Raw genomic sequence first — 113,875 nt, forward strand, 5'->3', positions numbered from 1 at the left:
CTGCCAGTTCCTCCAGTCGCCCCAGCGATCCGGCGGGCTTGGTTAGCTCGCCTTGCCGCACGCGCGCGTCGGCGGCGGCATGCGGGTCGGGATTGCCAAGGTCGGCGAGCGCCGCGGCGAACGCCTCGACGGAAACAAAAGCGGTCATTCGGCGATATGTCCTGCTGGCGGCGAGCGGGTGATGAAATGGCCTTTGACGCCCTCGGGCCACAGCGCATAGGCGACGCGGCCATCGTCGCTCGCGGCATAATGCACCGCATAGTCGAGGATGGCGCGCGCCGCGTCGGCGTCGGCATTGAACCGGCCCAGCACATAGCTGATCTTGTCGGGCGCGCGCAGATGGACGGCGCAAAACTCCTGACACGCGAACAGACAGGGCATCTGCTGCACCGCGATCCCGGCGTAGCGCGGGTCGGCCGCCTTCGCGCCCTGCAACGCCTCGACCAGCCGCGCGCCGCCGCGCACGCCGCCGGCATCGACCGGCGCCGCGGCGCTGTGGCGGCAGCTGTTGCAGACCACCACCGCCGGTCCCGGATCGACGCGGGTCAGCATCAGACGATGCTTGCCGCGGGCTGCGGCGGCGCCGGAACGCCTGCCGCGACGAGCGCGCGATAGAGCGCATATAGTCCGATCAGGATCGCGCCGTTGCGGACAAATTGTTCGACGAGCAGGTCGGGCGCCATCGCGGTGTGCAACCCGCCGAGCACTAGCGCCCAGCCGACGATGATTCCCTTGAACGCGGTGAAACCCGCCGCATAAGCAAGGCTCAGCCGCGCCGCGACCGACCGGTAATTCAGCGCCCGAACCGCGGCATAACCCGCGAGCACCGATCCCACCGCCGCGGTGCCGAGCGCAAAGCCCCACGCCAGGGTGCTGCCGTCGCGCGGGTAGCCGAGCACGAAGAACCCTACGCACTGGCTCGCGAGCCACGCGAGCAGCATCAGCGCCACGCCCTCGCGGCGGCGCATATGCACCGCCGCGAGGGCCGCGAGCGCGGGAAAGGGCGTCGCGCAGGCGAGCGCCAGCGTCGTCGCGGTGCTCGCCGCGGTCAGCAGCGCCACCCACAGCGCCGATGCGCCGCGACTCGACAGCGCGGCCATCAGAAGCGCCCCCGGATGCCGGTATAAACGCTACGTCCCAGCGAACCGTAACGGAATGCGGTCATATATTGCTCGTCGAAGATATTTTCGGCGCGGGCGAACAGCTTGACCCTATCCGACAGCGCGAACTCGGCGCGCAAATCGACCAGCGTATAATCGTCGAGCCGCGTCGCATTGCTCGCATTGTCGAAACTCTTGCCCGACCAGCGCACGGCCGCTCCCAGGCTGAGCCCGAAGTCGAAGGCGTAATTTGCCGAGGCGTTTGCCGTGTCGCGCGGCCGCCGCGGCAGCCATTTGCCGAAATTGGCGGTGCCGGGCGAGCGATCCTCGGCGACGACCCAGCTGTAATTGCCGTCCACCGTCAGCCCGCCGAGAGTCAGCGCCGCCGATGCTTCGATGCCATGCGCTTCGGCGCGCGCAACATTGAGATAATAGCCGAAGCGCCGCGCCGCCGGATTGCCGGGAACGAAACACAGCGGATCGGTGGCGGTCGCCGAACAGCTGTTGAAGATGATCTGGTTCGTCGTCGTGCGGTCGAACCAGGTCGCCCCGATGACCAGCTGGCGACCGAGCAGATGTTGTTCGATGCCCGCTTCCCAGCCCTTGGCGGCTTCGGGATCGAGGCTGACGTTGCCGAATTCGCTGAACAGCTGGAACAGGCTCGGCGCCTTGAAACCCTCGCCATAGCTGGCGCGCAGCACGGTATCGGTCGGCAGCCGCCACACGCCGCCTGCTGCGAACAAAGTCTGTCCGCCATAACGGTCATGGTCGTCATAGCGCACCCCGCCATTGAGCGTCAGCCCATCGACCGGTTCGACGCTCAGCTGGCCATAGGCGCTCGTGATTTCGGCCTCGCCGCGCGCGAACGCAGGCAGCGGGGTCGACAACGATGCCGCGGGCGACCGGCTGCGAAAATCGGACCGCTCATTCTCGGCCCCGAAGATCGCCGAAATGCGGTCGCCGACCGCGAAACTGCCCTGATATTCCCAGCGTTTGTTGCGGCCGTCGGCCTCGAAACTTTGCGGCCGGGCGCGGGTCGGGTTGAAATTGTCGCGGTTGGTGTCGGTGTAGCCGTAAGCGATGCGGTTCTGGAACCGCCCATCGGCGAGGGCGAAATTGACCCCCGCATAGCCGACGAACTCCTTGTTCAGCCCATAGTCGGCGCTGTCGGCGTTGAAGCCGTCGAATTGCACCCGTCCGCTGGCATAAGTGCCGCGAACCTCGACGCTGACATTGTCGGCGAGCGCCAGTTCGGCGCGGCCCGACAGAGTGTGGTTGCGATAGCCGTCGCGTTCGACCCCGCCGAACGCTCTGGCGTGCGACGAAATGCCGTCGGTGGTGAAGCGCTGGCCGCCGATCCGCCAGCTGAGCGGGCCGGTCTGGCCACCGATCGCGGCGCGCGCGCTGACCGTGTTGCGCGATCCCGCTTCGATGTCGAAACTGCCTTCAAGCGCCTTCTCGGGCGATGCGGTGACGATATTGACCACCCCGCCGATCGCCTGGCTGCCCCACAGGATCGACTGCGGCCCGCGCAGCACCTCGATCCGCGCGATGTCGCCGACCAGCAAATTGGTGAAGTTGAAGCCGCCGCCGGTCGACGACGGATCGTTGAGCTTCACCCCGTCGATCACGACGACGCTATGGTCCGATTCGGCGCCGCGGATACGCAGCGATGTCGATGTCCCATAACCGCCGTTACGCGAGATGCTGATCGCCGGGGTGCGGAGCAGCAGTTCGGTGACGCCAATATCCTGCGCGCGGTCGATCGCGGCCTTGTCGAGCACCGCGATCGCGGCGGGAATTTCGTCAAGGGTCAGCGGCGCGCGGGTTGCGGTGACAATGATGGTCTCGCCGTCGGCGGCGACGGCGTGCGCTGCCTCGTTGGCAAGCACGGGGGAGGACGCCGCCAGGACGGCGAGCGAAACGGAAACACGAAAAATGCGATTCATCTTGGTAACCTTGTCGACAACACCGCGCGCACGCGGGATCGCTGTCTGGGCCACCGGGCGCACGACAACGTCCCCGCGCGAACGCGGTTCACTTTGTCGTCATGCGGGTTCACCCCCGTCCGCTCGGTGCACCCTGCCCGCGCGAAAGACGACGGCGACGGGCAGGTCTCCTGGCTTGCGGGTCAGCGCCGGATCGGCCGCCTTCTCGGGACAGACAGTCCCAATGGCAATTGGCCGATGGCTCGCCGCGTACAGTTGCAGGGGCAGCCGGGGTTTTCCCGTTCCCTCTTAGTCCCCGTCGCCGGGGAACCTGTCGCTTGGCGCCCGTTAGCTTGATTTCGGGGTGGCGGTCAATCGCTGCTCTCGAGGCTGCGTGGATTCAGCGTAATATCCCTCCCCCTTCATGGGGGAGGCAGTGAGACTTGGCAGCTTGCTGCCTCGTCGCAGCGGTGGGGGTGCGCCCTCGATCCGAGACGATGGCGCAAGGACGCACCGTCACCCCCATCCAACTTCGCCTAGCCACATTCGTGGCAAGGCTGCGTATCCTTCCCCCATCAAGGGGAAGGGGGGCATCACCCCGGCCCTAAAACAGCCCCGGCAGTTCGCGCTGCGCGGCGCTCGGCTCGTCGGTGACCAGCATTTCGGGCTCGGCCTGTACGCGGACATTGCTGCTCTGGGCTGCCGGACCGACGCTGGCCTCGGCGATCCGCGTCGTGCAGCTGCGGCCCGCCAGGAAATCGATCGCGGCGCGCACCGATGCTTCGCGCGGATCGCCCAGCGGCAGGGTCAAATCGTCGCCTGCGGCGCAGCTGTTGGCGATCTTCGGTGCCAGCCCGCCGTAATAGTCGCTCGCGCCGGTCGCATTGCCGGTGGCGAAGGCGACGACGCGCATCCGGTCGTCGCACTCGGCCTTGTCGAGCGCGATCTGGCCGACCGGCTTGCCAAAGGTGTTGCTGCCGACCAGCGTCATGTTGGTGCCCAGATAGGGCAGCATCGAATTGATCACCAGTTCGCTGGCCGATGCGGTGGATCCGGTGCCGATAAAGGCGATCCGGGTCGGCGCAATCGATTCGGGCTGCGGGTTAAAGAAATGGCGGTCGTTTTCGACCGACTTCGAGGCGCGAAAATTGGTCTGCGAATAAAGGTCGCTCGACGTGCGGTTGTTGCCGAGCAGGTCGCCCATCAGTTCGGCGGTCGAAACCAGCCCGCCGCCATTGTAACGGAAATCGATGATGACGTCGGTCACCCCCTGATTGCGGAAATTCAGGAAGGCGGCCCGCAATTGCGGGTTCGCCGACGAGATGAAGGTGCGGAGATTGAGGTAGCCGTAATTGCGGCCGCCCTCGGTGATGATTTTCGCCCCGTAGCGGTCCGAAATCGGATCGAGATCATAATCGGCCTTGGCGACGGTGACGTCGCGGGTGCCTGCCGCATCGTTGATCCGCAGCACGCGGGTGACGCCAGGGTCGTTCGGTCCCAGCGCATTGGTGATGCCCGCGGTGCCTTCGGCGGCGACAATGCTCGAAATGCTGCGGATATTGCCGCTGTTGCTGCCGATGCCGATAATCGCCGTGCCGCGATCGATCCCCGCAGCAAAGGCGGGCGCGGTTTCATAGGCCTCGGCGATCAGCACGCGCTGCCCCGCGGGGTCATAGGTCAGGCGGATACCGAACCCGGCGCTCGACCCGCTGGCGAAAAACGCGTTCTCCTCGGCGATCGAGGTGATGTAGGTGAAAAAGCGGTCTTTGCCGAGCGCGCGCGCCGGAGCGACCAGCGCATCGATATAGGATTGAACGTCGGTGTAGCTTGCCGGGCTGACCCCAGTGGCGACGTCGCCGGGGAACAAATACCATTCGTCGATCACCGCCTTGGCAAAGCCTTGGCGCGCCGCGAGGCCGCAGCTCGCCGCCGGGGTAGGCGAAGGGGTCGGGGTGACGGTCACCGGTCCGCCGCCACCACCGCCGCCGCTCGAACTGCCGCCGCCGCCGCACGACGCCAGCACAAACGCCGAGATGGTCAACAGGGCGATGGTTTTTTGCGACCGATGCTTCATCGATTGTCCTTGGAAATAAGCGCGATACGCTGCCGTGTCGGTGCAGATACGGCAGTCATCGCCTTATGTATGCGCGATTAAATTGCCCCGCAATGAACTTGGGCCGATGCCGGGGTCAGCGCGTGTTTTCGTCGCCGGTTTCGGCCGCATCGGCGGCGCTACGGCCCTTGAAACCCTGGGCGATCACATAGAGCTCGGGCGAACCCTTGCGGCTGGCGGGCGGCTTGGCGTGCTTGACCGTGGTGAAATGCCTTTTCAGCAAGGTCAGCAGGGTGTGATCGGCGCCGCCGGCAAACACCTTGGCGACGAACGCCCCGCCGGGCAGCAGCGTCTGCACCGCGAAATCGGCGGCGGTTTCCGCCAGCCCGATGGTGCGCAGATGGTCTGTCTGCTGATGACCGACCGTGTTCGCGGCCATGTCGGAAATCACCAGATCGGGGGCGCTGCCCAGCGCTTCGATCAGGGCATCGGGCGCCGCGTCGTCCATGAAATCCATCTCGAGGATTTCGACCCCCTCGATCGGCTCGCACGCCAGCAGATCGATTCCGGCGACGCGCGCGCGGGGGTTGGTCTTGCGCACGACCTGCGACCAGCCGCCCGGCGTGATCCCCAGATCGACGACCGCGCGGGCTTTCTTGATGAAACCGAATTTCTCGTCGAGCTCGATCAGCTTGTACGCGGCGCGCGAGCGATACCCCTCGGCCTGCGCCCGGCGGACATAAGGGTCGTTCAACTGGCGTTGCAGCCAGCGCGTCGACGACACGCTGCGCTTTTTCGCGGTCTTGACGCGGACATGCAGCCCGCCGCGGCCCCCGGTTCCTTTGGCGCCGCCGCCCTTGCTGCTCCCGCTGCCGCTGCTCATTTGCGATACTCGCGGCGGGTCACCGGTACGTCGCGCCCCTGCATCGCCAAGGTCCGCAAAATGCCCTCGCGGATGCCGCGATCGGCGACGCCGACCCGCGCCGCGGGCCACAGGTCGATGATACTTTCCAATATGGCGCAACCGGCGACGACCAGGTCGGCGCGTTCACGGCCGATGCAGGCGATCTCGGCGCGGTCGGCGATGCTGGCGTCGGCCAGACGGCGGCTGATGTCGCGCATGGCATTCGACGGCACGACCAGCCCATCGACCGCGCGGCGGTCGTAGCGCGGCAGGTTCAGGAACACGCTGGCCAGCGTCGTCACGGTGCCGCTGGTGCCGAGCAGGCGCAGCTCTTGCCCCGCAAACTGCTCGGCGCGCCCGGCAAAGGCGGCAAAGGCGGTGCGCGTCACTTCGCGCATATGGGCATAGGCGGCCTGGCGGCCCTCTAGGCTGTCGTCGGGCAACGGCGCATGTTCGGTCAACGACACGACGCCCCATGGCACGCTGATCCAATCGTGGATTTTTACGTCATGGTCCGACACATCGACATGCATCAGCTCGGTCGAGCCGCCGCCGATGTCAAAAATCAGCGCCGGGCCCTCGCCGGGTTCCATCAGGTTGTGGCACCCCAACACCGCGAGCCGCGCCTCTTCGGCGGCCGAAATAATGTCGAGCGCGATACCGGTTTCGCGTCGCACCCGATCGGCGAGTTCGGCACCGTTGGCGGCGCGGCGGCACGCCTCGGTTGCGACCGCGCGTGACAGCGACACATGGCGGCGGCGCAGCTTGTCGGCACAGATTGCCAGCGCGGCGACGGTGCGGTCCATCGCCGCATCGCTGATCCGGCCGCTGCCATGCAGGCCTTCGCCCAGCCGGACGATGCGGGAAAAGGCGTCGATGACGACCAGTTCGCCATCCTGCGGCCGCGCGATCAGCAGGCGGCAATTGTTGGTGCCCAGATCGATGGCGGCATAGCTGCGCGGCCGAACGAAATGCGCCGGGCGCGCGGCGACATCCGCCGGGTTTCGCCCTTTTGCCGCCGACCCCGTTCTGGAACCTGGCCGCGGCGGTCGCCCTGATGGCGCTGCCATTTGCCGCATGGCTAGTATGACCTGTCTCTCTCACGCATCCGCCAATTGCGGATGTGCACTTGGGCCAGAACCTACGCTTTCGCAGCGTTTTAGGCAACCCCGCGGCATCCGCCGCCGTGCAAGACAAAGAAAACCCCGCCCGGCTGGGCCGGGCGAGGTGAAGGGGGAAAGGAAATTATTGGAGGTCGGGACAGCCCTTAACGGCAGCCGTCATTCCCCTTGTCGATAGCGCGGCCGGCGATGGCGCCGACTGCGCCGCCGATGATCGTGCCGACGGCGCGGTCGCCGCGGCCGGCGATTTCATGGCCGGCGAGGCCACCGGCGATTGCGCCGATGATCGTGCCGCCGGTGCCCTTGTCGCACTGGCGATAATTGCGGTTGTTGTAACGCTGCTGGTTATAGCGACGGTCCTGGCGATAATCGCGGCGATCGGCGCGACGATCGTAACGACGGTCATAGCGACGGTCGTCGCGGTCATAGCCAACATTGTAGCTCGAGTAGCCGTCACGGTCGTAATAGCCGTTCTGTGCCGCAGCGGGAGCCGCCATGCCCAGCGTCGCGGTGGACATCAGGGCGGCGATCGAGAGGGTCACCATCTTTTTCATCGTCGTTCTCCTTCTTTCGTCGTTTGGCCCCTTGGGGCTGCCCGTCTGGGCGGTGTTCGATGAAGGGGTTATGAGCGATTCGCATTGAGCCGACCCTGAACGCGCTTGTTGGCTGGCGTTCAGCTTCGCACCCCGGAACGCTTCCCTTTCGCGCCGCGCCGCCCTAACCCGCGCCGATGCGCCGTCTTTTTTTTGCCGCCATGATCTTCCTTGTCATCGGACCGGTGCCGGGGACGGTGCAGCGTTTTCCCATCGACGACTTGACCCAGCGCGCTGCGGCGCGCCCCCTGATGTTCGCGGCGGAGGCAGGCGGGACGATGCGTTATGTGCGCGGCTGGCGTCTGGTCAGCCCCAACAGCCGCTTCGGCGGCTTTTCGGCGCTGGCGCGACCGGGGGCGGGGCAGTTCCAGCTGATCGGCGACAATGGCTATCACACACGGTTGACGGTGGACGCCCGCGGCGCGGTGGCAAAGGTCAGCATCCGCCCGCTGCCGACCCCCGACGGCCGCCGTGCAACCAAAGCCATGGCCGACACCGAAGCGCTGTTTATCGATCCGGTCAGCGGTCACGCCTGGATCGCGCTGGAAGGGACCAATCAGATATGGCGGCTTGATCGCGGTCTCGGCGCGATCGAATCGCGCCGCCGCCTGCCTCCACCGCGCTGGCCGGCGAATCGCGGCGCCGAAGCGATGGCGCGGCTCGCCGACGGACGCACGCTGGTGTTTTCCGAAGACGCCGACGACGACCCGCGCGGGACGGCGGCGCTGCTCTACACGGGTGACCCGGCCGCGCCCGGACCGGCGCCGATCCGCTTTTTCTATGATTCGCGCGGCAAGGGGCTGGTGAGCGACGCCGCGGCGCTTCCCGACGGGCGCGTCCTGCTCGTTCACCGGCGGCTTGGTTTCGACCCGGTGTTTACGACGATTGTCGCTGTCGTCGATCCCGCCAGCATCGCGCGTGATGCCGTTGTGCGGTCGCGAAAGATCGGCCGTGTTCCCCGGCCACTTGCCGAAAATTACGAAGGCGCCGCGGTGACGGTCGAGCGCGGGAGGACCTATTTGTGGCTGGTCGCCGACGATAATTTCAACCGCTGGCAGCGCAGCCTGTTGCTCCAGTTCGAGCTGACCAGTCTGCCGCGAAGGGAAATGCCGGACAGCAAAAAGGCCGCGCGGAAACCGGCGGCCTGATTGCTTTTGGCGATTTGAAAGCGCTTAGGCGGTCTTTTCGGCCAGCTTTTTCGCGACTTCCTTCTTCACCTTGCGCGCCGAAGCCGACAGCTGGTCGTCGCTGGCCTTGACCAGCCAGTTGTCGAGGCCGCCATTATGTTCGACCGTGCGCAGGCCGTGGGTCGACACGCGCATCTTGACGCCCTTGCCCAGCGCGTCCGACAGCAACGTCACATTCTGCAGGTTGGGCAGGAAAGTGCGCTTGGTCTTGTTGTTGGCGTGGCTGACATTGTTGCCTACCATGCGACCCTTGCCGGTCAGTTCGCAGATGCGCGACATGCTGTTTGTCCTCGTACAAAAATTTCGGTTCGGCGTCCGGGCGCTTCCCGTGAAATCGGGGAAGGCAGGACCGGAGTGAGCCGGGAAAGGCGCGCGCTTATCGGCTTGCCGCAGATTCGTCAAGCGACTAGCGGGAAAAGCGATGCCGCAATTTCCGCTCCCCGAACCGATGCGCGCGGCGCTGAACCTCGCGAAAGCCGCAGCCGATGCGGGCGAAGTGCCGGTCGGCGCGGTTGTCGTCAAGGACGGGACGATTATCGGCGAGGGTCATAATCGCCCCCGCGAATCGCACGATCCCACTGCGCACGCCGAAATCGTCGCGATTCGCGCCGCCGCGCGGGCGCTCGGCAACGAACGGCTCGACGGCTGCGATCTGTACGTCACCCTCGAACCCTGTGCGATGTGCGCGGGCGCGATCGCCCATGCCCGCATCGCCCGTCTTTATTATGGCGCTGACGATTCGAAAGGCGGCGCGGTCGTCCACGGCCCGCGCGTTTTTGCCCAGCCGACGGTGCATCACCGGCCTGAAGTGTATGACGGGATCGGGGCAGGGGAGGCGGCGGCGCTGCTGCGGGATTTCTTCGCCGCGCGGCGGTGAATACGAAGGTCTGCGTTTGGGTGGGAAGCGGACGTTTGCCATCTTCGTCATCCCGGACTTGATCCGGGATCCACGGCGGCGCTGAAGTCATGGACCCCGGATCAAGTCCGGGGTGACGACAGGGGGGCAGCGACCGCAACCCTCGTTACCTGTCGCAGCTAATTCCCCAAAACCTCCTCCACCCATTCCGGCACCAGCACTCCCGCTGGCCCATGCCGTGCCTCGGCGAACCAATGGCTGCCTTGGCTTGGCTCCATATTCAGTTCCAGCGTCCGCGCCCCCGCCTGCCGCGCCTCGCGCACAAACCCCGCCGCCGGATACACCGCGCCCGACGTCCCGATCGATACGAACAGGTCGGCACGATTCAGCGCGTAGTAGATCTCGTCCATCCGGTACGGCATTTCGCCGAACCACACGATGTCGGGGCGCAGCGTTCCCGCCGCGCCGCACGCCAGACAGGCGGGGCGATCGAGCAGCGTTCCGGTCCATGGGCTCCGCGCGTCGCACGCGGTGCACCATGCGTTCAGATGCTCGCCATGCATATGGATCAGCCGTCTTGCCCCGGCGCGCTCGTGCAGATCGTCGACATTTTGCGTCACGATCAGCAATTCGCCCGGCCATGCGGCATCGAGCCGCGCCAGCGCGTCATGCGCGGCGTTCGGCACCTTGGTCTGGATTGCCTCGCGCCGCATGTCATAGAATCGCAGCACCAGATCGGGGTCGCGCGCGAATGCCTCGGGGGTCGCGACATCTTCGACGCGGTGCTGTTCCCACAATCCGCCGCCGTCGCGAAACGTGTCGATGCCGCTTTCGGCGGATACGCCCGCGCCGGTCAGGATGACGATGTTCTTGATAGGGGGCACACTAACTCCGTTCGTCCTGAGCTTGTCGAAGGACTGTCCTTCCTCTTATGGCGGTTTGGAACAAGTACGGCCCTTCGACAAGCTCAGGGCAAACGGGGATCAGGGGTCATGACCAGCATCGGCATTATCGGCAGAGAAGGCCGGATGGGCGTCGCGCTCGCCGCGGCGATTGCGGAAGCGGGGCAGCAGCGCTGCGGAATCGACAAGGGCGGCGACGTCCTGGAACTGGCTAGTGAAGCCGACGTCCTCGTCGATTTCTCGTCGCCCGCGGCGCTCGAAGCGACGCTGGACGCCTGCATCGCGTCGAAGAAGCCGGTCGTCATCGGCACGACTGGACTGGAGGAACGCCATCATTATCTGATCGACGATGCCGCCGCCGACATCGCGGTGCTCCAGACCGGCAACACCTCGCTCGGCGTCACGTTGCTCGCACATCTGGTGCGCGAGGCGGCGGCGCGGCTCGATCCCGAATATGACATCGAAATCGTCGAAATGCATCACCGGATGAAGGTCGATGCGCCCAGCGGCACCGCGCTGCTGCTAGGGCAGGCGGCCGCCGACGGACGCGGGATCGACCTTGCCGCGGCTTCCGAGCGCGGCCGCGATGGGGTCACCGGCGCGCGCGGGCGCGGTAACATAGGCTTTGCCAGCCTGCGCGGCGGCACCGTCGCGGGGGATCATGACGTGATCTTTGCCGGGCCGGAGGAAATGATCACTTTGTCGCACCGCGCCGAAAACCGCATGATCTTTGCCCGCGGCGCGGTGCGCGCCGCGCTGTGGCTGACCGGGCAACAGCCGGGGCGCTACATAATGCCGCAGGTGCTGGGGCTGCCCGACCGGTGAAAAAGGCCGATATTTTCGAATTCTACCGCCGCCTTGCCGAACTGAACCCGGCGCCCGAAACCGAACTGGCCTATGGCAACACCTATCAATTGCTCGTGGCGGTGGTGCTGTCGGCGCAGGCGACCGACGTCGGGGTGAACAAGGCGACGCGGCGATTGTTCGCGGACGTGACGACGCCGCAGCAGATGATCGATCTGGGCGAAGATGGCCTGAAGGATCATATCAAGACGATCGGGCTGTTCAATGGCAAGGCGAAAAACGTCATCGCGCTCTCCGAAATCCTCGTCCGCGATTTTGGCGGCGAAATCCCCGCCGACCGCGACACGCTGGTCGAATTGCCGGGGGTCGGGCGCAAGACCGCCAATGTCGTGATGAACTGCGCCTTTGGGGCGGAAACCTTTGCCGTCGACACCCATATTTTTCGCGTCGGCAATCGCACCGGCCTAGCGCCCGGCAAGACCGTGCTGGCGGTCGAAAAGGCGCTGGAGAAAGGCACCCCCGGCCCGTTCCGCGTCGGCGCGCACCATTGGCTGATCCTTCACGGCCGCTACATCTGCAAGGCACGCACGCCGGAATGCTGGCGTTGCCCGGTGGTCGATCTGTGCCGGTTCAAACCAAAGACGGCGCCGCCGAAGGGGTGGCAGGCCGGTTGACCCGCTTCTTTTTCACAAATGTCGGCTTTGGGGTGGGGAGCGGACGTTCCCCACCCTCGTCACCCCGGACTTGATCCGGGGTCCATGACCCCTTGCGCCGCGGCAATCTTGAGAGGGCGCAGGGATCCCGGATCAAGCCCGGGATGACGAAAGTTTATGTCCGCTATCGGTCGAAAGCAGCCACGCCAACACCTAAATATAGTCTTGACTAACTTTTTGCCGCCGACCAGCGTCGTCGCGCGGGCGGCGGGAGAGAGGCATGAGCTGGAGCAACTGGTCGGGCAGCGTCACCGCGGCGGCGCAAATCGCCCGCCCGCATAGCGAGGACGAACTCGCCGCGCTCATCCGCAGTGCGCGCAAGCTGCGCGTTATCGGCGCCGGGCACAGTTTCATGCCGCTGTGCGAATCGGACGAGCTGATTGTCAGCCTCGACGATCTGGCGGGCGAGATGCACAGCGCCGCCGATCGCCGGACCGCGCACATTCCGGCGGGGTGGAGTATCCGCCGACTGACCGCGGCGCTGTGGGACGAAGGATTGGCGCTGGCCAATCAGGGCGACGTCAATCCGCAGTCGCTCGCCGGGGCGATGGCGACCGGGACGCACGGCACCGGCGCCGATCTCGGCTCGCTCGCGACCTTTGCGCGCGGCTTCCGGCTGATCGGCGCCGATGGCGAGGCGCATTGGTGCGACGCCGTCACCAACCCCGACCTCTATCAGGCGCAGCGGCTGTCGCTTGGGCTGTTCGGGGTCGCGACCGAGATCGAGGTCGCGGTCGTCCCGGCCTTTTACCTCTCCGAACGGATCGAAAAGCGCCGCTGGGCCGAAGTCCGCGAAAGCTATGACGACCTCGTCCGTCAGCACCGCCACGTCGAATTCTGGTTCTTTCCGCACAGCGACGATGTGATCCTGAAAACGCTCGACCCGTGCGATCCGTGCGACCCGCCGCCGACCACGACCGATATGGAGGAGGCGAGTTTTCGCCGCATTCTGAACATTTCGGCGCGCCTGCCCTTCCTCACCCCGACACTCCAGCGGCTGATGATGAGAAGCGGCATTTCAGGACGCCGCCGCGGTCCGGCGCATCTGGTCTTTCCGTCCGACCGCAATCTGCGATTCGAGGAAATGGAATATGAAATGCCGCGCGCGGTCGGGCTCGACACGCTTGCCGAGGTTGTCGGCTGGATCCGTCGGAAACGCCTGCCCGTGACTTTTCCGTTCGAGTTTCGCACCGTCGCTGCCGACGACATCTGGATGAGCCCGATGAACGCCGGACCCGTCGCGGCGATTTCGATGCACCAATATGCCAAAATGCCGTGGCGAAACCTGTTCGCCGCGGCCGAGACGATCTTCCGCGGCCATGGCGGGCGGCCGCATTGGGCGAAACGCCACACGCTGACCCGCGCCGATGTCGCGGCGCTCTATCCGATGGCGGGGCGCTACAATGCCGTCCGCCGCGCCGCCGACCCTGACGGCAAATTCCTCAACCCGCATCTCGAAAGCCTGTTCGCATGACCACCGACCGCGACCTCCACGCGCATCTGATCGGCCAGCAAGGGTCGCGCGCCGACCTCAATACTCCGGTGCTGGTGCTCGACGTCGAGGCGCTTGATCGCAATATCACAGCGATGGCTGCGTTGGCGGCCAGCCAAGGCGTGGCGCTGCGGCCACATGCCAAGACGCACAAGAGCGTCGACATCGCCAAGCGTCAGATCGGCGCGGGCGCCGTTGGGGTGTGCTGCGCCAAGATTGGCGAGGCCGAGGCGCTGAGCGAGGGGGGCGTGACGGGCATCCTCATTACCTCGCCGGTCGCGGCGCCGCGCGCGATCGAGCGGCTCGCCGCGCTGGCGGCCCGCGCCGACGGCCTGATGGCCGTCGTCGATCATCCCGACGTCGCGGGGCGCATCGATGCGGCTCTGGCGGCCGCCGACGCGCGGCTCGACGTGGTCATCGACATCGACCCCGGCATCGCGCGCACCGGCGTCGCCTCGTCGGAGGCGGCGGTGGCGCTGGCCACGACCATCGCCGCCGCGCCGAATCTCGAATATCGCGGGGTGCAATTCTACTGCGGATCGCAGCAGCATATTGAACACTATGCCGACCGCCGCGCTGCGATCGTCGAGCGTACCGCCTATCTGCAAAGCGTCATCGCGGCGCTGGCCGACGCTGGCTTTGCGCCGGGCATCGTTACCGGATCGGGCACCGGCACTCACCGCATCGACCTTGACCTGGGCGTCTTCACGGAATTGCAGGCGGGCAGCTATGTCTTCATGGACAAGCAATATCTCGACTGCGACCTGACGGGCGAGGACGGCGAACCGCCGTTCGAAGTGTCGCTGTCGGTCGATGCGCGCGTGGTCAGCGCCAACCACAGCGGCCTCGTCACCATCGATGCCGGGTATAAATCGCTCTCGACCGATGGCGGCATCGCGGTGGTCCAGCGCGGCGCGCCCGAGGCTGCGTTTTTCGCCTTCATGGGCGACGAACATGCGGCGCTGATCGCCCCCGGCATCGGCGCGCTGCTGGCCCCCGGCGCCCCGGTCAGCCTGACCGTGCCGCACTGCGACCCGACAGTGAACCTCTACGACAGCTATCACGTCGTCGCGGGCGAGACGCTGGTTGATATCTGGCCAGTCAGTGCGCGCGGGCGGGCGCGATGATCGCGGCGGACCGCGCACCTGCCATCAAGCGTCCGCCGCAACAGGATCGCGCGCATCTGACCCGCGAACGGTTGCTTGATGTCGCGGGCACGCTGCTGACCGAGGTCGGGATCGAGCGGATCTCGACCAATATGATCGCGGCGCGCGCCGGGCTGACGCCGCCCGCGCTCTACCGCTATTTCGGCGACAAATATGCGGTGCTGGAAGCGCTGGGGCGGCGGTTGATGGACCGGCAGAACGATGTGCTGGAGGGCTGGCTGGCGCGGCATGCCTCTGGCGGGATTGCGGCGATGGCCGACCATATCGGCGATCTCCTCGCGGAAAACGCCGCGGTGACGCGCGCCGAGCCCGGCGCAGTGTGGATCTTGCGCGCGCTCCACGCGTCGCCGCGGCTGGTCCATGTCCGGCTTGCATCGCATCGTCATGTGACCGATCGCTTGGCTGACGCTTGCGCGCAGCATCTTGCTGCACCCGACCGCCGGCCACTGTGGTCGCGGTTGCGGCTTGCGGTCGAACTCGGCTTTGCCGCCGACGAGATGCTGTACGAGGAAGATCGGGTTTCGGGGGCTGTTGTGCTGACCGATGTCGCAGCGATGTTGCGCGCGTCATTGCTCGAACTGACCAGTCCCCCTCCCGCGGGCGGGAGGGGTTAGGGGAGGGCGTGTCCACCGATCCTGTGGAAACAAGCCCTCCCCCGACCCCTCCCGCAAGTGGGAGGGGAGTAGAATGGCGCCTTGCCGCAAGCACGCTTCCCTTTCGGCGATCCACGCTTTAGAGGCGGGGGCATATGGCCGCCGACAGCCCGCCCGATTTCCGCCTGCGCCTGCGCCGCGACAGCAATGCCGTCATCGCCTGGCTGCGCGGCATGTGGACGCGGCGTTGGTTCCGCTGGCTCGGCTATCTCGCGCTCGCAGGCGTTCTGTTTCTCGCGCTGATCTGGGTTGTTTTCGCGCGCGATTTGCCGTCGGTCGACCAGCTACGCGATTACGAACCGCCACTGCCGACGATGGTCCGCGACGGCGAGGGCAAGCCGGTGCACAGCTATGCGCGCGAACGCCGCGTCCAGCTGGATTATAGCGAATATCCGCAGCTGCTGGTGCGCTCGTTCCTCGCGGCGGAGGACAAGACCTTTTTCAGCCACGGCGGCATCGATTATCCGGGCATCGCGTCGGCGATCGTCACCAATTTGACCAACAGCGGCCGCCCGATCGGTGCATCGACGATCACCCAGCAGGTCGCCAAGAACCTGCTGCTGACCAATGAGCTGAGCTATCGCCGCAAGGTGCGCGAGGCGATCCTGGCGATGCGGATCGAGGATGCGCTGACCAAGGAACAGATTCTCGAGCTGTATCTCAATGAAATCCCGCTCGGTCGCCGCGCCTTCGGGGTGCAGGCAGCGAGTCGCGCCTATTTCGACAAGGATGTCGATCAGCTCCAGCTCCACGAAATGGCGTTCCTCGCAATCCTGCCCAAGGCGCCCGAAAAATATGGCCGGACGCGCAACGAAGCCGAGGCGCTGGCGCGGCGCAATTTTGTGCTCGGGTCGATGGAGGACAATGGCTGGATCACCGCGGCGCAGCGCGACGCTGCGCGCGCCATGCCGCTCGGCCTTACGAACAGCGGCAATACCGCGATCGCGCAGGTCGGCGGCTATTATATGGAAGAGGTGCGGCGCCAGTTGATCGCACAGTTCGGCGAAACCGCCGACGATGGCCCGCTCAGTGTCTATGCGGGCGGGCTGTGGGTCCGCACGCCTTACGACGGCAAGATGCAGACCGGCGCGACGATGGCGCTGCGCAAGGGGCTCCAGCGCTATGACGCGGGTAAGGGCTGGTCGGGACCGATCGCGACGATCGAGGCTGACGACCAGTGGCAGAGCCGCCTGGCGTCAAGTTTCATCGGCATCGATTACGACAATTGGCGCGTGGCGGCCGTGCTATCGAAATCAGCGGGTGCGGTCCAAATCGGTTTTGCCAACGGCGATACCGGGACGCTGCCCGCCGGCGCCGCGACGCTCGGCTATCGCAAGACCGGCGGCAATGCGTTTTCGGCAATGCGCCCCGGCGACCTGATCGTGGTCAAATCGACCGGCGGTAACAGCTACGCCCTCCGCAACATTCCCGAAGTGTCGGGTGGCATGGTCGTCGAAAGTCCGCATTCGGGCCGTATCTATGCGATGCAGGGCGGCTTCGACGTCCGCTTGTCGCCGTTCAACCGCGCGACGCAGGCGCAGCGCCAGCCGGGATCGACGATCAAGCCGTTCGTTTATGCCGCCGCGCTCGACAATGGTATGACCCCGGCGACGATGATCGTCGACGGGCCGTTTTGCGTCTATCAGGGCGCGGCGCTCGGCAATAAATGCTTCCGCAACTTCGGCAATTCGGGGGGCAGCGGCGAACATACGATGCGCTGGGGGCTCGAACAGTCGCGCAACCTGATGACGGTCAAGACCGCCAGCCAGATCGGCATGGAGCCGATCGTCGAAACCATCCAGGCGATGGGCATCGGCAAGCATGAGCCTTATCTGTCGACCGCGCTCGGCGCCGGATCGACGACGGTCGAAAAGATCACCAACGCCTATGCGATGCTCGCCAACCATGGCCGCGCGCTGACCCCGCGCGTGATCGACTACGCTCAGGACCGCCGCGGCAAAGTGATTTTTCCGAAAAGCTGGAAGCCGTGCGACGGTTGCAACAAAAAGGATTGGGACGGGCGCCCGATGCCGCGCTTTGCCAAATCGGGCAAGCAGCTGATGGACCCGATGACCGCCTATCAGGTCGTCCATATGCTCGAGGGCGTCGTCCAGCGCGGCACCGCGGTGCGGCTGCGCGACCTGAATGTGCCACTGTTCGGCAAGACCGGCACGACCACGGGGCCGAACGACGTGTGGTTCGTCGGCGGCACCCCCGACGTGATCGCGGGCATGTATATCGGTTTCGATCAGCCGCGCAGCATGGGCGGCTATGCCCAGGGCGGCAGCTATGCCGCGCCGATCTTCAAGGATTTTGCGCTCGCGGCGCTCGCCGATCGCCAGCCGATTCCATTCGCGGCGCCCAAAGGCGTGCGGATGGTCCGCATCGACCGCCGGTCGGGCCGCCGCGTCTATGGCAGCTGGCCGGGGACCGATCCGAAAGCATCGATCATCTGGGAAGCGTTCAAGCCCGAAAGCGAACCGCGCCGGACGATCCGCGAAGAGGAAATCCAGCCGGTGAAGACCCCCCGGCGGCAGGACGCGCCGGTGCGGCAAGGCCCGGCGGGGCGCAGCGACAACGACTTCCTCGACGACCGCGGCGGCATCATCTGACCCGTAGGTCGAACTCATAGACCGTTCGTCCTGAGGAGGGGCTGAGCCTGTCGAAGCCTGTCCTGAGCGCCTGCAAGGCAGTCGAAGGGACCCGTCTCGAAGGATTGCAACGCCGCGATCCTTCGAGACGCCATTTCGACAAGCTCAATGGCTCCTCAGGGCAAACGGAGCAAGGGGATGCGGCCTTGTTAGAAATCACGCCGGTCTCTATGGCCGGTTTTCACTAGTTTCAGGAGCAAGGACATGCGCGCCGAAGCGCAGGATCATATCGACAAGATTGGCGCCGCGCTGGCGCTGCTGCGGCGTTTTCTCGACTGGGATCGCGCCGTGCGGCGGCTCGACGAGCTGAATGCCAAGGTCGAGGATCCGACTTTGTGGGACAGCCCCAAGGCGGCGCAGGAAGTCATGCGCGAGCGGCAGCGGCTCGACGCCGCGATCACCGCGACGCGCGCTATCGAAACCGAATGCGCCGACACCGCCGAACTGATCGAACTCGCCGAAATGGAAGGCGATGAGGCGATGGTCGATGAGGCTGTGGCCTCGCTGGCAACGCTTGCGGCGCGCGCCGAAGAGGACAAGATCCGGGCGCTTCTCGCGGGCGAGGCCGACGCCAACGACGCCTATATCGAAGTTCATGCGGGCGCGGGCGGCACCGAAAGCCAGGACTGGGCCGAAATGCTCCAGCGCATGTACGGCCGCTGGGCCGAAAAGCGCGGGTTCAAGGTCGAGCTGGTCGAATATCAGGCGGGCGAGCAGGCGGGCATCAAATCGGCAACGATGCTGGTCAAGGGCGAGAATGCCTATGGCTATTCGAAGACCGAAAGCGGGGTCCACCGCCTGGTCCGCATTTCGCCCTACGACAGCTCGGCGCGGCGCCACACCAGCTTCTCGTCGGTCTGGGTCTATCCGGTGATCGATGATAATATCGACATCGAGATCAACGAAGGCGACCTCAAGATCGACACCTACCGCGCCTCGGGCGCGGGCGGCCAGCACGTCAACACCACCGATTCGGCAGTGCGTATCACGCACATCCCGACCGGCATCGTCGTCGCCAGCCAGAACGACCGATCGCAGCACAAGAACCGCGCGACCGCGATGGGGATGCTCAAAGCGCGGATGTACGAAGCCGAACTGCAAAAACGCGAAGCCGCGGCGTCGGGCGAATATCAGGCAAAGACCGAGATCGGCTGGGGCCACCAGATCCGTTCCTATGTCCTCCAGCCCTATCAGCTGGTGAAGGACCTGCGCACCGGCGTGACCTCGACCGCACCCGGCGACGTGCTCGACGGCGCGCTGGACCCGTTCATGGCTGCGGCGCTGTCGCAGAAGGTGACGGGCGAAAAGGTCGAGGTCGAGGACATCGATTGATGACGCGATCCGCCGCCGCCCTGCTCGCGTTGATGCCGCTTCTCGGCGGCTGCGACGCGCCCTGGGATGACAGCGGCGACCGCGCGGCAACCGCGCGCGAATTTCCTCCCGCCGATCGCCCGGTGGCGCCGACCGTTTCGACCAAATGGTCGACCGAAGAAGCGCGCGACCGCGTCAACGAGGCCGAAGACGTCATGGACTCGGCGGATGTCCGCCCCGGCATGACAATCGCCGACATCGGCGCGGGCGACGGCTACTACACCGTGCGCCTGGCGCAGCGGGTGGGTGCTGGCGGGCGGGTGCTGGCGCAGGACATCATCCCCGAGGTGATCGAGCGGCTGGCCGACCGGGTGGCGCGCGAACGGCTCGACAATGTGTCGCTCAAACTCGGCGCCGTCGATGATCCGCGGCTGCCGGCCGCCAGTTTCGACCGCGTGTTCATGGTCCATATGTATCATGAGATCGGTGAGCCTTATGCCTTTCTGTGGCGGCTGCGCCCGGCGCTACGCGCGGGCGGGCAGGTGATCGTGGTCGATGGCGATCGCGCGATTGCCGACCATGGCACGCCGTTCCGCCTGCTCGTCTGCGAGTTTCAGGCGGTGGGATACAAGCTGGTGTCCTATGACGACAAACAGCATGCCGGGGGGTATCTCGCGCGGTTCGTGCCCGACGGGAAGCGGCCCGATCCGGACGCGATTACGGTGTGTGATAATCCGTGAAATAGTCGTCGCCCCCGCGAAGGCGGGGGCCGCTATCGTTTTACGCGGCTTGGACAGGAAAGACCGCTAGCGGCCCCCGCCTTCGCGGGGGCGACGCTTGTTAATACACCACCAACCGGTCGCTATCGCCGATCTCGGCCATAAAGCTCACCAGCCCGCCGGTGCGTACCTGCGGCACCAACTCGCTCGCCGTCATGCCGACCAGTGCCATGCCCGACTGACAGACGACTAACCGCACATCCATCGCCATCGCCTCGGCGATCAGCGACACCAATTCAGGCTGCCCCGCCGCGCGCCGGTTCTCATCGCCCGCAAAAGCGATGGGCGTGCGCAGCATTGCCACCGCTGGTCCTTGCAGGAATATCCGTGCCGACCGCCCGAGCGCCGCCGCTGCGGCCGCCGTCTCGAGCGCGGCGTAGAAACGTTCGCCATCGGCCGAAGCGACGATGATGTTCAACCCCGGCATATCGGACACTCCGGATCCTTGGCGATCGCGACCTCCCGCCAGCGCCGGTCGAGCATATCGATGATCGCCAGCCGCCCGGTCAGGGCTGGACCCCAGCCGGTCAGCGCGCGCACCGCTTCGAGCGCCGCCATCGTCCCGATCATCCCGGCAAGGGCACCCATGACGCCGGTTTCGGCGCAGTTTAGTCCCTCTTGGTCGGGATCGTCGCCGACGAGGCAGGCGTAGCATGGACTGCTTGGGCGCCAGCCCTCGTACAGCGCCACCTGCCCCTCGAACGCGCCGATGGCGGCGCTAAGCAGCGGGGTCTGCAAGGCGGCGGCAGCGCGGTTGACCGCGAGCCGGGTAACAAAATTGTCGCAGCCGTCGAGGATCAGGCTCGCGTCACCGAGCAGCGCTCTGGCATTGCCTCTGTCCAGTCGCTGGACGACCGCGACTGCCTCGACATGCGGGTTGATCCGCCGCGCCGCATCTGCCGCGACCGAGGCTTTCGACGCCCCGATGTCGGCATCGGTGAACAGCGGTTGCCTTTGCAGATTCGACAATTCGACGACGTCATGATCGATAATCGTCAGCCGGCCGACTCCCGCCGCCGCCAGATAAGTGATCGCCGGACACCCGATGCCCCCCGCGCCAACGAGGACAACATGCGCGGCCTTCAGCTTCGCCTGCCCGGCGCCACCGAACGCCGGCAGGATGATCTGGCGCGCGTAGCGGTCGAGTTCGGCGTCGGTCAGCAATTACTCGCTCAAACGTCGGGTCTTGATCCCCGACAGCGATGCCAGCCCTTCGGCGTCGGCGGTTTCATCAACAGGTTCGCTCTCGACCCCGGTCGATCCGAACCCGCCCGCGCCGCGTTCCGTTTCGTCGAGCGTCGTCACCTCGGCAAAACTGGCGCGCTGCACCGGTGCCGGGACCAACTGGGCGATGCGGTCACCGCGCTTGATGTCGAAATTATCCTCGCCCAGATTGGCCAGGATGACCTTCACTTCGCCGCGATAGTCGCTGTCGATCGTCCCCGGCGTGTTGAGGCAGGTGATGCCATGTTTGAGTGCGAGGCCCGATCGCGGTCGCACCTGCACCTCATAGCCGGACGGGATCGCCATCGCGAACCCCGTCGCGACCGCGTGGCGGGTGCCGGGCCGGATCGTCAGCGATTCGGCGGCAACGACGTCCATCCCCGCGGCGCCATCGCTGGCATAGGCGGGCAGGGGCAGGCCGCCGCCGTTGGGCAGCCGCTGAATACGGATTTCAATCGGGCTAGCGGGGGCTACGCGCATCGAGCTCATCGGCGATCTTTTCCATCAATTTGCGGGCGACGGCCGCCTTTGGCAGTCGGTCCCAGCTGTCTATCCCGGTTTTGCTAACGATATGCACCCGGTTGCTCTCGCCGCCCATCGGGTCGGCGGCGACGTCGTTGGCGACGATCCAGTCGCATCCCTTGCGTGTCAGCTTGGCCTGGGCGTGGGCGATGACATCGTTGGTTTCGGCGGCAAAGCCGACCAGCAGGGCAGGGCGCTGCGGGCTTTTGGCGACACTTGCCAGAATATCGGGATTTTCGGTCAGCGCGAGCGGTGGAACTTGGCCGCTGCCGTCTTTTTTGATCTTTTGCGGCGCGGTGTCGGCGGCGCGCCAGTCGGCGACCGCGGCGACCATGATTGCGGTATCGACGGGCAGGCCTTTCTCGACCTCGGCCGCCATCTCGACCGCGGTTTCGACATCGACACGGATCACCCCGGGCGGGGTCGGCAACTCAACGGGACCGGCGATCAGCAGCACCTCGGCCCCAGCCGCAGCAGCGGCCTCGGCGATCGCAAAACCCTGTTTGCCGCTCGACCGGTTGGCGATGTAGCGTACCGGATCGATCGGCTCGTGCGTCGGGCCTGCGGTGATCAGGATGCGGCGACCAAAGAGCGGGCGGTGATTTGCGGGCGCGAAGTCGGGTTGCGATGCAAGGCTGCCACCCAAAACCGTTTGTCCTGAGCTTGTCGAATGGCTGTTCTTTTCTTCGGCGGGCGTGAAGGACGGTGCTTCGACAAGCTCAGCACGAACGGTCTTAAGAGCGATTTCTATCGCCGCGAAAATCGCAGCGGGTTCAGGCAGCCGCCCCGGCCCAAACTCACCGCACGCCATCTCGCCCTCGTCGGGCGCCATCACGGTCACGCCGTCGCCGCGCAACGTCGCGACATTGCGCTGCGTCGCCGGGTGCAGCCACATGCGGACATTCATCGCGGGCGCGGCCAGCACCGGCTTGTCGGTCGCGAGCAGCAGGGTGGTCGCGAGATCGTCGGCAATGCCCGCCGCCATCTTCGCCAGCAGGTCGGCGGTCGCTGGGGCGACGACAACCAGATCAGCCTCGCGCGACAGCTGGATATGCCCCATCTCGACCTCGTCCTTCAGGTCGAAGAGATTGGTGTAAACCTTGTTCTCGCTCAGCGCCGCGAGCGTCAGCGGCGTCACAAACTGCTCACCGGCGCGGGTGATGACACAGCGCACGACATAGCCCGATTTGCGGAGCAGGCGGACAAGTTCGATGCTCTTGTACGCGGCGATGCCGCCGCCGATGATGAGCAGGATGCGGGGCTTGATCATCGTCAAACCCCCGTCAGCAGCACGTCGAGTGCGTTCAATATGTCGTAGCGCTGGTCGGCAAGCGAGCCGACCTTGCGGCCTAGCTCCTCAACGCCGACTGCCGATGCGAGTTGCGTCGCAAGAATATGCTGCTCGCCGTCGATCGAGAACATAGGGTGCAGCCGTGGAAGCGTTCTGGCGGTTTGCGCCGATAACAGGGGAACAACAAACCGCGTACCAAAATGGTCGAGCAGGTCGCTCTGGCAATCGAGCAGCAGTTCGTCGCCCAGCCGACTTTCATGCACGTCAAATTGCGCCATCAGAATTGCCGGTACTTGGCAAGCGGAAGGCCGTTCTTGCGGATATAGTCGTTCCAGCTTTCGATGGCGGCGCGATTTTCTTCTTTCCACGCTGCCTCGCGGGCCTTTTTGACTTCGGCGGCAAGCCCCGTCTGGCAGGCCTCGCTAACGTTGATGCCGAGCTGCTTGGCCTCATCGACAAGGTCGGCGCTCAGCGACACATTAGTCGCCTTCTTGGGGCCTTCGAATCGAGCGGGACGGTTCATCGCCATTCTCCTTGCGCATAAGATATGCGCATAGGTGGATCGATTCAACCCAGCCAGTTGAGCGCCGCTGCGCCAGCCGCCGCACCCACAACCGCCGTCAGCGCATAACGCCACCAGCGCCGTTTCTCGCCCTTGTCCCACATCAGAGGGATCTCGGGCAGCGGCGGGGCGGGTGGCGCGGCGCCCTTCTTTGGCAATTGCGCGTCAAGGCGGCGGATGATGTCGGGGATCAGCGCCAGCGTCTTGCCCTGTTCGCGGATCCCGTCGGCAAGCGCGGCTTCGGGGCCGAGTTCGTCGCGGATCCATTCCTTCACGAACGGTCCCGACACGTCCCACATGTTGATCTTCGGATTGAGCATCGTCGCGACGCCCTCGACCATCACCATCGTTTTTTGCAGCAGCAGCAGGTGCGGCTGTGTTTGCATGTCGAAATCGCGGGTGATTGCGAACAGGCCGTCGAGCATCTGGCCAACCGACAGCTCGCTCACCGGTTTGCCGCGCATCGGCTCGCCGACCGCGCGCAGCGCCGTCGCAAATTCTTCGACATTATGATAATCGGGGACGTATTGCGCCTCGAAATGAATCTCAGCGACGCGGCGGTAATTGCCGGTGGTCAGCCCATAGAGGATTTCGGCGAGCCAATAGCGCGCCTGCCGGTTGATCCGCCCCATGATGCCAAAGTCCACCGCGGCGATCGTGCCGTCGGCCTTCACGAACAAATTGCCCTGATGCATGTCGGCGTGGAAAAACCCCTCGGCGATCGCCTGACGCAGAAAAGCGTGGACGAGATTGCCCGCCAGCGCTTCCATGTCGTGTCCCGCGGCAATCAGGTCGTCGCGGCGCGAAATCTTGATACCATCGATCCAGTCGAGGGTCATCACCTTGCTGGTCGTACGGTCCCAGTCGATCGCCGGGACTTCATAGGTCGGCACGCCGACCATCGCATCGGCCAGCTCGGACGCCGACGCGGCTTCGCGGCGCAGGTCGAGCTCGCGCAGCGTCCAGCGACGGAAATTGGCGATGACCTGGCGCGGGCGCAGCCGCGTCGCTTCGCCGCCGAGCGCTTCGAGATGCGCCGCCGCCCATTCATAGGTGTCGATGTCGCGCGCGAACTGCTTATCGATGCCGGGGCGGCGGATCTTGACCGCGACGGGACGGCCCTCGGTCGTCACCGCGCGGTGAACCTGCGCGATCGAGGCCGATCCGACGGGTTCGGGATCGAACTGGCAGTAGAGGCTTTCCAGCGGCACCTCGAACGCCGCCTCGATTTCCTGCCGGATGCGCTCGAACGCGACCGGTGCCAACGCGTCCTGCAAGCTCAGCAGGTTGCGCGCAGCTTCTTCGCCAACCAGGTCGGGGCGGGTCGCAAGGGTCTGGCCCAGTTTGACGGCCGCGGGGCCGATCGCCTGGAAGGCCGCGGCATAGTCGGGGATTTTCGGCTGAACCGTTCCGAACCGCGCGATGCGGCACAGGCGCTTGACCCCCGGCGGGGTCTGCGGCGCTGTCTCGATGCCGCGCAGCGCCCCGTGGCGCGCCAGAATGCGGCCCCATTTCAGCAGGCGCAGGATATGGGTGACGGGACGGGTCAAGCCTTCCACCCGCTGTGGATAGCGACCAGCCCGCCCATTATCGGTTCGACCTTGACCGACGCGAAGCCCGCGGCGCCGATCATCCGCGCAAATTCGGGCATCGGCGGGAAACGGCGGATCGATTCGATCAGGTAACGATAGCTATCCTCATCCTGCGCGATCAGCTTGCCGAGCTTGGGCACCAGATGATGCGAATAGGCGTCATAGGCCTGCGCGAAACCGGGCCATTCGTTGGTCGAAAATTCCAGGCAGAAAAAGCGCCCGCCATAGCGCAGCACGCGGTGCGCTTCGGCCAGCGCGGCGGGAATGTCGGTGACGTTGCGGATGCCAAAGGCGATCGTATAGGCGTCGAAAAACTGGTCGGGGAACGACAAGGTCTCGGCATTTTGTTCGCTCCACACCAGCGAATCGATGCCGCGCTCCGCCGCCCGCTCCACGCCAACGCCCAGCATGTCGGGGTTGATGTCGGCGACGGTGATGCTCGCGCCCGACGGCTCCATGCGAAAGGCGATGTCGCCGGTGCCGCCCGCCATGTCGAGGATCGCTTCGCCCGCGCGCGGTTTGACCCGGCGCACGAAGCGGTCTTTCCACAAGCGGTGCATGCCCCCCGACATCGCATCGTTCATGATATCATATTTGCGCGCGACGCGGCTGAACACCTCGCCGACCTTGGCGGTCTTTTCGGTCGCGGGAACCTGTTCATAGCCAAAGCTGACGGTATCGGGGGTGGTCATCGATTGGGCGCCTTTGCGGGGAGAAGCGAAGTCTGACCGGCCTTTAGCCAAGGGTTGAAGCGCAAGCAAATGGCGCGTAGCCCGATCCGCGATATGCCCGAACTTCCCGAAGTCGAAACCACCGTCCGCGGCCTGATGCCGCACCTCACCGGCCAGCGGCTGGTGCGCGTATCGACGCTGCGCCCCGATCTGCGCCGTCCGTTTCCGGTCGATCTGGCGCAGCGGCTGACCGGCTCGGTTGTCACCGGCCTGTCGCGGCGCGCCAAATATGGCATCATCGCGACCGACCGCGGCGACCATATGATCTTTCACCTCGGCATGTCGGGCAGCTGGCGGATCGGCGCCGGCGAACCCGGCAAGCACGACCATCTGCTGATCGATACCGCGGCAGGCCAGCGGCTGATGCTCCACGACCCGCGGCGGTTCGGGTCGGTCGATCTGGTCGCGGGCGATCCACTGACCGGCTTTCCGGCTTTCGTAACGCTGGGGCCCGAACCCTTGTCCGATGCCTTCGACGCGGTCAATCTCGGCCGCGTGTTGGCGGGACGGCGAGCTCCGATCAAGGCGATGCTGCTCGACCAGACGATCGTCGCCGGACTCGGCAATATCTATGTCTGCGAGGCGCTCAACATGGCGCGCATCGCGCCGACCCGCGCCGCCGCCGATGTATCGCGGGCAAAGCTCACTGAGCTGGTGTCGGCGATCAAGGCGGTGCTCGAAGCGTCGATCGCCGCGGGCGGATCGACCCTGCGCGATTACAAGCAGCCCGACGGCGAACTCGGCTATTTCGCCAAGGACTGGCGCGTCTATGGCCGCGAGGGTGATAAGTGCGCATGCGGCGGCAGGATCGCGCGGATCGTCCAGAGCGGCCGATCGACCTTTTATTGCCCCAAATGCCAGCGGTAATGCGGCTAACCACCGATTGCCGATTTTTGTCTATCGTCATCCCGGACATGATCGGGAATCCCTCGACCCTCTCGCGGTAGGGCGATGCTGGCGGTGATGGACGCCGGATCAAGTCGGGGAGGGCGACGAAGAAAATTTTGGCTGCTCCGCCGCCCAAAACGGACGTCATCGCGAACCCTGTGATGGCGAATGATCAGCGCCTCAGCGCGCCGCGATCTGCCGCGCGAAATGAATTTGCACCGCGTCGCGCACCCCGCGCGCGACCTTTTTTTGCCCCGCCGTCGACGCCAGGAATTCGGCGTCGTCCTTGTTCGAAATAAAGCCGGTTTCGAACAGGATCGAAGGGGTGTCGGGCGCCTTCAGCACCACGAACGAAGCGAAGCGGTGCGCGTTGGTGCGGAACTTGACCGCCTCGCCCGCCTCGCGTTGAAGCAGGCGCGCAAAGTCGGAGGCGACGTTCATCGTCTCGCGCTGGGTCAGGTCAAGCAGGATCGACGACACATCGCCGCTGTGCGCGCCCAGATCGACGCCGTTGATGACATTCGCCTTGTTTTCGCGCGCCGCCAGCCGGGCCGCTTCGCGGTCGGAGGCGACTTCCGATAGCGTATAGATCGACGCGCCGTGGGCGGCCTGGTTTTCAGCCGCGTCGGCATGGACCGAGATGAACAGATCGGCTTTCAGTCGCCGCGCGATGCCAAAGCGTTCCTCGAGCACCAGATAGCGGTCGTCGCCGCGGGTCAGCGCGACGCGGACGCGGCCTGAGGCGAGCAGGTCGTCGCGGATCGCGCGCGCCAACGCCAGCGTGATGTCCTTTTCGCGCTTGCCGCTGTGCGGGCTGATCGCCCCCGGATCATGGCCGCCGTGCCCGGCGTCGATTACGACCAGCGGGAGGCGACCGTCGTTCGGCCCCTCAATCCGCGGCAGCGCGACGCTGGGCTTCGGCTTGCCGATCGGCACGCTGACGCTGTAGCGTTTTTCGGGGGGCTTGGCGCGAAACCCGGCGGGCGGCGCCAATTGGGTGCGCGGGCCGCGCGACACCCGCGCGAATTCGTCGGCGGACACCGGACGCAGCTGAAAGGTCAGGCTGCGGCCGTCGGCGGAAAAGCGTGCCCCGGTCACCACCGCGGGCTGCGCCAGGTCGAGCACGATGCGCGCGGTGTTCGAATCCTTTTGCCCCTGGCGCACGGCGCGCACCAGTCCCGCACCTTGTGCCGATCGTCCCGGTTGCGCGCCCGCAATATCGAGCGCGATCCGGTCGGGGCCGGCGAGCAGAAAGGTCGAAGCGCCGCCAACCAGATCATCGAAACGCAGCGTGATGTCCGAATCGCCGATTTCGACCGCGCCGATCGGCCCCGCCAGCGCCGCCGCCGGGTCCATCATCATCGCCATCAGGACGAGCAGCAGGTTCATGGCGCTTCTATGCCGCCGCCCGCGCGCGCTGGTCCAGTGCTTATTCGAAAACATAAGGCCCCCAGCCGTGGAATGTCGTGAACCCGCCATTAGCCATTGGCGGTCAAACCCCCGTCAACTGGCAGGGTTAACCGCCGATTCAGCATGATTTGAGCCAATGCGGGGTTGTCATCGCGCGGCGGCGCCTCATCTTTCTGCGGCGGTGCTGTTGCCGTCGGCCCGTGCCGATGCTAGCACGGCGCCACTGACGGTGTCGTTCCCGGTGCCGTCCGGCCTTTTGAGGGGAAGGCCTGCTCCGCGAATCCGCGGAACATGGCCGCCTTGGCGCCGGATATGCGGGGATCGGCAACCTGCCGTCAGTCCACCCGGTTGACCGGACAGTCGGGGCGAACGCCAGACGCCCGCCCCGCCCGCCCGCTCACCCATGTAACAGGTTGATGCCGCATGAGGCTTGCCATGCCCTCTTTTCATCCCGACGCGGGCGTTTTCGCCGCTGCCGTCGCCGGATGCGAAGACCGCATGCGCGTCCAGGACCGGACGCAGGCTCGCAGCGGCAATAACGTCTTTTTTCGTATCATCCGTATCCGCCGCGATTTTTTCGCAAGGAAGGTCGCGGGATTTTTTGATGGCGCGCCGCGGCGCGCTTGGAGTGTAACTAATGACCACGCGCATGTTGATCGACGCGCGGCACCGGGAAGAAACCCGGGTCGCCGTCACCCAGGGAAACCGCATCGAGGAGTTTGATTTCGAGTCCGCCGAGCACAAGCAGCTCAAGGGCAATATCTATCTGGCCAAAGTAACCCGTGTCGAACCGTCGCTGCAAGCGGCGTTCATCGAATATGGCGGCAATCGCCATGGGTTCCTGGCGTTCAGCGAAATCCACCCCGATTATTACCAGATTCCCAAGGAAGACCGGGAAGCGTTGCTGCGCGAAGAGGCGGAGCATGCCGCCGCCGCAGCGCAGCGCGCCGAGGAAGACCTCGACGCACTGGAAGGTGATGTTGCCGACGTCGAATATCATGACGAGGACGACAATGGCGACCACCGCGACGACGATCGCGATGACCGCGAAGGCGGTGACGAGGGCGAAGACCGCGACGATCGCGACGACAATGGCGACGCCGAAAATGGCGACGGCGAAGACGGCGGCGAGGAATCCGAAGAAGGCCGCGAAGGGCGTGGCGATCGCGGCGACCGCAAGGGTCGTGGTCGCGGCCGCGGCAACGGTCGCAAGGGCGGTGGTCGCGGCCGCAGCAGCCGCCGCGACGAAGACGATAGCGAAAACCGCATGTCGCTGCGCCGCCGCTACAAAATTCAGGACGTCATCCGCCGCCGCCAGGTGATGCTGGTCCAGGTCGTCAAGGAAGAACGCGGCAACAAGGGTGCGGCGCTGACCACCTATCTGTCGCTCGCCGGCCGCTATTGCGTGTTGATGCCCAACACGATGCACGGCGGCGGGATCAGCCGCAAGATTTCGAACGGCGCCGATCGCCGCAAACTGAAGGCGATGATCGACGAGCTGGCGCTGCCGCCGACGATGGGCTGCATCGTCCGCACCGCCGGGATGGCGCGCACCAAGGTCGAGATCAAACGCGACTTCGACTATCTCGCCCGCCTGTGGGACGAGATTCGCGAAAAGACGCTGGAATCGAGCGCCCCGGCGCTGGTCCATTCGGACAGCGACCTGGTCAAGCGCGCGATCCGCGATATTTATCACAAGGACATCGAGGAAGTGCTCGTCGAAGGCGACGAGGGCTATAAGGCCGCCAAGCAGTTCATGAAATTGCTGATGCCCAGCCACGCGCGGCGCGTGAAGCAATATGCCGATCCGGTGTCGCTCTATCAGCGTTATGGGGTCGAGGATCAGCTCGCGGGGATGCTCAATCCTGTCGTCCAGCTGAAATCGGGCGGTTATCTGGTGATCAACCCCACCGAAGCCTTGGTGTCGATCGACATCAACTCGGGCCGGTCGACCCGCGAGCATAATATCGAACAGACCGCGGTCAGCACCAATCTGGAAGCGGCGGCCGAAATCGCCCGCCAGCTGCGTCTGCGCGACATGGCCGGGCTGGTCGTGATCGATTTCATCGACATGGATCATGGCTCGAACGTCCGCAAGGTCGAACGCGCGATGAAGGACGCGCTGAAGAACGATCGCGCGCGCATCCAGGTTGGCCGCATTTCGGGCTTTGGCCTGATGGAAATGAGCCGCCAGCGCCTGCGTACCGGGGTGCTCGAAGCCTCGACCCGCCCCTGCCCGCATTGCGAAGGCACCGGGCTGGTCCGCACCGCGTCGTCGGCGGGCCTCAGCGCGTTGCGCCTGATCGAAGAAGAAGCGGCGCGCGGCAAGGGCAGCCGGATCACCCTGCGCGCCAGCCAGGAAGCGACCTTCTATCTGCTCAATGAAAAGCGCCGCGAACTGCGCGACATCGAGGAGCTTTACGGCGTCACCGTCGAAATCCTTCCCGACGGCGAGACCGAAGGCGCGCGCATGGCGGTCGAGGTCACCGGGCCGCCGCCGACCCAGCGCCGCAGCTTTGCCCCGATCGCGCCGATCGAGGACGATGACGACGACATCCCCGAGGACGAGGATGACGAGGATGCCGAAGAGGCTACCGAAGAGCGCCCCGCCCGTTCGCGCGACCGCGAGGATGGCGATGCGCGGGGCGATGGTGAGGGACGCAAGCGCCGCCGCCGCCGCCGCGGTCGCCGCGGTCGCCGCGACGAAGACGGCAACGAAATCGCAGAAGGCGGCAGCGATGCCGAAGCCGAGAGCGAAGCAACCGACGACAACGATGCCGCACCGGCCGAAACCGCGGGCGAGAGCGAGAGCGACGCCGAAACCGGCGAAGCTGGTGCCAAGCCGCGTCGTCGCCGTGGCGGTCGCGGCCGCAAGGCCAAGGTCGACGCGGTTGACGCCGTCGATGGTGACGCCGCCGAAGTCGATGCCGAAGCTGCTGAGCCGGTAGAAGCCGAAGCCATCGAAGCGGTTGCCGAAGCGGCGCCTGCTGCCGAGGAAAAGCCGAAGCGTAAACGCGCGCCGCGCAAGACCAAAGCGGCAGCCGCGGCGGAAGCGGAAGCGGAAGCGGAAGCGGAAGCCGAAGCCGCAGCGGTCGAAGTAGCGCCCGAAGCAGCTGCGGAAGCGCCCGTTGTTGAAGTCGAAGCAGAAGCCGAACCCGTCAAGCCCGCGCCGAAAAAGCGCGCCAGCCGGGCGAAAAAGGCGGTCGCCGCCGAAGCCGCCCCTGAAGCGGCAACGACGCGCGACGCCGAACCCGTTGCTGCGGATGGTGACGCGGACGGCGTCGGTCCCGACGGCGAACCGCGTCGCGGCTGGTGGCAGCGCACGTTCGGTTGAACGATATGTTTTTCTGCCGCGTCATTGCGAGCGAAGCGAAGCAATCCAGGGCTGGCGTGTGCCGCCCTGGATTGCCGCGTCGCCCCGGATCAAGCCCGGGCCTCCTCGCAATGACGACTTTCCTATAAGTCTCGCCTTGCCTCCACGCGCACTGGACCCCACAAAGCCCCTATGGCTTCACTCGAGGTTCAGGCGCGCGGCGCAACACAGGCGGCGATGATCGCTTCCCCATCGCAAATCGCCAGTCGGTCGAGCGCTTGGCGCGCGCTGTGTCGCATCCTGCTGACTTTGCTCGCGATATTCGCCGTCGCGATGCGCCCGGCGATGGCGCAATCGATCCTGCGCGATGCCGAAACCGAGGCGCTGTTTCAGGACATGATGGACCCGCTGCTCGTCGCCGCGGGGCTGCAACCCGGACAGGTGCGTGTCCATCTTCTCGGCGACCCCAGCATCAACGCGTTCGTCGCGGGCAGCCAGGACGTCTATGTCTTTGCCGGGCTGATCGAGGCAGCGGACACCGCCGAAGAGGTGCAAGGGGTGCTGGCGCACGAGCTGGGCCACGTCATCGGCGGCCATGCGATCCGCGTCAACGAAGGCGCCAAGACCGCGACCGGCATCTCGCTGCTCAGCCTGCTGCTCGGCGCCGCGGCGATCGCCGCGGGCGGCGGCGAAGCCGGCATGGGGATCATGATGGCGGGGCAGCAGGCGGCGCTGGGCAAATATCTGGCGTTCAGCCGCGTCCAGGAATCGACCGCCGACGCCGCGGGCGCGCAATATCTGTCGAAAGCCGGGATCAGCGGCCGCGGCAGCCTGGCCTTTTTCAAGAAGTTGCAGAATCTGGAATTCCGCTACGCGGTCAAGCAGGACGACGATCAGGCCTATGGCCGCACCCATCCGATGTCGGGCGATCGCATCCAGACGCTGCGCGAGGTCTATGTCATCGATCCGGCGTGGGCGAAGCCTTCCGACCCCGCCATCGAAAAACGCTTTCAGCGCATCAAGGCCAAGCTGTCGGGCTTCATGACCGACCCCGACCGGACGCTGCGCAAATTCCCCGAAACCAACACCAGCATTCCGGCGCGCTATGCCCGCGCCTATGCCTGGCACCGCAGCGCCTATCCGCAAAAAGCGCTGTCGGAAGTCGATGCGCTGCTCAAGACCGATCCGAACGACCCCTATTTCCTCGAGCTCGAAGGCCAGGTGCTGCTCGAATCGGGGCGCCCTAAAGAAGCGATCCCGGCGCTGCGCAGGGCGGTGACCATTTCACGTTCGCAGCCATTGATCAGCGCGACGCTGGGCCATGCCTTGATCGCAACCGAAGATCCGGCCAATTTCGCCGAGGCCGAAGAGGTGCTGAAAACCGCAGTCGCGCTCGACAATCAGAACCCGTTCGCCTGGTATCAGCTCGGCATCGTTTATGCGAACAAGGGCGATCAGGCGCGCGCCGCGCTCGCTTCGGCGGAACGTTACACGCTACAGGGTGGACAGGCGGCGCTGGCGCTGCGAAATGCCGAAATGGCGATGCAGGGGCTGTCGCAGGACACGCCCGACTGGATCCGTGCACAGGATATTGCACTGGTCGCGCGCGCCGAGGTGGAACGCGAGCGTAAACGGCGCTAGTTTCGCCAGCAATATGCGGGGACGCATCGCCAAGATCGATGCACAAGGGCAACACGTGACGGACAATAAAGACGATTATTACCAGCCATGGCTGCGCGATCCCGCGCCGACGCCCGACGCAGCGCCGCTGCCGCCCGCGTCGCCGAGCGAGGGATTGGCGAAGCCGCGTGACATCCCGCCGGTCGGCATCGACCTGTCACGCTACCCCGCCGAAGAAAAAGCCCCGCGCAAACCGGTCGTCACATCGGATCAGATGAAGGCGGGTGCCGCCGGGGTTTGGCATTCGGTGCGCGATGGCGCCGACGCCTTTGCCGACTGGACGATGCGGGTCGGCGACCGGGCCGACATTCCGGCGCGCGTCGAAGCGATGGAAATCCCGCGCCTCGCCCGCGAACTCACTGCCAAAACCGGCGCGCTGACCGCGCAAGCGGCGCGCGCGATCGGGCGCGGTTCGGCGCAGGCCGCGCGCGCGACCGCCAAGGCCAGCGGCGCAGCGTGGGACAAACTGGCGCTGGGCGACAAGGCGCGTAAACTGTCGAGCGACGCCGGGCGCGGGCTGGGCGAGGTTGCCGACCGGACCAAGGCAGGCGTGGGGCAGATTGCCAAGGCCGGAAGCGAAAGCCTGCGCGGCAGCATCGGCGAAGCCGCAACGAAATTGCGCCCCAGCCCGCGCGAAGAGCTTGCGCCGCCGCCCTCCGGCCTCGAACAATTGCTCGCGCGCGAGGAGGCTGCGGCGCGCGCCAAAGACCCGTCGGCGCCCGATCTGCCGCTATTTGCAAGCGATGCCGGACGGACGACAGCCCCGGCGGCGATCGCCACACCCATGGCGGAAGGCGACGACCGGTCGCCGTTGGTCGCGCCGCCCGCCAAAAAACCGGTGGCTGCCAAGCCGATGGCCGCGCCGCGCTTGCCGCAAATCGGGGGGATGGGAATGGACGGCGGATCGACACGGATCTGGGGCATGGCGCTGGGCGGGCTCTTGCTGCTCGCTGTCGCATTCTGGCTCGGCGGCCGCATGGGCGGCGGGATGAGCAAGAGCGAGGTCGAGACGATCGTCGCCGACTATATCAAGGCCAACCCGCAGATCATTCCCGCGGCGCTCGAAGCGCAGCGCAATGGCGAGATTGCGAAAGCGATCGATGCGATCCGCCCGGCGCTCGAAAAACCTTATGCCGGGGCATGGGCGGGCAATGCCGACGGCGATGTGACTTTGGTGGTGTTCACCGACTACGCCTGCGGTTTCTGCCGCGCCAGCGTCCCCGATGTCGATCGGCTGATCCGCGAGGACCGGCGTCTGAAAGTCGTGTTCCGCGAACTGCCGATCATTGCCCCGCAAAGCCGCGATGCGGCGCTGATGGCGCTCGCCGCGGCGCGGCAGGGCAAATATGACGCGTTCCACCACGCAATGTTCGCCGCCAGCTCGCTCGACAAGGCAGCGATCGCCGCCGCCGCCGCCAAGGTCGGCGTCGTCACCGACGGCACCGCCGACGCGACCGCGAACGAGGCGCTGTTCCAGCGCGAACTCGACAGCAATCTGGCGATCGCGACCCAGCTCCAGCTCAACGCCACCCCGACCTGGATCGTCGGCGACCAGCTGTTTCAGGGACAGATCGGCTATGATGCGTTGAAGCAGGCCGTCGCCAAGGCCCGTACGGCGAAAAGCTGACGGAGACCAGCATGGCGACCGTCACCCATGATGCTGCGCTCGCCAATGCTCGTCGTCTGCTGGCCGCCGAACCCGCCAGCGCGCTGGCGCAGGCGGAGGCGATCATCGAAGCGGTGCCGACGTCGGCCGCCGCGCACCGGCTCGCCGCGCACGCGCTGCGCGCATTGAACCGCGAGCAAGAAGCGCAAGGCGCGTCGCTGGCTGCCGTCGGCGCGACGATCCACGACGAAGCGATGGTCGATGCCGCGCTCGCGCTCGCCGAGAACCGCCTCCCCGATGCCGAGGCCGCGCTGCGCCAGCGGCTGCGCGAGGACGCCACCGATGTCGCCGCGATCCGGATGCTGGCCGAGGTCGCAGGGCGCATCGGCCGCTATGGCGACGCCGAAAAACTGCTCACCCGCGCGCTTGAACTCGCACCCGGTTTCGGCGCCGCGCGCGCCAACCTCGCCACCGTCTATTACAAGCAGAACCGCTATGCCGAGGCCGCCGAAACGCTCGACGCGGTGCTGGGCGACGACCCCGACAATCCGGCGCACGCCAATCTGAAGGCCGCGGCGCTTGGCCGCATCGGCGGTTATGACGAGGCGATCGGGCTCTACGAACAGCTGACCCGGCGCTTTCCCGATCACGCCAAGCTGTGGATGAGCTATGGCCATATGCTGAAAACCGTCGGGCGGCAGGACGAGAGCATCGCCGCCTATCGCCATGCGCTCGGGGTCGACCCCGGGCTCGGCGAACTCTGGTGGAGCCTCGCCAACCTCAAGACGATCCGCTTTGACGCGAGCGACCGGGCCGCGATGGAAGCCGCGCTGGTCGCCGCCGATCCTGCGGACGAAGCGCGAGCCGACGACCGGCTGCACCTGCATTTCGCACTCGGTAAGGCCTATGACGACGCCGGGGACGCTGAACCGGCTTTCCGCCACTATGCCGCGGGTAACGCCATCCGCGGCGCGCAGCTGGGCTATGACGCCGCCGACACCAGCGCGATCGTCGATGCGGCCATCGCCACCTGCACCACCGATTTTTTCGCCGAACGGGCGGGCGCGGGCGAACCGGCGCCCGATCCAATCTTCATCCTGGGCATGCCGCGCGCCGGATCGACCTTGGTCGAACAGATATTGGCCAGTCATTCGGCGATCGAGGGGACGATGGAGCTGCCCGACATTCCGGCGCTGGCGCTGGGTCTGGGCCGCGAAACGCAGGGCGAAGGCCGCCACTGGATCGCCGCGCTCGCCGAAGCGCCGCCCGAACGGCTGGCCGAGATGGGCGCGGCGTTCCTGCGGCGCACCGCGGTGCAGCGCAAGACCGACAAGCCGCTTTACATCGACAAGCTGCCGAATAACTGGCGTTACGTCCCGCTGATCCGCTTGATCCTGCCCAATGCCCGGATCATCGATGCGCGGCGCCACCCGCTCGATTGCTGCTGGTCCAACTTCCGTCAACATTATGCCAAAGGGCAGGCGTTCAGTTACGATCTGGCTGACATGGGCGCCTATTACCGTGATTATGTGCGGTTGATGGCGCATATCGACGCCGTACAGCCGGGGCGCGTCCACCGGGTGATACACGAAGCGGTGTTGGATAATCCCGAGGCCGAGGTGCGCGCGGTGCTGGCCTATCTCGGACTGCCTTTCGAGGACGCCTGCATGGCATTTCACGCCAATGTCCGCGCCGTACGCACCGCGTCGAGCGAACAGGTGCGCCGCCCGATCAACCGCGACGGGGTCGATCAGTGGCGGCCATATGACGCCTGGCTTGACCCGCTCAAAACCGCGCTCGGGTCCGTGCTCGACGCCTATCCCCAAGCCCCGCGACGCTTCGACTGAGCGCGCGAGCAAATTCGTTGCCTTTTGGCAACAGCAGACGACATTTTCGACTAACGACCCCGGCGCTCTGCGAACAAGGCTTGCGCTTGTGCTGCACTGCGTCATGCTCGCGTCATACAGCTGTCATTTGAGGGGGGTCTCATGGTCAAGTTTCCAGCCGGTCTGATGCGGAACAGCGCGCTGCTGCTCGGTGGGACCATCCTGTGCACATCGGGCGCGGCGCTGGCGCAAGAGGCCGCGATCGACGACGATCGCGACATCGTCGTCACCGCGTCGAAGCGCGAACAAAATTTGCAGGACGTGCCGCTGGCGATAACCGCGATCGGCACCGAGCGGCTCGACCAGCTGCAAGTCAACGAGTTTTCGGACGTCGTGAAGTTTCTGCCGTCGGTGACGATCCAGTCGGCCGCGCCCGGCTTTGCCCAGGTCTATTTCCGCGGCGTGTCATCGGGCGAAAATGCCAATCATTCGGCGTCATTGCCGACCGTGGGCACCTATCTGGACGAAATGCCCGTCACGACGATCCAAGGCGCGCTCGACATCCACACCTATGATCTGGCGCGTGTCGAAGCGCTCGCCGGACCGCAGGGCACACTTTATGGCGCCAGCTCGATGGCGGGCACATTGAAACTCGTCACCAACAAACCCGATACCAGCGGCACTTATGGCGAGGCTTCTTTCCAGCTGAACAGCGTAGCGCATGGCGGCATCGGCGGCATTGCGGAGGGTTTTGTCAACGCGCCGCTGGGCGATCGCGCGGCGCTGCGCCTCGTCGGCTGGTATCGCCGCGACGCGGGCTATATCGACAATATCGCGGGCAGCCGCACCTACGCCTCGTCGCAAATTACCCAGAGCAACGCTGATCTGGTCGAAAAGGATTATAACGGCGTCGACACCTATGGCGCCCGCCTGGCGCTGGGCATCGAACTGGACGACGACTGGACGATCCGCCCGCTGGTCACCGGGCAGGTGCAGAAATCGAATGGCAGCTTCGCCCAGGAACGCTCTACGTCGGTCAACGGCGATCTCCAGACGGTGCAATATAATCCCGAAGGCGCAAAGGATCGTTGGATCCAGGCGGCACTGACGATCGAGGGCAAGATCGGCAGCTGGGATTTGACCGCCACCGGGGGACATCTGCGCCGCAAAACGACGACGGAAAGCGATTATTCTGACTACGCCTATTTCTATGACGCGCTCTATGGCTATGGCGCCTATTTTACCGACAACAACGGCGACCCCGTCAATCCCAATCAATATATTCAGGGTATCGACCGCTATAAGCGCAGTTTTGGCGAAATCCGTGTTGCTTCGCCAGCCGATGCCCGCATCCGCTTCATCGGCGGGCTGTTCTGGCAGCGCCAGTCGCACAATATCGAACAAAATTACATCATCGACGGCATCGGCGACGCGATCACTGTCACCGGGACCGACAGCAACATCTGGCTGACCAAGCAGTTGCGCATTGACCGCGACTATGCCGCCTTTGGCGAAATCAACGTCGACGTCACCGACAAGCTGACGCTGACGGGCGGCGGGCGTCTGTACAAATATGACAATTCGCTGGTCGGTTTTTTCGGCTTTGCCGCGGGCTATTCGGGGGACAAGTTCGATCCCGTTCTGGGTGATTTTGCCGTCGACGGAACGGGGGAAGCCGGCTGCAACGGTGCGCCTGCCATCATCGCTGGTTCGCCATGTACAAATGTGGACAAGTCGACGTCCGACACCGGGTTTATCCACAAACTGAACGCCACCTATAAATTTACCGACGACGCGCTCATTTACGCAACATGGTCGCGTGGATTTCGCCCCGGGGGGATTAATCGTCGCGGCACCTTGCCGCCTTATGCCTCCGATGAGCTCGACAATTATGAGTTTGGCTGGAAGACCAGCTTTGGTCCATTTCGTTGGAACGGCGCCGTTTATCAGGAAGATTGGAACGGCATTCAGTTGTCCTTTTTGGGCGCAAACGGCCTGACCGAAATTCGCAATGCCGGCATCGCCCGCATTCGCGGCGTCGAAATGGACTTGGGCTATCGGGCGGGCGGTTTTTCTCTGAACGCGGGCTTTAGTTACAATGATGCAGAAATTCGCCGGGATTTTTGCCGTGTTGCGAGTGCCGAGTTCGACTGTTCGTTGCCACTGCCCGATAGCAAGCGCGACAATGACCTGTTGCCGGACGCCAACGAGCTTCTCGCTCCCGCCGGGACGACGCTGCCCGTAACGCCCAAATTCAAGGGCAATATCGTCGCGCGATATGAGTTTCCGTTGATGGGCAATGAAGGGCATTTCCAGCTTGCCGCCAATCACGTCGGAAAACGCAGGAGCGATTTGCGAACCGCGCAGAATGAAATCAAGGGCGATTTTTCTTCTTACTCGACGGTCGATGTCAGCTTTGGCATCACCGCCGATAGCTGGCGCGCCGAGGTGTTCGCGACCAATTTGTTCGACAGCAACGGTGTGGTCAATTCGGGTGTCCAGTGCGTGGAAACGGTCTGCGGCGATCCAGACGGAGTGAGCAGCACCGGCGGCGTGTTCTACGACACGGTCATCCGGCCGCGATTGATCGGGATCAAGGTCAGCAAGGACTTCTGATCGGGTGACCGGCACCATGACCAACCACGAAAGGCCGGGCCAAAAGCTCGGCCTTTCGATGTGCATCGCTCTGGTCATGGGCAACATGATCGGATCGGGCGTGTTCTTGCTGCCGGCCGATCTGGCGCCGCTCGGCTGGAACGCCGCCCTTGGCTGGATCGCGACGATCATCGGGACGATCTGCCTGGCACTTGTGTTCGCCCGCCTGTCCCGCTTTCTTCCCGGTGGCTGCGGCGCCTATACCTATGCCGCCGAAGCCTTTGGCCCAGCGACGGGTTTCATCGTCGCCTGGAGTTTTTGGATCAGCTGTTGGGTGACCAACGCGGTGCTCGCGGTAGCGGCGGTGCGGAATTTGGCCATCCTCTATCCGGCACTGAATGGAAAGGGCCCTGCGGCGGCGCTGCTCGCAATCGGCTTTCTCTGGGTCTTCACCTTCGTCAATCTGCTTGGTGTTCGCAAGGCGGGCGGGGTGCAGGTTGTCACTTTGGGCCTGAAACTGCTGTTGCTGTTCGGCGCCATCGCCATCGCGATTTGGTGGTTCGCCGTCGGCGATACGCCGCTGCCGTCGATGGCGGACAGCGCGCCGGTGAGCTTGGGCGGCATTGGCCAGGCGGCGACCTTCACGCTCTTCGCGCTTCTGGGTTTCGAAAGTGCGCTGGCCGCCGGCGACCGGATCGCCGATCCCGAACGGAACGTGCCGCGCGCGACGATCATCGGCATGGTCGCGACGGGCCTGCTCTATCTGATCGCCTGCACCGCGGTGACGATGTTGCTGCCCATCGCAACCGTGACCAATTCCATTGCGCCCTTCCCAACCTTTTTCAGCCACTTCATCGGCCCCGAAGCCGGCGCCGTCGCAGCCGTGCTCGCCGCGATTGCGGCGCTCGGCGCGCTCAATGGTTTCGTCCTGCTCGCCGGGGAGCTGCCGCGCGATCTGGCGCGCCGTGGACTGCTGGCGCCGCTGTTCGGAGCCGAGAATCGAAACGGCGCACCGACCTGGAGCCTGTTGCTGTCGGCGGTGCTGGCCACGCTGATCGTCTATGCGAATTACGACCGGGGGCTGGCCGGACTGTTCAATTTCATGATGCTGGTCACGACATCGACGACGATCATCTTCTACCTCGTCGGGGCGCTGGCGGCGATAAAGTTCGAACGCGGCGGCCGCCTTCCCCGATCGCCGGGCCTGCTCGTGTTGACTGTCACCGGCATCGTCTATGTCTGCTGGGCCTTTTACGGCGCCGGACTGGAGCCGACCCTGTACAGTCTGGCGATGACGGTGGCGGGCCTGCCGCTGTTCCTGCTCGCGCGCCGTTCAGCGCCAGCGCGGCGCGAAGACGCCCCGATCGCGTAGGATCACCTGCGCCGCATTATGCCCCGGCGCCCCCGTGACGCCCCCGCCGGGATGGGTCCCCGCCCCACACATATAGAGCCCCTTCAGTGGTCCACGATAGGCACCATTGCCCAGCACCGGGCGCGCTGACCACAGCTGGTCGAGGCTCATATTGCCGTGCATGATGTCGCCGCCGACGAGGCCGAATTTGCGTTCGAGCCCCTTGGGGCTGAGAATCTGGCGACCGACGATCGAGGCGCGGAAGCCGGGAGCGTGGGCTTCGATGACGTCGATGATGCAGTCAGCGGCGGCGCCTTCCTCGGCATCCCAGTCCCGGCCGTCGGGCAGCTCGGGGGCGAATTGCTGGCAGAACAGGCTCGCCACATGCTGGCCCGGCGGCGCCAGGCTGTCGTCGACCGTCGAGGGGATGAGCATTTCGACGATCGGCGCCTTTGACCAGCCATATTGCTTCGCGTCGAGGAACGCCCGGTCCATATAATCGAGCGTCGGCGCGAGGATGATGCCCGACTGATGATGTTCGCCGGGTTCGGGCAGGCAGGTAAAGCGCGGTAGCTCGCTGAGTGCGACGTTCATCCGGAACGTCCCGCTGCCCACCTTGAACGCCTTGATCCGGCGGCGGAACTCGGGTGCGATGTCGCCTTCGCCGAACATCCGTTCGTAAAGCAGCTTCGGCCCGACGTTGGCGATCACGCGCGCCGCGGCAATTTCTTCGCCGCCGACCAGCTTGACCCCGACCGCCTTGCCACCATCGACCAACACCCGCGACACGGGCGCTTCCAGGCTGATCTCGACCCCTAGCTGGGTGCAGACCTTTGCCATCATCTGGGTGATCGCGCCCATGCCGCCGACGCTGTGACCCCATGCGCCCTTTTTGCCATTCACTTCGCCAAAGACATGGTGGAGGAGGACATAGGCGCTGCCGGGGGTGTCGGGGCTGGCATAATTGCCGACCACGGCGTCGAAGCCGAACGCCGCCTTGACCGCCTCACTCTCGAACCAGCTGTCGAGGAAGGTGCGCGCCGATTTGGTGAAGAGTTCGAGCACGTCGCGCTGCTGCGACAGGCTGAGCTTCGCGAGCCCGCGCCCCTGCCGCGCCGCATCAATCAGCGTCTTGAAGCCATCGCCGACATTAGGCGGCGATTTCAGCGCCAGGTCGCGTAGCACATCAGCGACGCCCTCGAGCATGTCATAATATTCGGGCAGCCGCGCGGCGTCGTGGGCGGAGAAGCGCGCAAATTCCTTCTGGGTGCGTTCGAGGCCGCCGCCAAGTTTCAGATAACCGCCATCCTGCTGCGGCAGGAAATTGCTGATCGGCCGTTCGATGACGCGATAGCCGTGATCGGCGAGCTTCATGTCGGCGATCACCTTGGGCTGGAGCAGGCTGACCGTATAGCTGGCGACCGAATTGCGGAAGCCCGGTACGAACTCCTCGGTCACCGCGGCGCCGCCGACGACATCGCGCGCCTCGACAATCCGCACCTTCAGCCCCGCTCTTGCAAGGTAAAAGGCGCAGACAAGCCCGTTGTGGCCGGCGCCGATGATCAGGGCGTCATATTGCTTGGTCATGCTTTGCTCCATCCCGCACGCGGGGCTCGTTCGAGGCGGGATTCGGGGATCAGGTCGCGCATTCGCGCGCAGAAATGCTTGAGGCACACTTCCTTGTCGCTGAGCGGACCCATGGTGAAACTCTGCGACGCCATCCCCTGCTGGACGCGGGTGATGAGCAGCGTGTCCTCGGCGTTGACCTGGCGGTTGATGCGCCAGTTAAGGTATCGCGCGGCGCGCATCTCGCGGCGCCACTCTCCCGTATAGGCGTCGGGGAGGACATAGGAAATTTCACGGATCAGGCAGCTGGTCGGGCCGGTCGGCAGCCACTGCATGAAATCGACCTGATCGGGATAGATGTCGAAGGCGACGTTCGGCCACAGCTTGAAATAGAGCCAGTGGCGCTGGCGGGCTTCGGGCAGGTGCGGCACCGGCGGCAGCAGCCGCTGATACATGCGTTCAGACCAATTGACCGACGGGCGGTCGATCAGATCGCCCCACATGCGGTCGACGTGATCCGTCGCCTCGACCCCATAGCTTTTGCCGAACAGGCGGGTGAGGCCAGGGTGGGCGACGGGGATGTGAAGGCCGTCGGAATAATTGTCGCCGACATTTTTCCAGTTCACCTCACGCGGGCGGAGCGTGACGCGGCCGAGCGCGGCAAGGTCTTCGAACCGGTACGGCGCTACCTGTTCCTCATAGGGCGCCATCATTTCGGCCACCGCGGGGCCGCCGTCGTCGGTAAGGCGGACGAACCAGAAGCCGCGCCATTGCTCGAGATCGACCGGCACGAGCGACGCCCTGCCCTTGTCGAGCGTCGGGTAGCTCGCCGAATCGGGGACGCCGGTCAGGCGGCCGGCGAGGTCATAGGTCCACGCGTGATAGGGACAGACGAGCTTTTTGGCGCAGCCCGTAGCGCCATCGACCAGCCGCGAGCCGCGGTGGCGGCAAACGTTGGTGAAGGCGCGCACGATGCGGTCGCTGCCGCGCACGACGATGACGCTTTCGCCGCAATAATCTATGCTGTGCCAATCGCCCGCGCCCGGGATGTCGCTGTCGTGGCAGACGACCTGCCAGCTCGGCCGGAAAATCCGCGCCATTTCTGCCGCGTAAAAATCGGGGTCGCTGTACGTCCAAGCGGGTAATGACCAGCCGTCGAGCGGGTCGATATGCGATGTGCGGAGGGATGCCGTTGCCATGAGTCGATCCTTGTTATACAAACGTATAACAATATGCAGCCCGCTCGCCAAGCCTTTACGCGCGAAAGCGCCGATGCCCGCCGCGGCGATCTGGTCGAGGCGACCGCGGCGTGTCTGGCGGAAGTTGGCCTCGCGGGAACGAACGTTCGCGCGATCTGCGCCCGGGCGGGGGTGTCGCCGGGGCTGCTGCGCCATTATTTCGGCGGTATCGACGATCTGATCGCGGCCACATATCAGGCGACGAGCGACCGGATGGACGCGATTTTTGCGGCTGCCGTCGAAGGTGTCGGGCCCGATCCGCGCACGCGGTTGACCGCCTATCTCACCGCCAGTTTTCGCCCGCCGGTGACCGCTCCCGAACTGCTGGGGGCGTGGACGGCGTTCTGGGCGCTGGCGCGCAGCGACGCGCGGATGGCGAAAATTCACGCCCAAAGTTACGCCGGATACCGCGCGCGGCTGGGCGAGCTACTCACCGCGTGCGGCGCCCGCGATGCCGAACGGCTGGCAATCATGCTGACCGCGATGGTCGACGGGCTGTGGCTCGAACTGTCGCTCGACGCGGGCAGCTTTGGCGCCGAGGCGGCGGTTCAGATGGTCGAGCGCGCGGTGGCCGCGCTGGCATAAACGTCGCCCCCGCGCAGGCGGGGGCCGCTGGCCACGTTAAACCAAACCGTCGTGAGAACCCGATAGCTGCCCCCGCCTGCGCGGGGGCGACGACCTAATTAGCGCGCTTACTTCGACAAATCCCTGAGCAAGCTGTCCCAATGCGCCAGCGCGGGCGCAATCGCGTCGACCGGCACCCGTTCGTTAAGGCCGTGGGCAAAGCTGTCGCTCGCCTTGCTGAATAGTCCCGCGACACCATAGCTCGGCACGCCCTGGATGCGGAAATGATAGCTGTCGGTCGCCCCGGCGCTCATCGACGGGATGATCGGCAAGCCAGGCGCGCGCGCGTGTACGGCTTTGGTCACCGCCGCCATCACGTCGGGACGCAGCGGCGAGGCGTCGCTGGCGCTGGCGTCGGGGTCGGTGTTCACCTTGATCCCCGGGTCGGCGATCACGCGTTCCAGTTCGGCGCGCACGCTTTCGACCGGCACGCCGGGAAAGATGCGGCAATTGATGTTCGCGGTCGCGCGCTGCGGTAGCGCGTTTTCGGCATGGCCGCCCTTGACCAGCGTCGGGACGCAGGTGGTGCCGATCTGGCCGACATATTCGGCGTCGGCGCGAATCTTGGTGATCGCGTCGGCATCTTCGGGATCGGCGGCAAAGGCTTTCAGCGCCGCGCCCATATTGCCGCCGACCTGGTCGGCGACGATCGGCATACCGATCTTGGTCAGCTCGTTCTGCTGCGCGGCGAATTTATAGGCGCCGATTTTTTCGAGCGCCGCAGCGAGCTGGACGATTGCGTTGACCGGCGACGGGCGCGAGCTGTGGCCGCCGGGATTGGTGACCTCCAGTGTGAAGTCGGCGTAGGTTTTTTCGCCCGCCTGCAGCCCGTAATATTGCGGCTTGCCATCCTCGCCGATCGTCCCGCCGCCGCCATCGCCGTTGAGCGCAAATTCAGCGCCCTTATACTTTGCGGCAAGGGCGCGCGTCGTCAGCATCTGGGTTTCCTCGTCCCCCGACAGCAGCAGGATGATCGAGCGTTTCGGCTTGAAGCCCTCTTTCTTGAGCTGCGCCATCGCGGCGACCATCATCGATACGTCGAACTTGTTGTCCTCCGACCCGCGGCCGAAAATATAGCCATTCTCCTCAACCGGCACGAAGGGGTCGCGTGTCCAGTCCTTCGCATCGGCCTCGACCACATCCATATGGCCCAGCAGCACGATCGGCTTTTGTTTGCTCGTCCCGGTCAGCGTCGCGGCGAAGGTCGCGGTGTCGCCCATCGGGGTGATTTCGATGTCGCTGTCGGCATAGCCCGCGGCCTTCAGCACCCCGCCATAATAGGCCGCGAGATCAGGCACCTTGCCGCGCCCCTCGACGGTCGGGATCGCGATGCTGTCCTTCAGGATCTGCTTAGCGGCTTCGGCGTCGGCGGGTTTGGCATGGACGGGCGCTGCAGCGAGCATGGCAGCGGCGAGGGCGAGCGGGGCGGTAAGGTTGCGCATGGCAACGGACTATGGCGGGTCAGGGGCAGACGGCAAGCGTCAATCGTCGTCGCTGCAACCGGAAAGGACACGATAGGGCGAACGACAGCTCGCGACCGGTTGCGGATCTTTAATTTCGTCATCCCGGACTTGATCCGGGATCCATGCGCCCTCTCAGCAGCGGGCGGCGCATGCCCTCATGGACCGCGGATCAAATCCGGGGTGACGAGTCCATGAGGGCAGCTTCCCGCCCCAAAGCCGACATTCCCCGCCTATTGCGGATCGAAAGCCATTGACCAAAAGGGCCAGGCTGGCTATGCGCGCACCCTTCGAGCAGGGTCCGGCATTCCGGAACCGGCCATATCGGGACATTGATTCGCACGTTTCGCGCGACTCGGCTGCTCCGGTCATGCTGTGCTCCGACCAACTTAGACCGTTTGAAACACTGAGGAATTTATGGCCAACACGCCCCAGGCAAAAAAGCGCATCCGCCGCAACACCGCGCGCACCGCCGTGAACAAGAATCGCGTCTCGCGCATCCGCACGCTGGTGAAGAAGGTCGAGAACGCGATCGTCGCTGGCGACAAGGACGCTGCGGCGACCGCGCTGAAGGCGGCGCAGCCCGAAATGGCGCGCGGCGTGGCCAAGGGCGTGCTGCACAAGAACACCGTGGCGCGCAAATTCTCGCGCCTGACAAAGAGCGTCAACGCGATCGGCTGATAGCCCTGGCGCTCTGTCCCGAAAGGGAACAAAATCGACCCGTCGGCGCGTTGCCTGCGGGTCTTTTTTTGTGCCGGTGATTGTGACCGGCTGATGGCAAATGTGTTGCAGCGCGGTAAGTGACGGATTTACGGCGATTCGTTGAAATGGTGCTGGTCAGCATCTCTTAATACACTGAAAAATTTAGTAAAAATATGATGCTGACGCGATTCCGGCACCCCGGTCGAGTCAAGATTTTTATTTCAGTATTTTTACATCGGCGCCCCTTGCTCGACTCGGTTTGGCCTGACTAGACAGGATTGTCGTCGGCCTTCGCCGGTGGCCGCCACATCGACATGATTCGCACTTCTTCGGGCTTTCGGTCCTGAGCAGGATGTTTGCGCCTCGGCGCAGGCGACGATTCGGCGTGTAGGGCGGCGCCGAGAAGGTTTTGATGGCAGGGGGATCAGCGGGGGCGGAGCGGGCGTGACGGACAGCGGGAATTGGGATGGCTATGACGCAAAGGACAGGGCGGTGAGCGGCGATGCTGCGGCGCTCTGGCCGCGCGTTGCCGAAGGCTTGCGCCGCGATCTGGGCGTGCGCACCTTCGACCATTGGCTGAAACCCGTGCGCTTTGGCGATTATTGCGCGCTGTCGGGGGTGGTGACGCTCGAAACCGTCAGTCGCTTCTCGGCCAACTGGATCAACGAACGCTTTGGCGACCGGCTCGAACTGGCGTGGCGTCAGCACCTGCCCACCGTGCGCGGCGTGACCGTCCGCGGTGGCGCCGGGGCGACCGAGCGCGCCGCGATTTTGGCGAGCCCGCCGCTGCCGACCTTCGACACTCCGGTCCCGGCAACGATCACCGTGCCGTCGCCCTTTGATCCGCGGCTGTCGTTCGACCGCTTCGTTGTTGCGCGCAGCAACATCCTCGCCGCCAATGCCGCGCGCCGTATGGCGATGGTCGAGGCGCCGCAATTCAACCCGCTCTATCTCTGCTCGGGCACCGGCCAAGGCAAGACCCACCTGCTTCAGGCGATCGCGCAGGATTATGCCGCGGCGCATCCGACCGCGACGATCATCCTGATGTCGGCCGAAAAATTCATGCTCGAATTCGTCGGCGCGATGCGCGGCGGCGACATGATGGCGTTCAAGGCGCGGCTGCGCGCCGCCGACCTGCTGCTGCTCGACGATCTGCAATTCGTCATCGGCAAAAATTCGACGCAGGAAGAACTGCTTCACACGATCGACGACCTGATGACCGCGGGCAAGCGGCTGGTGGTTACCGCCGACCGCCCGCCGGCGATGCTCGACGGGGTCGAGGCGCGGCTGCTGTCGCGGCTGTCGGGCGGGCTGGTCGCCGACATCGAGGCACCCGAGGACGATCTGCGCGAACGGATCATTCGCCAGCGGCTGGCGCTGATGCCGATGGTCGAGGTGCCCGACGATGTCGTCGCCTATCTGGTCAAACATTTCACCCGCAACATCCGCGAGCTCGAAGGCGCGCTGAACAAGCTGCTCGCTTATGCTGCGCTGACCGGGACGACGGTCGACCTCCGGCTTGCCGAAGACCGGCTTGCCGAAAACGTCCGCACGGCGCGGCCGCGAATCACGATTGACGAGATTCAGCGCGCGGTGTGCGCGCACTACCGGCTCGACAAGAGCGAGATGGCGTCGAAGCGCCGCGTCCGCGCCATCGCCCGCCCGCGTCAGGTCGCGATGTATCTGGCGAAGGAACTGACCCCGCGCTCCTATCCCGAAATCGGGCGCCGTTTCGGCGGGCGCGACCATAGTACGGTGATCCACGCGGTGCGCACAGTCGAGGCGCTGCGCATCGCCGACAGTGAACTCGACGCCGAAATCGCTGCGATCCGGCGCAGTTTGAACAGCTGATCCACGGGGTTATGCCGGGGTTATCCCCGGAATTGTCCACAGGGCGTTAGAGTGTCGGCATTGGGGTGGGGAGCGAACATACCCCACCCTCGTCACCCCGGACTTGATCCGGGGTCCATGACCCTTGCGCCGCCGTAATCTTAAGAGGGCAGATGGATCCCGGATCAAGTCCGGGATGACGATATTAAAGGCCCGCTTCCGGTCGAAAGCCGACATCGCGGTGGTGACACAAAAAGGCCCGCCGTCCGGATTGGAAAGCGGGCCTTTTTTCTTACCTGAGAGGCGGACTAGCCCTTTTCGGGCGGTGCCACCGTAATCCGCACCCGTTCGCCCGAATTGCCGGGGAAGCCGGTGAACATCGCCTCGACCAGATTGGGGACGATCGTTTGCAGATTATTGTCGCGCGACTGCGCTTCGGCCTGGCCTTCGAACAGCCGCGATCCGTCGGCGGCGCGGTTGATCTGCAGGTTCAGCCCGCTGGTATAGACGGTGTAGCTGCTGACGTCGGTGCCGCCCCAGCCGGGGCCGAAACCGCCCCACAGGAACGGGTCGCGATAGCCATAGACATAACGGCGCCCACCGCGTCCGGTGACGATTACCGGGCGATAGAAGCCGCGGCCATAACCGCCATAGCCGCCGTACCAGGGATCGCCAAAGCTGGGGCTCGACACGACACGCTCGCGCCCCTTGTCGACGCCATAATCCAGCCGCACGATCAGATCGGCGCGTTCGCCATTTGCCGCCGGGCGATAGCCGTAGCGACTGAGCTCGCCCGCCACCAGATTGGCATATTGGCCGAATTCGATGCCGCCCGCGAGCGCCGGGTTGCCGGCCTCGACGACGAAGCTCTGGCCCTGCGGCGCGGGCAGCTGGGTCTGGAAACGCGCGACATCGGCCTTGAACGGGGTCGCGCAGCCGGCGAGCGCCAGCGCGGCGCCGGTCATTACGGCGAGTCCCAAACGGCGAAGGCCGCGGTGCCGAAGGTTCATCTTGCTCATCGTCTTGGCTCCGTGATTCGGGGGCGCACATCCTTGGCGCTTTATACCATGACTGCGCCGACGCGACTTAACCTTGGTTGAACCCGGCTCGTCGCACCTTGGTTCCATGCAGCATATCGGATGCCGCCGCCAATAAACAAGCCCGGTCAGGCGATTAGCGGCAAAGCCCCAGCGCAGCATAGGCCGAGTCGATCGTTGGCCGCGCCAGCGCTGCGGCGCGCGCCGCGCCATTCTCCAACGCCGCGTCTATCGCCGCGGGGTCGGCCTTGAGCTGGTTCAGCCGGGTGGCGATCGGGCGCAGCGTTTCGACCAGCAGCTCGCCGAGCGCGGGTTTGAACGCCCCAAACCCCTGTCCGGCGAAGCGCGCAAGCACCTGGTCGACGCTCTCATCGGCCATTGCGGCATAGATCGACACCAGATTTTTCGCTTCGGCACGGCCCTCCAGCCCGGCAATCTCGGACGGCAGCGGTTCGGCGTCGGTCTTTGCCTTACGGATTTTCGCCATGATCGTGTCGGCATCGTCGACCAGATTGATGCGGCTGGCATCGCTCGGGTCCGATTTCGACATTTTGGCGCTGCCATCGCGCAGGCTCATGATCCGCGCCGCGGTGGGAGGGATCGTCGGTTCGGGCAGGGTGAAGGTGTCGGTGCCGGTATCGAGGTTGAATTTGGTCGCAATGTCGCGCGCCAGTTCCAGATGCTGTTTCTGATCGTCGCCGACCGGTACATGCGTCGTCTGGTACAGCAGCACGTCGGCCGCCTGCAGCACCGGATAGGCATAAAGCCCGACGCTCGCGCCCTCGCGGTTCTTGCCCGACTTTTCCTTGAATTGCGTCATCCGGTTCAGCCAGCCGATCCGCGCGGTGCAAAACAAGAGCCAGCCGAGTTCGGCATGGGCGGGCACGCGCGCTTGATTGAACAGGATCGCTTTTGCGGGATCGATTCCCGCGGCCATCAGCGCCGCCGCCATCTCGCGCGTGTTCGCGGTAAGCTCGGCGGGGTCGTTGTGAACAGTGATCGCGTGCAGGTCGGCGAGGAAATAGAGCTTCTCGCCCGGCATCTCGTCCTGCATCCGCACCCAGTTGCGGATCGCACCCAGATAATTGCCCAGATGCAAGTTTCCGGTGGGCTGGATGCCCGATAGCGTCCGCATGTCGATCGTCCCGTCTGAAATTTAGAGTTTGCGTCGGCGCAGCTGGCCGATGGTGTCGCGATTGACCACGCCGAACAGGAAGGCGCAACCAAAGAATATGAGCGCGCCCAGCCCGACGATCGCGCCCAGCGCAGCGATCCGTTCGAACACCCCGCCGACAAAGGCGTCGCCGGCCAGCGGGATCGCGAAACGCAGCGCCGCCGCCATTGCCGCTGCGGCCAGGATGATGCGCGCGATCCGGCCCGCGACCGGGCCGGTCAGGCGGAACAGGCCGCTGCGATGCAGGATGGCGTAAAGCATCGCGACATTGCACCATGCTGCGATCGATCCCGCCAGCGCCAGCCCGACGATCCCCAGCGACGGGATCAGCGCGAAATTGAGGCCGATGTTGATCACCAGCGAGATCGCCGCGGTCCACACGGGGGTGCGGGTATCCTTGCGGGCAAAGAAATTGGGCACCAGCACCTTGACCAGGACATAGGCCGGCAGGCCGACGACCAGCCCGCCGACCACGGCGCCGGTCGCCAGGCCGTCGGCCAGGCTATATTGGCCGCCGACATAGAAAGCGCTGGTGATCGCGGGGCCGGCGATGAACAGCGCGACGGCCGCCGGGACGGTCAGCAGCATCGCCAGTTCGACCGCGTTGCTTTGCAGGCGAAAGGCGCCGTCGCGGTCGTCCTGCGCCACGAATCGGGACAGCGCGGGCAGGATCGCGGTGCCGAGCGCGATACCGATAATACCCAGCGGCAGCTGGTTGAGGCGGTCGGCCATCGCCAGATAGGTGATGCTCTTGTCGGGCAGCATCGCGATGAAGAACAGATCGACGAAGCGGCTGATCTGATAGACCCCGGCGCCGAACACCGCGGGCAGGATCAGCACCCCCATTTCGCGCACCCCGGGGGTCAGCCGCGGGCGGTGCAGCGCGGGCTGAAAGCCCGAGCGCCGGACCCAAAAATAGAGCCAGACGAGCTGGAACAATCCGGCGATCGAGACCGAGATGGCAAGATACAGCCCGGTCCGTTCCTTTGCGTCCTCGCCGCCGTCGCCGGTTACCATGCCGATTAGCAGCGCGGCGACCAGGCAGATGTTGAGCAGGATTGGCGCCGCCGCCGCGGCGGCAAAGCGCGACAGGCTGTTGAGAATCGCCGCGAACAGCGTCGCGATGCTCATGAAGGCCAGATAGGGAAAGGCGATCCGCGCCATCGCGACCGCAAGGTCGAATTTCGTGCCATCCGCCCGCAACGCCTCGCTGGCGAACAGATGCATGATCCACGGCATGACGACCAGCAACAGGCCCGAAAAGATGATCAGGATCGGGATCAGCACCGCGAGTACCGCGTCGGCAAAGGTGCGCGCTTCGCTATGGTCGCCGTCCTTCGTCATCCGCTGGTTGAACAGCGGGACGAACGCGGCGGCAAAGGCGCCCTCGGCGAACAGGCGGCGAAAGATATTGGGGAGCTGGAACGCAAGCTGCCATGCATCGGCGATGCCGCCCGCGCCGAGGATACGGCTGAGCAGCATGTCGCGCGCGAATCCGAAAATGCGGCTGACCATCGTCAACCCGCCGATCGTCCCGACGCTCTTGACCAGGCTGCTCACCTCGTCAGCCCGCCCCGTCGATGGCGATTATGCCTGACCAACCGGCGCGACGTCGCCCGCCTGCTCGGCCTCGACTTGCTGGACCTGCTGCATGAACAGGCCGTGGAAATCGATCGGCTCCAGCAACAGCGGCGCGAAACCGCCATCGCGCACGGCATCGGCGACGACGCGGCGGGCAAAGGGGAACAGGATGCGCGGCGCTTCGGCCAGAAAAAACGGCTGCAACTGGTCCTCTGGGACGTTGCGAACGCCGAACAGGCCGGCATATTTCAGGTCGATCACGAACATGGTGCCCGCGTCAGCCTTTGACGTGACGTCGATCTTCAGCGTCACTTCGAACAGGCCGTCACCGACGCCGTCGGCGGCAATGTTGAACTGGACGTCGATCTGCGGCGCTTCCTGCCACTGATACACGGCGGGCGCGTTCGGGTTTTCGAACGACAGGTCTTTGACATACTGCGAAATCAGGCCGATCGCCGGGCTGGTGTCTTCACCATTGGGCTGCAGGGCGGGGTTGTTGATGTCGGCGCTGGTCTCGTCAGCCATGATGATATGCTTTCGCTCGATAGGATGAAACTGGGTCCCCGCCGCGGGCCGTGTCGGGATCGCGGCAGACGGTTGCGGCGGCGCTTAGCAGCGCCTGTCACCCAGCACAATGGGCGCGCGGCAGCGGTTCGGGCGGGGTGAATCGTTGACCTGCTGCGTTGCCGGGGCCATGGTGGTTTGAAACTTGGCCGTGCATCGCTTATGTATGGGCCGATATGTTTCCATTGCCCGCATTGGACTTTTGCCCGTGACTGCTTTTTCGATCGTCTTGCTCGCCATGATTGCCGCCTTCCTCGGCATGCGGCTCTATTCGGTGCTCGGCAAGCGCACCGGGCACGAGCAGGAACCCGTGCTGCCGCGCCGTGATGATCGGGCGGCGCCCGCGCCGGTGCGCCTGGACGATGGCGAAGCGCCCGCGCCGAGTGTCGGCGGCGCCGACACGTCGGGCCTCGTCTACGAACCTGCCGCCGAAATCGGATTGCGCCAGCTGCTCGCGAGCGACCGCAGTTTTGATGCCGGTCGCTTCATGGAGGGCGCCGAGGCCGCGTATCGAATGATTTCGGAGGCCTATTGGAGCGGCGATCGCGAGACGCTGCGCGACCTGTGTGACGACGATAGCTATGAAGCGTTCGTCGAAGCGATCGAAGCGCGCGACGCGCGCGGTGAAAAGCTCGACAACCGGCTGGTCGGCATCGATTCGGCGAAGATCACCGCGGTCGAAATGGATCGCAACGAAGCGCGCATCACCGTGCGCTATCAGGCGGACATCAGCGCCGTCACCCGCGACGCCGATGGCAAGATGATCGCCGGATCGATGAGCGATGCGTCGCGGACCGACGATCTGTGGACCTTCCGCCGCGGCATCGGCAGCAGCGATCCCAACTGGCTGCTCGACGAAATCGAAGCAGCCTGACTGCGGTGCTGACGATATTGTCGTCCGGGGCGCGCCGGACGCGCGCTTTCGGATTCATCTTGATCGCCGCGCTGCCGCTTTTGGCGGGGTGCGCGTCGGTGATCCCCGACACGGGCAGCCGCCCGGCGCCCGCCACGTCGGCGCCGGCACCAACTCCGACCCGTCCCGGCGCGACGCCGCGCCCCTATCAGCCGCGTCCGTCCGAAACCGGCGGGGTGGCCGCCCGCCCGATCCCGGCGACGCCGCGCGCTGCGTTGCCCACCGCCGCCGTCCCGGCGGACGCAACGACCGCGGCGACCAGCGGCGTCATCGCCGGTCCCGACTTCGCCAGCCTTGGCGTCACCGCCCAACAGGCGGTGACGGCCCTCGCGGCATTCCGCATCAGTTGCCCATCGGTCCAACGCCGCGCCGACGTTAGCGGGCTGACGCAGGGCGCCGACTGGACAGAAAGCTGCAACGCGGCGAAAAACTGGTCCGACGGTGACGCATCGGCTTTCTTCGCGCGCTATTTCGGCACGGTTCAGGTCGGCGCCGGAACCGCATTCGTCACCGGCTATTATGAACCCGAAATCGCCGGATCGCGCACCAAACGAGCGGGTTACGATGTCCCCATCTATCGTCGGCCCGCCGACTTGGTCGATGTCGATCTTGGTCAATTCTCCGACGAGCTGAAGGGCAAGACGATCCGCGGCCGCGTCGAGGGCAGCAAGCTGGGGCAATATTACGACCGCGCCGCGATCGAGAGCGGCGCGCTGGAAGGACGCGGGCTTGAAATCGCTTATGCCGCCGACGCCGCCGAATTCTTTTTCCTGCAAGTTCAGGGGTCTGGCCGCCTGCGCCTGCCCGACGGCGGCATCATGCGCATCGGTTATGACACGCAGAACGGCCGCGGCTATGTCGGGATCGGCAAGCTGCTGCTCGACCGCGGCGAATTGCAGCGCGGGCAGGCGTCGATGCAGGGCATCCTCGATTATCTGCGCGCCGATCCGGTGCGCGGCGCCGCGGTGATGAACGAAAATCCTAGCTGGGTGTTTTTCCGCGAGCTGACCGGTCCCGGCCCGCTTGGCGCGATGGGGCTGCCGGTGACGGGTCGCGCGAGTGTCGCCGCAGATCCCAAATATGTGCCGCTCGGCGCCCCCGTTTTCCTCTCGCTCGACCGCGCCGAACCCAATGGGTTGTGGATCGCGCAGGACACCGGCGGCGCGATCAAGGGCGCCAACCGCTTCGACAGTTTCTGGGGCGCAGGCGAGGATGCGCGCGCGATTGCCGGCGGTATGGCGGCGCGCGGTTCGGCGCTGTTGCTGCTGCCGCGCGCCAGCATCGCGCGGCTGATCCCGGCGCGCTGACGCCGCGATGGCGCGGCGGCTCGATCCCGACGAAAACGCGCTGTGGAAAAAGGTCGCGGCAACGGTGAAGCCGCTGGCCAAGGCGAAAGCGCCGCTTGCTCCAGTGGCCCCGCCGACGATCCGCCCGCCGCAGTCCACCCTGCGTAACACCGCCATCCCCGCGGCGCCCGCCCGCCCCGCAGCCAAGCTCCCGCAGCCGCGCCGCACTCACAGCGCCGCGACGCTCGACGGTCATTGGGATCGGCGGCTGCGGAAAGGGCTGGTCCGCCCCGACCTTAGCATCGACCTCCACGGGCATACGCTCGTCTCGGCGCAGGCGCTGCTCGACGACGCCATCGCCCGCGCCGTGATCCGCAGCGCGCGCGTGCTGCTCGTGGTCGCGGGGCGCCTTCGCCCGGGCGCTGACCGATTACCGCAAATGCACGGCGATCCGCGGCCGCGCGGCGCGATCCGCGCCTCGCTCCCCGACTGGCTCGCCCATTCGCCCCACGCAGACCAGATCGTCGCGCTGCGCCCGGCGCATGTCAGCCATGGCGGGGCAGGCGCCGTCTATGTGATTTTGCGACGCGCAAGAGACGATTAAAGGAAAGCCCGCATCAACACGCCTCTGTAAATCGCCGTCAGCTTGTGCAGATCGTCCACCGCCACCGCTTCGTCCAGCTTGTGCATCGTCGCGTTGGTCAGCCCGAATTCGACCACCGGGCACAGCGCGTGGAGGAAGCGCGCGTCCGACGTGCCGCCCGTCGTCGACATCTCCGCCACCACATCGGTCTCGGCATGGATCGCCTCGGCGACCAGCCCCGACAGTTCGCCAGGCGGGGTCAGGAACGCTTCGCCCGAAATCTTGCCCAGCACTTTGGCGGCGGGTTCGACGTCGTGCGCGACGCGTTCGATCATCGCGACCAGATCGGCACCCTTGTGCTGGTCATTGAAACGGATCGACAGCCGCGCGCGTGCCGATGCCGGGATGACGTTGGTCGCGCCATTGCCGACCTCGATGTCGGTAAATTCGATGTTCGACGGCTGAAACCAGTCGTTGCCGTCGTCCAGCGCCACCGCATCGATCGCCGCCATGATCCGCACCAGCTTGGGGATCGGATTGTCGGCGAGGTGCGGATAGGCGACATGCCCCTGCGTCCCCGGCACGTCGATCCAGATATTGACCGACCCGCGCCGGCCGATCTTCACCATATCGCCCAGCTTGTTGACGGACGTCGGCTCGCCGACGACGATCATGTCGGGGACGATGCCGCGCCCCGCCATATGCTCCATCAGCGCGCGGGTGCCGAAAATCGCCGGGCCTTCCTCGTCGCCGGTGATGATCAGGCTGATCGTCCCGGCATCGACCGGGGTCGCGGCGGCGGCGGCGACAAAGGCCGCGATCGATCCCTTCATGTCGACCGCGCCGCGGCCATAGAGCAGGTCGCCGCGAACTTCGGGGGCAAAGGCGTCCCCCGTCCAGCCAACCCCCGGCGGCACGACGTCGAGATGCCCGGCAAAGCCGAAATGCACGGGGCCGCTCCCCTGCCGCACCGCGAGCAGATTTTCGACCGGCCCGTCGGGTTCGATCCCGTCGATGAACCGCTCGACGGTAAAGCCCAGCGGCACCAGCGCCGCTTCCAGCACATCGAACACCGCACCGGTGGCGGGCGTGACGGAGGGCGCGGCGATCAGCGCTTGGGCCAGTTCGACGGGGTCAATGCTGTGGGTCATCCCGTCCTCTTACCCGTTCGTGTCGAGCGAAGTCGAGACACGTTGGCGTCCACGCATCTCGACTTCGCTCGATGCGAACGGCAAGAAGGTGGCGGAGGACTGCCATGCCCAAACTCGACCTCGCCGCGATTCCGCAAACCAACACCACCGGTTATCCCGCACCTTACGACGCTCCGGTCCAGGGCCGCTGGTATCGCCGGCTGGCCCCCGCGACCGGGCTCAGTGATTTCGCCGCCAGCCATGTCGTGCTGAAACCCGGCGCCTGGTCGTCGCAGCGCCACTGGCACGACGGCGAGGACGAGATGCTGGTGATGATTTCGGGCGAGGCGGTGCTGATCGAGGATGACGGCCGACACGCCATGCGGCCCGGCGACATCGCGGTGTGGCCGAAGGGCAGCACCAACGGGCATCATCTGGTCAACGAATCGGACGCCGACTGCGTGTTCGTCGCGCTGGGCGGCGGCAAGAAATATGACACCGGGGGCGGTTATTCGGACATCGACATGTTGTTTGGTCCGGACGGGTATTTCCGCAAGGACGGTACGCCGTATCCGACGAAGCGGATTCCGTGAGCGCCCAAGTTCGGTTTTGGGGTGGTGAGCGGTCATTGGCTTAACCTCCCCTCCCGCAAGCGGGAGGGGCAGCGAGACTTACGAACTTGTTCGTTAGTCGCAGCGGGGTGGGCCTTTGCAACGTCGCTGCCCACCCCCGACCCCTCCCGTCTGCGGGAGGGGAGACCATGTCCACAATCGGTTGAAGGCCGCCCTTTAAGAATTTCGCGCAGAGGCCGCAGAGAACGCGGAGATGTTGACGTTTTCTCTCTGCGTTCTCTGCGGCCTCTGCCCGAATCTCCGAACAGACTGACAACCACAACCGATCGCTAACCGACGCGCCCTACCCCTGCTCCGGCCCCTCGAACTTCTCGATCACCCAATCTTCGGCCTGTGCGCCGCCGATCCATTCCTGCATGCACGGATGGCTGATCACCGCCTGCATATAGGCAAGGGCAAAGGGTGGCAGCGGGATTGAATAAGTGATGAAGCGCGAGACGACCGGGGCGAACATGATATCGGCGGCGGACCAGTCGCCGAACAGATAATCGCCTTCGCTGCCGAACCGCGCCCGCGCTTCGGCCCAGATTTGCAGGATGCGGACGACATCGGCCTGCACCTCGGGAAGCAGCGGCGCGGCGGGGTAGATGCGGCGGATGTTCATGCTGTGATTACGCCGCAGCGCCGCAAAGCCCGAATGCATTTCGGCCGCCATTGACCGCGCCATGGCGCGTGCCGCCATTTCGTCGGGCCAGTATCCGCGCTTCCCGCCGGTCTTTTCGTTGAGGTAATCGACGATCGCCAGGCTGTCCCAGACGACGATGTCGTCGCCGTCCCACAGGATCGGCACCTTGCCGCCCGAGGGCGCGAACTCGTCGCCTTCGCGGCGCTGGTTCCAGGCCTCGTCATACAGCGGAACGGTGATTTCCTCGAACGACAGGCCGCTATGCTTGGCGGCGAGCCAGCCGCGCAGGCTCCAGCTGGAATAGGCCTTGTTGCCGATGAACAGTTTCATGGGGTCTCCCTAACCCCTCTCCCCTTGGGGGAGAGGGTTGTGCAGGCTTGGCAGCTTGCTGCCTAGCCGAAGCTGGGTGAGGGGTGTCAACCTTTGCGGCCACAGCCCTCACCAAGTTTCGGTAACGGACAAGTCCGCAACCTCCACTATCCTCTCCCCCAAGGGGAGAGGATTATTAGATTTCCACCGCCTCCAGCACCGCGGTGCGCAGTTCGGCGATCCCCATGCCCTTTTCGCTGCTGGTCACGATCACCTCGGGGTGCGCGGCGGGGTGCTTGCGGGCTTCGGCCTGTGACGCGGCATGAACCGCGGCCAGCTCGCTCGCCTTGATCTTGTCGGCCTTGGTCAGCACCAGCCGATAGCTGACCGCGGCGGTGTCGAGCATTTCGATGAACTCGCGGTCGACGTCCTTGATCCCGTGGCGGCTGTCGATCAGCACGAGCGTGCGTTTCAGTACCGCGCGCCCGCGCAAATAATCGTTGATCAGGAAGCGCCATTTCCTGACGACATCCTTGGGCGCCTTGGCAAAGCCATAGCCGGGCATATCGACCAGCCGGAACACGAGCGGTTCGCCGACGTCGAAATAGTTGAGCTCCTGCGTCCGCCCCGGGGTCACCGACGTGCGCGCGAGGCCGTTGCGGTTGGTCAGCGCGTTGAGCAGCGACGATTTGCCGACGTTCGAGCGCCCCGCAAAGGCGATTTCGGGCATCGTCGGGTCGGGCAGATGCTGGAGCGCCGGCGCCGATTTCAGGAAGGTGATCGGTCCCGAAAACAGCTTGCGCGCGCGTTCCGCCCGTTCGGGGTCGGCGCCGGGTTCAAGGTCGCTATCGCTCACGTCGCCGCCTGCGCCTTCAACGCCGGGAACTTGCGGTACATCCACTGCTGCTGGCCGATCGACAGGATGTTGTTGGTGATCCAGTAGAGCAGCAGGCCCGCCGCGAACGGCGCCATGATGAACATGAACAGCCACGGCATGATCTTGAACACCTGTTGCTGGACCGGATCGGTCGCTTGCGGGTTCAGGCGGAACTGCGCCCACATGGTGATGCCCAGGATGACCGCGAGGACGCCGATCGCCAGGATCGACGGCGGGGTGAAGGGCAAGAGGCCGAACAGGTTCAGGATGTGCAGCGGATCGGGCGCCGACAGATCCTTGATCCACAGGATGAACGGCTGGTGACGCATTTCGATCGCCAGCATCAGCACCTTGTACAGCGCGTAAAAGATCGGGATCTGGATCAGGATCGGCAGACAGCCCGCCAGCGGATTGATCTTTTCGTCCTTATAGAGCTTCATCAGCTCCTGCTGCATCTTGGGCTTGTCGTCCTTGAAGCGTTCCTGCAGCGCCTTCATCTTCGGCTGCACGACGCGCATCTGCGCCATCGACGAAAATTGCCGGTTGGCGATTGGGAACATCAGCAAGCGGATGATCAGCGTCAGCGCCATGATCGCGACGCCGAAATTGCCGACCTGCAGGAACAGCCAGTGGAGCAGCTTGAAGATCGGCACCGCAAAAAATTCGAACCAGCCCCAATCGATCGCGTTCGACAGGCGGGTAATGCCCAGCTTGTCCTGATAATTCTCCAGGATCTCGACTTCCTTGGCACCGGCAAAGATGCGGCTGGTGGTCGTGATCTGCTGGCCGGGGGCGACCTGCGCGAAATCGCGCGCGAACAGCGTCTGGTAATTGTTGGCGCTCGGCGAACTGATCGCCGCGGTCACCCGCTCGCCCTTGGCGGGAACGACCGCCGCGAGCCAATATTTGTCGGTAAAGCCCAGCCAGCCTGCCGAATTATAACGCACGGTGCGGTTCGGCGCTTCCTCCAGATCCTCGTAATCCGTGTCGAACACCGACTTGCCGTCGAGATAGCCGGTTGGTCCGACATGGATCGTCCAGCTGTCGACCTCATGCGGGTCGGTCGGCTTGCCGAGGCGGTCGATCAGCGCAAAGCTGCTCGCGCTCACCGGCGTGGTGCCGGTGTTGGCGATCGTCTGTTTCGCGGTGATCAGATAATTGGCGTCGATGCTATATTCGATGCGGAACGTCTGGCCGGTGCCATTGGCCCAGCTCAGCGCCACCGGGGTCGTCGGGGTCAGCTTGGCGCCGGTCGCGGTCCACAGTGTCGTCGGCCCCGGCACCTGAACGCCCTGCGCCGCCCAGCCGATGCTGGCGAAATAGGCGGCCTTGGTGCCGCCCGGCGCGAACAGGCGAACCGGCGGCGAATCCTTGGCGATCGTCTGGCGATATTTGGTCAGCGTGATGTCGTCGATGCGTGCCCCGACCAGGTTGATCGAACCCGCCAGCGCGGGGGTTTCGATCGGCACCCGGTTGCCCTCGGCCAGCGCCGCCTCGACCGGGCGGATCGCCTGCGCTGCCGTGGTGGCGGGCGCGGTAGCAGTGGGCAACGCGCTCGGCTGGCCCTGCGCCGCGGGGGTCGTGGCGGGGGTGCCATTGGCGCCTGCGACAGTCGTCGTCACATCGGGCTTGGCGGGGGTCGGGAAAAACTGCGCCGAGACGAAGTTCCAGCCCAGCAGGATGGCCACCGACAATAAAATTGCCGCGATCAGGTTACGCTTGTCGTCCACGCTGCTTGGTCTCTCTTCGTCTCAAAAATGTCGGGGAATACCGTTCAGGGAACGGGGTCGTGGCCGTGGCCGCCCCAAGGATGGCAGCGCAATAGCCGCTTTGTCGCGAGCCAGCCACCCTTGATCGCACCATGGCGCGACAGCGCCGTGATCGCATAGGCGCTGCACGAGGGCGAGTAGCGGCAGGTGGGGGGGAGCAGGCGCGAGGGGCCGAGCTGCCACCCGCGCGCGATCAGGATGAGCAATTTGGCGATCATGCCGGAAGCCCGGAAAACTGCCGAAGTTTACTCGCGATTCTTCCCATTTCGTCACCCCGGACTTGATCCGGGGTCCATTGCCAACGGCGCCGCATGGACCCCGGATCAAGTCTGGGGTGACGAAGGAGGGGGTGCAGCGTCATCGCGCCAATTTCTTCGCCGCGCGCGTCAGCGCCGAATCGAGCTGCTCGCCTAGCTCCGCAAAGACGATGTCGTTGCCCCCGGGGCGCCCGATCAGCACATGGTCGGCGCCGGCAATCCCCGATTCGGGCAGCGCCGCGCGGCACAATTCGCGCAGCCGGCGCTTCATCCGGTTGCGGGTGACGGCGTTGCCGACTTTCTTGCTGACGGTATAGCCGATGCCGATCGCGTCATCGGCGTCGCCGCGCTGGCGGACGAGCAGGACAAAGCCGGGCATAGGAAAGCGAAGGCCGCGGTTGGCGGCTAGAAATTCGCTGCGTTTTGAAAGCGTTCGCACCAGCTTTACTGGCGCAGAAGCGTCAGCGGTCAGGCCGACAGCTTCTTGCGGCCCTGGGCACGGCGGTTGGCGAGAATCTTGCGACCGCCGACCGTCGCCTTGCGGGCGCGGAAACCGTGGCGACGGGCGCGCACGAGGTTGCTCGGTTGAAAGGTACGCTTCATCGCGGTTGTCCCTAAATCTCTTGCAAGGCTCTAACAGAAAAGGGCCGCCAAACGTGGGCGGCCACTGATGAAGGCGCGGATAAGCGAGAGTCGGGGCAAAGTCAATCGGCCCTGATCGCGTTCGGCGATCAAACGACATGGTCACGGTTTTCCAGCGCTTCCCGCTCGCGCCGCCGCGCTGCGCTGGTCCGCCGCATCACGCGGTCGGTCCAGGCGGCATAGCGCGGGTGGCGGCGCTTGAACCGCACATAGATGCGCTTCGCCCACGCGCTGTTCTGCAGGCACAGCATCAGCCCGACGGGGAACAGGATCAGAAAGCCCGGACCGGGCAGCACCCCGACGATCGGCGATAGCGCGATCAGCACGGCGCCCAGCCCGAACAGGGCCAGCCGCACCTGCGCGGTCGATCGCAATCGCTGGTAAAGGCTGCGCTTTGCCATAGGGGCGATGTGGGTAGGACAGCGCCGTACGGCAAGACTAAAACAGCTGGGCGAGGCAGCGACCCCCGCATTCGCCCCGGCCCAGCGGTCTTTTGCAACGCTTCGGCCAGCGTACCACCGACGCAAAGGAACGATCTATTCACACCACCGTTGCCGAAAATATCGAAATTGGAGGGCAGTTGGCCCTCGTGTCGGAGAGAGAGAATGAAAAAGCTTCTGACGATTTTTGCGATCAGCGGGTCGATGTTTTTCCTGTCTGCGTGCAATACCGTTGACGGCGCAGCAAAGGACGTTGAATCGGTCGGCGACTGTGCCGATGGTGTTCAGGGCAACTGCTAGGCGCTAGCAACGCCCGACCAATGATGATCAGTTGAGCGCGACGAACCGCGCCATATCGTCGCGGTTCAGATAGCGCACTTGGTCGAATGGCGTCGCGTTGGTGAGCGCGTAAAAGCTGCGCGCCTTTGCTTCGTCCATTCCCATTTCGCGGTAATAGCCGAGATATTCCGCGTGGACCGGGTCGCCGGCGGCATAATCATTGGCCTCGCGCCCGGTGTCGTCGGCCCAGCTATGGACCCCGAATTCGGCATCCGCAGCGGCACGGCGGGTGATTCCGGCGAGCCAAAGCTCGACCGCGCCCGACCGCACCGAACCGCCACTCGGGACGACGGTTTCCAGCCCCGCGCGGCGGATCGCGCGTGCGAGAATCAGATTGGCTTCCTCGTCGAGGCTGCCGGGGCAGTCGATCATTTCGAGGCGCTTGAGGCCGGGATGGGCTGCGAGCATCGCGGCGAACTGGCGCGGTGTTGCCGATGTCACGTCGCCCGCCATGCGGACGGTAGCGGCATCGATTACCGCAAAGGGACCGTAATGCGCCTTGGCCCGGCCCAGCGTCGCCAGTGTCGCGGCGGGCGCATAACGACGGGTTGCCGCCATGTCGGCGTCGTCGGCCAGCCCTTCGTCATCGAGCAGCGCGGCATCTTCGTCGATCGCCGTGTCATCGGCTTCGTCATCAAATGCGACGTCGCTGCCGCCGTCCCCCGCGTCGTCCCACGTCCAACTTACCGTCGTGGTGACGGTAAAGCCCTGCTGCGCGTGCGCCGGGGCGAACGCCAGCACCGCCGCGCAAAGCGCGATGAAAAAGCTGCGGACGAGAGCGGTTGGCGACATCATGCCCCGGCTCTCGCGCACGCGCGCCTATCAAGGCGTCAATCGGCGCGGTCAGCGCGCCATTAACCCCGTTATGGGACGACCGGCCCGGTTCTTGGTCCTGCGCGCTCAGTCCTGCTCGCATAACGCGGCGAGCTGGTCGGCGCATGCGCCCCACCCGTCCTCGAAACCCATTTCGGCGTGGCGCCGTGCCGCTTCCTCGTCCCAATGGCGCGCGGTGGCGGTATAGCGGGTGCCGCCGTCTTCGGCGGCGATTTCCCAGCATCCGACCATGAATGGCGCGGCAGGCATATATTGCCCGTCGGCGCCGATGGTGAAGGCGTCGGTCGATACAAAGCGCACGCCCGGCGTCACCTCCAGAAAAATGCCCTCGTGCGGATGCTGCTCGCCGTCGGGGCCGTGCATGACAACGCTGGTGCGGCCGCCGGCGCGCCATTCCTGGACCAAAAATTCGGCGCGCCATGGCACCGGGCACCACCATTCGGCTTGGCGCTCGGTCAACATATGCCACACTTTTTCAGGCGGCGCGGCGATATGCCGGGTGATCGTCAGCGCCCAGCCATTGTCAGTGGTTGCGGTCATCATAAACTCCTTTAACAATCAGTCGCGGCCCGACACGTCGAGCGGGAAAAAGCTGCGGTACGGGCGAGCTTCCTCAATGCATCGCGATACGCTCGGCCGTGCGAGCAGGCGGGCGCGATAGGCCCGCACCCGCGGATAGCGGGCGTCGATCGGATGGACCCAGTCGGCATAGAACAGCGCGGGCGCCGCCGAACAGTCGGCCAGCGAAAAGCCATGCGGGGTCGCCCAGCCATCGCCCGGCAGCTGCGTTTCGAGCCAGCCATAGGCTTTCTCAAGCAGGTCGCGGGCGCGCGCGATGCGGACCGGGTCGGGGGTTTCGGTGATAAAGGGCAGATGCTCGGCGACCACCGCCTGAAAACGCGCCTGGAAGTGGTTGTCGAATATCCGGTCGAGAAACCGGATGGTCAGCGCCGCCTGCGGGTCGGCGGGGATCAGGCGGGGTTCAGCGCGCAGCTGATCGAGATATTCGATGATGATGCTGGATTCGAACCGCGGGCGCCCGTCGTGGACGATCAGCGGGAATTGCCCGACCGGCCAATGGGCTTTCAATTCTTCGTAATGGGTAAAAGGCGCTTCGTTTTCGAGTGCGCGATAGTCGAATTCGATGTCCTTTTCATACAGCGCGATCAGTGCCTTCCACGCGTAGGACGAAAAGGGGTGGCCATAGAAAATCAGCATCGCTCAACCCTTCACCGCAGCTTCGATGGCGGCGACGTCGATCTTGGTCATCGTCATCATCGCCTCGAACGCGCGCTTGGCCACCGCCGGGTCGGGGTGCGCCATCGCATCGGTCAGCACCCGCGGGGTGATCTGCCAATTCAGGCCCCATTTGTCCTTACACCAGCCGCAGGCGCTGGTCGCGCCGCCGTTGTCGACGATCGCGTTCCAGTATCGGTCGGTTTCTTCTTGGGTGTCGGTATGAACCTGAAACGAGAAGGCTTCGCTGTGCGGAAATATCGGCCCGCCGTTGAGCCCGACGCACGGAACGCCCAACACGGTGAACTCGACGGTCAGCGCGTCGCCCGCTTTGCCGCCCGGAAAATCGCTCGGCGCATGATGGACCGCACCGACATGGCTGTCGGGGAAGGTCACGGCATAGAATTTGGCCGCGTCTTCGGCGTCCTTGTCGTACCACAGGCACAGGCTGACCGGGGTGCTGTTGCTGCTCATCGTCCGTTTCCTCTCATCCCGTTTCGCGTTGGCCCGCTCATTGTCGCGGCCCGACAAAGCCGACTGCGGCGCCCTGCGGATCGATGGCATTCATCGCAAATTCGCCGCCGGGGATTTCCATCGGTTCGCTGGTGACGTTGCCGCCATTCGCGGTCACTGCGGCGTGGGCGCGGTCGATGTCATCGACCCCGATATAGAAATTCCACACCGGTGCCGGATAGCCGGTCATCAGCGGCATCACCGCGCCCAGCCCGACGTCGCCGCGCTGGATGAAACGATAGGCGCCTAGTTCGCCCATCGGCATCTCGCCGTGCTGCTGCCAGCCGAAATGCTTCCGGTAAAAGGCGACCGCGGCGTCGGGGTCGGACGTCGCCAGCTCGTTCCAGCGCATATGCTGCGCTTCGGTGACCGAAAATACGTCGCTTGCCATGCCCTCCATGCCCGGCGGCGCGATCGGCGCCATGATATAGAAGGGCGCCCCCTGTGGATCGGTGACCATCGCGATGCGGCCCACGGGCAGGTCGGTCGCGGGCATCTGCACCGCGCCACCGTCGGCGGTGATTGCGGCCAGCGCCGCATCGACATCGGTCACCTCGAGATAGCCGAACCAGCCGGGCCGCGCCCCGCCTGCCAGCATATCGGCGTTCAGCGCCAGCACGCCCCCGGCGTTGCCGCCGTCGCTGCGCCCGATCATCCGATAATCCATGGCACCGGCCGCGGGGTCGGCGTGGCTCGCGATCGTCCAGCCGACCACCGCGCCGTAAAAGGATGCGGCACCGCCTGGATCGCTGGTCATCAGCTCGTACCAGATGAAGTTGGCGGGGTTGCTCATCGTCTCTCTCCTCTGCTTTTACGTCGTCACGCCTCGACGATCGGGGCAAAGCCGCCATAGATCATCCGCTTGCCGTCGAAGGGGACGTCGCTGCCGTCGGGCTGCATCCGGTCATCGGCCATGACCTTTTCCCAGCCCGCGACGCGGGTTTCCTTATCCGGCCATTCGACCCAGCTGAACACGACGGTTTCGCCGTCCTGCTTGTGCGCGGCGCGGGCAAAATCGGTCACTTTGCCATCGGGGACATCGTTGCCCCACGCCTCGACGACGCGTGTCGCGCCATGGTCGCGGAACACCTGCGACGCCTTTTCGGCGAGCGCGCGATAGGCGTCCTTGTTGCCGTCGGGGACGGGCAGGACATAGCCGTCGGCATAACCCATCGTGCCGCCCGCGGCGTCATCGACGATCGAATCGAATCCGCCAATGATCATCCGCTTACCGTCGAAGGGCATCTCGCCGCCCATCGCTGCCATGCGCGGGTCGCTCATCATCTTGTCATTCGCCGCGTCGCGGGTCGCCTTGTCGGGATATTCGAACCAGCTGAACACGACCGTCTCATCTTCATTCGCCTGCACCGCGCCCTTGAAATCATTGATCTTGCCGTCGGGCACATCGTCGCCCCACGCTTCGACCATCCGTGCCACGCCAAATTCCTTGAACAACGGCGCCGCATCGGCGGCATGTTTGCGATAGGCTTCCTTGTTGGCGGTCGGCACCGCGACCACAAATCCTTCTACATAGGTCATCTTGTCTCTCCTTAGGGGGGTGGGAGTCGGGGGTTTTCAGGCGGCGGGTGGTCCCGCTTCGTCGCTGAAAGCGGCCAGCTGCGCGTCCATCGCGCGCTGAAAGGCGGGGCGGGCAAGGCAGCGATCGAGATAGGCCTGCAACCGCGGTTGTTCGGCGATCAGGCCCGCCTCGACGGCTTCGCGCAGCACCGTCGCCATCGCGATGTCGGCGATGGTGAAGTCGCCGGCCAGATAGTCCTTGTCGCCGATCGCATCGTTCAGGCGGCCGAGCCGACCCTGGATGAACTCGATCAGGCTCGGTCGGCGCAGCTTGGCCCAATCCTCTTCGGCGGCAAAGATGTCGACATTGCCCAATTCGAACAGCATCGGCTCGACGCTGTTATAGGCGGCGAACAGCCACGCCAGTGTATTGGCGCGCGCCTGCGGATCGCGTGGCATCAGCCGGGCATCCTTTTCTGCCAGATGGAGCAGGATCGCGCCGCTTTCGAACAGGCGGACGCCGCCGTCGTTCAGCACCGGCACCTGGCCCCACGGCTGGAACAGGAAATGATCGGCAGGGCGATTGATCGCGCTGATCAGATGTTCGGCATAATCGAGCCCGATTTCCTCGCACGCCCAGCGCGGCCGGAGGTCGCGGACGTAACCGCGGGCGAAATCGGGCACCCAGTCGAAGGCGGTGACTTCGATGTTGGCATCGGGGTTGACGGGCATGGCTTAATTCCTCTTCCCTTTGATATAGGCGACAATCGCCATCGCGTGGCCGTGGCCCAGGTCGAAATCACCCTTCAGCCAGTCGATCACCGCGCCGGGTTTGACCCCGGGGGCGAGGTCGTCGGCGTCGGCCAGACCTTTGGCGATCGCCAGCGCCTTCATATCGTCCGCCGACTTGCCGGTCTTGGTTTCGACATTGTCGAGATAGGCTTGGAAACTCATCATCGGTCTCCCGTCGGGAAGGGAACGGCGGCCTTTGCAAGGGTGGCCGTCCGCTCCCCTCCGCGGTTCGGTCAGGCGGTGGCTTCGGCGGGCTCGCCAGCGGGGATCGCGTTAGGATCCATCCACATCACTTCCCAGATATGGCCGTCGGAATCTTCGAAGCTGCGGCCGTACATGAAGTCGCCATAGTCCTGGGTCGGGGTCGGGTCGGCCTTGCCACCCGCGGCGGTCGCCCTGGCGACTTGTGCGTCGACATCGGCGCGGCTGTCGGCGGATACGCAGAGCAGGACTTGTGCGGTGGTGTGCGCGTCGGGGATCGCTTTCGAGGTGAAGGTCGACCATTTTTCATGGGTCAGCAGCATGACGTGGATCGACCCTTCGGCCACGACCATGCAGGCGGCGGTGTCGTCGGTGAAAGCGGGATTGTTGGCCGCGCCGACCGCTTCATAAAAGGCCTTCGACTTTTCGAGGTCGGTGACCGGCAGGTTCACAAAAATCATCTGGGGCATCGTCTCTCTCCTTTGGTAGTTTTGACGGGTCAGCGCGGCGGCGCCGGCGGGGCAATTACCCGCGTCATGGTGCCCGCCGCTCGTCGAACAGCATCCGGACATAACGCTTCAGATGGGTGACGCTTTCCCGCGCAATCGCCGGGTCGTTCGTCGTTTTGGCCAGAATGAAGCTGCCTTGCAGCACCGCCTGGATATGTTGCGCCAGACCGAGTGCGGTAACGTCTTCGGGCGCGCCGTATCGTACCATAGTCGCCTCGATGTCGGGGGTCAGCGCGTCGCAATAGGCGTTGATGCTCGCCTCGCACGCGGCGCGGATCGCGTCGCTGGTGGCAAAGGCTTCCTGCACCATCGTGCCGACGAAGCAGGTGAATTCCTCGACCGGGCCGTCGAGCATTGCAAAGCGGAAATCGATATGGCCGATCAGTCGAGCGAGCGGGTCGTCCAGCTTGGTGTGCGGCGGCATTTCGAACATCGGCCGCGCGCGCTCGGTCCACGCTTCGGCCGCCGCGACCGCCAGCGCCTCCTTCGATGCGAAATGATGGAAAAAGGCGCCCTTGGTGACTCCGGCAGCGGTGCAGATCTGATCGACCGTCGTCGCGGCATAGCCTTGCTTGCGGACCGTGGTGTGCGCCGCGGCGATCAGCGCAGCGCGGGCGCTGCCGCGCGGGGCGCGGACCGCGGCGATGCCCGCGCCGACGCCGCCGATCGCGGCATCGGCGGGGCGAGCTTGAGAATCGGAGGTGGGCTGATTCGGGTTCATGCTCATTGTCATACCGACTGGTTGGTATGTTGTCAAATCGCGTCTAACCGGGGCTCCGCGCGACACCCCCGCCGTCGCGAGCGCAGGGTTTCCGCCAAGGTTCGAAAAAGACTCGACCTTTCCGATGATCGCAGCCACAAGCGTGAGAACAAACAGGGGACATTATGGTCGCAATCGTTTCCACCGTCGCCTATCTGGGGCTCGAAGCGCGCGGGGTCGAAGTGCAGTGCCAGATCACCCCCGGCGTGCCGCGTTTCGTCGTCGTCGGCCTGCCCGACAAGGCGGTCGGCGAAAGCCGCGAGCGCGTCCGCGCCGCAATCGCCGCAATCGGCCTCGCGCTGCCGCCCAAGGTCATCACGGTGAATCTGTCGCCCGCCGACCTGCCCAAGGAAGGCTCGCACTACGACCTGCCGATCGCGCTAGCGCTGCTCGGCGCGATGGGGGTCGTCGATCCCGAAACGCTCAGCGCTTATGTGGTGGTCGGCGAACTCGGCCTAGACGGCCGCGTCGCCGCCTCGCCCGGCGTGCTGCTCGCCGCGCTCCATGCGGGGAGCCGGGAGCGCGGGCTGATCTGCCCGGTCGCGCAAGGGCCAGAGGCGGCGTGGGCCGGCAATGTCGAGGTGCTCGCGGCGCCCGACCTGCTGTCGCTGCTCAATCATTTCAAGGGCAACGCGCTGCTGGCGCCGCCGCGCCCGGGCGAGGTCGAGCAACCGCAGCGGATGGCCGATCTGGCGCAGGTGAAGGGGCAGGAGGTCGCCAAGCGCGCGCTGGAGATCGCTGCGGCGGGCGGGCATAATCTGTTGATGGTCGGGCCGCCGGGGGCGGGCAAGTCGCTGATGGCGGCGTGCCTGCCCGGCATCCTCCCCGATCTCGATCCCGGCGAAGCGCTGGAGGTGTCGATGATCGCATCCGTCGCGGGCGGGCTGGAGGGCGGGCGGCTGATCCGCGCGCGGCCGTTCCGTTCGCCGCACCACAGCGCGTCGATGCCCGCGCTGGTCGGCGGCGGGCTGCGGGTGCGGCCGGGCGAAGTCAGCCTCGCGCATCTGGGCGTGCTGTTCCTCGACGAGTTGCCCGAATTTCAACGCACCGTGCTCGACAGCCTGCGCCAGCCGCTGGAGACCGGCGAGGTCAGCGTCGCGCGCGCCAACGCGCATGTGACCTTTCCGGCGCGGGTGCAGATGGTCGCGGCGATGAACCCGTGCCGCTGCGGCCATCTCGGCGATCCGGCGCTCGCGTGCAGCCGCGCGCCGCGCTGCGCCGCCGATTACCAGGCCAAGGTGTCGGGCCCGCTGCTCGACCGCATCGACCTGCATGTCGAGGTGCAGGCGGTCAGCGCCGCCGACCTCGTCCTGCCGCCCCCCGCCGAGGGCAGCGCCGAAGTCGCCGCCCGCGTCGCCGCGGCCCGCGCGCGCCAGACCGCGCGCTACGCCGATCACAAGGCGCGCACCAACGCCGAAATCGACGGCGAACTGATGGAGGCCGTCGCCACCCCCGACGACGCGGGGCGCCAATTGCTGGCGCAGGCGGCCGAGGCGATGCGGCTGTCGGCGCGCGGCTATACCCGGATCCTGCGCGTGGCGCGGACGATCGCCGACCTTGCGGGCGCCGAGGCGGTGGGGCGCATCCATATCGCTGAGGCGTTGAGCTATCGGCGGCAGGCGCCGAGGAGTTGAAGCTCGCGTTCGACGCCCCGATCATCGAATGGCGCGGCCCGCCGCCCTATTTGTTCGTTGCCGTTCCTGACCATCTGGTCGGTGAGGTGGCTTATGCGGCGCGCGAGGTCAGCTATGGCTGGGGCATGGTTCCGGCAACGGTACGGATCGGCCGAACCGATTTCACCACCGCGCTGTTCCGGCGCGGCGACACCTATATGCTGCCGATCAAGGTTGCGGTGCAGCGCGCCGAGGGAGTCGGGTTCGGCGACCGCGTCGCCGTCACGATGCAGGTCGACAGCGTCAGTCGGCGCTGAGTTCGCTGCCAAGTTTCAGTACCGCGCGCCCGTCGAGCATTGCGATCAGATAGGCGGGGTTGGCGGCCGATCCGTTGCGGACGATGCAAGTGCCCTTGATGATGCGCTCGACGCGGTGCTCGAAGCGTTCAGCGATCCGGCCATGGCCCTCCCCGCGGCCCCACGCCCAATGGACATGGGTGTCGATGGCGAACTGATGCGCGGTCATGCCGGTCCGACGCCCGCCGGGGTCAGATGCCGAGCGCCGACTTGTTCTCGACGACTTCCAGCGGCGGCGGCGCTTTTGCGGCCATCGCGCCGTGGCGGCGGTGCGACAATTTGCCGTCGACCTTGCCGCCGTTTTCGATCGTGATCGTCTCGTAGGTCACGTCGCCGGTGATCCGCGCGGTGGCGTGGACGATCAGCGTCTTGGCCTCGATCGATCCGTCGAGCAGCCCCGCGATCTTCGCCGTTTCGGCGGTGACGGCGCCCTTGATCTCGCTCGCCTCGCCCTGGACCAGGTTGGCGCATTTCAGGTCGCCGTCGATCTTCCCATCGACGTGCAGGTCGACGCTGGCGGCGACATTGCCGGTGACCACGACGTCCGATCCCAGGATCGAAAAGGTGGTGTGACGCGCACCGGTCGCCATCTTAGCGGGCACCCCGGGCAGTGATGGCACCGACTCGCTGTCGGGCATCGTCTTTGACTTCGAGAACATCGGCTTTGGCCTCCAGGAAGCGGCGCGGATTGACCGCGACGCCGTTCAGACGGACTTCGAAATGCAGGTGGCTGCCGGTCGAACGGCCGGTCGAGCCCATTTTGGCGATTTGCTGGCCGGCGGCAACTTGCGACCCGACCTTGGACGTAAAGCCCGACAAGTGGGCATAGCGGGTCATGATGCCCTGGCCATGGTCGACCTCGACAACATTGCCGTAACCCGACTTGGTGCCGACAAAGCTGACGCGGCCGGGAGCAGCGGCAAGGATCGGGGTGCCGATCGGGCCGCGAAAGTCGAGCCCGGCGTGCATCGCACCGGCGCCAGTGAACGGATCGCTGCGATAGCCGAAGCCCGACGACATCATCAGCACGTCGGCAGGGTTGCCCGAGGGCACGGCGACGAGGGTGCGTTCGAGCACTTCCATGCGGAACAGCGCGCCTTCGAGTGCGGCGAACGACGGACCGAGCGCCTTTGCCTTGCCCATGCGGCCCTTGTAAGGGATGAACGGACCACCGCGACCGCTGGCGGCGCCGCGCACGATCGCCGCGGGATTGAGCCCCAGCTTGGCGACGGCTTCTTCGGCATTGGCGGCGCGGATGTTCACCGCGGCGAGCAGGCGGCTGGCAAAGCGTTCCTGCCGCGCTTCGAGGCGGGCGAGCGCTTGCGCCTCGGGGGGCAGGTTCGCGTCGATCGCGCTGGTTTTCAGCGGTTCGGCTTTTGCCGGTGCATTGGCGGCCGGTTCGGCGGTCGTGGCGGCGGGCTGCGCCGCCATCGCTTCGGTATCGATGCCGAAATGGGTTTCGGCGACCCCTTCGAGCAGCGCCTGCCGCTCTTCGAGGTCAGCGGCGGTTTCGGCGACATTGTCGCGATATTTGGCGATGCGCGCTTCGGATGCGGCGGCGGCAGCTTGTTGCTGCGCGACCGCGGCGCGTTCGCCCGAACTCATGAGCTGGTTGACCAGCACCGCCAGCGTCGCTCCGGCCCAGGCAAGCAGGACGACCGCCGCGATCAGCGCGACGCGCTTTTGCCAGACGGCGCTGATTCGCAGGAAGCGGACGTGGCCGTGCGTGCGAACGAAGATTTCATGGTCCTGAAACAGCGCAGAGAAGCGCTGGCGCCAATGGCGCAGGCCCGTTGATTTCGATGACAAGTGGCGACCCCATCTTGTTGTTATAAGGAGCCCTCCGCCCCGATTGATGGGCGCCTTAACAGGCCGTTTGCCGTGCGGCGAATCATTGCGGGCGGACTCGCGCCGAGTCGAACTCAACCTGCGGTGAACGGTGTCAAACGGCGGGAACGCTGCCATTTTAGCCGGAAATTCGCCGCGAATCGGCAAAATATATTGACGGCTTGCTTACCAATTTTTGCTAGGGCGAAGCGCATGGATTCCATGGTCGAAACCGCCGCTCCGGGCACTCAAGATGCGTCGGGGGCGCCGTCCTCGGTCCGCACGACGCGCCCGCGGTCGGCGGTCAGCGCCGGGGTCGGCATCGTCGGCTTGGCGGGGCTGGTCGGATATTTGCTGCTCGCGCGTTACGCGCCCGACATCGCCGTCTTCCTTGGCATTGATTGGGGCACACGCGGGCCGATGAACGGTCCGAACTCGGCGATCGCCAGCGTGCTCGCGTGCGGCATTCCGATGGTGCTGTGGTCGGTTTTCGTCGACAAGGTGCACCGCAACCCATCGACCGGGATCGATTGGGCGCTGCGGCGGCCGTGGCGCGAGACGATCGACATCAGCCTGACCAAGCTCGCCGGATTATGGGCGACGTGGGGGCTGATCACGCTGATTTACGCGACGATGCGCTATTATTGGACGGGCAATTACGCCTTTTCGATGGATTTGCTCGAACGGGTGGCGCCTTGGCTGTTGCTGGTATCGGTGCCCTATATGCTGTGGCTCGATCGCCGGATGATCGAACCGCGCGACGGCTGTTATCAATTCGGTCGCTGGCTGATCGCGCCCGGGCAGCCGGTCGATGGCCGCGCGATCGGCCATCATCTGCGCGCCTGGGCGGTGAAGGGGTTTTTCACCGCCTTCATGCTGTCGATCGTGCCGGGCAATTTCTCGGCGCTGGTCACCGTGCCGATGACCGAGGTGCTCGCCAACCCTTATATGACGGGGCTGTGGGCGCTGAACTTTCTCTATCTGATCGACGTCCATATCGCGACGGTTGGCTATATCCTGACCTTGAAGCCGCTCGACGCGCATATCCGCACCGCCAACCCCTATGGCATGGCGTGGGTTGCGGCGCTGGTTTGCTACCCGCCCTTCATCCTGATGAGCGGCGGCCCCCTCGACTATCAGGTTCACGGCGCCGATTGGGGGCATTGGCTGGCCGGGAATGAGACGCTGCTGATCGTCTGGGCGGTCGTGCTGGCGCTGCTGACTGCGATTTACAGCTGGGCAACGATGGCGTTCGGCATCCGCTTTTCAAACCTGACCCACCGCGGCATCATCACCCACGGCCCTTACGCCTTCACCCGCCACCCGGCCTATGTGTCGAAGAATCTGAGCTGGTGGGTCGGTGCGCTGCCCTTCCTCGCGGTCAGCGGCGGCTGGGTCGAGGGCGCGCGCAACGTCGTGCTGCTCGCATTGGTGAGCGGGGTCTATTATTGGCGCGCCAAGACCGAGGAGAAGCATCTCCTCGCCGATCCCGCCTATGTCGCTTACTGGAACTGGGCGCAGGCGAATGCGCTGATGCCACGCCTGTTTGCGCGGGTGACGGGGCGTCAGCGCCCGCTCATCCGCCTTGAACCCGACGAACGCGTCGGCCCGGTCGCTTAGTCCGGCAGCGCGGCGGCGGCGCTCGCGTCCGCGGCGCGGCGCGCCTGCAACTCGGCGTATCCGTCGGCGATGATGCGCCATGCGCGGTCGCAACGGCGCTGGTCGGAGCGCAGGTCGCTGCTGCAAATTGCTTCGAGCCGCTGCAACACCCATTTGCGTTCGTCGGCGCGGGTGCGCGGATAAACGCTGGCGGCATTGCCAAAGGCGTTGGCGCCGATGCTGGCGGCCGAATTGACGTCCGTGGCCATGGCAGGGGTCGTCCCGGACAGCAGAGCCACGGCGATCAGGCTAAGGGTCAAACGCGACATCATCGACTCCTACATGGTTGCAGAGCAATGATATCATAGAAATATTTGGAAACAAGCACCGGTCCGCGCGGCGAGAAACGCCGCGCGGATTGGTCGTCGTTCAGAATTTATAGCCCGCCTCGATGCCCCAGATGCGGGGTTCGTTGACGAAGCCGGTCAGGTTGTTGAAATCGATCGCGCCGACCGCCGATACATCCTTGGTGATGTTGCGGACAAAGGCGGCGATGTCATAGCGATCGGTCTTGTACCCGACCCGCAGGCCGCCTTCGAGCATATGATCGTCGTTGAACTCGGCCGATTCATACAGGAAGAAATTGACTTTTGACCGGTACGCCCAGTCGGTGAAGACATAGACTTCGCCATCGCCCATCGGCACGCCGTAACCCGCGGTCCAGTTAAGCGACCATTTGGGCGCCTGCGGCAGCTGGTTGCCGTCGATCGAATAGATGCCCGGCGAGCCGGGGCGCACCGGATCGGTGACGGTGCAGCCGCCGCCGCAACCGGTGATGAAGGCGTTGGGATCGTCGATCTTGGCGTTGTTGTAGCTGATCCCCGCGGTCACCGTCATATTATCGACCGGGCGCGCGTCGAGCTCGGCCTCGAAGCCATAGCCGTGGACATTGTCGACGTTGATCAGGCGCGCCGCGTTACTGGCGCCGCCGACCGCGGTCAGCTGCGCGTTTTTGAGGTCATAGACGAAGCCCGACAGGTTGAAGCGGACGCGGCGGTTGAATTCGGTCTTGATGCCCGCCTCATACGACATGATCGTTTCGCTGTCGGCGGTGCTGATCGCATCCTGCACGGTCGTGAACACGAACAATGCGCGGCCCTGGATGCTCGGCGCGCGATAGCCCTTGGCGACGCGGGCGTAGAGGTTGATGTTGTCCGACGCTTCGTAGCGCGCCGACAGGTCCCAGGTCAGATTTTCGTCATCGACGCTGGCGCTGCCCGAGCCGATGGCGCCGAAAAAGCCAGTGCGGTTCACCACCATGTCGCGCTTGTCATTGTTGTAGCGCGCCCCGGCGGTCAGCTTGAACTGATCGGTGACCGGCACGGTGACCGACCCGAACACGCCCCATGCGCGCGATTCCTGACGCTGGAGCGCAACGACGCTGGGGGTGGTGTCGGTCGGATTGTCATAGTTGATCGACCCGATGTCGATGTCTTCGTTGAAATAGAAGACGCCGGCCTGATAATCGATCGCGCCGCCGTTCGACGCGATGCGGATTTCCTGGCTGAACTGGTCGAGGCTGGGCACCTGATCCTGCGACTGGGCCGGGAAGGGGATGATGCCTGGACCCGAATTCGGCAGGAACGCCGCGCCAAAGCCGCCGTCGATGTCGCCGCGGCTGTCGTAATTGCCGTTCCAGTAAGCGGTGACCGAGGTGAGGGTGACCGGACCAAGGTCGTAATCCATCGTCGCGGCGGCGTTATACAGTTCCAGCTTCTGGTAATTGATCCCGTCGGTGCGCACGACATTGCGGTCGAAATCGACCGGCGCGGCGGGGGTCTGACCGGGGTTCTGGACGCCGGGGTAGAAGATCAGGTCATTGCTGCCGGGGCGGAAAATGTTGGCGCGGAACACCCGCGCGGTGCCGTCGAAATTGCGGTATTGGCCGGTCAGGCGCAGCTTGAACGCGTCGCTGGGTTCGAACTGGATCTGGCCGCGGATCGCGACGTCTTCATAACCTTCCAGGTCGTTCTCGTCCGGGGTCGCGAGATTATCGACCCAGTCGCTGCGCCGCTGGTACATTGCCGACAGGCGCGCCGATACGGTGTCGGACAGATGGCCGCCCGCCGCACCTTCGATATTGATCGAATCGAAGCGGCCATAGCTGCCCTTGATATAGCCGCCATCGCGGTCGGGGCGGACGCTGTCGAACTTGACGATGCCGGCGGGGGTGTTGCGGCCGAACAGCGTGCCCTGCGGTCCGCGCAGCACTTCGACCCGGTCGATGTCGAAGATCGGAAAGCCCTTCAGGATCGGGTTTTCGAGCACGACATCGTCATAGACCAGGCTGACCGGCTGCGACGCGTTGAGGTCGAAATCGGTGTTGCCGAGGCCGCGGATGTAAAAGCGCGGAAAGGTGCGGCCGAACGAGCTTTCGATGTTGAGACTGGGGACGCGGCCGGCGAGCGCGCGAATGTCGCCGCCGCCCGAATTGATCGCGTCGAGCTTGGCGCCGCTGACGACATCGACCGAAACCGGGATGTCTTGCAGATTTTCCTCGCGGCGCTGCGCGGTGACGATGATTTCGCCGAGCGCGCCGTCATCTGCTGCGGGGGCGGCAGGGGCATCCTGCGCGGCGGCCGGGACGGCCCAGGTGGCCGACGCGAGAACAAGGGCGATAGCGGTGGTAGAAGGAAAATGGCGCATGGCGAGCTTCCTGAAACAGAGGGAATGATGGGAGAGGCGAAAAACCGCGCCCCCTTTGGCTTCGTGGACGTGTGCGATCAATCGCGGATGCGCGCCCCGCTGACGTTCGTGTCAGCAGTGTTGCGGATTTGCTGCACTTTGGGGTGGCGTGTGGTGGCGGCTAGCGACCGATTGCGGACGTTCCGCATTTCTTGACTTCGTCATCCCCGCGAAAGCGGGGACCCAGAGCGTGCGTCGGCGGGCCTGTCCCTGGGTTCCCGCTTTCGCGGGAATGACGAGGGTGGGGAATAGCAGCTCCCCACCCCAAAACTGACGTCGCGCTAAAAGCTCAGCTCGTCGTAGATTTTCGACAGGTCGCCGCCCCACGGGCCTTCGTAGCGGTCCATCAGGTCGTGCGCCGGGGATTTGCCGCTTTTGGCGATGCGGCGCAGCGGTTCGAGGAAACCGACTTCATTGTCGCCCATCGAATTGACTTCGCCGCGCGCCGCGAGGCCCGCCGCCGCGATGTCGAGCACCCGGTGCGCGAGGTCGCCGACGGTGCCGCCGCCCGGCGCCGGAGCGTCGAGCCCTTCGCTCGGCACCGCATCGCGCAGGATCTGCTGCTCCTCGATGCTCCAGCCCTTGACCAGATCCCACGCCGCATCGAGCGCGCCCTGGTCGTAGAGCAGGCCGACCCACAGCGCGGGCAGCGCGCAGATGCGGTTCCACGGGCCGCCGTCGGCGCCGCGCATTTCAAGAAAGCTCTTCAGCCGCACTTCGGGGAAGGCAGTCGACAGATGGTCGTTCCAGTCGCTGAGGCGCGGTTTTTCGCCGGGCAGAACCGACAGTTCGCCGTTCAGGAAATCGCGGAAGCTGAGGCCTGCGGCGTCGATATATTTGCCGTCGCGAAAGACGAAATACATCGGCACGTCGAGCATATAGTCGACATAGCGTTCGTAACCGAAGCCGTCCTCGAACACGAAGGGCAGCATGCCCGTCCGGGCCGGGTCGGTGTCGGTCCAGATATGGCTGCGGTACGACATGAAGCCGTTGGGCTTGCCCTCGGTGAAAGGTGACGAGGCAAACAGCGCGGTGGCGAGCGGTTGCAGCGCGAGGCTGACCCGGAATTTCTGGACCATGTCGGCCTCGGACGAATAGTCGAGGTTGGTCTGGATCGTGCAGGTGCGCAGCATCATGTCGAGCCCCATCGTGCCGACGCGCGGCATATGATCGAGCATGATCTTGTAACGGCCCTTGGGCATGATCGGCAGCTCGGCGCGGGTCTTGTCGGGCCACATGCCGACCCCCAGGAAACCGAGCCCGAGTTCGGCGCCGACCTCTTTCACCTGTTTGAGGTGACGGCCGGTCTCGGCACAGGTCTGGTGGAGATTTTCGAGCGGTGCGCCCGATAGTTCGAGCTGGCCGGCGGGTTCGAGGCTGACGGTGCCGTCGCTGCCAGCGAGCGCAATCACCTTGCCGCCCTCGATCACCGGTTCCCAGCCAAAGCGCGTCAGCGCCATCAACAGATCGTGGATGCCGCCGGGCTCGTCATAGCTCGGGGCGCGATGATCGGCGGTGCGATAGACAAATTTTTCATGCTCGGTCCCGATCCGCCAGCGGTCCTTGGGCTTCTCGCCCTGGATCATCGGGGTAGCCAGTTCGTCGCGATGTTCGACGATGGGATCGTTGCTGTCCGAAGCGGTGCGCGTGCTCATATCGCGCATTTAGACTGTTCAGTATAGAATGCAATCAGCTGTTGAATCAGGGCCGGAATCCGCCCCTATTCGACCAGTCCGCGCAGGTTGATCGTAAAGCTCGATCCTGCCGCCATCGGGCCTTTGGGCCGAATTCGGACATGGGTGACGGCGGCATCGACGCCATTGACATCGGCGGTCGGCACATAAGTCCAGCTGGCACCGCCATTGCTGGAAAATTCCAGATCATCGGTGGTGCTGGCGAGGCTGGCGAAGCTGTAGGTCAGACCGCTGGCGCCTGCGGCAAAGGCGATCGGCCCTGATCCGGGCGCGTAAGTGCCGACGAACAGGCTGAGGTTTGCGGGCAGCGCGTCGGTGACGACGACACTGTTGTTGGTCGGGCTGGTGCTGGCGGGGGCGGTGACGGTCAAGCTGTAATTGGCAAAGGCGCCGGGGATCAGCTTTGGATTGACCGTGCCGTTCACCGGGTCGCTGAAAGCGGCCGATGTCTTGGCGATCGCCAGCGGCACGACATAGCTGTTGGTGAAGGTGCAGACGATCGCGGTGTCGGCAGGATTGACCGTCAGCAAATTGCCGGCGAGCGCGGTGCCGTTGCCGGTGCAGGCGAGCGCCTGGCTGTAATTGGCGCCGTTGCCCACGGTGAACGTCTCACCGAGCGCCGCAGTTTCGGCGGCATAGACGGTCACTGCCGCGTTGGTGTCGGTTTCGTTCGCGCTGTTGGCGACCGACGCCAGGCTGGCGTTGTTGATCAGGCCGCTGGTCGCGACGGTCACCGCGTTGGTCGTCACCGCATTGACCCAGGTCTTGCGCACAACCAGCGTCGCCGACCGGCGGCTGTTGGTCCAGGTGCAGGTGAGCGACGTTCCCGATGGCATGACGACGGTGCGGCTGAGGCCGCTGCCGCCGGTGGCGACGACGACATTGTCGCTGTTACGGCGACATTCGATGCTGCTGTTATAGTTCGCCGCGGCGCCAGTCGTATAGGCTTCGGTCAGCGTCAGGGTGCTACCGGGGATCGCGACCGCGGTCGCGTTGGTCGCGCCGCCGCCGACGGTCGAAGTGCCCGCGCTGGCCCCGAAACCGCCGCTGATCGCCAAACTGACCGCGTCTCCGACGATGCCGGTGACCCAGTTTTTGGTCAGTACCACCGGCGAGTCATTGTCGGTGATCGTGTAAGTGCTGGCGGTGCGTGCCGCGCCGCCGCAGCTCGACGTGCTCGACACGGTGTAGCCGGTGCCGGGGTTCAGCGCGATCTGGATCGTCTCGCTGCCCTCGTTCGCGGTATCGTCGACAATCTGGATACCCAGCGGGACGGCGGCGTTCTGATACGTCCCGGCGGGGATGGTGACGGTGAAGGTCGCGCCGCCGCCGGGGGTCGTGTAGTCGGTGCCGCGCACCGCTGTACCGCCGGTGATGCTGACATTGACCGTCCGCGCGGTGAACAATGTCCCGTTGACGGTCAGCGTCGGCAGGTTCGCGGTCGCAAGCGATTCAACGCCCGATGCCGACGCCGTTGATAGCTCGATAAAGGGGTTGAGCGTAATCCGGATGTCGTCGAGGAAATTGCCCAGGCTGCCCGCGTCGCTAGTCACGAACTGGACCCGCTGGATGCCGGAGGCGCCGGTGTAGGTCGTCGACCCGCTATTGACGTTCCAGACATTGTTGATTGCCGACGATTGTGTCGCCAGGGCCTGGATCAAGGTGCCGCCGCTGCTGGCGATCTGGAATCGCGCGGTCTGGGTCGTTGGCCCCCCGGCGCGGGCGCGATGGGCAAAGGTCCAGCCGATCGATTCGCCGTTCACCATGCAGATGTTCTGATACAGCGCGCCCGGTACATTGGCGTTCATTTCGGCAAAGACCGCTCCGGCATAAGCGGGGACGCTCTGAAAATTCGTGTCCCACAACTCGATCTCGCCGGATGCCGAGTCCCAGCCGATGACCGAGCCGTTGGGATAAATCTGGTAGTTGGCGGCGCCCGGTCCCTGCGGGTCGTTCGATTCGAAACTGGGGTTGACGATGACGCGCTGCGCCATCGCTTGCGGTGTCGCAGCGAGCATCGCAATGGCGGCCAGCAGCGCGCACGGCCTGATCGAGAATCCATGCCGGATCAATTTACGATGACGTCGAAAACGACCGCCAAGGCGGTTCCGGGGGCGAGCGTCGGAGCGGTCGCGGCGACCGCGGTGCCGGTGATCGAGGCGCCGAACGGGTCGCTTTCGTCGGCGCCGCTGGCATTGTCGTCCTCGACCGTTGCCGCCCCCGCGCAGCTCGTGCCGCTGCGCAGCGATCCGGGGATGAAGGTTGTCGTCACGGGCAGCGCGTCGGCGACGTTGATTGCGGTCGCGGTGCCGCTGCCGTTATTGGTGACGAGGATGCAATAACGCATCGTCGCGCCGGGGATCGCCTTGGGATCGGTGCTGCCATTGGTCGGATCGCTGACGACGCTACTGGTTTTGGCGATCGTCAGGTTGGTCGTTGGGCGGCAAAAGGTCACGTCGTGGATCGCGATCGCCTGTTGCCCCGGATTGGTCGGCGCCAGGCTGTGGTTGCCATATTCGACGACGATCGTGTCGACGGGCGCGTTAAAAGTCACCACGACATTGCCGTTCGCGCTCGTGTCGGCGGAGGTGCCGTCGCCATAGGCGCTGTTGCCAATGACATAGTTGCTCACCCCGTTGGTCAACAGGGGCGTGACCGGAGCTCCGTTGAAGCTGCCAGTGACGGTCACGCGGTCGGCGAATTGCCCCGCGGCATAGTCGATATCGAACAGCCGGAACTGCGCCCCCGGCACCGCGGTCGGCAATGTAAAGGTGCTGGCGACGCTGCCCGCCTGGCTGGTCATGTCGACGATCTCGAAAATCGAAAATTGCGCTGGCGAGAACCCGCCGGTGACGACATTTTGCCGGGTCGGCGACTGGCCGCCATAGGTGGCGTTGTTCAGGAACGTCCCGCCGCTGATCCCGATATTGAAATTCATCGTGCCGATTGCGGCCAGCGGATAACTGCCGCTGGTCGTCCCCGCGGCCCAGGTGACGCCGTCCCAGTCGTGCACGGTCGAACCGACCGGGCAGACGAGCGTCGGCGGCGTGCCCGCGACGCGCGTGCCCGCGACGGTGAAACTGGCGGTGTCATAATCATCCTCGCCCGCGGCGCCATTGCCGGGGGTCGAATCGAAATCGAACGCCGACGAGGCGCTGACTTCGGCGATATTGGCGATCGTCGCGCCCGCACTCGCGGTGACGGTGCCGCTGATCGTCAGGGTGCGGGTGGTGCCGGGCGGGATGCTGCCGACGGTCCAGACCCCGGTCGTGCTGTTGTAACTGCCGAAACCCGACGCGCCGGTGAAGGCGAAGCCCGCGGGCAGTGTGTCCTGCACCGTCACGCCGGTCGCGGTCAGCGCCGATCCGCTGGCGTTGGTGACGCTGAGCACATAGTTGATGCTGGCGCCGGTCGCGGGCGCGGCATTGCTCACCGATTTGGTCAGCGACAGGTCGGCCGACGGCGCGGCGGGCACTGTCGTCAACGTCAGATCGGCGCGGGTGAAATTGCCCGTGTCGCCGTTCAGCGAGTCGCAGATCGTCAGTTGCCATGTCCCCGCCGAACCCTGGCCGTTCAACGCCGCGAGCGGTGTTTCGGGTGAGAAGGTGCGCTGATAGGGCGGCGCGGCGGCGGTGGTATCGTTGGCCGTATGGGTGGTGATGCTGGTCGCGGCGCTATCGTCGAACAGCACGTTCAGATTGTCGGCGCCGGTGCCGACGTTGGTGATCAGATTGACCACCGCGCCGCTCGGCGCCACCAGCGTGGCGCGAATATCACCGCGATAGCTGTGTGCGAACTGGACCCCAATATTGACGTCGGTAATCTGGGCATTGGCGGCGACGGTGAAATTGCGGACTAGCGGCGTCGCGCACGGCGTTGCGGTCTCGCTGATCGCGCCGGTGGTCGTGTTGCTGTAGGTGGTGGTCGTCTGCGCCGCGGCCGGATTGGCGGCGAGCGCCAGCGCCAGCCAGACGAGCATCCATAGAGCTCGTGCAGACTGCAAACGCTGGCCCCCACGCCAGCGGTCTCGGCTCTGGTCCTGCCGTTGCATCGCGCCGCTATGCCCGCGCATAGCTAATATGCGGTTAAAATCGGGGGCTTGGCGCAAAAACTGTCCGGGAACGGAACAGCTTTGCGCGTTCAGGCAGCCGTCGTCCAGTCGCCATGCTGTGCCATCCACAGGCTGGTCGCCGCGATCGCGGCGGTTTCGGCGCGCAGGATGCGCGGGCCGAGCGTGATCCGGCGCACGGCGGGGCTGGCGACCAAAATGTCGCGCTCGCGCGCGGTAAAGCCGCCCTCGGGGCCGACGAGGATCGCGGCCGGAGCGGGGGTATTGAGGGTGAACAGTGGCGCGCCGCCCGCTTCGTCGGCAAACAACAGGGTGCGATCGGCAGGCCATTCGGCGAGCAATTGCGCCAATTTGGCGGGCTCGGCCAGCGCCGGCAGCGCGGTGCGCCCGCATTGCTCGCACGCTTCGACGATTTGCGCCTCCAGCCGCTCGCGTTTGACGCGCTCGACGATCGTGCGTTCGGTAATGACCGGTTGCAGCCGCGCGACCCCGAGTTCGGTGGCTTTTTCGATGATCCAGTCGAGCCGGGCTTTTTTGACCGGCGCAAAGCACAGCCACAGATCGGGCACCCGCTCGATCGGGCGGGTCTGGCGCTCGACGTGCAGCGTCAGCGATCGTCGGCCCGCCTCGGCAACGCTGGCCAGCCATTCGCCGCTGCGATTGTCGAACAGCAGGATTGGCGCCCCGGCTTTCAACCGCATGACGTTGAGCAGATAATGGGCGGCGGCGCTATCGACCGCCACCGCCGCATCGCTGGCGAGCGGCGTATCGATGAACAGGCGTGGGGTGCTGGCGGGCGGCCAGGCAGGAGTCGCAGGCATGGTGCGCGCGATAGCAGACGCCGGGATTTTGCGCATCTGCCGCGTGCGACAGGCCGATCTGTCCCGATTCGGGTCAGAATCGGCGGTTGCCGCGGGGATCGCGGGGGGAGCGATTAGGGGTTTGGTAAGCAGTTCGGCCCTAGTGGAACGATGCCAGCCACGCATCTGTAGTGGGCCGCGTGTCTGGACCAAGAGGGGTTTGACCATGCGAGGGACCGTATTCACCCGGCTGCGGCAGGGCAGCAACAGGCTAGCGCGCGACAAGCGCGGCAACGCCATGTTCCTGACCGCGGCGGCGATCCTGCCGGTCATCGGGCTGCTGGGATCGGGCATCGACATCGGGCGCGCCTATATGGCGCAGTTGCGCCTGCAACAGGCGTGCGACGCCGGCGTGCTCGCCGGGCGCCGCGCCATGGCCGGCGGCACCTATACTGCGGCGGCGCAGACCGAAGCCACCAAGATGTTCAACTTCAACTTCGGCGCCACCACCTATGGCAGCAGCGCGGTGACCTTCGCCTCGCAGGCCGACGGCACGTCGAACGTGAAGGGAACCGCCACCGCCACGCTGCCCACCGCGCTGATGCAGATTTTCAACTATCAGAAATTCGATCTCGCGGTGAATTGCACCGCCAAGCTGGAAATTTCCAACGCCGACGTGATGATGGTGCTCGATGTCACCGGGTCGATGGCCCAGACCAACTCGGGCGACTCGGTCAATCGCATTACGGCGCTGAAATCGGCGACGATGGACTTTTTCGACACGCTGACCACCGCGGATGTCGGCGATGGCCGCCTGCGGTTCGGGGTCGTGCCATACAGCTCGACCGCCAATGTCGGCAGCATCCTGTACGCCAAGGATCCGTCGTGGCTGTCGGACAATGTGTTGCTGCCGTCGCGCACGCCGGTGTTCAAGGTGACCTGGGGCAATGCGACCAGCGAGCAGTCGGAGGAATATTCCGACGGCAACACGACCTATGGCAGTTATTCGAACGTCAGCACGGTCAACGGCCAGGACAGCGCCTCCTGCGGCGATCTGGAGCCGCCCGCCGATACGTCGCCGACTCCCAGCGGTTCGCCCAATTCGAACCAGACCGCGCAATATGTCGACGGCAATGGCAATCGCATCACGACATACGACACCAACCAGACCTATACCTATTATAACTATCGTTACCGCTGGTCGAATGACCGGTGCCGTTTGCAGCGCCGCGTTGCGACCTTCACGCGCACCTACACGACGACAGTGACCGAAACGCCGACGCAGACGTTCGACAATAAATATACCTATCAGGACCGGTTCTTCGACGTCAGCCAGGCCAAGGGGGGATCGGCGATCGAGACCGACACCGGCGATTCGGGTGCGACCGTGTCGAACACGTGGGGCGGCTGCGTCATGGAACGCGCAACCGAACCGTTCGCGGCCAACCAGACGGCCCCCGCGGACGCCTATGACATGGACGTCGACAGCGCCCCGACCGGCGACGACGATACCAAGTGGAAGGTGCTGATTCCGCAGATCGCCTTTCCGCGGGCGAGCAGCCCGGGCGGCACGCCATCGACGACGGGATCGGTCACGGTCAACAGCAGCAGCGTATCGAGCAATAGCAGCACCAACGGCAGTTGGCAGAATTATTCGCGTTACTGGTCGAACGGCTGGGGTGTGTGTCCGGTCGCGGCGATGAAGCTGACGACGCAGACGGCGGCCGATCGATCGACCTTCAACAGCTATGTCCAGTCGCTCCAGCCGGTCGGCGGTACCTATCATGACGCGGGCATGGTGTGGGGCGTGCGCCTGCTGTCGCCCGACGGCATGTTTGCCGACGAAAACGCGACGGCCCCGAACAACCGGCCGATCAGCCGTCACATCGTTTTCATGACCGACGGCGAAATGGCGCCCAATATGGGCAATCTGTCGTTCCAGGGCTATGAGTGGCTGATGAAGCGCGTCGGCGGCACCAGCGACAGTGCGTTGACGAGCCGTCACAACAACCGCTTCCTGCAGCTCTGCCAGAAGGCGAAGGCAAAGAACATCACCGTGTGGGTGGTGGGCTTTGGCGTGGCGCTGAACACCGAGCTCAACGCCTGCGCGAGCCCGGGCAAAGCCTATCAGGCGAACAATGCCGCCCAGCTCAACGAAAACTTCCAGGCAATCGCCCGGCAGATTTCCAAACTGCGGTTGTCGCAATGACGCGGCGGCCTTTCCTGCACCGGCTGCGCCGCAACGAACGAGGCAATTCGGTCGTCGAATTTGCGCTGACCGCGCCATTGTTCCTGATCATCCTGCTCGGCATTCTCGATTTTTCGTGGCAATATTATGCGAAACTCGAGTTGCAGGGGGTGGTCAACGCCGCGGCGCGCGCCGCGACGCTGGAGGGCAATGCGCTCAGCCAGACAGCGCTCGACAATGAAGTGCGTCGCAAGGTGCTGAACGTCTTTCCCCGCGGCGAAGTCACTTTTGTGCGCAAGGCGTATGACAGTTACAGCGAAGTGGGCGATCCCGAAGCGTTTACCGATGGCAATGCCAACGGACGCTATGACAGCGGCGAATGTTTCGAGGACGTCAACGGCAACAGCAGCTGGGATGCCGATCGCGGCCAGACCGGCAACGGCGGCGCCGAAGACATTGTCCGCTATACCGCTTCGCTGAAGATGACGCGGGTGATCCCGATCTGGAAATTTCTGGGGCAGTCGGAGGAGAGCACGCTCGTTGCCACCACCGTGCTGCGTAACCAGCCTTATAATGCTGCGACATCGACGAAACAGGTGATCTGCTCATGATCGATCTTTTGCAACGGACCCGGGCGCGGGTAGCCCGGCGGGCTCAGGCTGCCGCGCATCTGGCGCGCGATGTCAGCGCGGTGGTCATGATCGAAGTGGCCTTTTGCGTCCCCATCCTGGCGATGATCGGCTTTGGCGGGATCGAATATGCCAATCTGCTGCTGACCGGGACGCGCGTGAACCAGATCGGCCTGGGCGCGGCTGACAATGCCGCGCGTATCGCCTTTGGCAGCAATTTGGCGCAGCCGAGCGTCCGCGAGGTCGACATCAACGAGGTTTTTGCCGGGGTCGAAGAACAGGCGAAGGGGATGAACTTCAAGGCCAATGGCCGTGTCATCCTGTCAAGCGTCGAACGCAATCCCGACGGCGGGCAGTGGATTCACTGGCAGCGCTGTTATGGCGATTTGCCGGTCGCGTCCGCCTATGGCCCGCAAGGCACTGGTGCCACGGGAACCGGCTTTGCCGGGATCGGTGTCAATGCCTCCGCCGGTACCGCGATCATGCTGGTCGAAGTGACCTATGATTATAAATCGCTGGTCTGGGGCAAATGGTTTCAGACCAAGCGGATGCGGGAAACCGCTGCCTTCCTCATTCGCGAGGGACGTAATCTGCAGGGCGAAAATAACACCGGGATATTCAACCCGGCGCCGGCGGCGACACCGTCGCTCTGCACTTGATCACGCGGCGCCCCGTTCAATAACCGTTTATCACCGGCGCGGCGGCTGCTAAAGGCGCCGCTGCCGATGACCGCCACCCATCCTCCCGACAGCCAGCTGCGTGGTTTTGTGGGGCTTTTGCCCGCCGCGGTGCGGCCCTATGCGCTGCTCGCGCGGTTCGACCGCCCAATCGGCTGGTGGCTGTTGTTTTGGCCCTGCGCCTTTGGCCTTGCCCTGGGCGGCGGGGCGGTCAGCCATTGGCCATTGTTCCTGTGGCTGCTGCTCGGCGCGATCGCGATGCGCGGCGCGGGCTGTGTGTATAACGACATCGTCGATCGTGATCTGGACGCCAAGGTCGCGCGCACCGCGTCGCGGCCCGTCGCGAGCGGTGCGGTGTCGGTCCGCAACGCGGCGCTTTGGGCGATCCTGCTGGCGCTGGTCGGATTGCTCGTGCTGCTCCAATTGCCGTTGCCCGCGCAGATCGTTGCGCTCGCCAGCCTGATCCTGGTCGCGGGTTATCCGTTCATGAAACGCATCACCTGGTGGCCGCAGGCGTGGCTGGGACTGGTGTTCAGCTGGGGCGCGCTGGTCGCCTGGGTGGCGGTCGGCGGCGGCGAGGGGATGGCGCTGCCATTGCTTTATGCCGGGTGCATTGCGTGGGTGATCGCGTATGACACGATCTATGCGCTTCAGGATATCGAGGATGATATGCTGATCGGTGTGAAATCGAGCGCGCGCGCGATGGGCAGCCAAGTGCGCGGCGGGGTTGCGTTTTGCTATATGTTTGCGCTCGCTTGCTGGGGCGGTGCGCTGTGGGCGGTACGTCCCGATCCGGTGGTGCTGATCGCGCTGCTGCCCGCAGCGCTGCACTTTACCGGTCAGGTCGTGACGCTCGATCCCAAAAATGGCGACGATGCGCTCGCCAAGTTCCGCAGCAACCGCTTTGCCGGTTTGCTGGTCTTTGCGGCGATGCTGGTGGTCGGGACGGCGCCCTGAGCCGCTCAGTTGTCGGCGCGGCGGCTGACGATCTTGAGCGTTTTCGGGTCGAGTTTCAGATCATATTCGCGGCCATTGGCGGCGCGAGCATCGTCGACTTCCCAGCGGCCATCGTCGAATTCAATTTCTTCCCAGAAAACATATCCCGCAGACTTCAGAACCTTTTCGATCGCCGCGCGTTCCGACGGCGTCGGCGGACGATCGTTAGCAAGGGCGGGTGCCGTCAAGATCAGGCTGGCTGGTAAGGCCAGCGCGAAAAGCAGTTTTGTCATGGGTATCTCCGCTGGGGTTCGGAAAATTTACGCATGACCGGGCAGCGAGTTCCATGGTCGGCTATTCCGCCGCGAGCAGTTCCTCCGCCGCTCCCAGATCGACCGACACGAGACGGCTGACCCCCTTTTCGATCATGGTGACGCCAAACAGCCGATGCATGCGCGCCATCGTTACCGCATTGTGGGTGACGATCAGATAGCGGGTGTTGGTTTCGCGCGTCATGCGGTCGAGCAGGTCGCAGAAGCGTTCGATATTGGCGTCGTCGAGCGGTGCATCGACTTCGTCGAGAACGCAGATCGGCGCGGGGTTGGTCAAGAACAGGCCGAATATCAGCGCGACCGCAGTCAGCGCCTGCTCGCCGCCAGACAGCAGGGTCAGCGTGCCGAGCCGTTTGCCCGGCGGCTGCGCCATGATCTCCAGCCCCGCCTCCAGCGGATCGTCCGAATCGACGAGTTCGAGATGCGCCTGACCGCCGTCGAACAGGGTGGTAAACAGCCGCTGGAAATGGCCGTTCACCGTCTCGAACGCCGCGAGCAGGCGGACGCGGCCTTCCCGGTTCAAATTACCGATCGACCCGCGCAGCCGGTGGACAGCCTGCGTCAGTTCCTCGATCTCGGCGGCGCTTCTTTCGCGTTCGGTGTCGAGTTCGACCAGTTCGTCGGCGGCGACCAAGTTCACCGGCCCCAGCCGTTCGCGGTCGCCGATCAGCCGGTCGTGCTGCGCCGATTCGGCTCCGGCATCACGGACGCTCTCGCCGTCGAACCCGGCCTTTTGCGGCAGCAGCGGCGGTGGACATTCGAAGCGTTCGCCCGACAGGCGGCCCATTTCGATCCGCCTGAGCTCGGCATTTTCGGAGCGCGCGATCGCCCCGGCGCGGGTTTCGCGTGCCGCGGCGACGCGCTCGCGAATGGCATTCAGCGCGGTTTCGGCTTCGCGCAGCGCCGCCTCGGCGGCGCGCTCCTGTGCTTCGGCCGCGGTGACCTTGTCGCGTAGTGCCGCCTGCTGCGCTTCCGCCTCGCCGCGCTGTTCGGCGAGTTTGGCGGGGACGTCGGCGAGCTTGGCGGCCTCTGCGGCCAGCGTGTCGGCGCGCTTGTCCATCTCGGTGACGCGGCGTGCGGCCTCGCCCGCGCGGGCTTTCCAGCTTTTGATTTCGGCGCTCACGACCGCTTGCCGCTCGCTGAGCCCCGCGAGCGCGCGTTCGTGCGCGGTGAGGGCGTCGCGGGCGCTGTTGGCGTCGCTTCGCGCCCGCTCGGCCACCTGCTCCTCGGCGTCGAGCGCGGCGCGGGCGATGCTGTCGTCGGGAAGCGCGGTGAGCGCGGCTTCCTGCGTTGCCAGCGCCTCGGCCGCTTCCCTAGCCGCGTCGGCGATTTCGGCGAGGCGGCGGTCGAACAGCGACGCAGCGTCGCGGTGCCGATCGAGCGCGGCCTGCGCTTGATCGGCGGCGCGCAGCGCGGTGCGGCGCGTCTCGTCGGCCTGCGCCAGGGCTTTGCGCGCGGTGGCGGCGGCCTCGGTCAGGTCGGCGGCTCTGGCGGCAGCAACGTCGCGGCGGTCGCGCAGTTCCTGCACCCCCAGTTCGACCTGCGGGCGCTGCGCCGCCAGTGCGTCGACTCGGTTCTGGCGTTGCAGGCGCTCGGTCGCGGTGGCGCCATCGCCGCGTGCGACAAAGCCGTCCCAGCGGCGCATGATCCCATCGGTGGTGACCAGCCGCTGGCCGACCCGAAGTGGCTGTCCGCTATCGGTATCGGCGACGGCAACCTGGGCCAAACGGCGGGCAAGGGCAGCGGGTGCCGTGACAAATGCGGCGAGTGGCTGGGAGCTTTCGGGTAACGTGGGGTCGTCCGATAGCAGCTCAGCGCCGCCCCAGCTTCGCGCGGCATCCGCATCGGTCCCGGCGTCGAGATCGTCACCCAGCGCGGCAGCAAGCGCGGCTTCATAACCCGGCGCGACGCGCAGCCGATCGAGGATGCGGTCGTCGTCGCGGCGTCCCGCGGCCAGCGCGCGTTCGAGCGTCGCCGCCTCGCCATCCAGCGCCGCCAGCGCGGTACGCGCTTCGGCAAGCCCCGCTTCGGCCCCGGCGAGTTCGGCGGCGGTCGCTTCACGATCCGCCTCGGCATTTTGCAGCGCGGTTTCGGCGGCGGCGATGGCGGTTTCGGCGGCTTCGGTTGCCTGCAAGCTCTCGCTGTGGGTCGCCGCCAGCGCAGCGCTGTCGCCCAGTGCGGCGATGTCGGCATCGACGCGCGCTTTGTCGCTGGCGATGCGCCGCACGGCCGCCGCGGCGCTGTCGAGCGCCGACACTGCGATCCGCCGGTCCGCGGCTTCGCTGGCAGCTTTGGCCCGCGCCTGTGCCAGCGCAACTTCGGCGTCGCGCAGCCGGGCTTGCGCGGCGAGATTGGCTTCGGCGAGTGCCGCCTTGCCCGTGTCATGCCCGGCGATGTCGTGCGTCAGCGTCTTGCTCTCGGCGTCGAGTGCGGTCAGCGCGCCATGCGCCTCGCGCGCGAGTTCGCCTTCGTGCGCGCGGTCGTCGGCAATGCGCCGCTGCTGCGCCGCCAGATCTTCGAGGCGTTGACGCGCGGCGCGCTCCTCGCCCTGCAGGCGGACCTGCGTTGCAGTCGCCTCGGCCAGTGCGTCGCGCTGCGCCTGCGCGTCGTGCCGCGCAGTGGCGACCCGCGTCGCGACCTCGGTCTGGGCGGCGGAGACGGTTTCCAGCTCGTGCTGCGCCGTCTTGACCGCCGCCTCGGCGGCATCGCTGTCGCGGCGCGCCTGATCGGCGGCGGCAGCAGCATCGCGCCAGCGCGCATAGATCAGCCGTGCCTCGGCAATTCGGATGTCGTCGCTCAGCTTCTTGTATTTCTCGGCGGCGCGCGCCTGCCGCCGCAGCGCATTGGCGCGCACTTCCATGTCGGCGGTGATTTCGGACAGCCGGGTCAGGTTGGTTTCGGTCGCGCGCAATTTCTGTTCGGCGTCCTTGCGGCGGACATGCAGTCCGGCAATCCCGGCGGCTTCTTCCAGCATCGCACGGCGGTCGGTTGGCTTGGCTGCGATGACGTTGGCGATCTTGCCCTGGCTGACCAGCGCCGGGCTGTGCGCGCCGGTCGCGGCGTCGGCAAAGATCAGCGCGACGTCCTTGGCGCGGACATCGCGGCCGTTGGCGCGGTAAGCGCTGCCTGCGCCGCGTTCGATCCGCCGGATCACCTCCAGATCGTCGCCGTCCTCGCCGTCCGACAAGCCCGCGACGAGCGCGCCCTCGGTATCGCAATGCAGCGCGACCTCGGCAAAGTCGCGCGCCGGGCGCGACGCGGTCCCGGCAAAGATGACATCCTCCATGCCGCCGCCGCGCATCGATTTGGGGCTGGATTCGCCCATCACCCAACGGATCGCCTCAAGCAGGTTCGACTTGCCGCAGCCATTGGGTCCGACGACGCCGGTTAGTCCGGGCTCGATGCGCAGTTCGGTGGGTTCGACGAAGGATTTGAAACCGGTCAGGCGCAGGCGTTTTATCTGCACAGGGCCACCCCGTGCAGGTTATCGAATCGCGGATGTTGCAACGCTGCTGTCACATATCCCCCTGCCAGCCGTCATGCCGCGCGGGCGGGGGAGTCGCAAGGCCTCTCATTCCATCGCCCCCGCCTTCGCGGGGGCGACGGTCTTTCCCTCAACCGACGGTCAGCGGGCGCCCATCGTGCGCAGGCGGTCGCGCAGCGGGCCCCAGCCGTTAATGCCTTCGGCAACCTGACCGTTGATGACGAAGGATGGCGTGCTGTTGATTTGATGTTTCTCGACCGCGTTATTGGTGCCCTTTTCGATCGCCGAGACATTGTCGACCTTGCTCAGGCACGCCTGGATCGTCGCGGCGGGAACGCCGCGCTGCTGGTAGAATTGATCGATGCCCCAGCCTTTGGCGAGCGCGGTGAACCGTTGTTCGGGGGGCAGCTGCATCGCCGCCTCGATCCCCGGCTGCGGCTTTTGCGCCCCGGCGATGAACGCTTCATGTTCCAGGAAGGTCGCATCGGCGAGTGGGAAGAAGCGGTCGGGGCCGGTGCATTTGACGATCGCCCCGGCGATGGCATCGACCGGATGCAGCATGAACGGGGTCAGCTTGTAGGAAACGCGGCCGGTATCGACGAAATCGCGCTTCAGCTCTTCGTGCGAATCCTTGGTGAACTGGGCGCAGTGGCCGCAGGTGAAGGCACCGAATTCCTCGAGTTTGATCGGCGCATCGGGATTGCCCATCACGACGCCATCGCCGTCGATGCTGACGACCTGTGACCAGCTTTTGCCCGCGGGCGCGGCAACCTTGGCCACGGCGGCCTGTTCCTTGGCCGGGTCGTCGGCGCCGCCGCCGCAACCAGCGAGCGCGAGCGCGCCAAGCGAAGACAAAAGGGCGATACGAAGCGATGCGGTCATGGTGCGATATTCTCCGAAAAATCAAGTTTGGGGGGGCTTTTACGATCCCTTGATCGCTTGGTCGAGTTTCGATTTGAGAGGGAGCCACGCGGTGACCGCCGCGTTGCGGCCGTTGATGAAAAAGCTGGGGGTGCCCGCGACGCGGTCGGCACCCCGGGCGATGTTGGTCATGCCGGTCAGCTCGGCCTGCGCCACCTCGCTGTCGAGCGCGGCGTCGAGCTGTGCCTGGGTGTAGCCGCGCGCGCGCATCAGCGCGGCGAGCCCGGTATCGGCGGCGATCTTGCGCGCGCGCTCGCCCGTCGTGCCCTCGAACCAGCTGGTCTTTTGGGCGTCGCTGGCCTTCGTCACCTTGGCCATCCAGGTTGGGAACGCCAGGAAGATCGCTTGATGATTGCGCGCGAACGCAGTCGCGCCGCCGCAGCGCGCGAGCAGCGCCGCGGTCATGTCGACCGGGTCGCGCACCAGGTTGCGATACTCGAACAACACCAGCCCGCGGTCGATATATTGGGTCTTGAGCGGCGCTGCCCCCAGCTTCGCAAAATCGGCGCAGACGTGGCAGGTGTAGCTGAAATATTCGACCAGCCGGACCTTGGCTGCGGGGTTGCCGACGACATGGGCGCCGATCGGACTGGTGGTCACGGTCGCCGACCATGGTTTGGGTTTTGCAGGCGTTGCGGCGATCAGGGTCAGCGCGGCACTCGACAGCGCCAGCACCGCGGTGCGGCGATCAAGAATGGGGTCGTCAAAAGCGGACATGGTCGGCAGGGCTTTCTTCAACTGATCCGGGGCAGTTTGGGCGCGGCGGCCAGTCCCGACGCCATGCGTTCGAGCACGGTACGCAGTTCCGGGTCGCCGATATCGCGCAAACTGTCGCCCAGTTCCGCGGGTATGGGTTTCAGCATTGCCGCGGGCTGAACGGGCGCTGCGGGGGTAACATGGCCGTGGGTCATGCGGACCTGGGCCACGGCGGCATAGCCGAAGAAGCGGTTCACCGCGGCGATGATATCGGGGGTGACGTGTTGGAGCATCGGGGCGTGCGCGCCGCTGATCGTCAGGTGCAACGTGCCGCCCGCCTTGGCGCCGACCGGAAAGCGGATCATCGCGGGCTGGGTCACGTCGGCCAGCCGGTCGCCGACGATCTCGCGCCAGCGGCTGACCACCGAGCTTTGGATGAAGCCGAATTTGCGAAAGGCGGCGCGGCCGATTTCGGGGACAAGGTCGGAGATGGCGCGCGCTTCGCCGCCGCGCGGGCGTTCATAGGCGCGCACCGGCGCTTTGGCGGGCTGTTTGGCCGCACCCTTCGCCTTGGCCTTTTTGGCCCGGCCATCCTCGCCAGCGTCTTTCGTCATCCCGGGTGCCATGCCATAGGCGGGGGGTGAGCGTCCAGACTTCCGACAGCGTTGGCGACATCGCAAGCGACTTCGCCGCGCGTCTGCTGATATGGTACGACAGCGCCGCCCGAGTGCTGCCGTGGCGGATCGCGCCGGGCAGCGACGCGGTGCCGGATCCCTATCGAATCTGGCTGGCCGAGGTGATGTTGCAACAGACGACGGTTGCGGCGGTCGCAGGCTATTTTGCGCGGTTTACCCAGCGCTGGCCGACGGTTGCCGATCTGGCGGCGGCGGACGACGCCGATGTGATGGCCGCCTGGGCCGGGCTGGGCTATTATGCCCGCGCGCGCAACTTGCTCGCCTGCGCGCGGGCCGTGGTCGCGAATCTCGGCGGACGCTTTCCCGATAGCGAGGCGGCTTTGCGCGCGCTGCCCGGCATCGGCGACTATACTGCGGCGTCGGTGGCGGCGATCGCCTTTGGCCGCCCGGCGGCGGTCATCGACGCCAATGTCGAACGGGTGATCGCGCGCCACCGCCTGATCGAAACTCCGCTGCCACTCGCAAAGCGCGAAATTCGGAATGTTTTGACACCGCTGGTGCCGCAGGATCGACCAGGCGATTTTGCACAGGCGCTGATGGATCTCGGTGCGACGATCTGTACCCCGCGCGCCCCTACCTGCATGATCTGCCCGCTAGCCGCAGACTGCCGCGCGCGCGGTCGGCCCGACATCGCACGCCTGCCGGTCAAGCCGCCAAAGAAAGCCAAGCCGCATCGGCATGGGGTGGCGCACTGGATCGAACGCGATGCGCGGATCTGGCTGGTTCGACGTCCCGACAAGGGGATGCTGGGCGGGATGCGCGCACTGCCCGGCGGCGACTGGAGTGAGGCGCCTCCCACCGAGTCGGGCATCGCTCAGGTCGATCATGGTTTTACCCATTTCGACCTGACGCTGCATTTGGTGCGCCGCGAAGCACCTCCCGAAACCGACGATGCCGCAGCGGAAGGCAGATGGTGGCCGATCTCGGACCTTGACGCGGCGGGACTGCCGACGCTCTATCGCAAGCTGGTGGGTAAGATGCTGGAGAAAAACGCATGAACATGATGGTTTCGCGCCGGACGCTGCTCGGCGGACTGGCGCTGGGCGGCGGCGCTGCGCTGCTGCCACGCGCCGCCTTCGCGTTCAAGGAAAGCGGCGCACAACTTTATCCCGCGACCCATGCCTTCATCAAAGGTTTCGTCGACCGCCGCGAACTGGCCGGTGCGCTCGCCGCGATCGGCAAGGGACAGGACGCGGCCGAATTTTTCGGCGCCGGGGTGCAGTCGAACGATTCGCCGACGCCGGTCGGTCCCGACACGCTGTGGCGTCTCTATTCGATGACCAAGCCGGTCACCGGGATCGCCGCGATGCTGCTGATCGAAGACGGCAAGATGAAACTCGACCAGCCGATCGCCGATTTCCTGCCCGCTTTTGCCAAAATGCAGGTGCAGAATACGCCCGATGGGTCGATCACCGACCTGCGCCCGGCGAAAACGCCGATCACGGTGCGCCACCTGCTCACCCACACCGCCGGGCTTGGCTATAACATCATGCAAAAGGGTCCGATCAAAAAGGCCTATGACGACGCCGGCATCGTCGGCGGTCAGGCCAGCCGGTTGCCGATTCCGGGTTTCGCGGCGGTCACCGCCGCACCCAGCCTGGCGGTAATGGCCGACCGGCTGGCAGCACTGCCGCTGGTTTATGAGCCGGGGACCAAATGGAGCTATTCGATCAGCCTCGATTTGCTGGGCCGGGTGATCGAAGTCGTTTCGGGGCAGCCGTTCGATGCGTTCCTGAAAGCGCGGCTGTTCGATCCGCTGGGCATGACGAGCACCGGCTTCATGGTTGCGGCGAAGGATGTCGGGCGCTTTACCACCAACTATGCGCCCTATGGCGGAGCGCTGATCCCCTTCGATCCGGCGACCAGCTCGATCTATCTCGACCCGCCACCCTATCCGTTCGGCGGCGGCGGGCTGGTGTCGAGCGCGCGCGATTACGACCGCTTCCTTGCGATGCTGCTTGGCGAAGGCGCCACCGGCGGCAAACGGGTGATGAAGGTCGAGACGGCCCGGCTGGCGATGTCGAACCTGCTGACCGACAGCATCGACCGCAAGGGGACGTTCGTCGATGGCGAGGGTTTTGGTGCGGGCGGCCGCGTGTCGTTGCCGACGTCGCGGGGCGGCGAAGGTATTTTCGGTTGGGCGGGCGCCGCGGGCACGATCGGCTTCGTCCACCGCGGTCTCGGCTATCGCGCCGCGGGCTATGCGCAATATATGCCCTCGAACGCGCTGCCGTTTCAGGAAAAGTTCGGCGAGACCTTTTTCAAGGATGTCATCGCCTGATGCCCCTGCCGCTGGGCTTTACCGGAGCGTGGCTCGACCGTGCCGATCATCTGCGTAACGATGCCGCAGGCTTCGCCGCCGCGGTTGCCGACCCCCGCGCGCGGTGTCTGGCGCTCGACGGGATCGATTTTGTGCCCGGAGAGAGCGGCGGGTTGTTGTGGGAGATGCTCGATCCCGCCGACGACCGCGCGCTGCTGCTGCTCGGCCTCGACGAGGCCGGGCTCCCGCATTTCGTTCGCGAAGCGGCGGCCGGAGTGCGGATCGACGCGCGTTCGCGGACGGTGATGCGGTTGCTGCCGCTTCTCTCTGGAGAAGAGGCGGCGCTTTATGGCGGCGCGCGCAGCTTGGTCGACTGGCACGCGCGGCATCGTTTCTGTGCGGTGTGCGGGGCGCCGACCGGCGTGTTCCGCGCCGGTTGGGGGCGGCGCTGCGGCGGCTGCAACGCCGAACATTTCCCGCGGGTCGATCCCGTCGTCATCATGCTCGCCGAATGCGACGGACGAGTGCTGGTCGGGCGGCAGGGCGGCTTTCCGCCGGGCTTTTTCTCGGCGCTGGCGGGGTTCGTCGAACCCGGCGAATCGCTGGAGGAAGCGGTAGCGCGCGAATTGTTCGAGGAAGCGGGCATCCGCGTGGCGGACGTGAGCTATGTGGCGAGCCAGCCATGGCCATTTCCGTCATCGCTGATGATCGGGTGCCGCGCGGTCACGACTGATCCGGCGTTGACCCTCGATACCACCGAGATCGAGGCGGCGATGTGGGTCGACAAGGCCGAAGTGCGCGCCGCGCTGGCGGGCGACATGGGCGCGCCGTTCATGGCGCCGCCGCCACTGGCGATCGCGCGCTATTTGCTGGAGGATTGGGCGGGCTGAGATTCGGGCGGCTCGACAAATAAGGCCGTTCGCCCTGAGGAGCCATTGAGCTTGTCGAAATGGCGTCTCGAAGGGTCCCAAGGCCGTGCCAAAGTCCTTCGAGACGGGCCTTCGCTCGGCTCAGTCCCTCCTCAGGACGAACGGTTGCAGTATCAGAATATCATTAAATCCGCCGCCCGGTAATCCGGCTGATTTCCTTGGCAACCATTGCTTCGACCAGCGGGGGCAGGTTGGCGTCGAGCCAGTCTTTCAACATCGGGCGGAGCGCGTCGAGCACGACGTCTTCCATGGTCCGACCGGCGACGGCGGGCGCCGCAACGGTTGCAGCGGCCACTGCGGGCGTGATCGCCGCGGTCAGCGCGTCGAGCGACTGGCGCGCCGCATCGGCACTGGCTTCGGAAACCAGTTCTTCGGTTTCGGCTGCGGGCTGCGGGCCATCATCATCTTCTTCGTCGTGCAGGTCGAGAATGTCTTCGGCAACCGCGGGCGTGATTTCGCGCGCTGCGCCGGGGGCTTCGTCGCGCGCGATCACGCGCCTGATCGACGACAAAATGTCTTCCATTGATGGTTCCCGCGACATGTCGCCCATAACCAACCCCCTAAACCATCGCGATTACCGGATGGTTAACCATCCCCTTACCGATTTGGGGCTGGCTTTGCCAAGCATTATTGTCGCGGCGGGGCGGGCGGACCAACGGGCACATTGGCGGTTGCCGCGGGGATCGCGCGCGTATCAGTCGCCTGCTGCTGCGGCGCTGGATCGTCGGCCCAGTCCCAGATCTGGCCGCGCACGCGCTTGTAATTGACCTCGGGATCATAGAGCGCGCCGCCCTCGATCCCCAGATCGCGGGCTTCGGCCTTGCCCATCGCGGCGAGCACCGAGAAGGCAGCGACGTAGCTGTTGCGCTGCGCCGATACCAGCTGGACCTGGGTGTTCAGATATTCCTGTTCGGCGTTCAAGATGTCGAGGATCGACCGGGTGCCGACGCTGTTTTCGGCGCGCACGCCCTCCAGCGACAGGCCGTTGGCGCTCACCGCCTGCTGCGTCGCCGCGATGATCTGTTCGTTCGCCTGCCACGCGGCATAGGCGCCGCGGGTCTGGGCAATGACACTGCGTTCGACCTCGACGTAATTTTCGATCGCCTGGCTGGTGCGCGACTGCGCTTGCCGGACCTGCGCCGACGGACGGCCGCCCTGAAAGATCGGGATCGTCAGCGACAGTCCGGCCGAGGCGCTTTTCGTGGTGTTTTCCGACGTCGGGTCGTTCACCGAATTCAGGTTGTTGTTATAGCCGCCGCTGGTTGTCGCCGACAATTTGGGCAGTCGCCCGGCGCGCGCGACGCCGATGTCGGCGCGACTGGCGTTGACCGACTGATTCGCGGCCTCGATGTCGGGGTTGCTGGTCAGCGCGATCGCGACCGCCTCGTCGGGCGAGGCGGGCAGGTTCGGCAACTGCGGTGGCTGTTCCAGATCGACCGGCGCGTCGCCGACCAGCCGCACATAGGATTCGCGGCTGGCGATCAAATTCGCCTCGGCGGTCCGCAGATCGCCCTCGGCCAGCGCGAGCCGCGCCTGCGACTGGGCGACGTCGGTACGGGTCAGATCGCCGATCTCGAACCGGTCGCTCGACGCCTGCAAATTGGTCCGCAGCACCGCGACATTCTTCTGGTTCAGCTGGACGATAGCCTGATCGCGGATGACATCCATATAGGCACCGACGGTCTGCGCAAAAATGCTCGCTTCGGTCGCGCGCAGATCGGCCTGTCCGGCTTCGACGCGAAATTTGGCGGCCTTCACCGCGTTGCGCACCGCGCCGCCCTGATAGATCGGCACCGACACCTGGCCGCCGACACTGACAAAGCGTTTGGGCGAGAAAAAGCTGTTGCCGGGCAGGACCAGATTTTCCTGATAGTCGACCCCGACCCCGATGCTCGGCAGCCCGCCCGATTTCTGGATCGGCACATTCTCGTCGTTGGCGCGCTGTCCGGCGCGCGCCGCGGTCAACGTCGGGTTGTTTTCATACGCCTTCGCCAATGCATCCTGCAGCGTTTCAGCGTGCGCCGCGGGCGATAACGTCAGCGCGCCGACCGCCAGGCCAGCGAGCCAGCGGGCGCGGGGGAGAGGCCGTTTCTTATCGGTGTCGAGCATCATCATGTCAGCCTGAAACAAGGAGGGGAGTGGCTTTTTAGAAGGTGAAGCCCGCCGGGGCGGTAAAGCCGGGCAGCGGCGCGGCGTCCATGTCGGCAAAGCTGCGCAGCGGCACCGCGCCGCCAGCCTTGACCCCGTGGACCAGCCGCGTCACCGCGCCTTCGCGGCGCGCCGCGACCAGGCGGCCGCCCTCGACCAGTTGCGCCGCGAGCGCGTCGGGCAGCACCTCGATCGCGCCTTCGATGACGATCCGGTCGAACGGCGCGGCGTCGGGTGCCCCGGCGTTCAGCGGTCCGGCGACCCAGCGGATGGCGGGGTCGGTGGTCGTTGCCTGCGCCATCGCCATCAGCTCGGCCTGTTCCTCGACCGCGTGGACTTCGGCGCCAAGCCGCGACAGCAGTGCGGCCATATAGCCGGTCGCGCTGCCGATCAGCAGCACGCGCTGGCCGGGGCGGATCGCCGCGGCAACCAGCATCCGGCCGGTGACCAGCGGCGCATTCAGCGCGCGGCCATGGCCTAGCGCGATCGCCCGGTCCATATAGGCCACGCTCGCCAGATGGGCGGGAACATACGCCTCGCGCGGCACCGCCGCCATCGCGCCAACCACCGCTGCGTCGATCACGTCGTTGGTGCGCAGCTGGCTGTCGATCATGGCAGAGCGCATGTCCGCCGCGGTGATTTCGCTAAACTTCGTCGCCATCAGCCTTTTCCGATTCCCTGGGACCACAACCTGTGCGGGGCAGCTCTAGCCCAACCTGCGCTGTATTGCAATGGTAATACAGCCTCTGCCCGCATAGACGCGCATAGCGGGCAACGCCGGTGCCGCCAACCCCGCATCAAGGCGCGGGACGGGGGTGCGGGCGAATCCTTGACAAGGCGGCGAAACCCCCTCACTAGCGGCGCCGTCCAACACCCGGCCCATCCTCTAAGGATGCGGCAATTTGGCATGAGGCCCGATGGCGGAGTGGTGACGCAGCGGATTGCAAATCCGTGCACGCCGGTTCGATTCCGGCTCGGGCCTCCAACAATACCATATTATCACGTAAAATTAACGGCTTAACGCCGTTCCATGTCTAACCGTGGGGTCAAGGTTAGACATCAGATGCCTTTCAGCTTCGGGCGATGGTCCTTTGCGCGGTCGCGCAGCATCTGTTTTTCCCACTTCGACAAGCGCGCGATGGCGGCGTCGGCCATGCGTTTCTGGTTCGCTGCGGCGGCCATGCCGGTCGCCTCTATCTCTTCTGGTCGATCCAGGCCAAGGTGTTCGCTCCCGGCATCGCCGCCCCGACCGGGCTTTACGGCGCCGTCGCCGATCCGATCGAAGGACCCTTGGATGCTGCTGAACGGACATCGCCTGGTCTTTGCCAATCCGGTCCGCGAACCGTTTCAGGCCTGTAGCTGGTGGGTGCTCCCCGACCTGTCGGTCGCCAGCTTCGTCGATTATTGGGGCACAAATGACGCTAACCGCCGTGACAAACCCGAAGGGCGGCACCATTTTGGTGGCACCTTCGCGCCGTTCCTGCACCTGCGGATCGATGGCGGCGCGGCTACCCTGACCGGATGCACAACATGACCGAATTATTGGCTGGAATCGAGATCGGCGGAACCAAAACGATCGTCGTTCGCGGCCGCCCCGGCGGCATCCGCGACCGGGACGAGTTTCCGACCCGATCACCGCACGAAACGATCAGCCGTGCGGCCGAGCTGGTCGCACGCTGGCACGCCGACGCACCGCTCGCCGCGATCGGTATCGCGTCGTTCGGGCCAGTTCGCGTCGATCCGGTGGCGCCGGATTATGGAGCCATTCTGACCACGCCCAAACCCGGCTGGAGCAACGCGCCGCTGCTGCAATTGATGCACCAGCATGTCGCGCTGCCCGTCGCGGTCGATACCGATGTCAACGGCGCCGCGCTGGCTGAACAGCATATGGGGGCCGCCAGAGGCTGCGACAATGTGGTGTATGTCACGATCGGCACCGGTGTCGGCGCGGGGGTGCTGGTCAATGGCCAGCCGATTCACGGCGCCATGCACCCGGAGACGGGGCATCTGAAGCTGCGCCGCGACCCTGCCGACCGGTTTGCCGGTTACTGCCCTTTTCACGGCGACTGCATCGAAGGATTGCTGAGCGGCCCGGCCCTTGCGGCGCGGTTTAATCGGCATCCGGGCGAGGTCGGTCCGGACGAGCCGGCATGGCGTCCGGTCATCGCCGACCTTGCCGAATTTTTCGCCACGCTCCTGCTCGCCTATTCGCCGCAACGCATTGTCGTGGGCGGGGGCGTCGCGCTGAAACAGGCCTGGCTGCTGGCGGCCGCGCGGTCCGAGGTCGCGCCGCGACTGGGCAATTACCTGTGTGACTTTGACGCCGCCAAGCTCAACGCGACGATCGTTCCCGCCCTGTTGGGTGACAATGCCGGCCCGAATGGGGCGCTGATCCTGGCGCAAAACGCCGCGGCAAAGCCGTAATCTTCGCGGGGACGCGGGTTCGGATTCTGTCCGTCCCGCGACATGACATTGTCGGCGGCAAACCCCGGACCCTAACGGAACGGCGGCTCGTTAAAGGCGCGCAATTTGCGGCTGTGGAGCTTGGCGCCTTCGTCGCGCATCGTCTCGCAGGCGCGAATGCCGATCTGGAGGTGGGCGGCGATCGCTTCCTCGTAGAAACGGTTTGCTTGGCCGGGCAGCTTGAGCTCGCCATGCAGCGGCTTGTCCGACACGCACAGCAAGGTGCCGTAGGGGACCCGGAAGCGGTAACCCTGCGCGGCGATCGTCGCCGATTCCATGTCGATGCCAATCGCGCGCGATTGCGAAAAGCGCAGCGCGCTGTCGGTGTAGCGCAGCTCCCAATTGCGGTCGTCGGTGGTGACGACGGTGCCGGTCCGCATCCGTTTCTTAAGATCGGCGCCGGTGGCGCCCGACACGGCTTCGGCGGCGCTGGCGAGCGCGACCTGAACCTCGGCGATCGGCGGGATCGGGATTTCGACCGGCAGCACCGCGTCGAGGATATGGTCGTCGCGGAGATATGCGTGGGCGAGGACGTAATCGCCGATGCGCTGGCTGGGACGCAGCCCACCGCAATGGCCGATCATCAGCCAGGCCTCGGGCCGTAAAACCGCGAGATGGTCGCAGATCGTCTTGGCGTTCGACGGGCCGACGCCGATGTTGACGAGCGTAATGCCGCCGCCGTCAGGCGCGATCAGGTGATAAGCCGGCATCTGGTGTCGCCGCCAGGCGCTGTCGGCGACCAGCGCGCTGGCGTTGACCCCGGGCTGGTCGACATACAGCCCCGCGGCGCCGGCGAGCGCGGTGTAGCGGCCCTGGCCGACTTGCGCCCCCGCCCAGGCAACGAATTCGTCGACGTAGCGGTGGTAGTTGGTGAACAGGATATAGCGTTGAAAATGCTCGGGCGCGGTGCCGGTATAGTGGCGCAGACGCGCGAGTGAGAAGTCGGTACGGAGCGCGTCGAACAGCGCGAGCGGCTGCGACGCGGTGGGATCGGCGCCGAACAGCCCGTCGGCCAGTTCATCGCCGATGTCGGCGAGCTCGGTGGTCGGGAAATGGCGCGCGAGTTCGAGCGGGGTGACCCCGCCCATGTCTGACCCGTCGCTGGCGTCGAGCACATAGGGGAAGGGGATCTGCTGGCCGGTGCGCGTGACTTCGAGCGTGATGTCATAATGGCGCGCCAGCAGCATGAGCTGTTCGCGCAGATAATCGGCGAACAGGTCGGGGCGCGTCACCGTGGTCACAAATTCACCAGCGCGCTCGAAACGGCCGAAGGCAAGATTATGCCCCTTTTGCCCCTCACGCTGCTCGCCGGTGGTGACGAGGCGGATCGCCGGATAATCGAACAGCCCCGTGGCGGCAGCGTCGGCGGGCGGCAGGGTGCGATCGCGGACATAGGCAGCGATAGCGGTTTTGAGATTGGTGACCGACGTGCGGAACTTGTCTTGCAGTTCGGCGATGATGCCGTCGACGAGAGCGGTGGGATCGGTGGTTTCGTGCGATGAGCTGGATGTCATCGCGACGCTGTTGCACGAATTTGTGACAAAAGGGAAGGGGTGGGCGTGATGCGAAATCAAGCCGTTCGTGCTGAGGAGGGACTGAGCACGGGCGAAGGCCCGTCTCGAAGCACCTGGGTCCTTCGAGACGCCGCTTCGACTGCGCTCAGCGGCTCCTCAGGACGAACGGACTTTTGTTACAGCTGCTCCAGCATGTGATCGGCGCTCGATACCTTGAATTCGCCGGGGGCTTCGACGTTCAGCTGTTCGACGACACCGTCGTTGACGACCATCGAGAAACGCTGGCCGCGCTTGCCCATGCCGAACGCCTTGCCGTCCATGGTCAGGCCGACCGCTTCGGCGAAATCGCCATTGCCGTCGGCGAGCATGGTGACGCTGTCGCCAGCATTGCCGCTCTTCCCCCACGCGCCCATCACGAACGCGTCGTTGACCGCGGTGCAGACTATTTCGTCGACGCCCTTGGCTTTCAGCTCATCGGCCTTGTCGACGAAGCCCGGCAGATGCTTGGCCGAACAGGTCGGAGTAAAAGCGCCGGGGACCGAGAACAGCGCGACGCGGCGGCCCTTGAAATAATCGGCGGTGCTGACCTGTTCGGGGCCGTTTTCGGTGACCTTTACAAAGGTGGCGTCGGGCAGCTTGTCGCCGGGCTGGATCGTCATGGTCGGCATCCTTTTCGTTGAGGGGATTTCTAGTCGGCGAGACATTGGGTCGGGCGCGGCGGGAGTCAAGGTCGGTGAGGAAGTGTGGGCGGGATTTTAGCGGAGTGGTGGCTGGGGCCGAGAGCAGGCGTAAAAGTGCGGGATGACGAAGGGCAGGGAATGACTGGTTTCCCACCCCAAAAACCACGTGCGACGTTGGCCTAAACCGCCGTGCTCTGCCGCTTGATCAGCCGTGCAGGCAGCATCATGCGTTCGACCGGGCGGTCCTCGATCCGCGCCAGCAGCGCATCGACGAGCAGCGTTCCCGCGCCCTTCATATCCTGCATCACCGTGGTCAGCGTCGGCGATGTCAGGCTGGCGGCGGGAATATCGTCGAAACCGATGATCGCGACATCCTGCGGCAGGCGCCGCCCCGCTTCGGCCAGCGCGCGCATCGCGCCGATCGCGATCAGGTCGCTGGCGGCAAAGATCGCGTCGAACGGCTTGCCGCTGGTGAGCAAGGACTTCGCGGCAGCATAGCCCGATTCTTCGGACGACACCGCACCTTGTTGCAGCGCCGGGTCGGGTTCGACATCTGCGTCCCGCATCGCGCGGCACAGCCCGGTGTAGCGGTCCTGAAATTCGGGGGCATGGTCCGACGCATCGCCCAGGAACGCGATGTGCCGCCGCCCGATCGAGATCAAATGCGCGCCCGCCTGTTCGCCCGCGCCGACATTGTCCGACCCGACGGTCAGCCCGATGCCATCGTCCGACACCGATCCCCAACGCACGAATTTCGTCCCCATCTCTACCAGATGCTCCAGCTTGGTGAGGTAGAGCTGGTAATCGCCATAGCCGAGCAGGATGATGCCGTCCGAACGGTGGCTGTCCTGATAGGCGACGTGCCAGTCATTGTGCATCTGCTGGAAACTGATCAGCAGGTCGTAGCCGCGCAGCGCGCATTCGCGGGTGATCGACCCCAGCATCGACAGGAAGAACGGGTTGATCATCGATTCGTCGGGGGTTGGGTCCTCGAAAAACAGCAATGCGAGCGTATGGGTGCGCTGCGAGCGCAGGCTGGAGGCGTTCTTGTCGACGGTGTAATTGAGCTCGCGCGCGATGCGTTCGATGTTGGCGCGGGTCGCGGCGCTGACCGATTTGCTACCGCGCAGCGCGCGCGACACCGTCGGCTGCGACACGCCCGCCAGATAGGCGATGTCGAAACTCGTCGGTTTGGCCGAGGGCTGGCGCCCCATCCATCTCTCCCTGGTGCGGCGGCCCTTGGCGCGGGTTGCTCTCGTGGGTCGCTGCTGGCGCGAACCTAGCGACTGGCCCGGTTGCTGCCAAGAATTTGATCGCCGGACATGCACCGGTACAACCCGCCAAAAGCGTGACATTTCGGCGACAGACGGTGCGCCCGCATAATATGCGTATACGTATACCCTATGGCCGTGCCCGCCGATTGGCGTCAATTGCTAGGCCGCGATGGGAAAACCCACGCGTCGATGAGAGGATGCCGCGCGGCGCAATTGCCGCCCCCTGTCGTCGTCGCCTGGCCAAGCCGCCCGTCGCTGCAGGGGAGTTTAGCATGACCAAATCGACCAGTCTTCGCCGCGGGGCCAGCGCCATCGCGCTCGGCGTCGCCTTGACCGCCTTGTTGCCGGGCGCCGCGCTGGCGCAGGACGCCGACACCGCGCCGACCGCCGAAGAAGGTGGCGCCGAAGGTGGCGAGGACGAGATCGTCGTCTCGGGCTTTCGCGCCAGCTTGCAGAGCGCCGTAAACGCCAAGAAAACGCGCGACCAGGTCGTCGAATCGATTTCGGCCGAGGACATCGGCAAGCTGCCCGACGCGTCGATCGCCGAATCGATCGCCCGCCTGCCGGGCCTCACCTCGCAGCGCGTCTCTGGCCGCTCAAACTCGATCTCGATCCGCGGCTTTGCCCCCGATTTCTCGACGACGCTGCTCAACGGCCGCGAACAGACGTCGACCGGCGACAATCGCGCGGTCGAATATGATCAATATCCGTCCGAAGTCGTCAACCAGGTGCTCGTGTATAAGTCGCCGATGGCCTCGATCGTCGGTCAAGGTCTGTCGGGCACCGTCGATCTCAAGACGATCCGCCCGCTCGAATATGGCAAGCGCGTCTTTTCGATCGGCGGCCGCGGCACCTGGGCCGAAATCGGCAAGCTCAACGTCGGCTCGAAAAAATATGGCTACCGCGTCAACGGAACCTATGTTGACCAGTTCGCGGACGACACGATCGGCATCGCACTGTCGGCGAGCTACCTCGACGAACCCTATCAGATCCAGGAATTCAACGCCTGGGGCTATGCCGGCAATGGCACCCTTGCCAGCCCGGTCGTCCTCGGCGGCTCGAAATCCTATGCAACCTCGACGCAGCTGAAGCGGCTTGGTCTGCAGGGCACGCTCGAATGGCAGCCGACCCCCAATTTCACCTCGACCTTCGACGCTTTCTATTCGGATTTCAGCGACGATCAGATCAAGCGCGGCATCGAACTGCCGCTCGCCTTTGGCGGTGCGGGCGTCAACATCACCGATGTCGATGACAGCGGCGAATTCGTCTTTGCCCGCGCCGGCACCTTTACCAATGTCGAGGGCGTGGTGCGCAACGACGTGTTCGAACGCAATGCCAAGCTCTACAGCTTTGGGTGGAACAACCGCTGGGAAGGCGACGACGGCTGGAACGCCTATGCCGACATCAGCATGTCGAAAACCGACCGCAACGAACTGATCCTCGAAAGCAATTCCGGAACCGGCCGCGGCGGCGGGGTCGGCGCGACCGATACCATCGGTTTCACCAGTGACATCGACGGCACCTTCTTTCGCCCGACGCTCAATTACGGCGATTATAACCTGATCCAGCTGACTAGCCCACTGGGCTGGGGCGGCGATCAGACCGGGGTCAATGGCGGGCGCATCCGCGGCGGCCAGGACGGCTATTACAACAACCGCATCATCGAAGACGAGCTGTGGCAGTATCGCGTCGAGATCGAACGCGAGCTCGAAGGCTTTCTGAAATCGGTGCAGTTCGGGGTCAATTACACCACCCGCACCAAGCAGCTGACCCCCGACGAAGCCTTTGTCGGGCTGACCGCCAATACCGACGGCCTGACCAGCCTGCCGGTGCCGACGCAGTTCCGCCGCGGCACGACCGATCTGGCCTATCTGGGGCTGGGCCCGGTGATCAGCTACGATCCGCGCGACTTGCTTGCCGCAGGCATCTACACGCTGGTGCCCAACCCTTATGGCGATGTGGTGGTCAAGGCATATAACGTCGCCGAAAAGCAGATGACGACCTATCTTCAGGCGAATATCGACCAGGAAATGGGATCGTCGGTGCTGACCGGCAATTTCGGGGTGCAGGCGATCTTCACCGACCAGAATTCGACCGGCGCCAGCGCGACCTTCGCCGGCACCAACCCCAATGGGTCACCGAATATCCAGGGCATCCCGCGCCGCGAAAGCACCGATTACATCGATGTGCTGCCCAGCGTGAACCTGTCGCTGCGCACCGCCAGCGATTTCGTGATCCGCGCCAGCGTGGCGCGCGAGATCGTCCGGCCGCGGCTCGACGATCTGCGCGCGACGTTGAGCTATGGCACCGTGATCGGCGATCCGGGCGGCATGGTGTGCCCGACGGGGCGGTCCTGTGCGGTGGTGCGCGGCGGATCGGGCAATCCCGACCTGCGCCCCTGGCGCGCCAACGCCGCGGACGTGACGCTGGAGAAATATTTCGGCTCGTCGGGTTATGTTGCGGTGCAGTTCTTCTACAAGGATCTGAAGAGCTATATCTACAATCAGGACATTCCGTTCGACTTCACCGGCTATCCGATTCAGGCACCGGGCAACGATACAAACGGCCTGCCGATCATCGTCAATTATATGGGTACGGTGAATGCGCCGGTGAATGGCGAGGGCGGCAAGCTCTATGGCGCCGAACTGGCCGGGTCGCTGCCGTTCAGCACCTTCACCACGGCGCTCGACGGCTTTGGCGTCACCGGCGGCGTGTCCTATACCAAGACCAAGATCAGCCCGAACCCGGGCGCCCCGGCGGAAGACATCCCCGGCTATTCGAAGTGGGTCGCCAACGGCACCGCCTACTTCGAAAAATGGGGCGTCAACGCCCGCGTCAGTGCCCGCTACCGGTCGAGCTTCATCGGCGAACTGTCGGGCTTTGGCGGTCAGCGGGTGCGCCGCCGGGCGCGCGCCGAAACGATCATCGATGCCCAGCTTGGCTATGATTTCCAGCCGGGCAGCGCGCTCGAAGGCCTGTCGGTGTTTGTCCAGGGCCAGAACCTGACCAACGAACCGTTCGTGACCGACGATCCGCGCGATGCGCGCGCGGTGATCGATTATCAGACCTATGGCCGTCGCTATCTGGCGGGTGCCTCGTTCAAATTCTGAACCTCCCCCCTCGTCGGGGCGGCCGGGTCGCGCCGCCCCGACATTTTGTTGTAGGACGAGGCAAAGGCAGGATTTGACGCTTGAGGCGATTGATCATCATCGGTGGCGGAACAGCGGGCTGGATGGCCGCGGCCTGCCTGCGCCGGTTCTTGCCCGCTGGCTGGTCGGTTCAGCTCGTCGAATCGGACGACATCGGCACCGTCGGGGTGGGCGAGGCGACGATCCCGCAGATCCGGTTGTTCAACCAAGCGCTCGGCATCGACGAGGATGAATTCCTCACGGCGACGCAAGGCACGATCAAACTCGGCATCGCGTTCAACGGCTGGACGCGCCCCGGACATCGCTACATGCACGCCTTTGGCGCGATCGGGCGCGGGCTCGGGCTACTCGAATTCCAGCATTATTGGCTGCGCGCACATAGCTTGGGCGCGGCGCAAAGCCTCGACCATTATTCGCTCAACGAACGCGCCGCCTATGCGCGGCGGATGCAGCGCGGCGCGCCGCGCACCTCGCCGCACCTCCATGACATGCCCTATGCCTTTCATTTCGACGCCGGGCTCTACGCCGCCTATCTGCGTCGCCGCGCCGAGGCGAGCGGGGTGGAACGGATCGAGGGCAAAGTCGCCGATGTCCGCCTGCACGGTGAAACGGGCGATGTTGCGGGGGTGACGCTCGCCGATGGGCGCGCCATCGATGGCGATTTTTTCATCGACTGTTCGGGCTTTCGAGGCTTGCTGATCGAAGGCGCGCTCGCGACCGGTTATGACGACTGGTCGTGCTGGCTGGCGAACAATCGCGCCGTCGCGGTCCCCTGCGCGCATGGGGATACGCCGCAGCTGCCGTGGACCGGCGCCACCGCGCGCGAGGCGGGCTGGCAATGGCGCATTCCGCTGCAACACCGGATCGGCAACGGCTATGTCTATTGTTCGGACCATATTTCCGACGACGACGCGCTCGCGACCTTGCTCGCCAATCTTGATGGCGCGCCGCAGGCCGAACCGAACCGGCTGCGCTTCACCAGCGGCAAACGGCGCCGGATGTGGAACCGCAACGTCGTCGCACTCGGCCTTGCCAGCGGGTTCATGGAGCCGCTCGAATCGACGAGCATCCATCTGGTCCAGGCGGGCATCTCGCGGCTGCTCAAGATGTTGCCCGCGGGGGCGAGCGACCCGGCGGTCGCGGCCGAGTTCAACCGGCAGAGCGATTTCGAATGGGAACGCATCCGCGATTTCATCATCCTCCATTTCAAGGCGACCGAGCGGAACGACACCCCCTATTGGCGCGACCGCGCAGCAATGCCGATCCCCGATACACTGGCGGCAAAGATCGAACTGTTCCGCGCGCAGGGACTGATTTTCCGCGAGCATGAGGAATTATTCACCGAATCGGGCTGGCTACAGGTGCTGGTCGGGCAGGGCATCGAACCGCGGCGCTGGCACCCGCTCGCCGATGGCATCGGCGATCAGGAACTGGCGCAATATATGGCGGGTGTATCGCTGATGATCGACCGCGAAGTCGCCGAAATGGAAAGCTATGACCGCTTCCTCGCCGCCACTCGCCCAACCGCTGGTGTCGCCGCATGATCCGATATCTGATGCCGTTGGCGCTGCTGCTCGCGCCGCTCCCCGCGATTGCCGACGAAGCAGCGGTGCGCGCCCGGCCCGCGAGTGACGAGGTCATCTATTTTGTCCTCCCCGACCGGTTCGAGAACGGTGACGCCGCGAACGACAAAGGCGGGCTGAAGGGCGACCGGCTGGCAACGGGCTATGATCCGACCACCAAAGGCTTCTATCACGGCGGCGACCTCGCGGGGCTGACCAGGCGGCTCGACTATATCCAGGGGCTGGGCGCGACCGCGATCTGGTTCGCCCCGGTGTTCAGGAACAAGCCGGTGCAGGGGCCAAAGGGCGACGAGAGCGCGGGCTATCACGGCTATTGGGTGACCGATTTTACCCAGGTCGATCCGCATTTCGGCAGCAACGCCGAATTCAAGGCCTTCGTCGATGCCGCGCACGCGCGCGGGATGAAGGTCTATATGGACATCATCACCAACCACACCGCCGACGTGATCCGCTATCAGGAAGGCGAGGCCGAGGGTTTCCGTTACCGCAGCCTGGCCGACTACCCCTTTTCGCGGCGCGGCGGGCTGACCGGCCGGGCAATCAATCCGGGCTTTGCGGGCGACCATGTCGCCGATGCGGACAATTGGACAAAGCTGACCGATCCGGCGTTCGCCTACACCCCCGTCGTGCCGCAGGGCGAGGCGCAGGTGAAGGTTCCGGCGTGGCTCAACGACCCGATCTATTACCACAACCGCGGCAACAGCGACTGGGCTGGCGAATCGGCGCTTTATGGCGATTTTTCGGGGCTCGACGACCTTGCGACCGAAAACCCGCGCGTCGTCGCAGGGTTCATCGACATCTATGCCCGCTGGATCGACGAATTCGGCATCGACGGCTTTCGCATCGACACCGCCAAGCATGTGAACCCCGAATTCTGGCGGGCGTTCGTCCCGGCGATGCAGGCGCGCGCCAAGGCGCGCGGCATCCCGAACTTCCACATTTTCGGCGAGGTCTATATCGACGGCGTCGATCCGGGGTCGCTCGCTGCCTATACCCACACCGCCGACCTGCCCGCGGTGCTCGATTTCAGCTTCGCGCGCGCCGCGATCGATACGGTCAGCGGGACCAAAGGGACCGACCAGTTTGGGCGGCTGTTCGACGGCGATGTACTCTACAAGGGCGGCGCCGACGCTGCACTCCAGCTGCCGACCTTCCTCGGCAACCATGACATGGGGCGCTTTGCAATGTTCGTGAAGGCGGCGAACCCCGGCGCGAGCGATGCCGAGCTGCTGCAACGCGTGATGCTGGGGCACAGTTTGATGCTGACGCTGCGCGGGGTGCCGACGATCTATTATGGCGACGAACAGGGGTTCGTGTCCGACGGCAACGACCAGCTGGCGCGCGAAAATATGTTCGCGTCGAAGGTCGCGGTCTATAACGACAATGATCTGATCGGCACCGATGCGACGACCGCAACCGCGAGTTTCGATACCGCGCACCCCCTCTATCGCCATATCGCCGCACTCGCCGGCATTCGCCGCAAGACCCCGGCGCTGATGCGCGGCGGCACCAAGGTGCGCGCCTTTTCCGACAAGCCGGGACTGCTGGCGGTTTCGCGCTTCGATCCCGCGACGGGGCGCGAGGTCGTGCTCGCCTTCAATACGTCTGCAACACAATTGTCGGCGACGATTGCCATCGATATGAAAAGCACGGTCTTTACCGCGCTCAAAGGCGACTGCCCGGCCGCTGCTGCGGCACCGGGCAGCTTGCCGCTTACCCTTCCTCCCTTCGGCACCATCATCTGCCAGGCCAGCGAATAACCGGAACCCCAGCGTGACGACCAATCCCTCCCTTGTCCAAGACCAGCCTGCCACCACCGCGGCGACACCGTGGTGGAAGGGCGCGGCGATCTATCAGGTCTATCCGCGCAGCTTTGCCGATTCGAATGGCGATGGCATCGGTGACCTGGCGGGCATCACCGCGCGGCTCGATTACATCGCCTCGCTGGGGGTCGATGCGATCTGGCTGTCGCCCTTCTACCCCTCGCCAATGGACGATTTCGGGTATGACATCGCCGATTATTGCGGGGTCGATCCGATCTTTGGCAGCCTTGCCGATTTCGACGCGCTGGTCACCCGCGCCCATGCGCTGGGGCTGAAGGTCACCACCGATTTGGTGTTCGCGCATACCTCCGACCAGCACAGCTGGTTCGGCGAAAGCCGCGCGAGTAGGGACAATCCCAAGGCCGACTGGTATGTCTGGGCCGACGCCAAGGCTGACGGGTCGCCGCCGACCAACTGGCAGTCGGTGTTTGGCGGCCCGGCGTGGACGTGGGACGCGCGGCGCGGCCAATATTATATGCACAATTTCCTCGGCACCCAGCCGCAGCTCAATGTGCACAATCGCGATGTGCAGGATGCACTGCTCGCTGTCGTGCGCTTCTGGCTCGACCGCGGCGTCGACGGGTTTCGTATCGATGCAATCAATTTTGCGATGCACGACCCGGCCCTGCGCGACAATCCGCCAGCGCCGCCGTCGAACAAGGTCCGCACCCGGCCGTTCGATTTCCAGCAGAAAATCTATAACCAGTCGCACCCCGACATCCCGCTGTTCCTCGAACGCATCCGCGCGCTGACCGATCAATATGACGGCAGCTTCACCGTCGCCGAAGTCGGCGGCGACGATGCGGTGCGAGAAATGAAGTTGTTTACCGCGGGCACAAAACGGCTCGACAGCGCCTATGGCTTCGATTTCCTCTATGCCGACCGCCTGACCCCGCAACTGGTGCGCGAAGCGGCTGAGCAATGGCCCGATACGCCGGGCGTCGGCTGGCCAAGTTGGGCGTTTGAGAACCACGACGCGCCGCGCGCGGTATCGCGCTGGACCCCCGATGGTGTCGATCCCGCCGCCTTTGCGCGGATGAAAATGGCGCTGCTGTGCGCCCTGCGCGGCAATATCATCATCTATAATGGCGAGGAACTCGGGCTCGATCAGGTCGAGATTCCGTTCGAACTGGTGCAGGATCCCGAGGCGCGCAAGAATTGGCCGCTCACCCTGTCGCGCGATGGCGCGCGCACCCCGCTGCCCTGGGCCGCAGGTGAGGACCATGCCGGTTTCTCCGCCGCCGATCCGTGGCTGCCGCTTGGCCCGGCGCACCGCGAACTGGCGGTCGACCGTCAGCAGGACGACGATCGCTCGCTGCTCAACCTGACGCGGCGGTTCGTCGCGTTGCGCGCCGCGCATCCGGCACTGCGCCTGGGCCGCGATGCCGGCTGGATTGCCGAGGGCGACCTGCTCGGTTTCGACCGTATCGCCGGGAACCAGCATCTGCGCTGCCTGTTCAACCTGGGCGGCGAGGCGATCGATATTGCCGCGCATGGCAAGGACGGCGACGTATTCATCGTGCTTAACGGCGCCGATCGGGCAACATTGCCGCCCGGCGGCGCGCTCTGGCTTGACATTAAAGGAACAAATTGATGCGGACCCTGATTGCCACTGCCGCGCTGCTTGCCGCGACCGCGACCCCCGCGCTGGCGCAGGATGCGCGCCCGTCGCAGACCGCGACCTCGCCCGACGGCAGCCTGGTGCTCACCGTATCGACCGACAACGACCAGCGCCCGACCTGGTCATTGTCGCGCAAGGGCAAGCTGCTCATCGCGCCGTCGAAGCTGGGTTTCCTGATGGCCGACCGCGTGGGGTTGCAACGCGGTTTTGCGATCGAGGGCGCCGACAAGGCCAGCGCCGACGGGCAATGGGAATTGCCGTGGGGCGAGCGCCGGTTCGTGCGCGATCACCATAATGAACTGCTGGTGCGGTTTCGCCAGCATGAAAGCTGGGGCGGCCATGCGCTCAACGTCCGCTTCCGGCTGTTCGACGACGGCATCGGTTTTCGGTACGAGCTGCCCGAACAGGCGGGGCTGAAGACCGCC

107 protein-coding genes, 1 tRNA gene, 1 pseudogene and 1 riboswitch (2 of these 110 running past the window's edge) are annotated in these 113,875 nt (G+C 65.3%); of the genes and pseudogenes, 43 read left to right on the plus strand and 66 right to left on the minus strand.

The window, feature by feature from the left end; translation table 11 throughout:
• From cobT to J2X44_RS02505, 8 genes are all read right to left on the minus strand, one after another.
• A protein-coding gene (cobT, locus tag J2X44_RS02470) for a nicotinate-nucleotide--dimethylbenzimidazole phosphoribosyltransferase (protein ID WP_310087688.1) crosses the window boundary here: on the minus strand, window positions 1–148 show its start. 869 nt of this gene lie to the left of the window's left edge; 148 of the gene's 1,017 nt are visible here — the first part of the coding sequence; it begins with the start codon at window positions 146–148; the stop codon falls past the left edge of the window.
• Window positions 145–552: a DUF1636 domain-containing protein gene (locus tag J2X44_RS02475; protein ID WP_310087689.1), complete on the minus strand. Its 408-nt coding sequence runs from the start codon at window positions 550–552 to the stop codon at window positions 145–147. The genes cobT and J2X44_RS02475 overlap by 4 nt, the downstream gene beginning before the upstream one ends.
• Window positions 552–1,100: a hypothetical protein gene (locus J2X44_RS02480; RefSeq protein ID WP_310087690.1), complete on the minus strand. Its 549-nt coding sequence runs from the start codon at window positions 1,098–1,100 to the stop codon at window positions 552–554. The genes J2X44_RS02475 and J2X44_RS02480 overlap by 1 nt, the downstream gene beginning before the upstream one ends.
• A complete protein-coding gene (locus J2X44_RS02485; RefSeq protein WP_310087691.1) occupies window positions 1,100–3,049 on the minus strand; it encodes a TonB-dependent receptor domain-containing protein in 1,950 nt (649 codons plus the stop codon). Before J2X44_RS02485 ends, J2X44_RS02480 begins: the two co-directional genes overlap by 1 nt.
• A 142-nt stretch (window positions 3,050–3,191) precedes the next feature.
• A riboswitch (cobalamin riboswitch) is annotated at window positions 3,192–3,378 on the minus strand.
• 254 nt (window positions 3,379–3,632) lie between these two features.
• Window positions 3,633–5,102: a S41 family peptidase gene (locus J2X44_RS02490; RefSeq protein WP_310087692.1), complete on the minus strand. Its 1,470-nt coding sequence runs from the start codon at window positions 5,100–5,102 to the stop codon at window positions 3,633–3,635.
• 115 nt (window positions 5,103–5,217) lie between these two features.
• Entirely contained in the window at window positions 5,218–5,964 is a 747-nt protein-coding gene (locus J2X44_RS02495) for an RlmE family RNA methyltransferase (protein WP_310087693.1), read from the minus strand.
• Window positions 5,961–7,064, minus strand: coding sequence for a Ppx/GppA phosphatase family protein (locus tag J2X44_RS02500; RefSeq protein ID WP_310087694.1), 1,104 nt, complete (start codon window positions 7,062–7,064; stop codon window positions 5,961–5,963). Before J2X44_RS02500 ends, J2X44_RS02495 begins: the two co-directional genes overlap by 4 nt.
• 188 nt (window positions 7,065–7,252) lie before the next feature.
• Entirely contained in the window at window positions 7,253–7,660 is a 408-nt protein-coding gene (locus J2X44_RS02505; protein WP_310087695.1) for a glycine zipper 2TM domain-containing protein, read from the minus strand.
• 176 nt (window positions 7,661–7,836) lie between these two features.
• Between J2X44_RS02505 and J2X44_RS02510 the strand changes: the two genes are divergently transcribed.
• Window positions 7,837–8,847: an esterase-like activity of phytase family protein gene (locus tag J2X44_RS02510; RefSeq protein ID WP_310087696.1), complete on the plus strand. Its 1,011-nt coding sequence runs from the start codon at window positions 7,837–7,839 to the stop codon at window positions 8,845–8,847.
• 24 nt (window positions 8,848–8,871) lie between these two features.
• Here J2X44_RS02510 and rpmB read toward each other — a convergent pair whose 3' ends face one another.
• On the minus strand, window positions 8,872–9,165 hold the full coding sequence (gene rpmB / locus J2X44_RS02515) for a 50S ribosomal protein L28 (RefSeq protein ID WP_310087697.1): 294 nt from the start codon (window positions 9,163–9,165) through the stop codon (window positions 8,872–8,874).
• A 142-nt stretch (window positions 9,166–9,307) separates the two neighbouring features.
• Between rpmB and tadA the strand changes: the two genes are divergently transcribed.
• Window positions 9,308–9,763, plus strand: coding sequence for a tRNA adenosine(34) deaminase TadA (tadA, locus tag J2X44_RS02520; RefSeq protein WP_310087698.1), 456 nt, complete (start codon window positions 9,308–9,310; stop codon window positions 9,761–9,763).
• A 158-nt stretch (window positions 9,764–9,921) separates the two neighbouring features.
• On the opposite strand, the gene J2X44_RS02525 is transcribed toward tadA, so the two are convergent.
• The gene (locus J2X44_RS02525) at window positions 9,922–10,626 is read right to left on the minus strand and encodes an NAD-dependent deacylase (protein WP_310087699.1); all 705 of its coding nucleotides are present in this window, start codon (window positions 10,624–10,626) and stop codon (window positions 9,922–9,924) included.
• A 108-nt stretch (window positions 10,627–10,734) separates the two neighbouring features.
• Between J2X44_RS02525 and dapB the strand changes: the two genes are divergently transcribed.
• From dapB to J2X44_RS02565, 8 genes are all read left to right on the plus strand, one after another.
• A complete protein-coding gene (dapB, locus tag J2X44_RS02530; protein ID WP_310087700.1) occupies window positions 10,735–11,469 on the plus strand; it encodes a 4-hydroxy-tetrahydrodipicolinate reductase in 735 nt (244 codons plus the stop codon).
• Complete coding sequence (gene nth / locus J2X44_RS02535) at window positions 11,466–12,122, plus strand: endonuclease III (RefSeq protein WP_310087701.1); 657 nt, start codon at window positions 11,466–11,468, stop codon at window positions 12,120–12,122. Before dapB ends, nth begins: the two co-directional genes overlap by 4 nt.
• 259 nt (window positions 12,123–12,381) lie before the next feature.
• Window positions 12,382–13,635, plus strand: coding sequence for a D-arabinono-1,4-lactone oxidase (locus J2X44_RS02540; protein WP_310087702.1), 1,254 nt, complete (start codon window positions 12,382–12,384; stop codon window positions 13,633–13,635).
• A complete protein-coding gene (locus tag J2X44_RS02545; RefSeq protein ID WP_310087703.1) occupies window positions 13,632–14,780 on the plus strand; it encodes a DSD1 family PLP-dependent enzyme in 1,149 nt (382 codons plus the stop codon). The genes J2X44_RS02540 and J2X44_RS02545 overlap by 4 nt, the downstream gene beginning before the upstream one ends.
• Window positions 14,777–15,433: a TetR/AcrR family transcriptional regulator gene (locus tag J2X44_RS02550; RefSeq protein WP_310087704.1), complete on the plus strand. Its 657-nt coding sequence runs from the start codon at window positions 14,777–14,779 to the stop codon at window positions 15,431–15,433. Before J2X44_RS02545 ends, J2X44_RS02550 begins: the two co-directional genes overlap by 4 nt.
• Before the next feature lie 134 nt (window positions 15,434–15,567).
• A complete protein-coding gene (locus J2X44_RS02555; RefSeq protein WP_310087705.1) occupies window positions 15,568–18,084 on the plus strand; it encodes a transglycosylase domain-containing protein in 2,517 nt (838 codons plus the stop codon).
• 243 nt (window positions 18,085–18,327) lie between these two features.
• On the plus strand, window positions 18,328–19,455 hold the full coding sequence (gene prfB / locus J2X44_RS02560; RefSeq protein WP_310087706.1) for a peptide chain release factor 2: 1,128 nt from the start codon (window positions 18,328–18,330) through the stop codon (window positions 19,453–19,455).
• Entirely contained in the window at window positions 19,455–20,174 is a 720-nt protein-coding gene (locus tag J2X44_RS02565; RefSeq protein ID WP_310087707.1) for a class I SAM-dependent methyltransferase, read from the plus strand. Before prfB ends, J2X44_RS02565 begins: the two co-directional genes overlap by 1 nt.
• Window positions 20,175–20,274: 100 nt before the next feature.
• Here the strand turns inward: J2X44_RS02565 and J2X44_RS02570 are convergent, their stop codons facing one another.
• From J2X44_RS02570 to J2X44_RS02605, 8 genes are read right to left on the minus strand one after another with little or no spacing between them, the layout of a single operon-like run.
• On the minus strand, window positions 20,275–20,640 hold the full coding sequence (locus J2X44_RS02570) for a DsrE family protein (RefSeq protein ID WP_310088312.1): 366 nt from the start codon (window positions 20,638–20,640) through the stop codon (window positions 20,275–20,277).
• Window positions 20,628–21,377 (minus strand): HesA/MoeB/ThiF family protein, encoded by a 750-nt coding sequence (locus J2X44_RS02575; RefSeq protein ID WP_310087708.1) that lies wholly within the window; start codon window positions 21,375–21,377, stop codon window positions 20,628–20,630. Before J2X44_RS02575 ends, J2X44_RS02570 begins: the two co-directional genes overlap by 13 nt.
• Window positions 21,378–21,917 (minus strand): dUTP diphosphatase, encoded by a 540-nt coding sequence (dut, locus tag J2X44_RS02580; protein ID WP_405053387.1) that lies wholly within the window; start codon window positions 21,915–21,917, stop codon window positions 21,378–21,380. It lies immediately after the preceding gene.
• Window positions 21,898–23,229 (minus strand): bifunctional phosphopantothenoylcysteine decarboxylase/phosphopantothenate synthase, encoded by a 1,332-nt coding sequence (locus J2X44_RS02585; RefSeq protein ID WP_310087710.1) that lies wholly within the window; start codon window positions 23,227–23,229, stop codon window positions 21,898–21,900. Before J2X44_RS02585 ends, dut begins: the two co-directional genes overlap by 20 nt.
• Before the next feature lie 2 nt (window positions 23,230–23,231).
• Window positions 23,232–23,528, minus strand: coding sequence for a CcdB family protein (locus tag J2X44_RS02590; protein ID WP_310087711.1), 297 nt, complete (start codon window positions 23,526–23,528; stop codon window positions 23,232–23,234).
• Window positions 23,528–23,773 carry a type II toxin-antitoxin system CcdA family antitoxin gene (locus J2X44_RS02595; RefSeq protein WP_310087712.1) on the minus strand — a complete coding sequence of 82 codons (246 nt, stop codon included), beginning with the start codon at window positions 23,771–23,773 and terminating at the stop codon, window positions 23,528–23,530. The genes J2X44_RS02590 and J2X44_RS02595 overlap by 1 nt, the downstream gene beginning before the upstream one ends.
• 44 nt (window positions 23,774–23,817) lie before the next feature.
• Complete coding sequence (gene ubiB, locus J2X44_RS02600) at window positions 23,818–25,362, minus strand: 2-polyprenylphenol 6-hydroxylase (RefSeq protein WP_310087713.1); 1,545 nt, start codon at window positions 25,360–25,362, stop codon at window positions 23,818–23,820.
• Window positions 25,359–26,096, minus strand: a complete 738-nt coding sequence (locus J2X44_RS02605; RefSeq protein WP_310087714.1) for a class I SAM-dependent methyltransferase — start codon at window positions 26,094–26,096, stop codon at window positions 25,359–25,361. The genes ubiB and J2X44_RS02605 overlap by 4 nt, the downstream gene beginning before the upstream one ends.
• Before the next feature lie 93 nt (window positions 26,097–26,189).
• On the opposite strand from J2X44_RS02605, the gene mutM reads away from it, so the two are divergent.
• Window positions 26,190–27,002 carry a bifunctional DNA-formamidopyrimidine glycosylase/DNA-(apurinic or apyrimidinic site) lyase gene (mutM, locus tag J2X44_RS02610; protein ID WP_310088313.1) on the plus strand — a complete coding sequence of 271 codons (813 nt, stop codon included), beginning with the start codon at window positions 26,190–26,192 and terminating at the stop codon, window positions 27,000–27,002.
• A gap of 201 nt (window positions 27,003–27,203) precedes the next feature.
• On the opposite strand, the gene J2X44_RS02615 is transcribed toward mutM, so the two are convergent.
• Entirely contained in the window at window positions 27,204–28,412 is a 1,209-nt protein-coding gene (locus J2X44_RS02615) for an N-acetylmuramoyl-L-alanine amidase (protein ID WP_310087715.1), read from the minus strand.
• Window positions 28,413–29,070: 658 nt separating this feature from the next.
• Between J2X44_RS02615 and J2X44_RS02620 the strand changes: the two genes are divergently transcribed.
• The 6 genes from J2X44_RS02620 (at window position 29,071) to J2X44_RS02645 (ending at window position 40,825) form a co-directional block, all read left to right on the plus strand.
• Entirely contained in the window at window positions 29,071–31,767 is a 2,697-nt protein-coding gene (locus J2X44_RS02620; protein ID WP_310087716.1) for a ribonuclease E/G, read from the plus strand.
• A 216-nt stretch (window positions 31,768–31,983) separates the two neighbouring features.
• Window positions 31,984–33,387, plus strand: a complete 1,404-nt coding sequence (locus J2X44_RS02625) for a M48 family metalloprotease (protein WP_405053388.1) — start codon at window positions 31,984–31,986, stop codon at window positions 33,385–33,387.
• 55 nt (window positions 33,388–33,442) lie between these two features.
• A complete protein-coding gene (locus J2X44_RS02630; protein ID WP_310087717.1) occupies window positions 33,443–35,053 on the plus strand; it encodes a thioredoxin domain-containing protein in 1,611 nt (536 codons plus the stop codon).
• A gap of 11 nt (window positions 35,054–35,064) precedes the next feature.
• Window positions 35,065–36,879 (plus strand): sulfotransferase, encoded by a 1,815-nt coding sequence (locus tag J2X44_RS02635; protein ID WP_310087719.1) that lies wholly within the window; start codon window positions 35,065–35,067, stop codon window positions 36,877–36,879.
• A gap of 141 nt (window positions 36,880–37,020) precedes the next feature.
• Entirely contained in the window at window positions 37,021–39,474 is a 2,454-nt protein-coding gene (locus J2X44_RS02640; RefSeq protein ID WP_310087720.1) for a TonB-dependent receptor, read from the plus strand.
• A gap of 4 nt (window positions 39,475–39,478) precedes the next feature.
• Complete coding sequence (locus J2X44_RS02645; protein ID WP_310087721.1) at window positions 39,479–40,825, plus strand: amino acid permease; 1,347 nt, start codon at window positions 39,479–39,481, stop codon at window positions 40,823–40,825.
• Here J2X44_RS02645 and J2X44_RS02650 read toward each other — a convergent pair.
• Window positions 40,787–42,391 carry an NAD(P)/FAD-dependent oxidoreductase gene (locus J2X44_RS02650; protein ID WP_310087722.1) on the minus strand — a complete coding sequence of 535 codons (1,605 nt, stop codon included), beginning with the start codon at window positions 42,389–42,391 and terminating at the stop codon, window positions 40,787–40,789. The genes J2X44_RS02645 and J2X44_RS02650 overlap by 39 nt on opposite strands.
• Window positions 42,388–43,569, minus strand: a complete 1,182-nt coding sequence (locus J2X44_RS02655) for an aromatic ring-hydroxylating dioxygenase subunit alpha (protein ID WP_310087723.1) — start codon at window positions 43,567–43,569, stop codon at window positions 42,388–42,390. The genes J2X44_RS02650 and J2X44_RS02655 overlap by 4 nt, the downstream gene beginning before the upstream one ends.
• A 33-nt stretch (window positions 43,570–43,602) precedes the next feature.
• On the opposite strand from J2X44_RS02655, the gene J2X44_RS02660 reads away from it, so the two are divergent.
• Window positions 43,603–44,193, plus strand: coding sequence for a TetR family transcriptional regulator C-terminal domain-containing protein (locus J2X44_RS02660; RefSeq protein WP_310087724.1), 591 nt, complete (start codon window positions 43,603–43,605; stop codon window positions 44,191–44,193).
• Window positions 44,194–44,300: 107 nt separating this feature from the next.
• Here J2X44_RS02660 and J2X44_RS02665 read toward each other — a convergent pair whose 3' ends face one another.
• Window positions 44,301–45,674 (minus strand): M20/M25/M40 family metallo-hydrolase, encoded by a 1,374-nt coding sequence (locus J2X44_RS02665; protein ID WP_310087725.1) that lies wholly within the window; start codon window positions 45,672–45,674, stop codon window positions 44,301–44,303.
• A gap of 435 nt (window positions 45,675–46,109) precedes the next feature.
• Here J2X44_RS02665 and rpsT point away from each other — a divergent pair, with 435 nt between their 5' ends.
• Together rpsT and dnaA are read left to right on the plus strand one after the other, a co-directional pair.
• The gene (rpsT, locus tag J2X44_RS02670; protein ID WP_310087726.1) at window positions 46,110–46,373 is read left to right on the plus strand and encodes a 30S ribosomal protein S20; all 264 of its coding nucleotides are present in this window, start codon (window positions 46,110–46,112) and stop codon (window positions 46,371–46,373) included.
• Window positions 46,374–46,886: 513 nt separating this feature from the next.
• On the plus strand, window positions 46,887–48,245 hold the full coding sequence (gene dnaA / locus J2X44_RS02675) for a chromosomal replication initiator protein DnaA (RefSeq protein WP_310088316.1): 1,359 nt from the start codon (window positions 46,887–46,889) through the stop codon (window positions 48,243–48,245).
• 287 nt (window positions 48,246–48,532) lie between these two features.
• On the opposite strand, the gene J2X44_RS02680 is transcribed toward dnaA, so the two are convergent.
• The 4 genes from J2X44_RS02680 to secB form a co-directional block, all read right to left on the minus strand.
• On the minus strand, window positions 48,533–49,243 hold the full coding sequence (locus J2X44_RS02680) for a DUF4136 domain-containing protein (protein WP_405053337.1): 711 nt from the start codon (window positions 49,241–49,243) through the stop codon (window positions 48,533–48,535).
• A 154-nt stretch (window positions 49,244–49,397) separates the two neighbouring features.
• Window positions 49,398–50,396, minus strand: coding sequence for a tryptophan--tRNA ligase (gene trpS, locus J2X44_RS02685; RefSeq protein ID WP_310087727.1), 999 nt, complete (start codon window positions 50,394–50,396; stop codon window positions 49,398–49,400).
• A 21-nt stretch (window positions 50,397–50,417) separates the two neighbouring features.
• Entirely contained in the window at window positions 50,418–51,995 is a 1,578-nt protein-coding gene (gene murJ, locus J2X44_RS02690) for a murein biosynthesis integral membrane protein MurJ (RefSeq protein ID WP_310087728.1), read from the minus strand.
• Between the two features lie 27 nt (window positions 51,996–52,022).
• On the minus strand, window positions 52,023–52,541 hold the full coding sequence (gene secB, locus J2X44_RS02695; RefSeq protein ID WP_310087729.1) for a protein-export chaperone SecB: 519 nt from the start codon (window positions 52,539–52,541) through the stop codon (window positions 52,023–52,025).
• A 205-nt stretch (window positions 52,542–52,746) separates the two neighbouring features.
• Here secB and J2X44_RS02700 point away from each other — a divergent pair, with 205 nt between their 5' ends.
• The 3 genes from J2X44_RS02700 (at window position 52,747) to J2X44_RS02710 (ending at window position 55,383) form a co-directional block, all read left to right on the plus strand.
• Window positions 52,747–53,454, plus strand: a complete 708-nt coding sequence (locus tag J2X44_RS02700) for a Tim44/TimA family putative adaptor protein (RefSeq protein WP_310087730.1) — start codon at window positions 52,747–52,749, stop codon at window positions 53,452–53,454.
• A gap of 71 nt (window positions 53,455–53,525) precedes the next feature.
• Window positions 53,526–54,800, plus strand: a complete 1,275-nt coding sequence (locus tag J2X44_RS02705) for a murein transglycosylase A (RefSeq protein WP_405053389.1) — start codon at window positions 53,526–53,528, stop codon at window positions 54,798–54,800.
• 7 nt (window positions 54,801–54,807) lie between these two features.
• On the plus strand, window positions 54,808–55,383 hold the full coding sequence (locus tag J2X44_RS02710) for a Smr/MutS family protein (RefSeq protein WP_310087732.1): 576 nt from the start codon (window positions 54,808–54,810) through the stop codon (window positions 55,381–55,383).
• On the opposite strand, the gene dapE is transcribed toward J2X44_RS02710, so the two are convergent.
• Window positions 55,380–56,513 (minus strand): succinyl-diaminopimelate desuccinylase, encoded by a 1,134-nt coding sequence (gene dapE / locus J2X44_RS02715; RefSeq protein WP_310087733.1) that lies wholly within the window; start codon window positions 56,511–56,513, stop codon window positions 55,380–55,382. The genes J2X44_RS02710 and dapE overlap by 4 nt on opposite strands.
• Before the next feature lie 104 nt (window positions 56,514–56,617).
• Between dapE and J2X44_RS02720 the strand changes: the two genes are divergently transcribed.
• Window positions 56,618–57,085, plus strand: coding sequence for a cupin domain-containing protein (locus J2X44_RS02720; RefSeq protein ID WP_310087734.1), 468 nt, complete (start codon window positions 56,618–56,620; stop codon window positions 57,083–57,085).
• Between the two features lie 322 nt (window positions 57,086–57,407).
• Here the strand turns inward: J2X44_RS02720 and J2X44_RS02725 are convergent, their stop codons facing one another.
• The 7 genes from J2X44_RS02725 to J2X44_RS02755 all read right to left on the minus strand — a co-directional run bounded on the left by J2X44_RS02725 (window position 57,408) and on the right by J2X44_RS02755 (window position 62,004).
• Window positions 57,408–58,079, minus strand: coding sequence for a glutathione S-transferase family protein (locus J2X44_RS02725; RefSeq protein WP_310087735.1), 672 nt, complete (start codon window positions 58,077–58,079; stop codon window positions 57,408–57,410).
• A 175-nt stretch (window positions 58,080–58,254) separates the two neighbouring features.
• On the minus strand, window positions 58,255–58,914 hold the full coding sequence (gene yihA / locus J2X44_RS02730; RefSeq protein ID WP_310087736.1) for a ribosome biogenesis GTP-binding protein YihA/YsxC: 660 nt from the start codon (window positions 58,912–58,914) through the stop codon (window positions 58,255–58,257).
• Window positions 58,911–60,665, minus strand: a complete 1,755-nt coding sequence (yidC, locus tag J2X44_RS02735) for a membrane protein insertase YidC (RefSeq protein ID WP_310087737.1) — start codon at window positions 60,663–60,665, stop codon at window positions 58,911–58,913. Before yidC ends, yihA begins: the two co-directional genes overlap by 4 nt.
• A gap of 44 nt (window positions 60,666–60,709) precedes the next feature.
• Window positions 60,710–60,922: a membrane protein insertion efficiency factor YidD gene (gene yidD / locus J2X44_RS02740; protein WP_120215070.1), complete on the minus strand. Its 213-nt coding sequence runs from the start codon at window positions 60,920–60,922 to the stop codon at window positions 60,710–60,712.
• Between the two features lie 139 nt (window positions 60,923–61,061).
• The gene (gene rnpA / locus J2X44_RS02745) at window positions 61,062–61,400 is read right to left on the minus strand and encodes a ribonuclease P protein component (RefSeq protein WP_310087738.1); all 339 of its coding nucleotides are present in this window, start codon (window positions 61,398–61,400) and stop codon (window positions 61,062–61,064) included.
• Window positions 61,401–61,429: 29 nt separating this feature from the next.
• The gene (gene rpmH / locus J2X44_RS02750) at window positions 61,430–61,564 is read right to left on the minus strand and encodes a 50S ribosomal protein L34 (RefSeq protein WP_039570342.1); all 135 of its coding nucleotides are present in this window, start codon (window positions 61,562–61,564) and stop codon (window positions 61,430–61,432) included.
• Between the two features lie 128 nt (window positions 61,565–61,692).
• Complete coding sequence (locus J2X44_RS02755; RefSeq protein WP_310087739.1) at window positions 61,693–62,004, minus strand: hypothetical protein; 312 nt, start codon at window positions 62,002–62,004, stop codon at window positions 61,693–61,695.
• 204 nt (window positions 62,005–62,208) lie between these two features.
• On the opposite strand from J2X44_RS02755, the gene J2X44_RS02760 reads away from it, so the two are divergent.
• Window positions 62,209–62,343 (plus strand): Entericidin EcnA/B family protein, encoded by a 135-nt coding sequence (locus tag J2X44_RS02760; RefSeq protein ID WP_120215071.1) that lies wholly within the window; start codon window positions 62,209–62,211, stop codon window positions 62,341–62,343.
• 27 nt (window positions 62,344–62,370) lie between these two features.
• Here J2X44_RS02760 and J2X44_RS02765 read toward each other — a convergent pair whose 3' ends face one another.
• The 11 genes and pseudogenes from J2X44_RS02765 to J2X44_RS02815 all read right to left on the minus strand — a co-directional run bounded on the left by J2X44_RS02765 (window position 62,371) and on the right by J2X44_RS02815 (window position 68,706).
• Complete coding sequence (locus tag J2X44_RS02765; RefSeq protein ID WP_310249186.1) at window positions 62,371–63,174, minus strand: alpha/beta hydrolase; 804 nt, start codon at window positions 63,172–63,174, stop codon at window positions 62,371–62,373.
• Window positions 63,175–63,282: 108 nt separating this feature from the next.
• Window positions 63,283–63,756, minus strand: a complete 474-nt coding sequence (locus tag J2X44_RS02770; RefSeq protein ID WP_310087741.1) for an SRPBCC domain-containing protein — start codon at window positions 63,754–63,756, stop codon at window positions 63,283–63,285.
• 18 nt (window positions 63,757–63,774) lie between these two features.
• Window positions 63,775–64,434, minus strand: a complete 660-nt coding sequence (locus J2X44_RS02775) for a glutathione S-transferase family protein (RefSeq protein WP_310087742.1) — start codon at window positions 64,432–64,434, stop codon at window positions 63,775–63,777.
• Between the two features lie 3 nt (window positions 64,435–64,437).
• Window positions 64,438–64,926, minus strand: coding sequence for a VOC family protein (locus J2X44_RS02780; RefSeq protein ID WP_310087743.1), 489 nt, complete (start codon window positions 64,924–64,926; stop codon window positions 64,438–64,440).
• A gap of 37 nt (window positions 64,927–64,963) precedes the next feature.
• The gene (locus J2X44_RS02785; RefSeq protein ID WP_310087744.1) at window positions 64,964–65,758 is read right to left on the minus strand and encodes a VOC family protein; all 795 of its coding nucleotides are present in this window, start codon (window positions 65,756–65,758) and stop codon (window positions 64,964–64,966) included.
• 26 nt (window positions 65,759–65,784) lie between these two features.
• Window positions 65,785–66,138, minus strand: a complete 354-nt coding sequence (locus J2X44_RS02790) for a DUF1428 domain-containing protein (RefSeq protein WP_310088318.1) — start codon at window positions 66,136–66,138, stop codon at window positions 65,785–65,787.
• A 69-nt stretch (window positions 66,139–66,207) separates the two neighbouring features.
• Window positions 66,208–66,504, minus strand: a pseudogene (locus tag J2X44_RS02795) (DUF1428 domain-containing protein); the annotation flags it as partial.
• A 36-nt stretch (window positions 66,505–66,540) separates the two neighbouring features.
• Window positions 66,541–67,215, minus strand: a complete 675-nt coding sequence (locus J2X44_RS02800) for a glutathione S-transferase family protein (RefSeq protein ID WP_310087746.1) — start codon at window positions 67,213–67,215, stop codon at window positions 66,541–66,543.
• A gap of 3 nt (window positions 67,216–67,218) precedes the next feature.
• Window positions 67,219–67,437 (minus strand): DUF4287 domain-containing protein, encoded by a 219-nt coding sequence (locus J2X44_RS02805; RefSeq protein WP_310249189.1) that lies wholly within the window; start codon window positions 67,435–67,437, stop codon window positions 67,219–67,221.
• Window positions 67,438–67,508: 71 nt separating this feature from the next.
• Entirely contained in the window at window positions 67,509–67,946 is a 438-nt protein-coding gene (locus J2X44_RS02810; protein ID WP_310087750.1) for a VOC family protein, read from the minus strand.
• Window positions 67,947–68,010: 64 nt separating this feature from the next.
• Window positions 68,011–68,706: a TetR/AcrR family transcriptional regulator gene (locus tag J2X44_RS02815; RefSeq protein WP_310087752.1), complete on the minus strand. Its 696-nt coding sequence runs from the start codon at window positions 68,704–68,706 to the stop codon at window positions 68,011–68,013.
• 164 nt (window positions 68,707–68,870) lie between these two features.
• Here J2X44_RS02815 and J2X44_RS02820 point away from each other — a divergent pair, with 164 nt between their 5' ends.
• Both J2X44_RS02820 and J2X44_RS02825 read left to right on the plus strand, forming a co-directional pair.
• Window positions 68,871–70,379: a YifB family Mg chelatase-like AAA ATPase gene (locus tag J2X44_RS02820; RefSeq protein ID WP_310087753.1), complete on the plus strand. Its 1,509-nt coding sequence runs from the start codon at window positions 68,871–68,873 to the stop codon at window positions 70,377–70,379.
• Window positions 70,376–70,675 carry a DUF1905 domain-containing protein gene (locus J2X44_RS02825; protein WP_310087754.1) on the plus strand — a complete coding sequence of 100 codons (300 nt, stop codon included), beginning with the start codon at window positions 70,376–70,378 and terminating at the stop codon, window positions 70,673–70,675. The genes J2X44_RS02820 and J2X44_RS02825 overlap by 4 nt, the downstream gene beginning before the upstream one ends.
• Here J2X44_RS02825 and J2X44_RS02830 read toward each other — a convergent pair.
• Genes J2X44_RS02830 through J2X44_RS02840 form a run of 3 tightly spaced genes read right to left on the minus strand, consistent with a single transcriptional unit; the run spans window position 70,662 to window position 72,523 of the window.
• Entirely contained in the window at window positions 70,662–70,883 is a 222-nt protein-coding gene (locus tag J2X44_RS02830) for a DUF2945 domain-containing protein (RefSeq protein ID WP_310087755.1), read from the minus strand. The two genes, J2X44_RS02825 and J2X44_RS02830, sit on opposite strands and share 14 nt — an antisense overlap.
• A 22-nt stretch (window positions 70,884–70,905) precedes the next feature.
• Entirely contained in the window at window positions 70,906–71,304 is a 399-nt protein-coding gene (locus J2X44_RS02835) for a polymer-forming cytoskeletal protein (protein ID WP_194954412.1), read from the minus strand.
• A gap of 1 nt (window position 71,305) precedes the next feature.
• A complete protein-coding gene (locus J2X44_RS02840; RefSeq protein ID WP_310087759.1) occupies window positions 71,306–72,523 on the minus strand; it encodes a M23 family metallopeptidase in 1,218 nt (405 codons plus the stop codon).
• Between the two features lie 231 nt (window positions 72,524–72,754).
• Here J2X44_RS02840 and J2X44_RS02845 point away from each other — a divergent pair, with 231 nt between their 5' ends.
• Window positions 72,755–74,161 carry an isoprenylcysteine carboxylmethyltransferase family protein gene (locus J2X44_RS02845; protein ID WP_310087761.1) on the plus strand — a complete coding sequence of 469 codons (1,407 nt, stop codon included), beginning with the start codon at window positions 72,755–72,757 and terminating at the stop codon, window positions 74,159–74,161.
• Here J2X44_RS02845 and J2X44_RS02850 read toward each other — a convergent pair.
• From J2X44_RS02850 to J2X44_RS02875, 6 genes are all read right to left on the minus strand, one after another.
• The gene (locus J2X44_RS02850; RefSeq protein WP_310087763.1) at window positions 74,158–74,469 is read right to left on the minus strand and encodes a hypothetical protein; all 312 of its coding nucleotides are present in this window, start codon (window positions 74,467–74,469) and stop codon (window positions 74,158–74,160) included. The genes J2X44_RS02845 and J2X44_RS02850 overlap by 4 nt on opposite strands.
• Window positions 74,470–74,569: 100 nt before the next feature.
• The gene (locus J2X44_RS02855; protein WP_310087765.1) at window positions 74,570–76,846 is read right to left on the minus strand and encodes a TonB-dependent receptor domain-containing protein; all 2,277 of its coding nucleotides are present in this window, start codon (window positions 76,844–76,846) and stop codon (window positions 74,570–74,572) included.
• A gap of 320 nt (window positions 76,847–77,166) precedes the next feature.
• On the minus strand, window positions 77,167–78,540 hold the full coding sequence (locus J2X44_RS02860; protein ID WP_310087766.1) for a glutamate--cysteine ligase: 1,374 nt from the start codon (window positions 78,538–78,540) through the stop codon (window positions 77,167–77,169).
• 65 nt (window positions 78,541–78,605) lie between these two features.
• On the minus strand, window positions 78,606–80,651 hold the full coding sequence (locus J2X44_RS02865) for a hypothetical protein (RefSeq protein ID WP_310087767.1): 2,046 nt from the start codon (window positions 80,649–80,651) through the stop codon (window positions 78,606–78,608).
• Entirely contained in the window at window positions 80,648–82,558 is a 1,911-nt protein-coding gene (locus tag J2X44_RS02870) for a proprotein convertase P-domain-containing protein (RefSeq protein ID WP_310087769.1), read from the minus strand. Before J2X44_RS02870 ends, J2X44_RS02865 begins: the two co-directional genes overlap by 4 nt.
• A gap of 161 nt (window positions 82,559–82,719) precedes the next feature.
• Window positions 82,720–83,469 carry a 16S rRNA (uracil(1498)-N(3))-methyltransferase gene (locus J2X44_RS02875; RefSeq protein ID WP_310087770.1) on the minus strand — a complete coding sequence of 250 codons (750 nt, stop codon included), beginning with the start codon at window positions 83,467–83,469 and terminating at the stop codon, window positions 82,720–82,722.
• 205 nt (window positions 83,470–83,674) lie between these two features.
• On the opposite strand from J2X44_RS02875, the gene J2X44_RS02880 reads away from it, so the two are divergent.
• The 4 genes from J2X44_RS02880 (at window position 83,675) to ubiA (ending at window position 87,899) form a co-directional block, all read left to right on the plus strand.
• Complete coding sequence (locus J2X44_RS02880) at window positions 83,675–85,657, plus strand: pilus assembly protein (RefSeq protein WP_310087773.1); 1,983 nt, start codon at window positions 83,675–83,677, stop codon at window positions 85,655–85,657.
• Complete coding sequence (locus tag J2X44_RS02885) at window positions 85,654–86,247, plus strand: pilus assembly protein (RefSeq protein ID WP_310087774.1); 594 nt, start codon at window positions 85,654–85,656, stop codon at window positions 86,245–86,247. Before J2X44_RS02880 ends, J2X44_RS02885 begins: the two co-directional genes overlap by 4 nt.
• Window positions 86,244–86,924, plus strand: a complete 681-nt coding sequence (locus J2X44_RS02890) for a pilus assembly protein (protein ID WP_310087775.1) — start codon at window positions 86,244–86,246, stop codon at window positions 86,922–86,924. Before J2X44_RS02885 ends, J2X44_RS02890 begins: the two co-directional genes overlap by 4 nt.
• 66 nt (window positions 86,925–86,990) lie before the next feature.
• On the plus strand, window positions 86,991–87,899 hold the full coding sequence (gene ubiA, locus J2X44_RS02895; protein ID WP_310087777.1) for a 4-hydroxybenzoate octaprenyltransferase: 909 nt from the start codon (window positions 86,991–86,993) through the stop codon (window positions 87,897–87,899).
• 5 nt (window positions 87,900–87,904) lie between these two features.
• Here the strand turns inward: ubiA and J2X44_RS02900 are convergent, their stop codons facing one another.
• The 5 genes from J2X44_RS02900 to J2X44_RS02920 all read right to left on the minus strand — a co-directional run bounded on the left by J2X44_RS02900 (window position 87,905) and on the right by J2X44_RS02920 (window position 93,925).
• Window positions 87,905–88,171, minus strand: a complete 267-nt coding sequence (locus tag J2X44_RS02900) for a PepSY domain-containing protein (RefSeq protein ID WP_310087778.1) — start codon at window positions 88,169–88,171, stop codon at window positions 87,905–87,907.
• A 61-nt stretch (window positions 88,172–88,232) separates the two neighbouring features.
• Window positions 88,233–91,676, minus strand: a complete 3,444-nt coding sequence (gene smc / locus J2X44_RS02905) for a chromosome segregation protein SMC (RefSeq protein WP_310087780.1) — start codon at window positions 91,674–91,676, stop codon at window positions 88,233–88,235.
• A 159-nt stretch (window positions 91,677–91,835) separates the two neighbouring features.
• Entirely contained in the window at window positions 91,836–92,576 is a 741-nt protein-coding gene (locus tag J2X44_RS02910) for a thioredoxin domain-containing protein (RefSeq protein ID WP_310087782.1), read from the minus strand.
• Between the two features lie 39 nt (window positions 92,577–92,615).
• Window positions 92,616–93,332, minus strand: a complete 717-nt coding sequence (locus J2X44_RS02915; protein WP_310087783.1) for a thioredoxin domain-containing protein — start codon at window positions 93,330–93,332, stop codon at window positions 92,616–92,618.
• A 17-nt stretch (window positions 93,333–93,349) separates the two neighbouring features.
• On the minus strand, window positions 93,350–93,925 hold the full coding sequence (locus J2X44_RS02920; RefSeq protein WP_310087785.1) for a DciA family protein: 576 nt from the start codon (window positions 93,923–93,925) through the stop codon (window positions 93,350–93,352).
• Between the two features lie 26 nt (window positions 93,926–93,951).
• Between J2X44_RS02920 and J2X44_RS02925 the strand changes: the two genes are divergently transcribed.
• Genes J2X44_RS02925 through nudC form a run of 3 tightly spaced genes read left to right on the plus strand, consistent with a single transcriptional unit; the run spans window position 93,952 to window position 97,156 of the window.
• Window positions 93,952–95,004 carry an A/G-specific adenine glycosylase gene (locus J2X44_RS02925; RefSeq protein WP_310087786.1) on the plus strand — a complete coding sequence of 351 codons (1,053 nt, stop codon included), beginning with the start codon at window positions 93,952–93,954 and terminating at the stop codon, window positions 95,002–95,004.
• The gene (locus J2X44_RS02930) at window positions 95,001–96,287 is read left to right on the plus strand and encodes a serine hydrolase domain-containing protein (protein ID WP_310087788.1); all 1,287 of its coding nucleotides are present in this window, start codon (window positions 95,001–95,003) and stop codon (window positions 96,285–96,287) included. The genes J2X44_RS02925 and J2X44_RS02930 overlap by 4 nt, the downstream gene beginning before the upstream one ends.
• Window positions 96,287–97,156 carry an NAD(+) diphosphatase gene (gene nudC / locus J2X44_RS02935; protein ID WP_310087789.1) on the plus strand — a complete coding sequence of 290 codons (870 nt, stop codon included), beginning with the start codon at window positions 96,287–96,289 and terminating at the stop codon, window positions 97,154–97,156. The genes J2X44_RS02930 and nudC overlap by 1 nt, the downstream gene beginning before the upstream one ends.
• Before the next feature lie 163 nt (window positions 97,157–97,319).
• On the opposite strand, the gene J2X44_RS02940 is transcribed toward nudC, so the two are convergent.
• The 3 genes from J2X44_RS02940 to J2X44_RS02950 form a co-directional block, all read right to left on the minus strand.
• Window positions 97,320–97,745 (minus strand): DUF2497 domain-containing protein, encoded by a 426-nt coding sequence (locus J2X44_RS02940; protein WP_310087790.1) that lies wholly within the window; start codon window positions 97,743–97,745, stop codon window positions 97,320–97,322.
• Between the two features lie 77 nt (window positions 97,746–97,822).
• On the minus strand, window positions 97,823–99,304 hold the full coding sequence (locus J2X44_RS02945) for a TolC family outer membrane protein (protein WP_310087791.1): 1,482 nt from the start codon (window positions 99,302–99,304) through the stop codon (window positions 97,823–97,825).
• A 37-nt stretch (window positions 99,305–99,341) separates the two neighbouring features.
• On the minus strand, window positions 99,342–100,004 hold the full coding sequence (locus tag J2X44_RS02950; protein WP_310087793.1) for a protein-L-isoaspartate O-methyltransferase: 663 nt from the start codon (window positions 100,002–100,004) through the stop codon (window positions 99,342–99,344).
• 250 nt (window positions 100,005–100,254) lie between these two features.
• Here J2X44_RS02950 and J2X44_RS02955 point away from each other — a divergent pair.
• Window positions 100,255–100,328: transfer RNA gene (locus tag J2X44_RS02955), tRNA-Cys, on the plus strand.
• A 74-nt stretch (window positions 100,329–100,402) separates the two neighbouring features.
• Here J2X44_RS02955 and J2X44_RS02960 read toward each other — a convergent pair.
• Complete coding sequence (locus J2X44_RS02960; protein WP_310088330.1) at window positions 100,403–100,525, minus strand: hypothetical protein; 123 nt, start codon at window positions 100,523–100,525, stop codon at window positions 100,403–100,405.
• A gap of 112 nt (window positions 100,526–100,637) precedes the next feature.
• On the opposite strand from J2X44_RS02960, the gene J2X44_RS02965 reads away from it, so the two are divergent.
• Window positions 100,638–100,877, plus strand: a complete 240-nt coding sequence (locus tag J2X44_RS02965; RefSeq protein WP_405053338.1) for a hypothetical protein — start codon at window positions 100,638–100,640, stop codon at window positions 100,875–100,877.
• Window positions 100,874–101,767, plus strand: a complete 894-nt coding sequence (locus tag J2X44_RS02970; RefSeq protein ID WP_310087794.1) for an ROK family protein — start codon at window positions 100,874–100,876, stop codon at window positions 101,765–101,767. Before J2X44_RS02965 ends, J2X44_RS02970 begins: the two co-directional genes overlap by 4 nt.
• Before the next feature lie 71 nt (window positions 101,768–101,838).
• On the opposite strand, the gene J2X44_RS02975 is transcribed toward J2X44_RS02970, so the two are convergent.
• The 3 genes from J2X44_RS02975 to J2X44_RS02985 form a co-directional block, all read right to left on the minus strand.
• Window positions 101,839–103,320, minus strand: a complete 1,482-nt coding sequence (locus J2X44_RS02975; protein WP_310087796.1) for an AMP nucleosidase — start codon at window positions 103,318–103,320, stop codon at window positions 101,839–101,841.
• A 176-nt stretch (window positions 103,321–103,496) separates the two neighbouring features.
• Window positions 103,497–103,979, minus strand: a complete 483-nt coding sequence (locus J2X44_RS02980; protein WP_310087798.1) for a peroxiredoxin — start codon at window positions 103,977–103,979, stop codon at window positions 103,497–103,499.
• A gap of 200 nt (window positions 103,980–104,179) precedes the next feature.
• Window positions 104,180–105,214 (minus strand): LacI family DNA-binding transcriptional regulator, encoded by a 1,035-nt coding sequence (locus J2X44_RS02985; protein WP_310087800.1) that lies wholly within the window; start codon window positions 105,212–105,214, stop codon window positions 104,180–104,182.
• Between the two features lie 332 nt (window positions 105,215–105,546).
• Between J2X44_RS02985 and J2X44_RS02990 the strand changes: the two genes are divergently transcribed.
• The 5 genes from J2X44_RS02990 to J2X44_RS03010 all read left to right on the plus strand — a co-directional run.
• Window positions 105,547–108,384: a TonB-dependent receptor gene (locus J2X44_RS02990; protein WP_310087802.1), complete on the plus strand. Its 2,838-nt coding sequence runs from the start codon at window positions 105,547–105,549 to the stop codon at window positions 108,382–108,384.
• Window positions 108,385–108,464: 80 nt separating this feature from the next.
• Window positions 108,465–109,967, plus strand: a complete 1,503-nt coding sequence (locus J2X44_RS02995; protein WP_310087804.1) for a tryptophan 7-halogenase — start codon at window positions 108,465–108,467, stop codon at window positions 109,965–109,967.
• Entirely contained in the window at window positions 109,964–111,766 is a 1,803-nt protein-coding gene (locus tag J2X44_RS03000) for an alpha-amylase family glycosyl hydrolase (RefSeq protein WP_310087805.1), read from the plus strand. Before J2X44_RS02995 ends, J2X44_RS03000 begins: the two co-directional genes overlap by 4 nt.
• Before the next feature lie 13 nt (window positions 111,767–111,779).
• On the plus strand, window positions 111,780–113,423 hold the full coding sequence (locus J2X44_RS03005; protein WP_310087807.1) for an alpha-amylase family glycosyl hydrolase: 1,644 nt from the start codon (window positions 111,780–111,782) through the stop codon (window positions 113,421–113,423).
• A protein-coding gene (locus J2X44_RS03010; RefSeq protein ID WP_310087808.1) for a glycoside hydrolase family 97 protein crosses the window boundary here: on the plus strand, window positions 113,423–113,875 show its 5' portion. 1,596 nt of this gene lie beyond the right edge of the window; the window shows 453 of its 2,049 coding nt (coding positions 1–453); the start codon lies at window positions 113,423–113,425; the stop codon falls past the right edge of the window. Before J2X44_RS03005 ends, J2X44_RS03010 begins: the two co-directional genes overlap by 1 nt.

This window comes from Sphingopyxis sp. BE259, assembly GCF_031457495.1.
GTDB lineage: Bacteria > Pseudomonadota > Alphaproteobacteria > Sphingomonadales > Sphingomonadaceae > Sphingopyxis.

Coding starts and splice junctions, on each gene's coding strand:
- J2X44_RS02480 (WP_310087690.1), bottom strand. CDS start 1,100: ATGGCCGCGCTGTCGAGTCGCGGCGCATCGGCGCTGTGGGTGGCGCTG.
- J2X44_RS02595 (WP_310087712.1), bottom strand. CDS start 23,773: ATGAACCGTCCCGCTCGATTCGAAGGCCCCAAGAAGGCGACTAATGTG.
- J2X44_RS02475 (WP_310087689.1), bottom strand. CDS start 552: ATGCTGACCCGCGTCGATCCGGGACCGGCGGTGGTGGTCTGCAACAGC.
- rpsT (WP_310087726.1), top strand. CDS start 46,110: ATGGCCAACACGCCCCAGGCAAAAAAGCGCATCCGCCGCAACACCGCG.
- J2X44_RS02620 (WP_310087716.1), top strand. CDS start 29,071: ATGACCACGCGCATGTTGATCGACGCGCGGCACCGGGAAGAAACCCGG.
- J2X44_RS02635 (WP_310087719.1), top strand. CDS start 35,065: ATGGCGACCGTCACCCATGATGCTGCGCTCGCCAATGCTCGTCGTCTG.
- mutM (WP_310088313.1), top strand. CDS start 26,190: ATGCCCGAACTTCCCGAAGTCGAAACCACCGTCCGCGGCCTGATGCCG.
- J2X44_RS02555 (WP_310087705.1), top strand. CDS start 15,568: ATGGCCGCCGACAGCCCGCCCGATTTCCGCCTGCGCCTGCGCCGCGAC.
- J2X44_RS02805 (WP_310249189.1), bottom strand. CDS start 67,437: ATGAGTTTCCAAGCCTATCTCGACAATGTCGAAACCAAGACCGGCAAG.
- J2X44_RS02870 (WP_310087769.1), bottom strand. CDS start 82,558: ATGCTCGTCTGGCTGGCGCTGGCGCTCGCCGCCAATCCGGCCGCGGCG.
- J2X44_RS02770 (WP_310087741.1), bottom strand. CDS start 63,756: ATGACCGCAACCACTGACAATGGCTGGGCGCTGACGATCACCCGGCAT.
- J2X44_RS02650 (WP_310087722.1), bottom strand. CDS start 42,391: ATGACCAAGCAATATGACGCCCTGATCATCGGCGCCGGCCACAACGGG.
- J2X44_RS02850 (WP_310087763.1), bottom strand. CDS start 74,469: ATGTCGCGTTTGACCCTTAGCCTGATCGCCGTGGCTCTGCTGTCCGGG.
- J2X44_RS02775 (WP_310087742.1), bottom strand. CDS start 64,434: ATGCTGATTTTCTATGGCCACCCCTTTTCGTCCTACGCGTGGAAGGCA.
- J2X44_RS02680 (WP_405053337.1), bottom strand. CDS start 49,243: ATGAGCAAGATGAACCTTCGGCACCGCGGCCTTCGCCGTTTGGGACTC.
- J2X44_RS02495 (WP_310087693.1), bottom strand. CDS start 5,964: ATGAGCAGCGGCAGCGGGAGCAGCAAGGGCGGCGGCGCCAAAGGAACC.
- J2X44_RS02790 (WP_310088318.1), bottom strand. CDS start 66,138: ATGGGTTATGCCGACGGCTATGTCCTGCCCGTCCCCGACGGCAACAAG.
- rpmB (WP_310087697.1), bottom strand. CDS start 9,165: ATGTCGCGCATCTGCGAACTGACCGGCAAGGGTCGCATGGTAGGCAAC.
- J2X44_RS02605 (WP_310087714.1), bottom strand. CDS start 26,096: ATGACCACCCCCGATACCGTCAGCTTTGGCTATGAACAGGTTCCCGCG.
- J2X44_RS02930 (WP_310087788.1), top strand. CDS start 95,001: ATGAACATGATGGTTTCGCGCCGGACGCTGCTCGGCGGACTGGCGCTG.
- J2X44_RS02810 (WP_310087750.1), bottom strand. CDS start 67,946: ATGCCCCAGATGATTTTTGTGAACCTGCCGGTCACCGACCTCGAAAAG.
- J2X44_RS02725 (WP_310087735.1), bottom strand. CDS start 58,079: ATGAAACTGTTCATCGGCAACAAGGCCTATTCCAGCTGGAGCCTGCGC.
- J2X44_RS02655 (WP_310087723.1), bottom strand. CDS start 43,569: ATGGCAACGGCATCCCTCCGCACATCGCATATCGACCCGCTCGACGGC.
- J2X44_RS02980 (WP_310087798.1), bottom strand. CDS start 103,979: ATGACGATCCAGCCCGGCGACAAGCTGCCCGACGCCACCTTTGTAAAG.
- J2X44_RS02540 (WP_310087702.1), top strand. CDS start 12,382: ATGAGCTGGAGCAACTGGTCGGGCAGCGTCACCGCGGCGGCGCAAATC.
- dapB (WP_310087700.1), top strand. CDS start 10,735: ATGACCAGCATCGGCATTATCGGCAGAGAAGGCCGGATGGGCGTCGCG.
- J2X44_RS02485 (WP_310087691.1), bottom strand. CDS start 3,049: ATGAATCGCATTTTTCGTGTTTCCGTTTCGCTCGCCGTCCTGGCGGCG.
- J2X44_RS02490 (WP_310087692.1), bottom strand. CDS start 5,102: ATGAAGCATCGGTCGCAAAAAACCATCGCCCTGTTGACCATCTCGGCG.
- trpS (WP_310087727.1), bottom strand. CDS start 50,396: ATGCGGACGCTATCGGGCATCCAGCCCACCGGAAACTTGCATCTGGGC.
- J2X44_RS02720 (WP_310087734.1), top strand. CDS start 56,618: ATGCCCAAACTCGACCTCGCCGCGATTCCGCAAACCAACACCACCGGT.
- J2X44_RS02565 (WP_310087707.1), top strand. CDS start 19,455: ATGACGCGATCCGCCGCCGCCCTGCTCGCGTTGATGCCGCTTCTCGGC.
- tadA (WP_310087698.1), top strand. CDS start 9,308: ATGCCGCAATTTCCGCTCCCCGAACCGATGCGCGCGGCGCTGAACCTC.
- J2X44_RS02830 (WP_310087755.1), bottom strand. CDS start 70,883: ATGACCGCGCATCAGTTCGCCATCGACACCCATGTCCATTGGGCGTGG.
- J2X44_RS02820 (WP_310087753.1), top strand. CDS start 68,871: ATGGTCGCAATCGTTTCCACCGTCGCCTATCTGGGGCTCGAAGCGCGC.
- J2X44_RS02915 (WP_310087783.1), bottom strand. CDS start 93,332: ATGTCCGCTTTTGACGACCCCATTCTTGATCGCCGCACCGCGGTGCTG.
- J2X44_RS02975 (WP_310087796.1), bottom strand. CDS start 103,320: ATGACATCCAGCTCATCGCACGAAACCACCGATCCCACCGCTCTCGTC.
- J2X44_RS02710 (WP_310087732.1), top strand. CDS start 54,808: ATGGCGCGGCGGCTCGATCCCGACGAAAACGCGCTGTGGAAAAAGGTC.
- J2X44_RS02550 (WP_310087704.1), top strand. CDS start 14,777: ATGATCGCGGCGGACCGCGCACCTGCCATCAAGCGTCCGCCGCAACAG.
- yidD (WP_120215070.1), bottom strand. CDS start 60,922: ATGATCGCCAAATTGCTCATCCTGATCGCGCGCGGGTGGCAGCTCGGC.
- J2X44_RS02910 (WP_310087782.1), bottom strand. CDS start 92,576: ATGACCGCATCGCTTCGTATCGCCCTTTTGTCTTCGCTTGGCGCGCTC.
- J2X44_RS02860 (WP_310087766.1), bottom strand. CDS start 78,540: ATGAGCACGCGCACCGCTTCGGACAGCAACGATCCCATCGTCGAACAT.
- J2X44_RS02800 (WP_310087746.1), bottom strand. CDS start 67,215: ATGCCCGTCAACCCCGATGCCAACATCGAAGTCACCGCCTTCGACTGG.
- nudC (WP_310087789.1), top strand. CDS start 96,287: ATGCCCCTGCCGCTGGGCTTTACCGGAGCGTGGCTCGACCGTGCCGAT.
- J2X44_RS02970 (WP_310087794.1), top strand. CDS start 100,874: ATGACCGAATTATTGGCTGGAATCGAGATCGGCGGAACCAAAACGATC.
- dut (WP_405053387.1), bottom strand. CDS start 21,917: ATGCGCGTAGCCCCCGCTAGCCCGATTGAAATCCGTATTCAGCGGCTG.
- J2X44_RS02545 (WP_310087703.1), top strand. CDS start 13,632: ATGACCACCGACCGCGACCTCCACGCGCATCTGATCGGCCAGCAAGGG.
- J2X44_RS02590 (WP_310087711.1), bottom strand. CDS start 23,528: ATGGCGCAATTTGACGTGCATGAAAGTCGGCTGGGCGACGAACTGCTG.
- J2X44_RS02920 (WP_310087785.1), bottom strand. CDS start 93,925: ATGACGAAAGACGCTGGCGAGGATGGCCGGGCCAAAAAGGCCAAGGCG.
- J2X44_RS02845 (WP_310087761.1), top strand. CDS start 72,755: ATGGATTCCATGGTCGAAACCGCCGCTCCGGGCACTCAAGATGCGTCG.
- secB (WP_310087729.1), bottom strand. CDS start 52,541: ATGGCTGACGAGACCAGCGCCGACATCAACAACCCCGCCCTGCAGCCC.
- ubiA (WP_310087777.1), top strand. CDS start 86,991: ATGACCGCCACCCATCCTCCCGACAGCCAGCTGCGTGGTTTTGTGGGG.
- J2X44_RS02500 (WP_310087694.1), bottom strand. CDS start 7,064: ATGCGGCAAATGGCAGCGCCATCAGGGCGACCGCCGCGGCCAGGTTCC.
- rpmH (WP_039570342.1), bottom strand. CDS start 61,564: ATGAAGCGTACCTTTCAACCGAGCAACCTCGTGCGCGCCCGTCGCCAC.
- dapE (WP_310087733.1), bottom strand. CDS start 56,513: ATGACCCACAGCATTGACCCCGTCGAACTGGCCCAAGCGCTGATCGCC.
- J2X44_RS02880 (WP_310087773.1), top strand. CDS start 83,675: ATGCGAGGGACCGTATTCACCCGGCTGCGGCAGGGCAGCAACAGGCTA.
- J2X44_RS02815 (WP_310087752.1), bottom strand. CDS start 68,706: ATGAACCCGAATCAGCCCACCTCCGATTCTCAAGCTCGCCCCGCCGAT.
- J2X44_RS02780 (WP_310087743.1), bottom strand. CDS start 64,926: ATGAGCAGCAACAGCACCCCGGTCAGCCTGTGCCTGTGGTACGACAAG.
- prfB (WP_310087706.1), top strand. CDS start 18,328: ATGCGCGCCGAAGCGCAGGATCATATCGACAAGATTGGCGCCGCGCTG.
- J2X44_RS02885 (WP_310087774.1), top strand. CDS start 85,654: ATGACGCGGCGGCCTTTCCTGCACCGGCTGCGCCGCAACGAACGAGGC.
- J2X44_RS02510 (WP_310087696.1), top strand. CDS start 7,837: ATGCGCCGTCTTTTTTTTGCCGCCATGATCTTCCTTGTCATCGGACCG.
- J2X44_RS02570 (WP_310088312.1), bottom strand. CDS start 20,640: ATGCCGGGGTTGAACATCATCGTCGCTTCGGCCGATGGCGAACGTTTC.
- J2X44_RS02985 (WP_310087800.1), bottom strand. CDS start 105,214: ATGGGGCGCCAGCCCTCGGCCAAACCGACGAGTTTCGACATCGCCTAT.
- J2X44_RS02755 (WP_310087739.1), bottom strand. CDS start 62,004: ATGGCAAAGCGCAGCCTTTACCAGCGATTGCGATCGACCGCGCAGGTG.
- J2X44_RS02640 (WP_310087720.1), top strand. CDS start 37,021: ATGGTCAAGTTTCCAGCCGGTCTGATGCGGAACAGCGCGCTGCTGCTC.
- J2X44_RS02945 (WP_310087791.1), bottom strand. CDS start 99,304: ATGCTCGACACCGATAAGAAACGGCCTCTCCCCCGCGCCCGCTGGCTC.
- J2X44_RS02965 (WP_405053338.1), top strand. CDS start 100,638: ATGCTGCTGAACGGACATCGCCTGGTCTTTGCCAATCCGGTCCGCGAA.
- J2X44_RS02950 (WP_310087793.1), bottom strand. CDS start 100,004: ATGGCGACGAAGTTTAGCGAAATCACCGCGGCGGACATGCGCTCTGCC.
- J2X44_RS02855 (WP_310087765.1), bottom strand. CDS start 76,846: ATGCGCCATTTTCCTTCTACCACCGCTATCGCCCTTGTTCTCGCGTCG.
- J2X44_RS02700 (WP_310087730.1), top strand. CDS start 52,747: ATGGGCCGATATGTTTCCATTGCCCGCATTGGACTTTTGCCCGTGACT.
- J2X44_RS02615 (WP_310087715.1), bottom strand. CDS start 28,412: ATGAACCTGCTGCTCGTCCTGATGGCGATGATGATGGACCCGGCGGCG.
- J2X44_RS02785 (WP_310087744.1), bottom strand. CDS start 65,758: ATGAGCAACCCCGCCAACTTCATCTGGTACGAGCTGATGACCAGCGAT.
- J2X44_RS02660 (WP_310087724.1), top strand. CDS start 43,603: ATGCAGCCCGCTCGCCAAGCCTTTACGCGCGAAAGCGCCGATGCCCGC.
- J2X44_RS02505 (WP_310087695.1), bottom strand. CDS start 7,660: ATGAAAAAGATGGTGACCCTCTCGATCGCCGCCCTGATGTCCACCGCG.
- J2X44_RS02835 (WP_194954412.1), bottom strand. CDS start 71,304: ATGGCGACCGGTGCGCGTCACACCACCTTTTCGATCCTGGGATCGGAC.
- J2X44_RS02765 (WP_310249186.1), bottom strand. CDS start 63,174: ATGTCGCCAACCGCTCTCGTCCGCAGCTTTTTCATCGCGCTTTGCGCG.
- J2X44_RS02900 (WP_310087778.1), bottom strand. CDS start 88,171: ATGACAAAACTGCTTTTCGCGCTGGCCTTACCAGCCAGCCTGATCTTG.
- J2X44_RS02940 (WP_310087790.1), bottom strand. CDS start 97,745: ATGGGCGACATGTCGCGGGAACCATCAATGGAAGACATTTTGTCGTCG.
- J2X44_RS02990 (WP_310087802.1), top strand. CDS start 105,547: ATGACCAAATCGACCAGTCTTCGCCGCGGGGCCAGCGCCATCGCGCTC.
- J2X44_RS03000 (WP_310087805.1), top strand. CDS start 109,964: ATGATCCGATATCTGATGCCGTTGGCGCTGCTGCTCGCGCCGCTCCCC.
- J2X44_RS02875 (WP_310087770.1), bottom strand. CDS start 83,469: ATGCCTGCGACTCCTGCCTGGCCGCCCGCCAGCACCCCACGCCTGTTC.
- J2X44_RS02665 (WP_310087725.1), bottom strand. CDS start 45,674: ATGCGCAACCTTACCGCCCCGCTCGCCCTCGCCGCTGCCATGCTCGCT.
- J2X44_RS02960 (WP_310088330.1), bottom strand. CDS start 100,525: ATGGCCGCCGCAGCGAACCAGAAACGCATGGCCGACGCCGCCATCGCG.
- J2X44_RS02585 (WP_310087710.1), bottom strand. CDS start 23,229: ATGATCAAGCCCCGCATCCTGCTCATCATCGGCGGCGGCATCGCCGCG.
- J2X44_RS02625 (WP_405053388.1), top strand. CDS start 31,984: ATGATCGCTTCCCCATCGCAAATCGCCAGTCGGTCGAGCGCTTGGCGC.
- J2X44_RS02890 (WP_310087775.1), top strand. CDS start 86,244: ATGATCGATCTTTTGCAACGGACCCGGGCGCGGGTAGCCCGGCGGGCT.
- J2X44_RS02760 (WP_120215071.1), top strand. CDS start 62,209: ATGAAAAAGCTTCTGACGATTTTTGCGATCAGCGGGTCGATGTTTTTC.